The organism is Paenibacillus sp. PK3_47 (assembly GCF_023520895.1).
Classification (GTDB): domain Bacteria; phylum Bacillota; class Bacilli; order Paenibacillales; family Paenibacillaceae; genus Paenibacillus_AQ.
Map to the genome: position 1 here is coordinate 4,900,444 of NZ_CP026029.1, position 115,343 is coordinate 5,015,786.

Here is a 115,343-nt window from a genome sequence, read left to right on the forward strand (position 1 = left end):
GGTTGGATGCAGAAAAACGCATATTGTTTTTGAAAAAATCGCAATGCGCCAGCACATGCGCCACGATCAGCTTGTTCTGGATCAGCGAATTCCCGTCTAGCAGGAAGGCATAACACGGATTGGAGTTGATAACGAGCTCATAGATTTTGCTGAGGCCGAAGTCGTACTGCGATTTCATTTTGTGAAAAGTCTTACCGAAGCTCCAGTGCCCGAACCGGGTAGGCATCCCATAGGCACCAAAAGTATAAATAATGTCAGCCGGACATATCTCATAACGCATCGGATAAAAATCAAGCCCGAACCCGGTAGCAATCTCCGTAATCTCGGCAATTGACCGTTCGAGCGCTTTGATCTCATCTTCACCAGGCATGATCCATCGCTCCTCCCAGCTTGCTGCCTGCCGCAAATGGTTCTGATCTGCGCCGCAGCCGTTCCTATATAGGAACACGTTTCTTAGTTATGTATATGGGCGGGAGGGGGAGAGTATGTTGGGGAGAAAGAAGTAGGGAGACATTATATGAACTATGTGATAATGAAGGAGTAAACACGAAGAAACGGGTTAAGAATGCTTTTGAAAAATCAGTGAACCAAAGATCCAGAAATGGCTTGTTGAGACTGAAGTGTTTAGGACAAAAAATAGCCTAACCCCGTAGCTAATGCTTCTGTGGGCTAGGCTATTCTTCATCTGGATCGATTCCCCAAAAAATATAATGCGATAACCCTGTATTTGCAAAGTAAAAAGCGTCGACATACACTTCGCGAAGCTCCTCGTCAATCCTGTATATAATGATTACGTTACTGATTAGCAGCCAGTAGTATCCGTTAAACTCAAAACCAGGAAAGTCCGATATTCCATCAGCCTTGTATTGGGGTTCATCCTCCAGAATATTTATAGAACGCTTAAAAACGTTTGTTGGATCTACTTTAAACTTGCCCATGCGGGCGAGAGCTACCCGAGCGTAAGTGGTCCACAGAACATTGTAACTGTCATTGTTCATTCTGGACCTCTTTCAGTAATTGAGCAAATTCCTCTTCGTTGTTACTGTATGTTGAAATTCCATTTTCGCGGTCTCGATGGGCTTGTCGGAGCTGGGACAAAACGCCTTCATCTTTAAAAATGACTGAAGTCATTCGCTTCTTTTGTTCTTCTGTAAATGTAGGCTGTTCATCTTTTCTTTGCAGCGTAACATTGAATCCAAAGTTTTCTTCAATTAGCTGGACCAGGTCTTTAAGGTCTACGTAAGATTTGCCCTGAAAACTTTGCTCTAATTGTTCCTTGGAAATTGACATCTAGTTCACTCTCCTTTTGTTCAGTATATCACAAACCAATCCTGATTTTCGTCAAAGTTGATCAGCCGGCGGGAGAGAGTCCCGGCCGGTTATTTTTGTTCCCCGCAGAAATGCCGCTTATCTGTTCAAACGTTGCGATACAATTTCTTGGCGGAGCCGTAATGTACTCAATTTTTCGCATACATCAGACTCAATCCCCCTAACGTTGGCCCATTTTCCTACATAAAGGATTTCCGCCCCGTTCGACGAATTAACACTATAACCTAGTTATTGGAAGATAGTGTCTTGAAGCAGAAAGGAGCAGTTCACACTCATGAACCAGCAGCGTTCAAAAAAGAAACTGATTATCCGCCTCACAGCAGCCATCATCTTTATCGGACTCGCGGTATGGATAGGCTTTTTTATCAAAAACACGTTTTTCCCGACGTACGAGCCGTTCACCGTAAATCAGCAGCGGGAGCTGTCGAGCCCAAAGTACGGGACCTATGTCTACCGCGGAACGGCAGATCAGACGGAATACGATGGCAAAATCAAGCGGAAGGCCCTCGGAATCACGCAGACCGGTGACCGCATTGTTGAGCTGAAGGACGACCCGGAGCATCATTACTTTATATTAATTTTTAATACCGAAATGCCGTGGTGGGATTTGTACGAAAAAGAGTGACCGCCGCATAACAGCTGCAAAACAGCTGCATCCAGCCGCATAACATCCGGGAACTGCCCAGGTTAGGACTTCTCTTCAAACGCAGTGTAAGCCACGCTAATCCAAAATGTTGCTGCTCTCCTGCAGCGAAGTTGCTATACTTTAACCTAATGACAGGTTGATGCAGGAGGGTGCAGAAATGGCGCAGCGTGTGCTGTTGATTGAGGATGATAGGGACATTAGTACAATGGTAAGCTCTTATCTGGCGAGAGAGGGCTATGAGGTGGAGGCGGCTTTTGACGGCGAGGCTGCGGAACAAAAAATACATAACAGCGGTCCCTACGACCTGGTGCTGCTGGATTTGATGCTGCCGGGGCGCAGCGGTATGGATATACTCCAGACCATCCGGGCCGGAAGCCTGGTGCCGGTGCTGATCATGTCTGCCAAGGATAGCGATGTGGACAAGGCCCTGGGGCTTGGATTTGGTGCGGACGACTATATTACAAAGCCTTTTTCGATGATCGAGCTGGCAGCCAGGGTAAAGGCGGCAATCCGCAGGGCGGGATACGCCTCTGTCCGTTCCGGCACGGATAGCAGCCTCTCAGACAAAACAAATACAATCTCCCTGCGCGGACTGACTGTCGATCTCGGCAATTTCTCTGTGCTGAAGAACGGGGAGGAGCTGAAGCTGACCGCCAAGGAATTCCACATCCTGAAGCTGTTTGTCAGCCATCCCGGCAGAGTCTATACCAAAGCGCAGATTTACAGTCTCGTCTGGGAAGAGGATTACTATGGTGATGAGAATGTGATCAATGTACATATGCGGAGATTAAGAGAGAAGATTGAGGACGACCCGTCACACCCGGAATATATCAAAACCCTGTGGGGAATCGGCTACAAGCTGGAGGATACGCCCTGATGACAGTCTTTCTCTGTATGATCATTGTTCTGCTTCTGCTGGTGATCCTGCGGCAGTATATAAATGCCCGGCAGCACGCCAGGCAGCTGGAATATACACATACCAAGCTGGAGGGCATTATTGCTGCGGGTTCGCATGAAAGACTGCTTGTCTTTGACAGCAGTCCGGCGCTGCAAAAGCTGCTGACCGACCTTAACCGGCTGCTCGATGTCAATCATAAGGGAGCTGTGGAGCGCGCCCGGATGGAGAAATCCATGCGGAACATGCTTGCGAATATTTCCCATGACCTTAAGACTCCGCTGACGGTGGTGCTCGGTTACATAGAGACCATTCTGCAGGACGGCGGGATGCAGCCTGAGGAACGCGAGCGGATGCTGCGGACCATTCACGGCAAGGCGGAGGAGGTCATCTCGCTGATGAACCGTTTTTTTGATCTGGCCAAGCTGGAGTCCGGGGATAAGGAAATCCCGCTTCACAGGATTGAGGTTGGCGAAGTGTGCCGGAAGAATCTGCTTTCCTTTTACGACCGGGTCACTGCAGGCGGCAGTGAGGTGCAGCTGGACATTCCCGATGAACCGGTCTACATTTTGGGCAACGAGGAAGCGCTGGACCGGGTGCTCTCCAATCTGCTGGCCAATGCCATAACCTACGGCGGTGCCGGCGGCATACTTGGGCTGAAGCTGCACAGTGATGAGGAACAGGTGTGTATTGAGGTATGGGACCGGGGCAAAGGAATTGCCGAGAGCCATCAGGATAAAGTGTTCGAACGGCTGTACACGCTGGAAGATTCACGCAACAAGGACTACCAGGGCAGCGGTCTCGGCCTCACCATCACCAAAAGACTGACCGAGCAAATGAACGGAACCATCTCGCTGCACAGCAAGCCTTTTGTCAAAACCGTCTTCACCCTGACCTTCCGCCGAATGAATTTCTGAGCAGCTTAAGAATTTCGTAAGATTCAGGTAATAAAAAAGAAAATTCCGCCCTGTACAATAAAACTCAAGAAGAACAAAACGAAGTCAAAGGGGTAAACGGATATGACAGCCATATTGCGGACATGGGATTTAACCAAGGTCTTTCAGGGCAAGGAAGTCGTGAACAGCGTCAACATGAATATTAAGCAGGGTGAGATTTACGGTTTTCTTGGACCCAACGGTGCAGGCAAAACTACGGTGATGAAAATGATCACGAATCTGGTCAAGCCGACGGCGGGGGAGATTGAATTTTTCGGGGAGAAAATGACGGCCCGTTCTTATGAAATGCTGAAGCGCATGGGCAGCATCATTGAGTACCCTGTGTTCTATGACAAGCTGTCTGCCAAGGAAAATCTGGAGCTGCACGGTGAATACATGGGCTACTACGAGCCGAAGGCGATTAAGGAAGCGCTGGAGCTGGTGAAGCTAACGGGCACAGATCATAAGCCTGTTAAGCAGTTCTCTCTGGGGATGAAGCAGCGGCTGGGCATTGCCCGGGCCGTGATGACCAAGCCGGAGCTGCTCATTCTGGATGAACCGATCAACGGTCTGGACCCGCTGGGCATCAAGGAGCTGCGCGAGGTGTTCCGGATGCTGAGCCGGGAATATGGAATGACGCTGCTGATCTCCAGCCACATTCTGGGGGAGATTGAACAGATCGCCGACACTATCGGCGTGATCCGTGAGGGTGTTCTGGTCGAGGAAGTGGCGATGGATACGATCCGCAGCCGGAATACACAGTATATCGAGCTTATTACTCACGAGGCAACAAAAGCTGTGTACGTCCTGGAGCATAAACTGGGATTATCCAACTATAAAATTCTGGACTCCCGGACCCTGCGGATTTATGACGATGTCTCCCCGCTTGCGCTGAACAAGTCCATGGCGGATGCCGGTGTCGAGCTGGAAGGGCTGAGCAAGAAGCATCACTCGCTGGAAGATTATTTTGTGGAACTGATGGGGGGTGACGGCGTTGCTTAAGCTGATGAGACTGGAGCTGCGTAAAAATAAAACCAGTTGGATCAAAGGCATTCTGATCGTGAACCTGGCCATTCTCGCCTTTATGACGCTTGTCATTTTCACCGAAGAGGGCGAATTCAGCACCTTTACCGATGTTTTTGAAGGTCTGTACGTTTTTGTAAACGGGACGTTTATCATTTATGCTTCTGTACTGCTGGCCAAACTGGTCATTGATGAGTTTAAAAATAACACGATTACCGTTCTGTTCATGTACCCGATTTCCCGCAAAAAGCTGATTTCTGCCAAATTAATGATCGTGTTCCTGTTCACCCTGATCAGCATCTTTGCCTCCGATATTATACTGAGTGTGCTTTTGGGAGGAATCGACTATTATGTGAAGGATGTAATCCAGGGACAGCTGACGGCCCAAATGCTCCTTACAGAGCTGCCAAGTATAGCACTTGATGCCGTATATGCAGCGGGAATCGGTCTGATTCCATTATTCTTCGGTATGCGCAAAAAATCGGTTCCGGCCACCATTGTGACCGCGATCCTGGTTGTCAGCATGCTGTCATCGGGTTTTGGGAACTTCCGGCTGGGAAATCAGGCAGGGGTGGCTCTTTCCCTCAGCCTGATCGGGATTGGCATCGCCTATCTCTCCTTCCGCAATATCGAACATAAGGACATTGCCTGATTTGAAGTATAATTACTGAGCCTCCGGCTGTGATGGACAATGGATGCGGCCCGCATCCGCAGCCCGTCTGCCGAGGGGCTTTTTTGCCTTGAAAACCGCATAACACCAGTGTTTTTGTTGGCGACCAAATGTAGATTTTTTGCTATAATAAAAAATAATTCAGGGATTTCTACATAATTAGAGTTATTCCGCATTTTTCGGACAGACAGCACATAAGAGCAGCGGACAATGTTAGTTCAGGATGAGGAGGTGGGGTATGCATAAAGACTGGGCTGCTATTCTAGGCCGCGCGCATTCGCAAGGAAGTGCTTATAGATCGTTATTTGAGCACCATCCGGATTTAGTTATTGTGCTGGACAGGCAGGGGCATTACGTAGACTGTAACCGCGGGACCGTCCTTGCGGACGGCAGCGGAATACTGCTGTCAGAAGAAAGCCCTGCCGGGTCAGAGCCGTGCCTTCCTGGAGCGGCACATTTCGCCGCAGCGCTGGAAGGGGAAGCCTCCGGTTTTGAAATCCAGGATGAGACTGGCGGAGATGCGTACCCCGCCGTCCTTACCTATGTGCCGCTGAAGACAGCAGAAGGGGTGGCGGGCGTATTCGCCGTCATTCACATAAGCCCTGCAGGCCGCCTCCCGGTTCAGCTGCAGCATTGGTTCCGCCGGCTCAGGGCTTTTGAAGCTTCGCCATGGACAGAAGAGGCTGCACCATCCCTGGATATATCGGAGGATAATTACTACAGTATGATCCTGAACTCTGTATCCGCAGGTATCTTCGGACTGGATGCTTCAGGCAGAACGATCTTTATTAACCGCGAGGGAGCAGATATGCTGGGTTACGACCCTTCCGAACTGGCCGGATTGTATCTGATGGATCACATTCATCATACCCGGAGCAACGGTTCAAGGTATGCTGCACAGGATTGCCCGATTACGCTGACGCTGGCAGACGGAGTCATCCGCAGCCATGATGATGAGATCTTCTGGCGTAAGGACGGCACCAGCTTTTTCGTTAACTACCGGATTGCCCCGCTGCTCGATCAGGATGTAATCCGCGGAGTCGTTGTTTCCTTCAGCGATATTACGAACGAACGGGAGATTCTCCGGGCCAAGGAGTCGGCTGAGCAGGCTGCCCAGGCCAAGTCCGACTTTCTGGCGATGATGAGCCACGAGATTCGTACCCCCATGAACGGGATGATCGGCATGGCTGATCTGCTGCTGGAAACGGAGCTAGTGGAGGAGCAGCGCAGTTATGCAGAGATTTTGCGGAGCAGCAGCTACAGCCTGCTGCAGATTCTGAACGATATACTGGATTTCAGCAAGATGGAAGCCGGCAAAATGCCGCTGCAGTCGGAGACATTCGACCTCAGGGAGATGATTGAGGGGATTATTGATCTGTTCACGCCGAAGGCGGAGGAGAAGAAGCTCGCCTTGCGCTGGTGGGCGGATACGAGTGTTCCGGAAGTGGTGACAACCGATCCCAGCCGGCTGCGCCAGATCATTGTCAATCTGGTCGGAAATGCCCTGAAGTTTACGGAACGGGGGAGCGTAACCTTGTCTGTGAAGAACATTCCGCTGCCGGGTTCTCCCGAATACCTGCTGGAATTTTCCGTCCGCGATACCGGGGTAGGCATAGCCGACAGCAAGCTGAATCTGCTCTTCCAATCCTTCTCCCAGCTTCATCCGTTCATTAACCGCAAGTACGGCGGCACGGGTCTCGGCCTTGCCATCTGCAAGCAGCTGGTCGAGCTGATGGGAGGGACCATCTTTGTGGAGAGCGAGGAAGGGCGCGGCTCGATCTTCCGCTTTATGCTGCCTTTTGTGAGAGAAAATGCGGAGGAAGGAACGGAATTTTATCCTTAAGAAGGAAGCACTTATAACGAATGGAGAAATGCAATAATGAATGAATTACCGAATTGTCCGCAGTGCAGCTCAGTGTATACATATGAAGACGGAGACCTGCTGGTCTGTCCGGAATGCGGGCATGAATGGACTCCCGGCACGGATACCGGAAGCAGCGAAGACTCCAAAGTGGTCAAGGATGTCAACGGCAACATATTGGCGGATGGGGATACTGTAACCGTGATCAAAGACCTCAAGGTCAAAGGGAGCTCATCCGTGCTGAAGATCGGCACCAAGGTGAAGAATATCCGCCTCGTTGACGGTGACCATGATATTGACTGCAAAATCGACGGCTTTGGCGCGATGAAGCTGAAATCGGAGTTTGTCAAAAAAGCATAGGCTGCTTCCGGTTATGGAGCACAACATAAAAAACCAGCAAATCCCGGTACTCCGGCGATTTGCTGGTTTTGTGTGCAGTCTTTTAACGCATATACATAAGTCCCACAGTAGCCGGACCGCAGTGGCTGCCAATTACACAGCCTGCATGAATAACGGCAATTTCTTTCACGTCAGTCTGCTCACGCAGGGCTTTCTCCAGATACTTCGCATCTTCTTCCGCCAGCGTATGGGCAACGATCAGAAGCTCTTTATCGATCACACCGGCATTGGCAAGCGCGTGCTGCAGCATTTGCTCGACCGCTTTTTCCTTCTTGCCGCGGATTTTGCTTACCGGAACAATGGAGCCGTCGATCAGGCGCAGTACAGGCCGGATTTTGAGCAGGCTGCCGATAAAGTTCTGCATGCCTGAACAGCGTCCGCCCATATATAAGTAATCGAGGTTATCCACAACGAACTCTGTCTCCACACGGCTGCGGGACTGCTCCAGCATGCTGGCGATTTCAGCGCTGCTGTGGCCTTTTGCTGCTGCACGGGCGGCCTTCATGACCAGCAATGCGATGCCTCCGCATAACGTCTCGGAGTCCACGACCCGCACACGGCCTTCCGGAAATTCTCCTGCAGCCAGCAGGGCGTTCTGATATGTAGAGGATAAGGAAGAGGACAGGCTGATATATACAATATCTCCTCCGCTGCTGATTACAGGCTCAAAAGCAGCCATAAAGTCAGCCGGAGATGGCGCAGCCGTCTTGGGCAATGCTCCGCCCGCAGCTACACGGCGGTACACTTCCTCCGGGGTAATATCAACACCATCCTTGTAAGTGCCGTCCTGAAACACGACATACAGGGGAACGATCCCGATATCATACGTTTCCTTCCAGCCTTGCGGCAAATCGGAAGTGCTGTCTGAAAAAATCTTTACATTAGACATGGATTTCTCCTTCACCGAATCTCGGATGACATTTTTCTTGCCTGTAAGCCTTTTAACCTGTCTATTATACCAAGCCCTGGCCGATTCTCAAAACAATTTTCCGCAAAATAATAGAAAAAAAGACCACCCTGACGGATAGTCTTTACCTTATAAACATCATGTATCAAGCTCTACGGTGTTATTTTTTTACTACCGGAATCCATACTTCACACACGTAATCTTCGGCAGCCGTATCACCGGGAGGGTATAATTCGAACTCCGGTCCGCCGGCATGTTCATATCCGGTAGACGGGAACCACTCCTGATAGATCCGTTCCCAGACGTTCTGGATGGCATGCGGCATCGGGCCGGTGGAGGTGAAGACCGCCCAGTTAGCCGCCGGGACAACGGCAGTTTCATACCCCTGCGGATCTGCAGCTTCATCTGCCTCTACTCCGATCCAGTAGGACAAAAGCTCCTTCTCCATATCCATACTCATACAGATGCCAAGCCAGTATTCTTGTGATGCAAGCTCAATCAGCTGATCCGAAGTGCCGTCAGTGTTACATTCGTTCCAGAACTGCGGGATTCTGCGGTGATTCTCACCGTCCCGGCAGGTTACCTCCATTGATTTGCCGATGACGGTAAAAGCGGGTTTCTCCACGATTTTGTAGTCCATTTCCTGATCTCCCTTCAATGACAGATGGAAAGAGAGGCGGGGAAAAGCCTTGAGCTGCACCCCGGGTTCACGCGCGGCGGAGGGGGTAAGCCCATGGGCCTTGCGGAACGCCTTGGCGAAAGCTTCCGGAGAGTCATATCCGTATTTCAGCGCTACATCCAGCACTCTGAGCTTTGAGCTGGCCAGCTCCTGGGCGGCCAATGTCAGTCTGCGTTTACGGATATAATCGGCTACGGTGAAGCCGGTCAGCATACTGAACATGCGCTGAAAATGAAACGGTGACACATGCGCGATCTTCGCCACATCCTCAATTCGCAGATCTTCAGTCATCTTACTCTCCATATAATCCATAGCATCCTTCATCCGGATCAGCCATTCCAAGTCCGCCATCTCCCTTTAGAACCATACTATCACGCCGCAGAATCCCGGTCCTGCTATTCTCTGCTCACTGCTGACAGGTTGTCCTCAAAGTATAACGTATCAGAGGCCAAGCTGTCAGTTGCCAAGACGGCAGACCCGGGCTTCGTAAGGCCGGAGGGTTTCGCGTTCCGCTGCAGCCGGTTCATCCGCGTAATTTCCGATAATGGTTGAAGTTACGGCAGCCAGCTCCTGCGGCAGCTCTACGCTTTGCGGATCCGCGCTGAAATTAAGCAGAATCAGCCATTGTTCGTCCTCCAGCGTCCGGGTATAAGCGTATACATATTCATGCTCCGGCAGCAGCAGCTTATACTCACCATAGGTCATAATGAGATGCTCTTTGCGCAGGGAGATCAGCTTCTGGTAGTAATAAAAGATGGAATTATCGTCCGCCAGCGCCTGCTGCACATTGATATCCTTGTAGTTCGGGTTGACCTTAAGCCATGGCGTACCCTCAGTAAAGCCTGCATTTGCAGAGTCGTCCCACTGCATCGGGGTACGGGCATTATCCCGGCCTTTGGCATGGATAGCGTTCAGGATCGTATCATGATCCCCGCCGCCTTCCGTGACCTTTTCACGGTACATATTCAGACTCTCGATATCCTTGTAATCCTCAAGCACCGGGAACTTTACATTGGTCATGCCGATTTCTTCACCCTGATAAATATAAGGTGTGCCTTTCAGCGTATGGAGCAGGGTGGCCAGCATTTTGGCCGAGAGCACACGGTACTCTCCGTCATGCCCAAAACGCGATACCATTCGCGGCTGGTCATGATTGTTCAGATACAGGCTGTTCCAGCCTTGTTCTGCGAGCCCGACCTGCCATTTGTGCAGAATATCGCGCAGCTTTGTGAGGTTCCAGGGCATGATCTCCCATTTGCCGCCTGGCCCGGCGTCGATATCCATGTGTTCAAACTGGAACACCATCTGCAGCTCCTTGCGGTCTTCGGCAGTATACAGAATGGCGTCCTCCACGCTGACTCCAGGAGTTTCGCCGACGGTCATAACGTCATATTTGGATAAGACTTCCCGGTTCATCTCCTGCAGATATTCATGGACTCTTGGACCGTTCATATAATATTCGCCGCCGCCCGCCAGTCTGCCGGGGTCAAGATCATCCCTGTGGACAGAAGGCAGACCCTCAACCTTGGAGATCATGTTAATTACGTCCATCCGCAGACCGTCTACACCCTTGTCCAGCCAGAAGGTCATCATTTTGTAGAGGGCTTCGCGGAGTTTGGGATTCTCCCAGTTCAAATCCGGCTGCTTGCGCGAGAAAAGATGGAGATAATATTCCCCTGTAGCTTCATCCAGCTCCCATGCCGAACCGCTGAAGATAGAGCTCCAGTTATTTGGCGGCTCGCCGTCCGGACCGCCCGGGCGCCAGATATAATATTCCCGGTACGGATTATCCTTCGAGGAGCGGGATTCCACGAACCAGGCGTGCTCATCCGAGGAATGGTTAATGACGAGGTCCATCATCAGCTTGATGCCGCGTTCATGCAGCCCGGCCAGCAGCTCTTCCCAGTCCTGGAGCGTGCCGAATTCATCCATGATATCCTCATAATCGCTGATGTCATAACCGTTGTCATCGTTCGGCGATTTATAGACAGGCGACATCCAGACTACATCGACACCCAGCTTCTGCAGATAATCCAGCCGGGAGATGATCCCCCGCAGATCGCCGATCCCGTCTCCGTTGCTGTCCTGGAAGCTGCGGGGATAGATCTGGTAGACTACGGCTTCTTTCCAAAAGGCTCTGTTCATGGATAGTTAACTCCTTTAAAAAGAATTTTTTTGTAATAGTTTTTTTATAACAAACAAAACGTTATAAGATGATTTTTTAAATTTAACAAGTGGGCGGTAGTAACGTATGGGAAGTTTGAAACTGTAGGAGCGTCAGCGTCCGCCTTTGTCTTTGAATTTCTATCATAATTAAATAGATGGAACTTACAATTGAAAATTTAGGGAGAAGGGATGGAGGAGAAGTTTGGAACTGTAGGAGCGATAGCGTCCGCCTTTGTCTGCGGATTTCTACCGCGAATAGCGGTACAAATCAGAGAAATCTGCAGACAACAGCGGCCGGAAGTCCAAACATTCTCTGTAATCCCGGCTAATCCCAAAATCAACAATCCTGGTTCTTTCTATTTAATTAACGTGTTTGATGAAATTCAAATACAACAGCGGCCGAAGTCCAAAATTAACGAAGTGAAGGCTGTAGCCCATTTGTTTTTTAAAGTTCATCTTATAAAAAAACACCCCGAAGAGCATAAATCCCTCCGGGGCCCAAATCAAACCGCTACAGATGACCCCTCAGCAGTAACGCTGCTAAGCCCGTTCACCGTGTATTCCTTGCCAAAAATAGTAACCGGAGCCGGAATGTCCGTTTCATTGACAACAGTGACCTGTGCATCGGTAACGTTGACCTTAAGCCGGGAGCCGCGGAACATGATTTTGAACGAATACGAGGTCCAGTGTCCCGGATTGGACGGGTTCAGTACCAGGCGGTCAGCCAGTACGCGAAGCCCGCCGAAGCCGTGAACAACCGACATCCAGGTGCCCGCCATGCTTGTGGTATGGCAGCCGTCTTCCGTATCGTTGTTGTAATTGTCGAGATCAAGCCGTGAGGTGCGCAGATACATTTCATAAGCCTTTTCCTTGTAGCCCAGCTCGCAGGCGAGAATCGCATGGATGCAAGGGGAGAGGGAGGACTCATGGACGGTAATCGGCTCATAGAAGTCGAAATTCCGTCTTTTGGTATCCAGATCGTAACGGTCGCCAAGGAAATATAGTCCCTGGAGCACATCAGCCTGTTTGATGAAGCAGGAGCGCAGGATACGGTCCCAGGACCATTTTTGATTCAGCGGAAGGTTCTCCGGGTGAACGTCCTTGACCTGAATGATTTCCTTGTCCAGGAAGCCGTCCTGCTGCAGGAAAATACCGAGCTCCTCATCCGCAGGATAGTACATTTTGGCGATGATTTCATTCCACTTGTCAGTTTCACTGTCTGCAAGCTCCAGCTTCTCGGCAAGCTCAGCATACCGGCTGCTTTCGTTATCCTTCAGATAGGCCAGCGCCTCCAGCGTATATTCCATCGTCCAGGCGGCAATACGATTGGTGTACCAGTTGTTGTTAACGTTATTCTCATATTCGTTCGGTCCGGTTACGCCGAGCATTACATATTTGTCCTTGCGCGGTACATAATGCACGCGTTCTTCCCAGAAGCGGGAGATTTCCACCAGCACCTCCAGGCCGTATTGGCCGAGGTAGGCTTTGTCGCCGGTATAGTTCACATAGTTGTAAATGGCATAAGCAATTGCACCGTTACGGTGGATCTCTTCAAACGTAATCTCCCACTCATTGTGGCATTCCTCGCCGTTCATCGTTACCATCGGATACAATGCACCCTTTTTGAAGCCGAGCTTCCGGGCATTTTCCTTGGCCTTCTCCAGATGCTTGTAGCGGTAGATCAGCAGGTTGCGGGCGATGCTGGAATCCGCAGTGCTGAGATAGAACGGCACACAGTAAGCTTCAGTATCCCAGTACGTGCTGCCGCCGTATTTTTCCCCGGTAAAGCCTTTAGGTCCAATGTTCAGGCGGTCATCTTCACCGTTATACGTCTGGTTGAGCTGGAAAATATTAAAGCGGATCGCCTGCTGCGCCGACACATCACCTTCAATGATAATATCGCTTTCCTTCCACTTCTCACCCCAAGCCGCGGATTGCTCGGTCAACAGCGTTACAAAGCCGGCCTCACGGGCACTTTCCAGCGCCGTATGGGCAGCTTCCACCAGTTGTCCCAGCCCGTAATTGCGGGAAGTGACGTTGGCAGCATACTTATAAATAACCACCTGGTCACCTGTCTGTACATTTACCGTGTTTTTGCTGGCTACATATTTATCGCGTTCAACAGCTTCGGCTTCTTCCGTGAGCTTCTCTCCGTTAACCAGAATGTCATAGGCAAAGGCGGAGGTTACGTGAAAATCAAGCTTTTTCGTCTTCAGAGTGAGGTAACCGCCCTCAGGGGAAGCTTTTTTCTCGACTTCATTCCAGAACTTCTCGTCGTAGTTGGCGTCCTTGTTCTTGATGTCACCGTCCAGATAAGGCGTAATTGTAAGCTGTCCGTCAAAATTCACCGGAATCATCGAATAGCGGATCGCTCCGATCTCGTGGCGGGCCATGCTGACAATGCGGATGCTCTCGACTTTGATTTCCTTGCCGTCTTCAAGCACGGCCGTGAAGCTGCGGGAAAGGGTACCTTCCTTCATATTCAGCACGCGGCGGAACTGGCTGACCGTGCATGCTGCCAGATCCAGCGGGGTACCGTCGATTTCAATGCCGATGCCGATCCAGTTGGTGCTGTTGAGTACCTTGGCAAAATACTCCGGATAGCCGTTTTTCCACCAGCCGACCCGTGTTTTGTCCGGATAGTACACACCCGCCATGTAGCTGCCCTGCAGGCTGTGACCGCTGTACTGCTCTTCAAAGTTGGCTCTTCCGCCCATATAGCCGTTCCCGATGCTGAAGATGCTTTCGGAAATTTCCTGCGTCTGCGGATCAAAGGATTCTTCAATAATGGACCATTCGTCGATTTTTAAATATTGTTTCATTGCTACCGGCTCCTTTTGGATAGGGGATGATATAAAATGAACTATTAGTTCCTGCGCCTACGGGACGTATAAGCCGCTCCGCCGAGCATTGGCTGATAGTTATCTCTAATATAACTGTCTCACAGGGTGTGAGTGATTTGATTAGTGGGAATTTCTCCACTTCATTCCGCGCCAGACACGGGAAATATAAACCTGGTGGGAAAAACTCCACCTAAATCGTTGGATTTTATCCTCACAGTGGCATTTGATCTGATAAAGGTGGAGAAATTCCACCTAATTATCATAAATCAGAGAAAATAATGGAATTAGACGGAGGAAATCCAACTATTTCATGAAGTATGGCCTTATGATTCTAATGGGCTGAGTAGAGCGCTGTAAGGAATCAAACGCTTGCAAAAGACTCCTGCAGCCTGGAAACAGTGATGCCGGCCAGGGAGGGAACTACAATATTTGCTCCGGACAGCGTCTCGGGGGAACCGATGCCGACACTGCGCATGCCTGCACGGGTTGCGGCGAGAATGCCTGCTTCCGCATCTTCGAACACCACGCAATGGGCCGGTTCGGCCGACAATGCCTGGGCTCCGAGCAAAAAGACTTCCGGGTCCGGCTTGGCTGCACTGGTATGGGTGCCGTCAATGATGGCATCGAAATAAGGGGTCAGGCCGGTATTGTTCAGAATAGTCATCGCATTTTTGCTGGCTGAGCCGAGGGCTACTTTAATTCCCCGGCTGCGGCACTCCTTGAGGAAATCAAGTGCACCGGGCAGAATTTCCGAACTGTCCATTTTGGCGATGTATTCTACATAGCGGTTGTTTTTTTGCTCCGCCAGGCGGGCTTTTTCCGCTTCGGGCAGCTCGATTCCGCCGATCTCCAGCAGAATATTGAGTGAAGCAGCCCGGCTTACGCCTTTGAGGCGTTCATTATCCTGCTCGGTGAACTGGAATCCAAGTTCTTCCGCCAGTTCTCTCCAGGCAATGTAATGATATTTTGCGGTGTCTACGAGCACGCCGTCCAGGTCGAACAGGCAGGCTTTGATTTCTGACATGTGGGAACCTCCTAAAAGTTTTGATAGCATGGCTTCCAGAGCATTCTTCGCAAAACTTGCTTCGAAAGCATAAACTTAAGTTTTGATAGCATGGCTTCCTGGGCATTCTCCGCAAAACTTGCTCCGGAAGCCTGCAATGAAGCCGTTTCATAGTTAGCGCAAACGTTTGTACAAAGATCCAAAAAATAAATGAAGCTTTTATGCTTCATTTATTCCTGTTTCTGGGGTCATTTCTTCCCGGGAGCATACATGGATGACTCTCTGACGATCAGACGGTGGGGGATGACAAAACGGTTAGTATATCCATCATCGTTATCCGGCTTCTGAATGGTCTGGATAAGCACCTGGGAAGCCGTATAGCCAAGATGATAAATTCCGATGTCAATACTGCTGATCGGCGGGCTGGAGAGCTCCGATAACGGAATGTTGTTAAAGCTGACAATCGCCAGATCTTCCGGGACCTTGTATTTCAGTTCGTTCAGTCCGCGCAATACTCCAAAGGAGACCATATCATCGACTGCTACCAGCGCTGTAGGGCGGTTCGGGAGATTCATAAAAAACGACATCGCCCTGTAGCCGCTATCCTGCAGAAACTCGCCTTCCACAATCCATTCACTCCGCATTTCCAGACCGCTGCTCTCCATTGCTCTGCGGTAGCCCTCAAGACGGTCGCGGGAAACAATGAGGTTGGGCGGTCCGCTGACAAAGCCGATACGCTCATGACCCATGGATATCAAATGGTTTGTTGCGTCAAAAGCAGCCATAACATTATCGTTATCCACAGATAATATATCCTCATAGCGGTCACTCCGTCCTACCAGGACAAAGGGATATCCGCCAGATTCCAGAAAATCGATTACCGCATCGTCTTTACGTGAATACAGCAGAATAACACCGTCAACACGGCGGCCCTTGAGCAGCCGGGAGACAGCTTCAAGCTCTTCCTTCTCGTTCGCTCCGGAGCTAATCAACACATCATAACCGGATCTGCTCGACTGAGTCACGATCCCGCGGATTAATTCCATAAAAAACAGATTGGAGAACAGCTCTTCAGCAGGCTTCGGCAGGATGATGCAGATGCTGTTAGTGGTCTTCGAAACCAGGCTTTTGGCCATCATATTCGGAGTGTAGCCCATTTCCTCCATAATCACTTTGACTTTGCGGGAAGTTTCTAGGCTAATTCTTGGATGACCTGACAACACCCGGGATACAGTGGAGGGAGATACTCCCGCTTTCTTAGCCACGTCCTTTATGGTAACTGTCATAGAAACCTCCTTATGGAACCGTTTGCTTTACACAGTAATATTAATCGAAGTGCTGTTAATTGTAAATAGAGAAAGTCTCGCTAAGAGCCGATCAGAGGCCCAGGTTTACATTACAAGTGAAAAATTAGCAGATATCTTCCAAATTACGGCATGAGCCGGGCATGATTACATAACGGATATAGGCATCAGCAGGAAAAGGAATCTGCCGGCAGGCCAGTTCATAATATAAACTGTGCAAACGGTTCTTTAGCTATTAGAGCATGAATTATATACGGTTGTGCTAAACCTATTATGCAGCCTTGTGCAAATTTGCGCAACTTTTTAAAGCTTTAGCGAAGAAGAGAAGGATAGAGAACTAGAGTGACAGATTAATTCTACAGGTTGACAATTGCGGAAAAGGCGGATTATTATGGTAAACAAGATAAAAAAGCGCTTACAAGCTTTTGTTTTGCGCTGTGTTGTCTGCAGTACATAACGAAAGATGGAGGTGGGCTTTTCCGCCATTTTTTGCAAACGTTTGCGCTAAGGAAGCTTTTTCGAACAAAAAATGAACAGGTTTATTTCGACAAGGAGGGGGAAGACCTTCATTTCGGCCTGAAGAGCCTGCACCTGTGCAATGAAGAGATGTATTCAGGAACAGCCAATACGGGGAGGTTTTGACGGAGATGAAATTTGCTTCATGGGTGAAAAGAACTTTCGCCATCAGTATGATCATTGTTCTGGTCTGCTCTTATTTTACGGTATATCCTTCCGAAGTGAATGCGGCGGCAGCCAAGGCTGTGCTTGTAGGAAGCCTTCAGTCTGAGCTGTCTACGGACACAGATGCAGCGGAGGACTGGGATCCGGCAGCAACAGTAACACAAATGACTTACACAGAAAACGGCATGTATGTATTTACAGGCACACTGCCGGCGGGTTCCTATGAGTACAAGGTAGCGCTTAACGGTTCATGGGTGGAGAGCTACGGATTCAGCAGCTATACCCATCCGCAGGGAACAGACAAAAACGGCAATATTGAAATTACACTGTCTGAGGAAACAACGGTCACCTTTTATTACAACAACATCACCAAGAAAATTGCGGACAGCACTTTCTACACTCCGATTGCTGCGGATAAACTGCCAAGGCTGACAGGCAGCCTGCAGACAGCGCTGGGTGAAGCGGACGGCCATTCACCGGCTGATGCCAAAACCATGCTGACGGACGGGGATTTTGACAGTATTTATGAGAACACAGTTACGATCCCTAAGGGAGATTATACGTACAGGGTATTTGTTCCGGGGGGCACTCCGGCAGAAGACAAGTTTTACCCTGAGAACGATCAGGAGCTGAATCTCCCGGCAGATCTGCCGGTAACATTCAAGTATAATGCACAGGATCATGGGGTGAACGCCAGCTTCACCGTGCCGGTAGACCCGGGGAATGCAGCACCGGTGGCTGAAGGACATATGCGTATCCACTACAAACGTGACGCCGGTGATTATGAGAATTTGGGCCTATGGCTGTGGGATGATGTAGCTTCTGCTTCAGCGGGCTGGCCGGCGGGAGCGACACCTTTTCCGGATGGACAGGTGGATTCCTACGGGGCTTATGTTGATATTCCGCTAAAAGCAAACGCGAAGAAGCTTTCCTTTGTCATCGTGAACCGGAAAAACGAGGCCAAGGACGGCGGAGATAAAACATTTGTCATCAACACCGCTGCAACAAACGAAATTTGGGTCAAAGAAAAATCGGATCTGGTAACTCCTTATGAGCCGGTAGAGCTTCCGGCCAATACAGTGCGGATCCATTATATGCGTTCGGACAGCAATCAAAGCCAATACGGGTTATGGCTGTGGGATGATGTAGCATCTCCGTCAGACAACTGGCCTGCCGGAGCAACGTCTTTCAGGGCGGACCAGCAGGACCGTTTTGGAGCTTATGTGGATGTTCCGCTGATTGCAAATGCCAAAAAAATCGGCTTTCTTGTCGTAAATCCGACTAATGAGAATAAGGATGGCGGCAACAAAAGCTTTGCATTGCTGGGCCGGTACAATCAGCTGTGGATCAAACACGGCGATGACAACGTCTATGTATCGCCATTCGGCGAACAGCCTATCGGGCTGGCTTCGGCTGAAGTCCTGTCGGACAGCAAACTGCTGCTTGGATTTACTTTGACTGACGGATTGGACGCTGCCGCACTGAAGAGTGCAATTTCCGTAAAAGACAAAGACGGCCATGCAGTTGCAGTCTCTGCCGTTAAGATCACAGGCAGTACGACGGTCGAAGTGGACACTGCGGCATTTGATTTAAACCAGACACCGCTCAGCGTCACGTATTCAGGCAAAACTGTATCCGCTTCCACGGGGTGGAGAATGCTTGACCAGATGTACAACTATACCGGGGACGACCTTGGCGCCACTTATCATGCTGCTGACAAATCAGCTACCCTGAAGCTGTGGGCACCGGTGGCAAGCAGTGTTACAGCAAACGTCTATAACAAAGAGGATGCTTCCGAGCTGGTCGGCCAAATCAGCCTGGAGAAAGGTGAGCAGGGCGTATGGTCAGCAGAGCTGACAGCGTCTGATCTGAAGGGAGCTTCCGGGGAAGATGATGTCCGCGGCTACTACTATCAGTATGAGGTAACCAACAACGGAGTCACCAATAAGGTGCTGGACCCTTATGCCAAATCAATGGCGGTATTCACCGTGGATACTACGGGAGCGGCAGGAGCTGACGGCGATACAGTCGGCAAAGCAGCGATTGTCGATTTAAGCGGAACCAACCCGGCAGACTTTAAGCATGCCGATATTGAAGGCTATGAGAAACGCGAGGATGCGGTTATTTATGAAGTCCATGTCCGTGATTTCACCTCGGATCTGTCGATTGAGAGTAGCCTCGGCAATGAACGCTGGGGTTCCTATGCCGCTTTTGCGAAGAAGCTGGACTACATCAAATCCCTGGGGGTAACCCATATCCAGCTGCTGCCTGTCATGGCCTGGTATTACGGGGATGAGACGAAGATGGACCAGCGCGAAACCGGATTTTCGGCACAAAACAATGAATACAACTGGGGATACGATCCGCACAGCTACTTCTCCCCGGACGGCGCATACTCCATGGACCCGGCCGATCCGGAGCTGCGGATTAAAGAGCTGAAGGGCTTGATCGATGCCGTTCATGAAGCCGGAATGGGTGTCATTCTGGATGTTGTGTACACGCATATGGCGAAAAAGGAATTTTTGAACGACATTGTGCCTAACTACTATGCATTCCAGGATGCGGGCGGCAATTTTATCGGCGGATTCGGCAACAACCTGGCTACCAACCGCAAAATGGCGGAAAAGCTGATGGTAGACTCCGTCAAATACTGGTTCGATGAATACAAAATTGACGGCATGCGCTGGGATATGATGGGCGATGCCACGCAGGATGCGGTACAGGCGGCCTATGATGCGGCTTACGCCATTAATCCGGATGCACTGTTCATTGGTGAAGGCTGGGTTACCTTCGGCGGGGATGCTTCCGACCCTTCGCTCAAAGGTAAGGGTGCTGACCAGCTGTGGATGGACAAAACGGACAGCGTCGGCGTATTCTCCGATGAGTTCCGCAATGAGCTGAAGTCCGGTTTTGGCTCAGAAGGCGAACCGAGATTCATTACCGGCGGCGCACGTTCCATTGCAACGATTCTGAACAATATCAAAGGCCAGCCTTCCAATGTTCCGGCAGATGATCCGGGCGATATTGTTCCGTATATTGAAGCCCATGACAATCTGACACTGCATGATGTCATTGCGCAATCCATCAAGAAGGACCCGGCCATTCCGGAGAATGAACTGGAAATCCAGAAGCGGATCCGGCTTGGCAACATGCTGGTGCTGACCTCCCAGGGAACCGCCTTCCTGCAGGCGGGCCAGGAATACGGACGTACGAAGGAATGGAAAGCTGAAGGAGTTCCCGAGCAGAAATATACCGAAATGAAGGATGCAAACGGCCAGTCATTCGGCTATTTTATCCATGATTCCTATGATTCTTCGGATGCAGTCAACATGTTCGACTGGTCCAAGGTTACGGATGAAGCCAATTTCCCGGTACACAACACCACAAAAGATTACACTGCCGGGCTCATCCAGCTCAGAAAATCTACAGATGCCTTCCGTCTGGGCGACAAAAGCCTGGTCAATTCCAATGTGAGCCTGATCGCTGCACCGGAAATGAAGGCAACGGATTTAGTGATAGCCTACAAGAACAAGGCCACTGACGGCACGGGCAATTACTATGTGTTCCTGAATGCTGACAATGTTTCAAGAACGCTGACCCTCACGGAAGATTTAACCGGAGCCAAGGTGCTGGCGGACAACGATGAAGCAGGCCTTCTGGCCATTGCTGCTGACAATCAGTCCGGGTTCACACTGACAAAGAACTCCATTGCACTTGACCCGCTTACCGCAGTGATTATCCGGCAGGATGCGGCGGCGGCTGTGCTGACTGCGCTGGAAAGTGATGCCGCGGAATACAATCTTTCCATCGGCAGCACGCATAAAACAGCAGTGATGGCCAAATATGATGACGGCAGCTCACGCAACGTGACGAACACAGCCGCCTATGTTTCCGATAAACCGGAAGTGGCTGCAGTATCCGATAAAGGCGTGGTTACCGGCATCAAGGCGGGAACGGCGACGATTACAGTCTCTTTTGGCGGAATCACTGCAAAGATCAAAGTAACAGTTGCCAAGGAAGCTGCCGATCACAGACGTTATGTAGAATTTAACTATGTCCGTGAAGACGGTGACTATAAGGACTGGAACATCTGGGTCTGGAACACCGGTGACGGCATGCCGAAGGATCAGATTGACTTCACCACCTTCAAGGACGGGAAAGCCAGTGTTCTGATTGAGGTGGCGCAGAATGCGACCAACGTTGGATTTGTGCTGCGCAAAGGAACGGACTGGAATACCGGGAAGCTCGACTATCCGGATGACCGGCTTATTCCGCTTACCCCGGGTGAAGGGTATACCAGAGTGATTGTAACCAGTATGGTAAAAGAACTGGATGTCAAGCCTTCCATCAGCGGCCCGGTCATGAAAGACGGAGCGATTACCTTCCAGTACCGCGATGAGGACCTGTTCCGCAGCGGTAATCCGGCAGGCATAACCGAAGCCAAGGTGAAAATAAACGGCACGGAGTATCCGATGGTCTACGATCCGGCCAAGGAATGGTTCAGCTATCAGCTGACCAATGCGGCCAAAGGGACCTACAAATATACCTTCCTGATTACAAAGGATGGAGTAACCGAAGAGCTTACGGATCCGAAGAATACGGTTAACGGCGAATCGGCAGTTGTGTATCATATTCCGGATGTGACCATTACCGCAGCGGCAGAGCCGCAGGAGGTCCATTCCAATGAAAATACGGTAGTAACCATTACCGCGGATTCATCAGAAGAAGTAACCTATCAGGACGGGTATATGGACTTGACCGCACTTGGCGGTCCGGCAATGGTGAAGCTTGACACAGGGCTGATGAAGCAGACGGTTGCGGTTAAAGATACCGTCTCTGCAGGAATCAAAACCATTCCGGTCACCCTGACCGACCAGTTCGGCAATTCGCATAAAGGCTCGGCCAGTGTAGAGGTTAAAGCTAGAACCTATTCCGGCGATAAGCTTGATTTTGACTGGGATGAGGCCAGAATCTACTTTGCGCTGACCGACCGGTTCAAGGACGGCGATGCCGCCAACAACGTGAATGTTGATAAAACACATCTTGAAGCTTATCACGGCGGGGATTTCCGCGGAATGATCGACAGTTTGGATTACCTTGAGGAGCTGGGCATCAATACGCTCTGGATCACGCCGGTGGTCGATAACATCGACTTCAACGTCGGCACAGGTTTTGGCGGCACGCAGTATGGCTACCATGGCTACTGGGCCAAGGATTTCACACAGCTGGATGAGCATCTTGGTGACATGGAGACCTTCAAGGAGCTGATTGAGAAGGCGCATGACAAGGGGATCAAAATCATGGTTGACGTTGTCCTGAATCATGCAGGGTACGGACTGAAGGCCACTGACAGCAATCCTTCCGTAACGCCTGAGGACAAAGCCAGATTTGAAGGCATGTTCCGTACGGACGGTGTGTCTACAGATACTGATCCTGTCAAGGGAGAGCTGGCCGGATTGCCGGACTTCGTCACTGAAGATCCTGCTGTCCGTGAGCAGGTCATTGCCTGGCAGACCGCGTGGCTGGACAACGCACGGACGGAGCGCGGTGATACCATCGACTATTTCCGTGTGGATACCGTCAAGCATGTAGAGGACACCACCTGGAAAGCTTTTAAAAATGCGCTGACTGCCATCGATCCCGGCTTCAAAATGGTCGGCGAATATTTCGGCGGCACCATTGACAGCAATGGGGGCATGCTGCAAACCGGGCAAATGGACAGTCTGCTTGATTTCGGATTTAAGGGCGCAGCCAAAAGCTTCACGGACGGCAAAATTAACGATGTGGATGCATATCTGCAGGACCGCGAATCCAAAATCGACAATACGAAGATGATGGCCCAGTTCCTGAGCAGCCATGATGAGGACGGCTTCCTGTCCAATTATGTCGGCGGGGACAAAGGCAAGCTGAAGATCGCGGCCGCCCTGCAAATTACGGCAAAAGGACAGCCGGTTATTTATTACGGCGAAGAGCTCGGCCGTTCCGGCAAGAACGCAGGGGATATGTCCCAGGGCGAGTTCAGCGAGAACCGCGGGGATATGCCTTGGGACCAGCTGACTGCAGAAAAAGGACTTCATGATCACTACCAAAAGCTGCTGAACATCCGTGCGAAGTACTCAAAGGTATATTCAAAGGGCATGCGTGAGAAGCTTGCCGGCAACGATGACACGGGGTATCTGGCCTTCAGCAAGACTTACGGAAACGACAGTGTTGTTACAGTTATTAATACAAAAACAGATGCACAGTCTGTCAGCATACCTGTTCCTTTTGCTCCGCTTAAGCTTGTAACAGATGAGTATAGCGGCGCAGAATATAAGGTATCGGATGACCGCACGGTAACGATTGAACTTCCGGGCCGGGATGACGGCGGAACGGTTATTTTGGCAGCGGCAACTAAGGTTACGCCGACACCAACGCCGACACCGACAACGGAGCCGACAACGGAGCCGACAACCGAGCCGACAACCGAGCCAACAACGGCACCGGCAACACCGTCACCTACGCCGCCAGTTTCGGTTCCGGGTTCGATTCCGTCCGGGACTGCAGCGCCAACTCCGGCTGCAACGGCAGCTGCTGTGCACGCTGTTGATGAGAATGCTCTAAGAAACGTTAAGGATGGCAAGGTTATCGTCGAAGCTGCTGCGGGAACGCATACCATCCTGCTGCCGGTTCAGGCTGCTGCTGTACTGGGCACCAATGATCTTGTGCTGCAAATGGATGGTCTGTCAGTAACCCTGCCTAACGGGGTACTGAAGACACTTCAAGGGATGCTTACCGGAGCGGATACAGACGGAGCCCAAATCAGGTTCAGCAGCTCTCCGCTAGGAGAGAATACAGTCCATACGCTGCTTAACCCTTTCAGAAAGGACAGCACAGCTGTTAAAGCGGCTTCCGGGGTCTATGAGTTTAGCCTGGCGGTTGTGAAAAAGGACGGTTCGTCTATTCCGGCTCCAGCACTCACAGCACCGGTTACACTTGCCTTCAAAGTTAAGGGATCTCCGGACCAGGCGCTGACCGGCGTCTATTATCTGGGGGATAACGGCACATTAGAATATGTAGGAGGGACTATCCAAGGGGATACAATTACTGCCCAGGTGAAGCATTTCAGTAAATATGCCGCACTTGAAGTTAACAAATCCTTCAGTGATGTTCCGGCTGCCCACTGGGCTGCAGCGGCAGTGAAGTCGCTCAGCGCCAAAGGAATTGTCACAGGCATTAATGCTGCCGAGTTCAAACCAGGCAGCGGTATCAGCCGTGCAGAATTTACCGCGCTGCTTGTCCGCTCCCTTGGGATAGAGGCAGAAGGTCAGGCGGCATTTGCAGATGTGAAGCCGGAGGCCTGGTACTCTGCTTATGTAGCTGCAGCCGTAAATCAAGGCATTGCCGCCGGACGCAGCAGTGACAGCTTTGCGCCGAATGAATCCATCAGCCGTGAGGAGATGGCTGTTATGGTCATCCGGGCGCTTGAAGTGAAGCAGGGCGGCAAGCTTGAGCTTGGCTCCGGCGGTGCATCCTTCGCAGATGCTTCCAGCATCAGCCCTTGGGCGGGTCCATATGTTCATGCTGCGGCAGAGCAGGGACTGTTACAAGGCAGAACGGGCAACCAGTTTGCACCGCAGGGACTTGTGACCCGCGCCGAAGGCGCCCAGGTCATTTACAACCTGCTGGCTAAATAGGAAGGCGATGAATTCAAAAGGCACTCTTCGATAATGAAGAGTGCCTCAGAGTGAAAAGAAACCCAGATCTTTTAACGGTCTTGGGTTTCTTTGCTGTGTTTCCATGTCTGCGGACGCTGCATCCGTTATGCCTCGTCCTCTTCCGCACGCTAACGGACACTGCGTCCGTTATTTGCCTAATATCGCCCCGGTTTCATCGCTAACAGACCGTGGTTCCTTTATGTTGCTCAATGATGGGTACATTAAGCCCTTTCGGATGAAATAACGGATCCAGAGTCCGTTAGGATTCCTAAACAGACCTCTAGCGCAAAATAACGGATCTCTGGTCCGTTAGCATCTCCAAGTCATTAATAGGTTACGGTGTTCGTGAGTTGATGGAGGGGAGCTGGCAATCGTTAACGCGGTTTCTGCTGAGATCAAAGTCACATAAAGAAGGCTGTCGAGATTTTCTCGACAGCCTGAAGCACTCTTCGGTAATGAAGAGTGCCTTTTGGTATAGGAATTAGAGTGAGGATGTTACAGAACTGCCTTAAGCACCGTATATCCGAATGCCGGCAGCTTCACTGACAGTTTGCCGCGTTCGGCGCGCAGGGAATCACCGGTGAACAGATTTTCCCACTGGCGCTCCTCCACACTGATCTGGACGGTCTGAACGGTTTCCTCCGTATTCATGAGCACAATCACGATGTCATCGCCGAGTCTGCGCTCATATGCAATTTTGGTGCCCTGGCGTCCGGCTGCCAGGAAGCTGAAGGAGCCGGTGCGGAGTGCAGGGTGGCTGCTGCGCATATCAATCAGTTTACGGTAAAAGCTGAACAAGTCGCGGTCCTGCTTCTCCGGATCCCATTCCATGCATTTGCGGCAGCCCGGATCGAAATCCCCGTCCATGCCGATTTCATCGCCGTAGTAGATGCAAGGTGTGCCCATAAAGGTGAACTGGAACAGGGCAGCCTGCTTCATCTTGTTCTTGTCCCCTTCAGCCAGCGTCAGCAGACGCGCTGTATCGTGGCTGTCCAGAAGATTAAAGGCGACTTCGCTGGCCTGCAGCGGATAACGGGACAGCTGTCTGCCAATGGCATTGGCAAAACCCTCGGCATCCAGTGTTCCGAGCACAAAAAAGTCGAGAACCGCATCGGTGAACGGGTAGTTCATCACGGCGTCGAACTTATCTCCCTCCAGCCATGGAGCGGATTCATGCCAGATTTCACCCAGGATGTATGCTTCGGGATTGGCACGCTTTACAACCCTGCGGAAGTCACGCCAGAATTCATGATCCACCTCATTGGCCACATCCAGCCGCCAGCCGTCGATGCCGACCTCTGTAATCCAGTATTCAGCGACCTTGAGCAAGTATTCTTTGACCTCCGGATTCCCCGTGTTGAGCTTTGGCATATGCGGTTCAAAGGCGAAGGCGTCATAGTTCGGAATATTGTCCACGACCTGCAGCGGAAACTCGCGGATATGGAACCAGTCTTTATATACGGAGGCCTCGCCCTTCTCAAGGACATCAACAAACGGCGCAAAGGTGCGGCCCGAGTGGTTGAATACAGCGTCAAGCAGGACTCTGATGCCGCGTTCGTGGCAGGCATCCACCAGCTTTTTCAGCGTCTGCACATCACCGAAATGTGGATCTACACTCATGTAATCTTCTGTGTCGTATTTGTGGTTCGTAGTGGCTGTGAAGAGCGGCGTGAAATAAATTCCGTTAACGCCCAGCTCGGTTAAATGATCCAGATGGTCTATAACCCCCTGCAGGTCACCGCCAAAGAAATTGCTCGGCGTCGGCGTTCCGCCCCAAGGCTCCACATTCTCCGGATTCAGGCTGGGGTCCCCATTGGCAAAACGTTCAGGGAAAATCTGATAAAAAACCGCATCCTTGACCCAGGCAGGCGGAGTGAACACATCAACCGGATTAATGTACGGGAATTCGAACAGTCTTTGCGGATTCGCCGGACGGTCAGCCTGAAAATCACTCTCTGTCATCCAGATGCGTTCATCATCCTTTTGCAGCAGAAAGCCGTATTTCAGCCGCCGGTACATCGGAACGGATTCACACTCCCAGTAGTCAAACATCCCGTCAGAGGTGAACAGCTTCATTGGAATCAGTTCTTTGGTGGCATCCCATGCATATTTGTCCCCGGCCCAGGCGAAGACTTCCGTTAAATCCCCTTTTTTGGCGCGCAGGCGAAGATGAATGGTACGGCGGTCATAAGCATAGGACCAGTTCAACCGCGGACGATGATACACTGCTTCTAATAACATGATGATTCCTCCTAAAAGTTTTGTGTAAGCATAAGCATCCCTGAACAGCATCAAGCAAAACTTGCACCGGAAGCATAAGCCTAAGTTTTGTGTAAGCATAAGCATCCCTGAACAGCATCAAGCAAAACTTGCACCAGAAGCACAGGTGAGCGGCGGCTGCAGTTGTATGTATAAGGAACCTACAGATAAATCCGGAGGAAAATCGGACATTTGCACGGCTGGCACAGCTTTTGTGCCACATTTGCGCAAGATCAGCCGGAATCCGTCCATACCAAACAGGCACAACCGCCGCCGAAAAGCTAATTCCGAGGTTGTACCTGATACAGTAACAGTGCCTTTTAATTGTATAAGAACAAAGGGATGCTGAATCTGCTGCTGCCAGCAGACCGGGCTGCTCATATTGGTTTGGATTATAGCACGGAAAATAGGGCCGTTCAATACTATTGTTCAAACCATTGCACAATTTTTCACGAACGTTAAACCGTTTACGGCTTGCAATTTAGAGAAAAGAAACATTTTACAAGTACCTGATAAAGCCATTACGCCAGAAAAATGTTCATTTCTGAATGAAGTGGCCATGTGATTGAGAGTAAATAAGAGTATCGGTGCGATAGGAGGAGTAAACTTAAGGTTTTTGTTATTAAATACGGGAATATGCCAAAATACACTATGTGCAAACGTTTTAACAATTAACATTACTGTTGTATTATAAATTAAGTAATGAAGCGCTTTCTAAAACTTGTTGAAGCGTATTCAGAAGGATGGTTTGCTTGAACCAACATTTTTTTTAACTGTTCTGAAATCGTTTGCGCAAGTTTGGCAGCATCACCGCAAGTCTAAAGCGATATACACAATCGGGAGGGGTTAATGTAATGAAGTTGAAAAAAGTTATGGTTGTAACCGCAGCATTGTCCATGGCAGTATCCATTACGGCATGCGGATCGAACAACAATGCAGGTAACGGAGGAAATAACACGGCAGCCAACACGCCTGCGGGAAATGCTGCAACAGACACAGCAAATAACAGCGGCAGCAATGAAGAGGCTGTAACAGGCGATATTGTTCCTGAAGAGGGCGCTTCGCTGGTCATTTGGGAAAGTAAGGAAGAAAGACCTTTTGCCGAAGAAATCGCCAAACAGTTCACTGCCAAGTATAATGTCCCGGTCAAAATTGAAGAGGTACCACCACCGGATCAAGTAACCAAGCTTTCCCAGGACGGACCTTCCGGACTTGCGGCTGACGTCGTTCTGATCCCGCACGATAACCTCGGAAAAGCTGCAAGCGCCAGCCTTCTGCTGCCAAATGATATTTTTGCCGAGCAGACCAAAGCTGAGAATACAGAAGCCTCCATTGTAGGTTCCTCTTATGAAGGTGAACTGTACGGATATCCGAGAGCTGCTGAAACTTATGCTTTGTACTACAATAAAACACTGCTTCCTGAAGCTCCGAAATCATTCGACGAGGTGCTCGAATTCAGTAAAACGTTTACGGATAAAGACAAAAACAAATACGGAATTATGTGGGAAGTCGGCAACATGTACTACGGCTACACCTTTATCGCTACTACAGGCGGCTACCTGTTCGGTCAAGACGGTACTGACAAAAACGATATCGGCCTGAACAACGAAGGTGCTATCGAAGGCCTGACCGCATTTGCCAAACTGAAGGAAGCACTGCCGATCAAGAGCGGTGACATCAATGCCGACATCAAACGCAGCTTGTTCACTACCGGAGATGTGGCCATGGATATCACAGGCCCTTGGGAGCTTGCAGCCTACAAAGAAGCACTGGGTGACAACCTGGGCGTAGCTCCGGTTCCTACGATTAACGGCAAGCCGGCAATCACATTCTCCGGGATCAAAATTTTCGGAGTCAACGCTTATACGCAATATCCGAACGCGGCTAAGCTGTATGCCAGCTTTGCTTCCAGCAAGGATTCCCAGCTTACCCTCAACAAAATGATCGGTTCGGTTCCTACGAATAACGAAGCCCTGCAGGATCCGCAAATTACAAGCGACCCTTATGTATCCGCTTTTGCTGAACAAGCCAAGAGCTCCCAGCCAATGCCTTCCATCCCTGAGATGGGTAACGTATGGAGCCCGGTAAATGCCGCCCTTCCGGAAATCTGGGATAACAATGCAGACCCGAAAGCAGCGATGGACAAAGCAGTTGAGCAAATCAAAGATCTCAATAACGGTGCAACTGCCCAGTAAAAACAGTTTGTACGCAGCAACAATCAATAGCAAACAGTGGAATTAAATCGCCCGCCGATGCTTACGGCGGGCAGTTTCCTGAATTCCGCACGGAGAGGAGATCGGAAGGGAAATGCAGCGACACCGTACGAGGGCCGCAATACTGTCTGTCGTTTTCATGGGATTGGGACAAATATATAACCGCCAATTCATCAAAGGACTTATTTTTGCAGCTGTAGAGGCTTTAGGCCTGATCTATTTCATCAACAATCTGGGAAGAGCCTTCTGGGGCATCACTTCACTGGGGGATTCCCCGAGCCGTTTGGAAAAGGTTAAGGGTATCGCCAAAATGGTCCCCGGAGACCACTCGATCGTTATTCTGATTGAGAGTTTGATTACCCTGCTGTTTTTTATCATCTTGCTGGTTTTCTGGTATATGAACATAAGAGATGCCTATAAGATTGGCGAGGCGCGCGATGCCGGTCTTAAATCCAATACATTCAAGCAAACGGTACGCTACATTCTTGATTACAAGTTTGCCCAAAGCTTCTTGATCCTGCCGGGCTTTGGTATTCTGTTCTTCACCATCATGCCGATCATCTTTATGATCATGCTGGCATTTACCAACTTCTCCGCGCCGGATCATATCCCGCCGGCCAGGCTGGTGGACTGGGTAGGATTCGAAACCTTCCGCAATCTGCTCTTCCTGAAGTCATGGAGCCAGACCTTTTACGGCGTATTGACATGGACGATTGTCTGGGCCGTTCTTTCTACAGTAACCACCTATTTCGGCGGACTGTTAGTAGCGCTGCTGATTAGCCAGAAAGGAATCAAGTTCAAAGGCCTCTGGAGAGTAATCCTGATTGTGCCTTATGCTGTTCCGCAGATGATTTCCCTGCTGCTTATGCGCAACCTGTTCAATGGCCAGTTCGGCCCGATCAACCAGTATCTCGGTTATTTCGGACTCGGCGGGCTGCCATGGCTGACAGATCCGTTCTGGGCGAAGGTAACGGTTATCCTGGTTAACATGTGGGTAGGGATTCCGGTTTCCATGCTGCTCATTATGGGTGTCCTGACTACAATCCCGCGCGATATGTACGAAGCGGCTGAAGTGGACGGAGCGACGAATTACCAGAAGTTCCGGATTATCACGCTGCCGATGGTGCTGTTCTCCACCGCACCTACACTGATCATGCAGTTTGCCGGCAATATCAATAACTTTAATGCCATCTACCTGCTTACAGGCGGGGCGCCGGTTAACGGGAATTATCAATACGCGGGTTCAACAGACCTGCTGGTTACATGGCTGTATAAATTAACACTGGATCAGAACAAAAATAATATGGCTTCAGCGATCGGGATCATTCTCTTTATCATTGTAGCCGGGTTCTCCCTGTACAATTACCGCCGGACCAAATCATTCAAAGAGGAGGACATGATCCAATGATGATCGGACGCAAACTTGCGAATTTTATTCGCCTGGCTGCCAGTTATATCATTTTGATTGTGCTGGCCGTTGCCGCGCTCTATCCGGCCCTGTGGATTCTTTTGGCTTCCTTCCGGCCGGGTAAATCCCTGTACGCCAAAACTCTGATTCCGGAAACATTCACGCTGTCCCATTACAAAGAGCTGTTTACTTCGGATGTCTACATGTTCGGAACATGGTACGGAAATACACTGAAGATCGCTGTGTTCTCCATGCTGATCGGTGTATTCCTTACTTTGCTTACGAGCTACGCTTTGTCGAGATTCCGTTTCAAAAGCCGCAAAACAACGATGTCAACCCTGCTGATCCTCGGGATGTTCCCGGGCTTCATGAGTATGATTGCCATCTATCTGCTGCTCAAGGAGTTCAATCTGCTGGATACGCATCTGGCGCTAATTATTGTCTATGCTGCCGGGGCACCGCTGGGCGGTACGCTGATTGCCAAAGGCTTCCTCGATACCATACCGCGTTCTCTGGATGAAGCGGCACGGATCGACGGGGCGAGCAACTTCGGGATTTTTGCCCGGATCATTCTGCCGTTATCCCGTCCGATGATCACTTATATGGCCCTGACCCAGTTTGTCGGCCCTTGGGTGGATTTCATCTTTGCGAGGCTGATCCTGCGTACCAAAGAGAATTGGACAGTTGCCGTAGGGATGTGGGATATGGTGAACAGCCAGCAAAATACCAACTTTACACTGTTCGCTGCCGGTGCGGTCATGATTTCCGTTCCGATTATGATTCTGTTCGGCTTCCTGCAGCGCCTGCTTGTTGACGGCCTGACAGCAGGTGCCAGCAAAGGTTAAAAAGATTACCGCAGCACAGCATCATACAAGCAATACGAAACCGGGTACAGCCTTTATGTTGTCTATTAAGGGCTGTACCTTATTTTCTTATGGGGAGAGAGTGTAATGAAACAGGGGCGTAACTTGAAATTCCGGTCGGTAGGCATCAAGCTGTTTGTCATTCTGTTCTGCACCATTGTATTGTTGTCCTCCGTCCTGGGGCTTACCTCGTATTATTCAGCTAAAGGTATTATTACAAAAGAAGTAGCTGCGGCCTCCTCGCAGGCTATTGTCCAGGCGGCCGATAAGCTGGATTTCCTGTTCACGGAGTATGAAGCGCTTTCGAGACAGTTCGCAGTTGATTCTGCGTTAAAAGCAGACCTGGAATCCGTGAATAATCCCGCTACCGGAACGGTTGCCAAAACAGCTGCTGAAGACCGGATCCGCCGCAAGCTGGACTCCGTCAAGGGTTCGGACGAACGGGTCCTCAGCATCCGGCTTGTCTCCAGAAGCTTGGTGGATGTAGAGTCCTATAAGGCCACAGGCACCGTCGGTGTCCGCAGCGACGAAGGGGTGCAGGCCAGAATCGGAGAAATTGAGTCGGCGAAAGGAAATCCGGTATGGTTCCCTGTACGTTCCAAAGGATTTTTCGATGTGTACGGTGAGCCTGCTCTCACTATGGGCAGACTGCTGCGGAACATTCAGCATCCGGAAGCGGAGTATTATATGCTGATCGAGATCAAAGGCAAAGCTTTGACTGACATATTGTCCAATCTGCACATTGGTCAGGCCGGAGAGCTGCGTATCCTCGATACGGAGGGCAGGATCGTATACGAAGACAATGAAGCTTTGCTGGGACAACCCTCATACATAAATGCCGGTGCCCGGACGCCGGCGGAAGAGCAGTCTTTTACCGCCGGGAATGAAGACGGTACGCCTCAACTGGTTGTATACCAGCCGCTGGCGACGGCGGAATGGACACTGCTGGGCTATGCTCCGGTAAGTGATTTCACTCAATCCGCAGACAAGCTGCTGTATATCACTTTACTGGTCGTGCTGGCCGCAGCAATAATCGCATTGCTTATCGGCTACATCCTGGTCCGGCTGATCGGCCGTCCGCTCGGCAAGCTGGCCCTGCTGATGGAAGAAGGCGAACAAGGCAATTTGCAGGTACGGACGAATTTTAAAGGCAGGGATGAGATCGGCCGGCTGGGCCAGAGCTTTAACCGGATGATGGAGCAGATCGCAAGGCTTGCCGGCCAGAGCAGCGCTTCTGCGGCGGCAGTTCTGGCGACTTCAGAGCAGCTGGTTGCGGCCTCGGGAACCATCTCGGCACATGCCAAAGAGGTGGCTGCTGCGACCGGGGAAATTGCCCAGGGGTCGGCCAGTATGGCAGCCGAAGCGGAGCGCAGCAACCGGAATGTGGAACTGATGGGTGACAAGACGAGGCGGGTAGAGGAAATCAATGCTGTGATGGATGCGTCGGCGGGAAAGGTTATCGCCGTGAGTGAGCAAGGGGCTGGACTGATGAAAACACTTGTTGCACAGAGCGAATCCACCATGGAAATGATGATGCTCATCCAGGAGAATACCGCGAAGCTGCGGGAAAGCAATCATCTGATCCGCAGCATCCTGGCCCCGATGATCGCTGTGAACAAGCAGACCAACATTCTGGCCCTGAACGCGTCGATTGAAGCTGTCCGCGCGGGGGCAGCGGGAAGAGGATTTATCGTCATTGCCGATGAAATCCGCGGGCTGGCCAATCAATCCAACCAGTCTATCGCTTCGGTATCCAGCATTACGGAAGAGATCAGCCGCCATATTGAGGATACCGTCGCCGTTGTCGGTGAAGCGGCCCCTCTGTTCCGCGAGCAGATTACTTCTGTGCGGGAATCCTCGATTATTTTTGAAGGCGTACGGGAAGAAATGGAGCAGTTCATCAGCTATATCAGCCAGTCGTCAGATGCGATTACAGAGCTCGCCGCTTTCCAGCAGCAGCTGGGCGAATCCATGGCAAGCGTCTCCTCCGTAGTGCAGCAGACAAGTGCTTCCACGGAAGAGGTAGCTTCCATGTCCTCGCAGCAGTTTGTTGTCAGTGAGGAGCTTGTAGCCCTGTCCGGTAAACTGGAAGCATTGGCTGAGGATTTGCAGCAGTCTCTGACTTCTTTTAAAGGATAAGTTTGTCTAAGCGGCCCTTACAGGATACACTGGTCCTATCCTGAAATAACGGTGTCCGTACAGAGGACATTGTTATGGAAGCCTCGAATTTGGTGAAGCCAAATGGAGGAATTCTTCGAAAATTCATCATCTCAAGTGTCGTGATAGGAGCGGCAGGAATGACTTTTGAAGCTGTCAAAGACCAGCCTGTGAAGGAAGTGAGCCGTTTTGCCGGAACTCACCGGAAGCCTGTTCCAGCAGGAGCTGCTGAACGGGGAATATATTCCGCATTTTTTTGCCTACTATTATAAGCAGTGGAGCAATTATACGATGGCCTACCATCAGCATAACTCCACGGAGATTATGTATCTGATTTCGGGAAGCTGTATTGTTGATGTTCAAAAGGGCACAGCCGGCGGAGAATGCTTCAGGTTGAAGCGCGGAGAGCTCATTATGATCGATGCCGGTGTGCCTCACCGGCTGATCGTGGAAGGAGAAGCCTCCTGCCGGATGCTGAATGTGGAATTCGGCTTCACGGAGAACAGGGGCGTTGCCCCGTCGATCGGCAAGCTGGCGGGAGAAGAGGAGGCGCTTGCTGAACTGCTGCGGACCCCTTTTTCAAGCCTCGTGCTGCCGGATCCGGAAGAGATCTTCCATGTGCTGAAGGCCCTGGTACTGGAGCTTGATCAGCATGGAACGGATAAAGGGATCATGGTTCAGCTGCTGTTCTCCGAACTGCTCTTACGCATCTCCAGACTGCGGCGCGGGCAGCTTGAGGCCAGCCAGCAGCCATCCCAGCTCTACGTGCGGCGTGCCATTGAATTTCTGTACCAGAATTATGACCGGAGTATCCAGGTCAAAGAGATTGCGGCCGCAGTGAGTGTGCACCCGGGTTATCTGCACCGGATCTTCAGGGCCCAGACAGGCCGTACGCTGACCGATTATCTCAATGTGTTGCGGATGGATAAGGCCAAAATGCTGCTCGGACAGAGCGAAATCCCGGTGGCGGAAATCGCCGATTATGTAGGGGTCAGCAGCAGGCAGTATTTTCATCTGCTGTTTAAAAAGTATGCAGGCTGTACCCCGGTGGAATACCGCAATTCCATTGAACGTTACTCCTGGGCTGGTGAAGGGCTGGGGCCCGAAATATAGGTGAGGATTTTTGACAGGTATCCGCTGAAATGGTCATGATATTGGTTACGCTTCCTTCAGGCTGCTTGTTACAATGGACAGGAACAACCAAGCCAATGGATGGAGGATGATCAGGATGTCTTTTAAAGTAACCTTTATCGGAGCCGGCAGCATCGGATTTACCCGCGGACTGCTGCGTGATCTGCTTACAGTACCGGAATTCAGGGACATTGAAGTGTCCTTTATGGATATTAACAGCCACAACCTGCAGATGGTTACCGAGCTGTGCCAGCGGGATATCAGCGAAAATGGCCTGAAGATTTCCATTAAGCCGACCACGGACCGCAGAGAAGCCCTCCGCGGGGCAAAGTACGTATTTTGTACAATCCGGATGGGCGGACTTGAAGCTTTTGCCACGGATGTGGACATTCCGCTGAAATATGGTGTGGATCAATGCGTCGGGGATACCTTATGTGCAGGCGGGATCATGTACGGGCAGCGCGGCATTGCCGAGATGCTGGAGATTTGCCGCGATATCCGTGAAATGGCAGCGCCTGATGTACTGCTGCTTAATTACTCCAATCCGATGGCCATGCTGACCTGGGCCTGCAACAAATACGGCGGTGTGCGGACCATCGGTCTATGCCACGGAGTGCAGCATGGGCATCAGCAGATTGCCGAAGTGTACGGGTTGGAGAAATCCGAGGTAGACATTATTTGTGCAGGGATCAACCATCAGACCTGGTATATCTCTGCAAAGCATAGGGGCAAGGATCTGACTGCCGGATTGCTTGAAGCCTTTGAGTGTCATCCGGAGTTCAGCCGGACGGAGAAGGTGCGGATTGATATGCTCCGCCGCTTCGGCTATTACAGCACGGAATCGAACGGCCACCTGAGCGAATATGTGCCCTGGTACCGCAAGCGCAGCAGTGAAATCATGGATTGGATTGACCTCGGCAGCTGGATTAACGGGGAGACTGGAGGCTATCTCCGGGTCTGCACGGAAGGCCGGAACTGGTTCGAGACTGATTTTCCGAACTGGATGAAGGACCCTGCGCTGGAATATACACCGGCGAACCGCGGGGAAGAGCATGGTTCTTATATCATCGAAGGGCTGGAGACGGGCCGTGTATACAGAGGACACTTCAATGTTGTGAACAACGGGGTGATCTCCAACCTGCCGGATGACGCCATTATCGAAGCGCCGGGTTATGCTGACCATAACGGCATTTCCATGCCGCTGGTCGGTGAGCTTCCGCTGGGGCCTGCTGCGGTGTGCAACGTCAGCATTTCAGTGCAGCGGCTGGCCGTGGAAGCGGCTGTACATGGGGATGACAAGCTGCTGCGCCAGGCCTTTATGATGGACCCGCTGGTCGGTGCCGTCTGTAATCCGAAGGAAATCTGGCAGATGGTCGACGAGATGCTGGTGGCCGGCGAACAGTGGCTGCCGCAGTATAAGGCGGCGATTGCTGAAGCCAAGGAACGGCTGGCTTCCGGTGAGCTTGTACCGACGCTTGACGGTAATGAAGGTGCAGCAAGGCTGAAGGTGAAGACTGTGGAGGAAATGCAGCTCGACCGCGAGGCGGCGAACAAAAACGCGGGCGAATCCGACAAGGGGAAGGACCGGGAGAAGGTACAGCAATAGCGGGCGAGTACGCACTAGCTAATTTGGAATCTTTACTGCTCCCTCTGGAAGTGAATAATCAGGAACATTTACTGCTCCCTTTGGAAGTGAATAATGAAGTGAATAATCAGGAACCTCTCTGCTCGCTTTGGAGATGAGCCTGGTCTGGTTAGTTTAAAGTTTTGCGCTGATGAATGCAGGATTCCGTGGCAGGACTGGCGGCTGCCCTCTAAATGTATTTGATGCAACTATAAGGGGTTGTATTTGTGCGGATCGGACTTTAATTGTAGTTTCTGCATTAAAAAACCGCCGAAATGCTGAAATGCAGCCTTTACGTCACTTTTAATTGTACAGAATACAGTTAACCTTTCATAAGCGTATATTTGCAGTCTTTTAACTGCAGGAAATACAATTAACCGCTATGTCTCCAACCCGCCGCTTGCTGGATAGATACCAACGTATGCGAAAAACCGGGTACAATGTGCGACTGCCTGGGTTAACGGGCCAATGTATGCGAAAAAGCGAGTACAATGTGCGACTGCCTGGGTTAACGGGCCAATGTATGCGAAAAAGCGAATACAATGTGCGACTGCCTGGGTTAGCGGGCCAATGTATGCGAAAAAGCGAATACAATGTGCGACTGCGCAGGGAATTGAGCTCAATGTACACGAAAAAGCGAGTACAATGTGCGACTGCCTGGGTTAACGGGCCAATGTATGCGAAAAAGCGAATACAATGTGCGACTGCCTGGGTTAGCGGGCCAATGTATGCGAAAAACCGAGTACAATATGCGATTGTACAGGTAAACGGACACAATGTACACGAAAAACCAAGTACAATGTGCGACTGCGCAGGGAATTGAGCTCAATGTACACGAAAAACCGAGTATAATGTGCGACTGTGCAGTTAAACGGACACAATGTACACGAAAAACCGAGTACAATGCCCACGCCGCAGGGAACCGAGCCCAATGTACACGAAAAATCGGATACAATGGCCACGCCGCAAGTAACCAGTCGTCCCAACAAAAGAACCTCCAATCCGCTGTTGCGGATATGGAGGTTCTTTAACTTGCTGCAGACGTTTGACGTTATGTGGTGAAGGGCGGACCCTTTGGAAGTTTCAGAAAGTATTCCTGCTGAGCGGCCCATACCCACCCTGGCCTAAGGCTTTACCGGATCTCTTTTGCGGAAAAAGGTCTTCAGCGCCTGATACACTTCCTTCTTATCCTTGATCACATAATGCATGAACTGCTCCTGCTTCAGGTGGCGGTAAGCGGACATCAGCGTGCTGCTACGGTTGTACTGGTTCACTTCCCCGTAGCCGAACATATTGCTGCGCTTCAGCAGCTCGCCGATCAGCTTGACACAGCGCTCGTTATCCGAGGTAAGGTTGTCGCCGTCCGAGAAGTGGAAAGGATAAATGTTGTATTTGGACGGCGGGTACCGGCTGTCGATAATCTCCAGCGCTTTCTGGTAGGCCGACGAGCAGATGGTGCCGCCGCTCTCGCCGCGGGTGAAAAAGTCATGCTCGCTGACCTCTTTGGCTTCCGTATGGTGGGCCAGGAACACAATATCGACCTTCTCATACTGGCGGCGCAAAAAGCGGGTCATCCAGAAGAAGAAGCTGCGGGCGCAGTATTTTTCAAAAGTTCCCATCGAACCTGAAGTATCCATCATCGCAATTATGACCGCGTTGGAATGGGGGACGGTAATATCATCCCAGGTTTTGAACCGCAGATCATCGGGGCTGATGCTGTGAATGCCGGGCTTGCCGCTGCTGGCGTTGCGCCGCAGGTTTTCCAGCAGGGTACGCTTCTTGTCAATGTTCGACATCATGCCTTTTTTGCGGATATCGTTGAAGACAATGGATTTGACCTCAATTTCTTCCTTGTCCTTAGGCGCCAGATGCGGCAGCTCCAGATCCTGAAACAGGATGTCCTCCAGATCCTCGATATTCACTTCCGCTTCCACCGTATCCTGTCCCGGCTGATCTCCCGCCTTGTCGCCTTTGCCCGGCTGGGAAGATTGGGAATCGCGGCCGAGCACATCGCCGACCTGGCTGTCCCCGTCCCCCTGGCCGACATGCTTCTGCTTGCGGAAGTTGTAAATAATCCGGTATTCGTCAAGGCTGCGGATCGGCACCTTTACAATCTGCTTGCCGTCCGACATGATAATGTTCTCTTCGGTAACGAGGTCGGGCAAATTATCCTTAATGGCTTCCCTGACCTTCTGCTGATGGCGCTCCTGATCCTGATGTCCTTTGCGGTGCAGGGACCAGTCTTCTTTTGACACGACAAATGCATATGGACCGGGTGAATGCGGCAAGCTGACCACCTCCCATGGAATATAAATCAGAACGGACCTGAGCATGCTGCTTGGTAGGTTGTAACTAAAGTATATTCATGGGGATGGGGGATATGTGATATGACGCAATCTCTTATTCACTAATCTCTTCAATGATCAGCCTGTAGGTGTTGGAACGGGCTTCCCCGTTGTAGCTGCGGCCGTCAATAGTGAACAGGTAGAGTGCAGTGGAATAGCCTTCTATGGAATGCCCCAGGTAACCAGGATTGATTTTGACAAAATAAGTAAGATGAACCGTCTGTCCCGGATCAACCGTACCCAGCTGCACTGCACCCCTGTAGGAGGTTCCGGGCACGCTCTCTGCACTGATAGTCACAATATCCGGATCAATGAACGTTCCCTGCGGAATGATGCGGATGACAGAGACGTCTGCAGGATAATTGCCGCTGTTGGCCACCTGTATTTTGAACTTTGCGATTCCTCCCGGCTCGACAATCGGCGGTTCGCCCGTCATTTCAATGGAGATGACCGGGGAGAGAATCAGAGTGGTTACCGTATTGGAACGGGTCACCTGGCGTACGCTGCGGCCGTCCGGAAGGGTGAAAGTATACTGGACATTTCCGTGGTTCTGCACGGCCGGCAGCTGCTGAAAGTTAAACGTAGCAGGTATAGAGACCTCCAAGCTGACAATGACGGAAGCTCCCGCCCTTATTGTGCCAAGCGGAACGCCGTCTCCCGGCCGGGCACCTCTTTGGACGGCTCCATCTATCCGGATACTGTCCCAAATGAACAAGGTTCCCTGCGGCACTGCGTCAACGAGTACTGCATCGGCAGCGAAATTCCCGCTGTTTTTTACAGTAAATACGTAATGCAGGCTGTCCCCGGGAGCAGCGCTGTAGTAATTGACCTTAAGATGGACGGAAATTCCCGGGTGAACAACGGTTATGGATACTGTGTTACTTTCTACAGTCTCCGTTTCTTCCACATAGTAGGTGATGGCGGCACGGGTAATAAGGACGGGATCAGATCCTGCCGTGATCCGCACCCGGAAAGAAATCTCAGCTGCCGAGCCTGTACCGAGGTTTCCTAACGGAATTCCGGCCTCAGGGTCTGACTCCGGATCATACACGCCCCCGGCCACTACGCTTCCGGGAATGAAAACGGCGCCGTCCGGGACAGGAATTCTTGCATTGATCCCGGCGAGCGGCCGGGTTCCTTCGTTTTTCAGCAGCAGGGTGTAAGTAACGGCATCACCGACAAATGTAGTCGGCGTACTGGCTGTCAGAAGGGTAGAGAGCTGATAAGACAGGATTGAAATGCTCACCGGATTGGACCGGGTCTCACCGTGGACTTCCCGCCCCTCCAGCGTAGTAAAGATGTATCTTCCCACAGCAGTATTGCGGAGCTGGAGGGAGGAAGGTAGCGAGACAACAATGACCTGAAATGCAATATGCACTGTAATATGCGGCGCAACCGTTCCAAGCGGAATCCCGGCAGCGGGCGTAACTCCGGGCAGGGGAATACCGTCCCTGAGCACGCTGTTGGCTATAAAGGAGACCCCTGGGGGAAGGGCATCTGTCACCACGACCTGTGCGGCCACATTCCCGTTATTGGTTGCGGTGAGGGTATAAACCAGCGTCTCCCCCAGGGAGACGCTGGTTTTGTCAGCACTTTTGTGAAGTGCGAGAACCGGACTGAGAACCGGAGTATTAACGGTATTCGAATAACTGATTCTGTCTACACCGGCTGCCGAACTGAACAGTACCATGGACTGATTGGTTACAACAGTGTCAGGGCGCTGTCCCCGGGTCATACTTCAATTACCTGTACCTGGAAGGTTACAGTAACGGAATCTCCCGGAGCGATGGTGCCGATGATCACCCCTGATCCGGGATTGGCGCCTGCGCGTGTAATGCCGTCTACGGTTACGCTGCCTGTAACGAACTGGCTGCCGGCCGGAATCGGGTCAACCAGCACGACATTGCTGACCGGAGCGATTCCGTTGTTGGTGACCACGATGGTGTAGGTAATGATATCTCCAACAACGGCATCGATGACCGGTGTGCTTTTGACAGCTGTCACATCAGGAGATGACACAGGAATTACGAGCGTGTTGGACAAGGAAGAACCGGAGAGCAGCCGTCCATCCGGCGGTGTAAAGGTAAAGGTTGCGCCCGCCTGGTTAATGAGCTGCTGTGACGGAGGCAGTGTGGCTACAGTGACCTGCAGCGAGACCGCGACGGTGACTGTAGCACCCGGTGCGACTGTACCCACGCTGATGCCCGTTGCCGGATCGGCTCCTGGCTGCGGAACCCCGTTAACCAGCACGCTGTTCGGAACAAACACTGCGCCAGGAGGAATTGCGTCCGTAACGGTTACATTGGCAGGCAGATTGCCGGTGTTGTTAATGTTCAGGAAGTACGTGACTGTGTCGCCTACAGTTGCATTGGCTGTATCCGCGCTCTTCACTACATTAATAATAGGCTGGAATACAGGGATAACCAGCGTGTTGGAGTAAGAAGCGCCGGAGAATGCGCCGGATGTAAAGCTGACGGACGCCTGGTTGCTGAGGTTTGGCGGAGCAGGCAGTGCATTCACCAGGGTGTTAAAGGTGACAAGCACATCCTCTCCCGGTGCCAGGGATCCCAGTGATATTCCGTTGGCAGGATTTCCTCCCGGCAGCGGTGTTCCGTCTACAACCACGCTTCCGGCAACAAAGGAAGCCCCGGCAGGTATCGGATCACTGAGGACGACATTATTAATCGTGGCTATACCGCTGTTGGTGACAAGGACGCTGTAGGTGACGGTATCGCCCACGACAGCATCAATGACTGCAGTGCTCTTCACTACCGAAACATTAGGGGATGATACCGGAATCTGATTAATGTTGGACAACACAGAGTTATTGAAGGTACGGCCGTCAGGCAGAACATAGGCCAGCGAAATTGCAGCCTGGTTGGTCAGCTGCTGGCTTGGCGGCAGTGTGTTGATCACCACGGAGAATGTGACGGTCAGGCTTGCACCGGCGGCAATTGTTCCGAGCGGCACACCGGTAGCCGGATCGCTGCCCGGGGAAGGAAAGCCGTTAATCAGCACACTGTTCGGCACCAGAGTTGTTCCGGCCGGGATCGTATCCGTAAACGTAGCGGTAGCCGGGTAATTGCCCGTATTGCCCACCGTTACCGTATAGGTAACCGTATCGCCGACCGTGGCGTTAACCGTGCTGGAAGATTTGGCTGCGGCCACAACAGGCTGGAAGACCGGAGTTGTCACGATATTGGAGAAAGCACTGTTAGACAGCGCTCCGGAAGTAAAGCTGACTGAAGACTGATTGTTGAGCACTCCGGACGCAGGCAGAGACGTTACTGTTACATTGAAGGATACGTTTACTAATACTCCCGGAGCAATGCTGCCGAGGTTTACTCCGGTAGAAGGAGAAGCCGCAGGGCGCGGAACACCGTCTACCGTTACACTTCCGGGCACGAATGCCGTACCGGCAGGCAGTGCATCTGTAAATACTACGTTATTGACTGTGGCAATCCCGTTATTCGTCAAGTTGACAGAATAAGTAATGGTATCGCCGACGGTGGTCGATGTTGTTGCAGTTGTTTTGACCACACCGAGATTGGGATTGGAGACAGGGATGGTGACTGTGTTGGAGAGTGCTGAGCCGCCCAGTGTCCGCCCGTCCGGCAAGGTGAAGCTGAAGGCAGCAGTGCCCTGGTTGACCAGAAGCTGCGGATTCGGCAGAGAAGTAATCACCACAGAGAAGACAACCTGAACGGTACCGCCCGGAGGTATAGGACCTGCAGCAATACCTGTGGAAGGATCAGCCTGAGGCAGCGGGAGTCCATTAACCAGCACACTGTTCGGTACAAAAGTAGTGCCGGCAGGGATGTTATCCGTTACTGTCAGAGCAGCAGTATAGTTACCGGTGTTAGTAATGCTCAGGGTATAAGTAACAGTGTCGCCGACCGTAGCATTCGTGGTACTTGCACTTTTGGTGACGGCAATGTTCGGCTGGAAGACGGGAACGGCAACCGGATTGGAAAATGCGGAGCCGGAAAAAACGCCCGAAGTATACGTTACGTTAGCCTGATTATCAATAGAGGTATCCGCCGGTACAGAAGTAACGGTTACGGTGTAGGAGACTACTGCCGTGGCTCCCGGTGCAAGTGTCCCGATGCTGACTCCGTTCGCCGGGTTGGCATTCGGGAACGGCACCCCGTTAACGGACACGCTTCCCGGAACAAATGCGGACCCGTCCGGTGTAGGATCACTCAGCAGTACATTATTCACCGGGTCAATTCCGGTATTGGTAATGCTCACGGAGTAGACAATGGTGTCCCCTATGGCAACTGCAGTAGACGTTGTGCTCTTGACAACGTTAAGATTGGGGGCGGAGACCGAGACCGTTACCGTGTTGGACACTGCAGAGCCGGTAAGCAGGCGTCCGTCAGGCGGAGTGAAGGTGAAGGTGGAAGCTGCCTGATTGACGAGCTGCTGCGGTGAAGGCAGAGAGACAATAAAGACAGAGAAGCTGACGGTTACGCTTGTACCGGGAGCGACGGTGCCGACCGCAATCCCGGTATCGGGAGCTGAGCCGGGCTGGGGGAATCCGCCGACAATGACACTGTTGGGATCAAAGGTGGTGCCTGCCGGAATGTTATCTGTAAGGGTAACGTTCGCGGCAAGGTTCCCGGTGTTGCTGACAACGACAGTATAGACAATATTGTCGCCGACACTGGCGTTCAGATCGCTTGCGCTTTTGGCCAGTGTAATCTGCGGCTGTGTCACCGGTGTCGTGGTGACATTGGATGAAGAAGAGCCTGAGAAGACACCGGAGGTAAAACTGACTGTTGACTGGTTGTTGATCTGTGAAGGAATCGGCATTGTTATCCTCACCTCGAATGTTACGGCAACTGATGCCCCTGGGGCCAGGCTGCCGATTGGAATGCCGGCGGACGGAACTGATAGCGGCTGGGAGACGCCGCCCACAATTACGGTTCCGGGAATAAAAGCCGCATTCTCAGGCAGAGGATCGCTGAGAATGATATTGCTGACAGAGGCAATGGAATTATTGGTCAGCACAGAAGTGAACGTCAAAATATCACCTGTTACGGCATCAATGGCGTTTACACTTTTGACAACACTGACATTCGGTGCAGAGACTGGGACGGATAACGTATTGGACACAGTATTGCCGCCCAGCTGCCTTCCGTCCGGCAGGGTGAAGCTGAAGGCCGCGGCTGCAGAATTGAACAGCTGCTGGCCTGGAGGAAGCGCTGTAACGGTAACCAGGAAGCTGACGGTAACACTTCCGCCGGGGGAGAGAGGGCCGACAGGGATACCGGTCACGGGATCATATCCCGGCAGCGGTACGCCGCCGACAATCACACTGTTCGGTTCAAAAACAGCCTCAGGCGGAAGGATGTCTGTGACATTGAGCGTAGCTGCAATATTGCCGGTATTGCTGATAAGCAGCGAGAAGGATAAGGAGCTGCCTACCGAGGCCTGCACGGTATTTGCACTTTTTATCATGCCTATAACAGGTATAAAAATAGTTGTGACCACCGTATTCGACAAGGCCGTTCCGCTGAATAACCCTGCTGTAAAAGATGCGCCGGCCCTGTTATCCAGCCGGGCAGGTTCAGGCAGAAACGCGGCATTTACCTGAAAGGTTACAGTGGCTGTTCCCCCTGCTGCGAGCGTGCCGAGGGCAATTCCCGCGTTAGGATTGGCTGACGGCTGAGCCGTCCCGTTTACGGTGACCGTCCCGGAGACGAATGTACCTCCGGCGGGGACGGGATCGGACAGGACGATGTTGTTAATCGGCACCCCGCTCGGATTTGAGACTGCAACAGTGTAAGTAATATACTCACCGACTGCAGCGGATGAGAGATTAGCGGATTTTAGAAGAGTCAGGTTAGGTGCGGATACCGGGATCGTCACAATATTGGACACACTGGATCCGGCCAAAGACCGCCCGCTGGGCAGCTGATAAGTGTAGCTGCTGCTTCCCTGGTCGGTTAATACAGGCGGAGAAGGCAGCGATTGTACAGATGTCAGGAAGGTTACCGTTACACTGCCGCCCGGGGCAACCGGTCCGAGCGCAATACCGGTGAGCGGTGAATCTGCAGGACGGACTGCGCCGTTAACTGTAACGCTGCCCGGAACAAAAGCAGAGCCTGCCGGAATCGTATCCGTAACTGTTACGGCTGCGGCCAAATTCCCTGTGTTCTGGACCTGAAGCGTGTAGAGGACGTTCCCGCCTACGGTGGCACTGGCTGTACCGGCGCTTTTGACGATACTGATGACCGGCTGGTATACAGGTGTTGTTGTAGTATTGGATTGTGTAATCGCAGTGAATGTCCCGGAGCTGTAAGAAGCCGAGGAACGGTTGGAAAGTTGTGCGGATGCTGGGACACTGGTTACATTCACCTGGAACGTGACGGTCACACTGGTGCCGGCTGCTATCGTGCCTATAGTGATACCTGTCGCCGGATCCGCAGCCGGACGCGGTGAGCCGGCAACTGTCACGCTTCCCGGCACAAAGCTGCTGCCCTGCGGAATCGGATCGGACAGGACAACATTGGTTACCGGAGCTATCCCGTTATTGCTGATAACCGAGGTGTAGGTCAACACATCGCCCACCGAGGCATCGGGAAAGCTTGCGCTTTTGACGACAGCGACGCTCGGCAGGGTGACCGGTATGGTCAGCGTATTGGAAGCTGCCGATCCCGGGACTGTGCGCCCGTCAGGGACCAGGAATGTGTAAGCTGCTGTTGCCTGGTCGGTCAGCTGCGGAGGTGAAGGAAGACTGTTAACTACGACCTGAAACGTAACGTTGGCGGTCCCTCCTGCAGCAACCGTCCCGATGGGAATACCTGCAGCCGGATTGCCTGCAACCGGCGTTCCGTTCACGGCAAAGCTGCCGGGAATATAGGTGCTTCCGGCCGGAATGTTGTCAGTAAAAGTTGTAGCTGCGCCAATATTTCCCGTGTTACTGATCTGCACTGAGTAAGTGATCGTATCGCCGACTGTTGCATTGGCAGTGCTGGCGCTTTTGACCATGCCCAGCACAGGTGAATATACCGGAAGCGTGTTGGTGTTCGACGGAATGACTCCGGACACAATGGGACCTCCGGCGACACTCTGGAAGGTAAAGGCGGCATTTGCTGTATTGGCTATCGTCTGCGGATTAGGCAGAGAGGTCACTCTGGCCTGATATGTAATCGTCACAGAGGAATTCAGGGCCAAGGATCCCAAGGGTATACCTGCGGTAATATCGTAGGTAGGCCGTAGTACGCCCGCAACAACCACGCTGCCGGCTACAAAGGTCAGGCCGGAAGGAAGAGTATCCGACAATACGACGCTGGCTGCGCTGGCAGTACCTGTATTGTTGACCGTTACCGTATAAGTAATCGTGTCACCGACAATGGGGCTGGTAACATTGGAGGCTTTGGTGAGACTGATTACCGGTGCGTTAATATTGATCTGGAGTGCATTGGCATTGACAACATAAGCATCTCCCGAGGTGGTCAGGGTCAGCAGTGCCGACGATTGGTTGTTCACCAGTCTGGCCGATACATCGACATTGGTGATGTCCCAGCCCTGCCGGCCGCCGGTGATGTTGGAACCCGGGCTGCCGTTGGTCTGGTTGCGGCTGCCGAAGGTACCGGTAGTGTTCAGTGTGCCGGCGTCATTATTGATCTGTGAAGCAAAAAAGTTGTTCGCAAAGTTATTGGGTCCGGATAATGCGACCTGGGTTGCTGAAGTGGGACCGAAAAGCGCCTGGTCGCCTGAACGGTTGGCATCTCCTTCCTGTGCACTGAACAATATACGTCCGCCCAGCGCACCGGTGACCGGTGTGGCGAAGCCCGTAATCGTGGTAAGGACCGGTGCTGAAGTAGACTGTACCAGCACGGCTCCTGCACGAAGGGACATATTGCGGAAGGGAAGGGATGTATTCTGGTAGATGACGCCAAGGGTCCAGCCGGCATGATTGGCCGTAGGATCACCGTTGATCACGATAGTGCCTACCACACCGGCTGTAATATAAGTTCCGGCTCCGGCCGCTTTCACCGCGTTCGTCACGTTGGCTGAACGGACATAGGCCAGCGCACCGCTGCCCAGATCCACCGAGTTGGCGGTAGCCGGGTCCGGTGTGACGCTGACTGTGCCGGCAGGTGTAGTAAAGGAGACGGGATTGTTGATGGCTGAACTGAGATTGACGTTGCCGTTAACATAGGAGCCGCCCCAGATCAGTTCGGCATACAGAACCGTACTCCCGGCAGGAAGCGTCAATATGGCCGCTGAACTGTTGCTCTGGTACTGGTTCGTAGTTCCTGCGGGATAAGTTCCGAATACAGAAGAAGTATTGACTGTGCTGAACGCGCCGATACTGTCCTGGGTCCCGGGAACTCCGGCCGTATCCGAGCGGCTTAAACCAAGGGTATTCCCGGTGAAAGTAATCGCACCAGTTGCATTGATTGTGGCCCGAACAACTAGAGGAATGATTAATCACCTCCTTCTATGAAGCTTGACTGGAAATATACCGGGACGAAAAAAAGCAAACCGCCCCGGCTGAGGACGATATGCAGTCTTTATTGTGATATATTAGCCTATGACGGGCTCTGGACAATATTGTATGTCCTCTGCCGGAGCTGCTAAAAAATTCACCTGCCGGAATTTGGTCTGGTCCCTGCGCGCAGCCTGCGCTCCAGCAGGACTCGCGGTTCAGGATAGCGGTACCGGCTCATCGCCTCCAGTTCCTCAAGGCTGATCTCCTGCTTGATTACAGCAAAATGATACATAATCTCATGAACCACATTAGACTGCAGCATTTTGAGAATCTCCAGCTCTTCCGTCTCATACAGCGAGTCATTAAATGGATACTGGTAGAACAGCTCCATCCGCAGGAGCCGGAAATCAAAGGGCGGAACGGGGACAGGATAATCGGGGACAGGCGGAGAAGGTGTACTGCAGGAAGGCTGGTAAAATTCACCGGTAAAGTAACGCGGAGTATATTCGTCAAATTTCTGCTTGAACAACGGATTGGAGATGTGGGGAAAGCTGTGGGCATAGGGAGCCAGAATGCAGACAACAGCTTTATGGGTACTGATCCGGTAAATTTCGTTCATGACTGCAAACAAATTGTCCACATAAGGCAGTACACGGCTGGCCATCACGAATTCAGCGGAATTGTCCGGCAGCGGAATGCCTTCATTGATATCACAGACAAGATCCACGCCGGGGGCTGGCATGCGGCCGATTCCCAGATAACCTGTCTCTTTGCCTGAACCGCAGCCGATATCGATTCTCAAGGAAACCACTCCTTCAGGGCATATATAAGGTTCTTAACCATTGTATTAATCCGGCTGTTCAGCGCTTACGGCTGCTGCCTACGGCTGTGAGAAACGTCTTGCAGGCAAACGGGTTTCATATTTTTCATCTGATAAAAAGGAGTGTAATTCCATGAGCGCCACATTATTTAAAAATGGCATTCTGCCGTTTCACAGCCATCAAGCTGCTGACGCTGTATATGTTGAAAACGGGGTAATTGCTGCCGTTGGGGAGAGCAGTGAGCTGGCCCTGCAGCTAAGCGGCACAAGCTACAGCACAGTGGACTGGGACGGAGCTTATGTGCTGCCCGGCTTGACAGATGCGCATGTGCATCTGGGCATGCACGGGATGAAGCTGGACATGCTGGATTTCACCGGCATGACCTCCAGGGAAGAGATGCTGGGGGCCATCAGGAAGCGTGCGGAGGTGACGCCTCCGGGAGAATGGATTCTCGGCCTGAACTGGAATGAGAATGAGTTCAGGGATATGACAGCCCCGCATATCTCCGAGCTGGATGAGGTGACAGACCGCCATCCTGTCTTTCTGACGCGGACCTGTTTCCATGCCTTTTTGGGAAACAGCGAGGCCTTCAGGCGGGCAGGAGTCAGCGAGCTGACTCCTGATTTCGCATCCGGAGCTTACGGGCGGGATACCGGAGGCAGGCTGAACGGCTGGATTTATGAGGATGCTGCGCAGCCGTTCAATGCTGTGCAGCCTGCCCCCGGCTATGCGGCCAAGAAAGAGGCGGTCCGCCGCGGAATAACCGATGCCCTCTCACTGGGGCTGACGGCTGTCCACACCGAGGATCTAAGGTTACTGGACAGTGTGGAGACCATGCTGCGGATTCACCGTGAGCTGCGGGAAGAAGGGCTCTTCTTCCGCACTCACCAGCTCATGTATTACAGTTACCTTCAGGAAATGGAAGCACTGGGCCTGAAGGCCGGGTACGGGGATGAGTGGCTGCGGATCGGTGCCGTCAAGCTGTTCGCCGATGGCGCCATCGGCGGGCGGACAGCACTGCTGGAGCAGCCCTACAGCGATGCTCCGGATACCTGCGGCATTGCTATCCACCCGCAGGAGGGGCTTAATGAAATCGTCGCCGCCGCCCGCCGGCAGGGCTTTCCGGTGGCCGTGCATGCGATCGGGGACGCCGCAGCCCGGATGACACTTGCTGCTATGGAGCACAGCCGGCTGCCGATGAACGCTGCACTGCCGGACCGCTTCATTCATGCCCAGGTGCTGAATGCCGAACGGGTGCAGCAGATGAGCCGAATGCGGCTGATCGCTGATATTCAGCCGCGGTTCGTTGCCAGTGATTTCCCGTGGGTTCTGGAACGGGTAGGCCCGGCAAGAACCGGACATCTGTATGCCTGGAAGAAGCTGCTGGATGCCGGGATTATATGTGCAGGAGGCAGCGATGCGCCGATTGAGCCGATCAGTCCGTTCCTCGGGCTTCATGCCGCAGTGACCCGCCGCAAGCCGGGGGAAAGTCATGGGGGCTATCTGCCGGAAGAGAAGCTGGACATCCGGGAAGCTCTGGGGCTGTTCACGACAGGCAGCGCCCTGGCAGCAGGCGAGGAGCAGGAGCGGGGAAGGATCGCGCCCGGCCAGCGGGCGGATTTCACGGTAATTGACCGCGACATCTGTATGGATGCGGAGGAACTGCTGAAGGTAAATGTAAGAATGACGGTGGTTAACGGTGTTGCTGCTTATACTGCCGGATAACGTATATTTTGGAGAATTGTACTGACTTCCAGCCTTGCCGGCATGCCTGCCGCCCAAGTTTATGCAACCATTACATCGGGTTAAACGTTAATAAGGGTAAGCAAGCGAAGATCTAAATCTACGCGCAAGATGAGGAGGCAGTCAACATGAGACACAACCGTTCATTACCCGCTGTTGCTGCAGTTGCAGTGTTAATGCTGACCTTAACCGCCTGTGGCGGCAGTACTCCCGCAGATGCACCCGGGGAGCCTTCGGCTACCGTGGCGCCGTCTCCGGTGGAGAGCATGTCCCCGCCGTCACCAAGTCCTGCGGCTGCTGAAGAAGCCCAGGTAATCAGCGGTAGCGGAACCTATGTCGGACAAATCGATAACCATTCCATTGAAATAACGACTGAAGAAGGGCCGACAGCTTTTGAGCTTGGAACTGTATCTGATAGTGTGCTTGAAGGATTGGAGATGGACGATCCTGTAGTTTTTGAATATGTGGAAAAAGCTGTGGAAGGTGATCCTTTGGTATTCCAGCGCGTGCTCTCCAAGCTCGCCAAGGAGGACAATGCCGCCGGTGCAGCACCCGTCAATGACAGCTTGCCGGCAACCAAGAACATTAAGCTTACCCTTGAGGGCATGGAGGAAGAGAAAACCGCTGCTCTTGTACAGGGAGAGGGCTATGCCCTTTATATGTTTGATTTTTTCACGTTTGACGCATCGGAGAACAAGTTGTCGGTGAATGCAGACCCCGATTATTATGCCGAGATCACCAAACTGCCGTCCGACTTTAACCTTGATGCTTTGGAAGAAGAGGGGCGGCAGGAGCTGGCGGCTACAGGTGAAGTTACAGCGCTCAGCCAGGAAGAGCAAGACGTCCGTTTATCCGGCTCAAGGCTGTTTTTGACCGCAATGGGGCAGGGAATGACGCGTGAGTATATTGTTAAGGAGGTTGACGGTCAAGGCTACATTGTGAAGCTGAACATTCCGCAGAGAGAGGCTTCGGAGGGCTTTTGGCCGCATGTCTATGCAATGCTCGATTCCATGGTCAACCGTTAACTGCTGCTAATTAAGAAGGCGCCCAGGATCGACAATAATGTCGTCGGGGCGCCTTTACTTGTGCCGTTGTACAGCTGCTGCCTCTTAAGCTGCATTCACCAGCACAGTGGCAATCATCAGCATAAAGAGCAGGAGGAACAAACCGTTAATAATCGTGCCGATTATCGCAAAGACCTTCTTGCGTCTGCGCAGCGTCATTCCGATAATACCGGTAACAGCCCCGATGACATTAAGGGCGGCGAGAATCAGTACGGACAACCCCAGATACATAATAGTCTCGGCCGATTCGACAAGCACATCGTTGTTCACGTCCAGAACATTTGCGGCATGGAAGCCTACGAATACAAAAGAAACAGCGTAACCGATAAGTGTTACAAGCGCGATGATGAATGAGGCAATGCCGGGTCCGGAATGCTTGAAATCCCGTTTGTTCTCCTGGTAGGGATACATCTCTTCTCCATATACCGGCGCTCCCGGCTCCATTTCATTCTTGAAGCGCGGATCATCAGGCGGGTCTTGTTTTGACGGAGGAATATAGTCCATAGGGTGCACTCCTTGTGAATGAGATTACTTATAATAACCACTTTTCCATAATAATGATGCAAAAGCAAGCCTAAAGCCGTAAATACAGCAGTCCCTGTGGAAATTAATCATGCCGATAGGTTAAGATAGGGGAAGTCCATTCATAAGGAGTGTAACGATCCATGCAGCGTAGATTTATGGTCTGGGGAGCTGTACTGGCGATGCTGTCAGTCGGGATAGGCGCATTTGGAGCGCATATGCTGGAGTCTGTCCTCAGCGAACATTATATGCAGGTATATGAGACGGGAGTGCAATACCATATGGTGCATGCGCTTGGCCTGATGATCATCGCGCTGGTTGCGGGCCAGTGGGGAGAGAGCAGACGCCTGCGCTGGGCGGGCAATCTGATTATACTGGGGATCATTCTTTTCTCCGGCAGTCTGTATGTATTAAGCATCAGCGGAATCAAAGTTCTCGGCGCCATTACCCCGTTGGGCGGTGTGGCCTTTATTGCCGGATGGATTTGCCTGGCAGTGGAAGCCTTTTCGCGGAAACCGTGAGATCAGACCGGATATCCCGGATAATAACAAAAAAGCACCTGCCTGTGGAAACATTCCAAGGAGGTGCTTTTTTGTATGCCTCAGTACCTGATTCTACATAAATTCGTCAATTTCATTAAGCTTAAACGTGTACACCTGCTTCTCGTCTACATGATAGACACTGATCGAGTTGGCTGCTTCATCAAAATTCAAAATCCGGCAGGGCATGGATACCTGCTTGCCCGGACGGTTCGTTCTGAGGCGGACCAGCTGGTTGTTCTGAATATATTGCCTGATCCTGCCAAAGATATCCGGAGCGCTGTCCCGGGGCGGCTGCTGATCCGGCTGCTTCCCGGCCTGCTTGGCGGGTACTGTAAATGAAGCGGGCGGTGCAGATTCCTGATTCAGGGCCAGCTTGGCGGAACGGAGCAGCGTGTCGATGGTTCTGCCCAGCTCAAGACCTGATTTAATGTTGAAATCCGCAATTTTGTCGCTGTTATTCAATATTTCCAGTAAATATTGCAGTGCAAGCGGGTTGGTACGGGCATTAATCAGGATGTCGACGTTAAACAAATAGTTGCCGTCCGTGTGTTGTAGTTTTTTGTCCATTAATCCCCCAGCTTTTCCATAAACACATTTCTTAAAGTATATAAACTATACCATTAAATAAACAATAATCATACTACCGGTTTCCTGGTTATAAAGTGCAGTATATACCGTTTCTTTCCATGGGAAATAGAGTTATCTGTCCACACGGGCCTCCAGGAGACAGCATACAAATACATCGTGTACTGTGAATAAAGGAGGAGCTGCCATTGGTTACGATAGAGCCTGTCAAAGTGGGGGATCATACGCTGGTTGGTGTCGAGGTCAAGCTTCCTAAAACAACGCTGCTTACCATCAGCACAAGCCGGGGTTATATTATGTGCGGGGCACTTGATGTAGGCCTGCTCAACGAAAAGCTTAGTGACCGCCAGATTATTGCCGCCAGGGCTGTAGGTGTGCGTACACTGCCGCAACTGCTTGCAGCACCGCTCGAATCTGTTACGACTGAGGCGGAGAAAATGGGCATTGTTCCCGGCATGACCGGTGCGGATGCACTGCTTCTCATGCTTTAATTGTGTTTTGGCTATATACGTCAGATGAAGGGACCGCAAGGTCCCTTTTTGGCGTTGCAGATCCGGGGCATAAGGTAAGGAATCTTGGTCATCCTACGGAAGAGGACATGCTTTTCATCAAGGCGATATTATGGCTGCCCGGCGAACTCCTTTTTGTTTCGTCATACAAGCAAAAGGGTAAATTCAATATAGACAATTGCACAGCCGGGCAATGGATCAACTGCCGGCTAATCTATGGATAAGGAAGGGATCAACCAATGGCTAAAGCAACTAACAAGGTAGATACTGCATCTTTGGAACAACTACTTAACCGCGAGGTCGCTAACTTTAATGTATTGTACGTCAAAATTCACAACTATCACTGGTACGTAAAAGGCGAACAGTTCTTCGCCCTGCATGTGAAGTTTGAAGAGCTGTACGATGACATTACACTGAAGATGGACGAAGTCGCTGAACGCCTGCTGGCGATCAAAGGCAGCCCGGCTGCAACCATGAAGGAATATCTGGAGATTTCCACAATCCAGGAAGCAACAGGCAAAGAGGATACACGCGGCATGGTTCAGACTCTGATTGAGGACTTTGCCACCGTATCTGAAGAGCTGACAGAAGGCATCGAGCTTGCTGAAGAAGCCAGCGATCAGCCGACCGCCGACCTGCTCACAGGAATCCGTGCAGATCTCGAGAAACATCAATGGATGCTGCGTGCGTTCCTCGGCTAAGCTATTCATTGCACACCCGGACCTGTTCATAATAATAAATAGAGCCTCCCGAGCGGAGGCTTTATTTTTTTGAGCGGGAGCTGCTCATGCAGGACAGAGATTTGGCCTGATTTGTAGACTTTTGCAGCAGGCGATATAATTCTTAGGTGTGAATGCATGTTTATTAATGAAGGGAGTGGGTAACCTTGAACGCTAACCCTGTAGCACTGAAAGAATGGGCGTCAGCTATACGGGCGCTGAAAGAGGGCCGGCAGATTATGCTTATGCGCAAAGGGGGAATAGCGGAAGAAACGAAGCGTTTTGAGCTGAAAAGCCACTCGTTTTATCTGTATCCTACGTATGAGCACCAGCGTCCGGAGCTGCTGAAGGAGCAGTACCGTCATCTTGTGGGCGATACGCTCGGGGAGATGGATGCAAACGCCGCTGAGATCGGTCTTACGGCTTACGCAGAGGCAGTACATGATCTGGAGATTCATGACCTGGAACAGCTGGAGCTGCTCTATCCTTATCATATCTGGAGTGAAGGGCTGGCTGCCGAAAGACTGCGCTGGAAGGCCAAGGAACCGCTGCATGTACTTTTGCTGCGCGTATATGTTCCGGAATCCCCGGTATCTGTGGAGATACTGCCGGAATACTCCGGCTGCCGCTCCTGGATTGAGCTGGGGGCACCGCCGGAATCCGGCAGCCTGCGCCCGGTTTTGGATGACGAAACCTTTAACCGCAAGGTGGCTGACATCCTCTCTGCCCTGGGAAGGTAACCTTTGTGCAGCAAACACTGGACAAGGATGACAGGCGCGAAAATTGTAAATAGATATTTGTAAAAAAACATGCTTTGTAATAAAATTAGTGAGAATCATTGATAATCACTATGTTTTATTTTATAATTATTACAATCTGAGAAAAATTATAATTGTGCAGGCCATCAGGGATATCCTGTTACAATACAACTTTCTGGTTTCGCAAATTGATTAGTGGAGGGAATAATAATTATGGCAGCAGATTTTGTCATTGAGGGACTGAAAGCGACGATTGAAGGAAAAGAAATTCTGAAGGGAATTAACCTTCAAATGAAGGGTGGAGAAATCCACGCGATCATGGGACCGAACGGTACCGGTAAAAGTACACTGGCATCGGCACTTATGGGTCATCCTAAATATGAAGTAACTGAAGGCACTGCAGTGCTGGACGGTGAAGACCTGCTGGAGATGGCTGTTGACGAGCGCGCACGTGCAGGCCTGTTCCTGGCTATGCAGTATCCAAGCGAAATTGCCGGAGTAACCAACTCCGACTTCCTGCGCAGTGCAATCAATTCCCGCCGCGAAGAAGGCAACGAAATTTCCCTGATCCGCTTTATCCGTCAGATGGAAGCAAAGATGAAGGAGCTGGAGATGAATCCGGAATTCCTGCACCGCTACCTGAACGAAGGCTTCTCCGGCGGTGAGAAGAAGCGTAACGAAATCCTTCAAATGATGATGCTGGATCCGAAGATCGTTATTCTTGACGAAATTGACTCCGGCCTTGATATTGATGCACTCAAAATTGTTGCCGAGGGCGTGAACGCTATGCGCAGCCCTGAACGTGGTTTCCTTGTTATTACCCACTACCAGCGTCTTTTGAACTACATCAAACCGGATTTTGTCCATGTTATGATGCAGGGACGTATTGTGAAATCCGGCGGACCTGAGCTTGCAGAACGTCTGGAAGCAGAAGGCTACGAATGGGTGAAGGAAGAGCTCGGCATTGAAGATGAAACTGTAGGTCAAGAAGCTTAAGAAGACGCCAGGAAGGAGGAAACCACTTATGACGACGCAAACCATTCTTCCGGTGGACGCCGGACGTCTCAGCGAATTATCGCAGGGCAGCGGTGAGCCGGGCTGGCTTACAGAGAGCCGTTTGAAGGCTCTGGAGCTTGCTGCCGGGCTGGAACTGCCAAAACTAGAGAAGACTCGGATTGAACGCTGGAATGTAAATAATTACGGAACTTATAAAGCAAGCGAGCCTATTGCAGCACTTAGCGAAGCGCCTGCTTCCATCGCTGCCCTGATCAAGGATCAGGAGGAAGGCAGCCTTATCATTCAGCGCAATTCGGGCGCAGTATATACCCGTCTTGCTCCTGAGCTTGCCGCTCAGGGCGTGATCTTTACAGATCTGCAGACCGCTGTGAAGGAGCATGGCGATCTTGTGCAGCGTTACCTGCATAAGGCTGTGCAGCCTGATGAGCATTCTATTGCCGCACTGCATGCAGCACTTTGGAGCGGAGGGGTATTCCTCTATGTTCCGAAGAATGTAATAATTGAGACGCCGCTGCAGGCCGTGTTCCTTACAGATGATGCAGAAGCTGCTTTTGTTCCGCATATTCTGGTTGTTGCGGATACGAACAGTTCGGTGACTTATGTAGACAACTATGTATCCGACAAGACGGAAGCCGGACTTCACAACGGTGCGGTTGAAGTATTCGTGGGCGCAGGTGCAGCAGTGCGTTACGCTACTGTACACCAGCTGGGTGAAGACACTACGGACGTAACCTACCGCCGGGCTGTGCTGGAGAATGACGGAAGTATTGAATGGATTGTCGGCGAGATGAACTATGGCGATACTGCAAGTGATACGAAATCAGTGCTGAAGGGTAATGGTTCTAACTCGGACGCTAAAGTGATTGCTGTCGGTTCAGGTTCACAGAAGCTGAATTATACGACTCAAGCACAGCATTTCGGCAAGCACACGCCAAGTGACATGATTACCCGTGCGGTTATGCGTGACTCGGCGAATTCCATTATTAACGGGATTACCAAAATCGAGAAGGGTGCCACAAGAGCTGACGGCCAGCAGACCGAAAAGGTGCTGATGCTGAGCCCGAAAGCGCGCGGTGACGCCAATCCGATTCTGCTTATCGATGAAGATGATGTTACAGCAGGCCATGCCGCTTCCGTAGGACAGGTCAATTATGAGCAAGTGTATTACCTGATGTCCCGCGGAATTACACGGCATGATGCAGAAAAACTGATCATATACGGCTTCCTGGCACCTGTTGTGTCGCAAATTCCACTGGAGGGACTGCGCAATCAGCTCCAAACTCTTGTGGAAAGGAAGTTAGGCCAATGATTACCGGCAATATCCGGGAACAGTTCCCCATCCTGAACCAAAAGATTAACGGACATCCGCTGGTCTACCTGGACAGCGCGGCAACCTCACAGAAGCCGCGCCAGGTGATCGAGGCGGTCAAAGCATACTATGAGTGGGATAATGCTAACGTACACCGCGGTGTACATACCCTTGGCAGCCGTGCTACTGACGCTTATGAAGGTGCACGCGAGAAAGCGGCGAAGTTTATTAACGCCCGCAGCACCAAGGAGATTATTTACACCCGCGGGACGACAACTGCACTCAACATTGTTGCTTCTTCTTATGGCCCGGCGAATGTAGGTGAGGGCGATGAAATTGTCATTACCCAGATGGAGCATCACAGCAACTTCATTCCATGGCAGCAGCTGGCCAAGAGAACAGGAGCTACACTGAAATTTATTCCTCTGCAAAAGGACGGTACAGTAACGCTGGAGGATGCGGAGAACACAATTACAGACAACACCAAGATTGTGGCTATCGCTTATGTTTCCAACGTTATGGGTGTGACTAATCCGGTTAAAGAGCTGGCAGCCATTGCCCACCGTCATGGAGCAGTTATTGTAGTGGACGGGGCGCAGAGCACTCCGCATATGAAGGTGGATGTGCAGGATCTGGATTGTGATTTCTACGCATTCTCCGGACACAAAATGCTTGCCCCGACCGGAATCGGCGTGCTGTACGGCAAGAAGGCTCTGCTTGAAGCAATGGAGCCTTACGAATTCGGGGGAGAAATGATTGATGATGTCGGTCTGTACGACTCCACATGGAAAGAATTGCCCTGGAAGTTCGAAGGCGGGACACCGATCATTGCCGGTGCCGTTGGGCTTGGAGCGGCAATTGATTTCCTTACGGAAGTCGGAATGGATAACATTCACCAGCATGAGATGAAGCTGGCCGCTTATGCGGAAGAACGGCTCTCTGAGGTGAACGGGCTGACCATTTACGGTCCCCGGAACCGCCAGGTGGGAGTAGTTACATTTAATCTGGGCGATGTTCACCCGCATGATGTGGCTACGGTGCTTGATGCGGAAGGCATTGCCGTCCGTGCCGGACACCACTGCTGCCAGCCGCTGATGCGCTGGCTGGAGGTCAGCTCCACCGCCCGTGCCAGCTTCTATCTGTACAACAACGAGCAGGATGTTGATGCGCTGGTAGACGCTTTAATCAAGGCAAAGGAGTATTTCGCCTATGAACTTGGATGACTTGTATAGACGCGTAATTATGGATCATTATAAAAATCCCCGGAACCGTGGTTCATTTGAGGATGACGCACTAAAGATCGAACTCAATAACCCGACCTGCGGCGACAGAATTACGCTGCAGCTGAAGGTAGAGAACGGTGTGGTTCAGGATGCACGCTACAGCGGCGAGGGCTGTTCGATCAGCATGTCCTCGGCTTCCATGATGACGGAGGCTGTCAAGGGACAGACTGTGGATCATGCGCTTGAGCTGGCTGACCGGTTCTCTTCCCTGATGAAGGGTGAAACTGTTGATTTTGAAGAATATGAAGACATTGAAGCCCTTTCCGGTGTAAATAAATTTCCGGCGCGGATCAAATGTGCCACCCTGGCATGGAACGCGCTGCGCAAAGGCATAGACGTAGAAGAAGGGCACCAACACCAATAGAACTAAGGAGGCTGACACCATGGCTAAGAAAGCGCCTGATATGGAGGAATACCAGTACGGGTTCCGTGATGAGCACAAGTCAATATTTCAGTCTGGTAAAGGACTCACGGAAGAAATCGTCCGGGAAATCTCCGCAATCAAAAATGAGCCGGAGTGGATGCTGAATTTCCGTCTCAAGGCTCTGGAGCAATTCCGTAAGATGCCGATGCCAAAATGGGGCGGCAATCTGGATGATTTGGATTTTGACGATATTCAATATTATGTAAGACCTTCCGAGAAGCAAGGGAAGACCTGGGAAGAGGTTCCTTCCGAAATCAAGGAAACCTTTGACAAGCTGGGTATTCCGGAAGCGGAGCAAAAGTTTCTGGCCGGTGTCTCGGCACAGTACGAATCTGAGGTAGTTTATCACAGCATGCAGAAGAATCTTGAAGATCAAGGGGTTATCTTCACGGATACCGATACTGCGCTGCGTGAGCACCCTGAGCTGTTCAAGAAATTCTTCGGTACAATAATTCCTCCGGCAGATAACAAGTTTGCCGCGCTTAACAGCGCAGTATGGTCCGGCGGCAGCTTCATCTATGTGCCAAAAGGCGTGAAATGCGAAGTGCCTCTGCAGGCTTACTTCCGCATCAACTCTGAGAACATGGGACAATTCGAGCGTACGCTGATCCTTGCTGATGAAGACAGCTTTGTACACTATGTAGAAGGCTGTACAGCACCGATCTACAGCACGAACTCCCTGCACAGTGCCGTTGTAGAAATTCTGTGCATGAAGAATGCCCGTGTCCGTTATACAACGATTCAGAACTGGGCACCTAACATTTATAATCTCGTTACCAAACGTGCGGTAGCCGAAGAGAATGCCACCATGGAATGGGTGGACGGAAACATCGGCTCCAAGCTGACGATGAAATATCCTGCGGTTGTACTTAAAGGCCGCGGAGCGAAGGGGTCGGTATTGTCCATTGCGGTAGCAGGCAAAGACCAGCACCAGGATGCAGGCGCCAAAATGATTCACCTGGCTCCGGACACGACTTCCACCATCGTATCGAAATCGATCAGCAAGCATGGCGGCAAGGTAACTTACCGCGGTCTCGCTTCCTTCGGCCGTCAGGCGGAAGGCGCCAAAGCAAACATCAAGTGCGATACGCTCATTCTGGATAATGAGTCCACCTCGGACACCATTCCATACAATGAGATTATGAACGATAACATCATCCTTGAGCATGAAGCAACGGTATCCAAGGTTTCTGAAGAGCAGCTGTTCTACCTCATGAGCCGCGGTCTTAGCGAAGCTGACGCCACACAGATGATTATTATGGGCTTCATCGAGCCGTTCACCAAAGAACTGCCGATGGAATACGCCGTAGAAATGAACCGTCTCATCAAATTCGAGATGGAAGGCTCTATCGGTTAAGGTTGCCCAGTAAGCAGCCTCCGGTATTTATACAGTAACATGCAAATACGTGTCCGCAGCACTCTTGGGTCTATTGTAACCAGGAGGCCGGACACGTATTTTTTTCACCCGGATAATTGGTTAAAAGGAATAAGCAGAAGGGGACGTGCGTACGGGCAGAGCTGGTACGTGGATGATAATAGGCGGGAAGGCAGGATACAGGCGGACAGACAAAAATCAGATTGCTTTAAAACGCTTTATGGTCCATACCGGAAAAGTGAACTCACCGTTGTCTGTTATGATCGTACAATTTTCAGACTGGCTGCTGTGCTTGCATACACCCCTGTAGGTTTCTCCGCTGATCAGGTGGATTTGAAGCGGTATTCTCTCAGCAATGGCCTGACGTAAATGATTTATATTCATAGTATGATTCTCCCTGAAAAAGCTCCGGATTATTATAAAGTTTAATTAAACACCTGACTGGGTATCTACACGCAAAAATATAAAATTGACAAACTTGTAACATTAGCATGTACAACATACAAAAATTGCTGTATTGTTAAAGGTAACTTAATTGGTGTGATTAATACACAAAAGGAGGGTTTCCACCTAGAATCGGCAGGAGCCCCTTTCTTACATTATTTTAGGTAGATCGGAGTGTTAGATGAATGAAATAAAAGCACTGTTGCACAATTACCGGGTGATTGAAGAGCGGGTTATTGTATTCATTATTCAACATTCGGGTGTTGAGTATGTACAAGAATCGGATAAAGTTGTTGAAGGCGGAGCATTTGCCTGGACTAGCCTAGGAGCGGAACACCAGATCCTTCAGGACGAGCTGTGGTCAGACTATGTTACAATCTCTGAATCCGCACGTGAAAGACTTCAACAAGCTGACAGTCAACATCTGGCTGACTTTGACCTGAGTTGTGAAAGAGTGCGCAGTTTTATAAAACAAGATGATGTGCTGCTGGTATCCACGTTAGAGGCAGCGGCCGAAGCAGCCAAGATTGAACTTGATTTGCAGAAGTATCTGATTGCCCAGCCTTACCACGCCATTTTATCAAAAGCGGAATAGAATGATCATAGCTTATAAGCTATACCGATAATATGTGTCCGCAGCCGCCTTTTAACATTTAAGGTAGGCTGCCGGGCACTTTTTTATTTATCTGCATTGAAAATTACAGATTTACGGGTGATGAATCTTGCTTAGGCTTAATCCTGAAGGATATGCGAGGAAACAGGAGCAATTAAAGATATGGCGGCCTTTTCTTATCTCTTTAAGCCGTCTTTCTTAGGGATAATCGGGAATACGGCGCTTTCTACGCTTTGCCGCATTAAAATAGGGATGATAAACTGCATAAAGTCACTAAAATGGAAGCGCTAAAAAACATGGCTTGCGATGACAGCTTTTGCTACTTCGCAAGCCAAACTTATGCCGTTACCGAGTTGTGCCCGAGGAACGGGCTTACTCTGTAACTGCTAAGATTCTGCTTACGAAGCGGGCTTTACTTCGTAAAGCTAAGATTCTGCTTACGAAGCCAGCTTTACTTCGTAAAGCTTTTAAGGAGGAAAGAGATGGATGTTCTCAGGCAACTGCGGGGCTTTTACCGGGAGAAGCTGCATTATTTGATTCTTTCGATTCTATGCTTGGCCGCCGCAACTGCAGTGGGGCTTATTACCCCCAATTTGTTAAGAAGGTTGATTGATGATGTAATTGTTCCCCTGAAGTTTACTGAGGTGCCTGTACTTGCACTTGCTGTTCTCGGCGTGGTCATAGTTAAAGCCAGCCTGCAGTTTGCGCATGGCTTCTTCGGGGGAAGGCTGGGAAACTTTCTGGCTTACCGTCTGCGCAATGCCTGCTACGAGAAGCTGCAGTTCCTGTCTTTCCGCTATTATGATACCGCGAAGACAGGCGATCTGATGTCCCGGTTAACCGGGGATCTGGAAGCAATCCGTAACTTTATCGGCTTCGGCTTCGCCCAATTGCTGAATGTGTTTTTTATGGTGCTGTTCGGTTCGATTATGATGTTCTCGCTTAACTGGCAGCTTACACTGGTAACGTTGATCACGATGCCGTTTCTGGCGGCAGTAGCCTTCCGGTTCGAATCCAGGATTCACCCGGCCTTTCAGGAGATGAGGCTTGCGCTCAGCTCACTGACAACGGCAGTACAGGAGAATATTACAGGTGTCCGCACCGTCAAATCATTTGCCAGAGAAGCTTATGAGGTTGAGAAATTCTCGCACCGCAATGAAAGATATAAGGAAAATCAGATTTTTGCCGCTGAGCTGTGGAGTAAATTCTTTCCTGTAATGGAGCTGCTGGCTTCGGTAAGTATCGCGATCCTGCTGGGTGTCGGCGGTACACTTGTTATTAAAGGGCATATGTCGCTTGGAGAGCTGGTAGCCTTTTTCAGTCTGATCTGGTATATTATCGGCCCGGTATGGGGACTTGGATTTCATATTAATAACTACACCCAATCCAAAGCTTCCGGTGAACGTGTGCTTGAGGTGCTTAACCAGCCGATCGATGTCCGGGACAAGGAAAATGCCCGCGAGCTGAAGTCTGCCGATGTGCAGGGTGAGGTGGTATTCAACCATGTTACCTTTGCTTACGGAAATAAGATGCCGGCTGTAAAGGATATCCATTTTGAGGCAAAGCCAGGTGCAGTCATTGGTTTTCTCGGGGGCACAGGCTCAGGGAAATCAACCATTATCCAGCTTATGATGCGTGCTTACGATGTTAACCAGGGCAGCATTACGCTTGATGGAGTGGACATCAGGGATTATAAAGTCCGCAGTCTGCGTTCCCAGATCTCAACAGTATTCCAGGAGACCTTCCTGTTTTCTTCCTCCATCCGTAACAATATATCCTACGGGCTCAAAAATGTGAGTATGGACGAAATCATCCGTGCGGCACAGCTGGCCAAGGCGCATGACTTTATCATGGAAATGCCTGACGGATACGATACGGTGGTAGGGGAACGGGGAATGGGGCTGTCCGGCGGCCAAAAGCAGCGGATTGCCATCGCCAGGGCGCTGCTTAAAGATCCGCGTATCCTCATTCTCGATGATGCCACCAGTGCGGTGGATATGGAGACAGAGCATGAGATTCAGGCAGGATTTCAGGAGGTTATGCGCGGCCGGACTACGCTGATCATTGCCCACCGGATTTCTTCTCTGCGCCATGCTGACCAGATTATTGTCATGGATGAAGGCAGAATGGTCCAGACAGGTACGCATGCGGAGCTGATTGCTGTTCCTGGCCCGTATCAGGATGTATACCGGATTCAATACGCGGATTATCTGGCCAGAAATACAGACCGGGAGGAGGGGAACCGTCATGAAGCTTGAAACTAACAAAGGCGCTGCAACTATACGGGGCAAGAACAAGGCTGAGGAACAGAGTCTTGATGAACGTTTTGTATACAAGGATGATGACCAGATTGATAAAGCGTTTGACTGGAAGCAGTTTACCCGGCTGTTCAGTTATATGAAGCCTTATGCGAAGCAGATGCTGCCGCTGGTTTCGGTGCTGATGATTCTCGGTACGGTAACGAAGCTTACGGTTCCTTTTCTGACAAGTATGGCTATTGATAAGGCGATTGCGCCAAAAGAGGGCAGCCCCAGCCTAACGCTGCTCTACACGCTGACTGTCAGTGTAATTGTGCTCTATCTGATTCAGTGGATCGCAGGAGTGTACCGGATCAAGTATACAAATGTCATCGGGCAAAGAGTGATTTATGATCTGCGCTCAGACCTGTTCCGGCATATCCAGAAGCTCTCGTTCAACTTCTTCGATAAACGTCCGGCCGGTTCCGTGCTGGTGCGGGTGACCAATGATATCAACTCCCTGCAGGATCTGTTCACGAACGGGGTCGTCAATCTGATGATCGACTGCGTGCAGCTGGTCGGGATTACAGTCATTCTCCTGCTGATTAACTGGAAACTGGGTCTTGCCGTAATGATTACGGTACCTGTCATGTTCTTCGTTTCCACCAAGCTGCGGCAGAAAATCCGTATCGCCTGGCAGGATGTGCGGATGAAAAACTCGCGGATCAATTCGCACTTGAACGAATCGATTCAGGGCATCCGGGTTACCCAGGCTTACACCCAGGAACAGGAGAACATGAATTACTTCGATTCCATGAACATGGACAGCCGGAAATCCTGGAATAAAGCTTCGGCGATGAACCAGGCGTTCGGTCCGATTATTGAAATCACCGGCGGTTTCGGGACGATGATCCTGTTCTGGTTCGGTGCCTATCTGATCCAGTCCGGGGAGCTGACAGTCGGCTTCCTCGTGGCATTCAGCACCTATGTCAGCAACTTCTGGGACCCGATCAACCGCCTGGGACAGATGTATAACCAGTTGCTGGTGGCGATGGCTTCCTCGGAACGGATTTTTGAGTATCTCGATGAGCAGCCGTCTGTCCAAGACAAGCCGGGTGCCAAACCGCTGCCGAAGATTCAAGGCGACATCCGCTTTAACAAGGTAGTGTTTGAATATGAAAAAGGCCGGGCTGCGCTAAAAGGAATTGATCTGGATGTAAAAGCCGGACAGTCCATCGCGCTTGTCGGACACACGGGCTCAGGCAAAAGTACGATTATCAACCTGATCGGCCGGTTTTATGACATCAAGAGCGGGACGCTTACAATAGACGGCCTGGATGTCCGCGACGTTACGCTGCAGAGTCTGCGGGAGCAGATCGGTATTGTGCTGCAGGACACCTTTATTTTCTCAGGAACGATCCGGGATAATATCCGTTTCGGACGGCTGGATGCCACGGATGAGGAGATTGAGGAGGTTGCCAAGGCGGTAGACGCCCATGAGTTCATCATGAAGCTGCCGGGCGGTTATGACACAGAGGTGGAGGAGCGGGGCAGCGCCTTATCCATGGGGCAGCGCCAGCTATTGTCCTTTGCCCGGGCTCTGCTTGCAGACCCGCGCATTCTGATTCTGGATGAGGCTACGGCAAGCATTGATACGGAAACGGAGATCAAGATTCAGGAAGCGCTGAAGCTGCTGCTTCAGGGCCGGACCTCCTTTATCGTTGCCCACCGGCTGTCGACCATCCGTCATGCGGACAAAATCGTCGTGCTGGATCACGGGGAAATCAAGGAAGAAGGTACACATGCCGAGCTGACTGCGAAGGACGGCATTTATAATGGTCTGATAGAAGCGCAGTTCCGCTTTCTATAGAGACAGCAAGAGCAGCAGCTTCTTTCCGGGTAACATCCGGAGAGGCTGCTGATCTTTTTTTGGTTACCTGTAATCCGGGCGTTCCCTTTCATTCAGGGACTCCCACTCTGACCAGGTCATCAGGCCCAGTTCAGGACGCGGATCATCGTTCAGCATGGCGATCAGCTCCAGGGAATGCCCGTCAGGATCGTCGAAATAAATCGAGACCGCCGGCATAAACGGAAACACGATCAGCTCTTCCGAGCTCTCCCCATGGAAATTCTCCGATGGAATGCCGAGGCTGTCCAGATAGGTGCGGGCCTTTAGCATGTCTTCAAGCTCCACACGAAAAGCGAAGTGCTGGCGCTGAACCAGCGGGGAAGGATAATTTTCACGGATGCCAAGCATGGACTCACCGGGCCGGCCGACCCAGTAAAAGCTTGATTTTCTGGCGGGGTCTTCGTGAAGACGGATAATCCCCGGGAGCTGTTCATAAAACTGTGAAGAGGCTTGATAATTGCTTACATTAATATGTGTCTCAAAGATACCTTTAATCATGGTGTCATCTCCTTGGCTGGGCGCTGCTGTAATGATTATCGTTACATTATAACATATGTCCTGTTTTATTGATGCCGTTTACTCACTCTGCCGGTTATACGCATTTCCTGCATCCTCGCTCCGATCTCTTCCTGCCAAAGGGTGTCATCCGTATCCAGGGCAAGCTGGGCCTGGTTATTCAGGCAGGCCATTTCCCAGCAATACTTCGCATTGACTTGAAGACACTGCCGCAATTCCGTTTCTTCGGCACCCGTGAGCGGGCGTCCGCAGCTTATAATATATAGTTCTGCCAACCGCTGATGAACTGCAAGCATGCTGAAGCCTCCTGATAAGTTATGGTATTAGTCTCGCCACAGCAGGACAGGTTCAAACTTAAGAAAAAGAAGGTTCCCCTTGACCGCCGCAGGCGTCACGGGGAACCTCTTCTGGTATACGCGGTATCTATTCCATATAAAGCTCAATTACCGCTACGTTACGCTCACGGGACAGATCCAGAAATTTACTGTCAATCTGGACAAGCGGGCGGAACACATCAACCGGATTGTTCATGATTATAACGCCCATCTCTCCGGTGCTCAGGAGCACCCGTTTGCCGATAAAGTTCGGCATCAGATGATGGGTAAAGGCCTGTACGATGGTCGCGTTCAGCTTGCCGAAGCTGAGCGTGTGAATCTCCCGCAGCACAGAGATCAGCTCCTGCTTGGACTGATATACACGGTGGGAGGTCATAGCACTGTAGACATCAGCTATGGCAGCAATCTGGGCATAAGGGTGAATGTCTGATTTCGTCAGCTGATTCGGATAGCCTGAGCCGTCTTCGCGTTCATGATGCTGCAATGCGGCAAGTGCCGTGTAGGAATCATTCATCGAGTTACTGATGATTTCGTGTCCGTAAACCGTATGCAGCTTGACCTCCGCATATTCTTCAGCGGACAGCTTGCCCGGCTTGTTCAGAATAGAGGTCTTAATCCGGCACTTCCCGATATCGATCAAATAACCGGCCCGGCCGATTTCGTAGCATTCCTTCCTGGAATATCCGAGCCATGAAGATATGTAATAGGACAGCATGCCCACCTGGAGCGAGTGGGTATAGGTGTAATTATCCTCCCTGTCCAGCAGGAGCAGCAGTGTCACTACATCCTTATGCTTGTCGAGAGCATCCAGGGAGGGCTGGAGAATATCATCTACTTCAGACTGGTTAAAGCTGCCCTTAGTTAAAGCTTCCATATATACAGCCTCGAAGCCTTCAATACTGGTATCAAAGCTGCGGGTAACCGCCTGAATAATGGATGTTCTGCCTGCCTGCGGCGGAGCTTCGGGCAGGGATTCGATGTCCACATAGTCTAATCCGTGCTGGATCAGTCTGGCGATTCCGTCCATTTGAAGCTGTGTTCCTTTGGGCAGCACATGAAGACCCCTGGCGTTAAAGGTGTCGGTGCGCAGACAATCCCCCGGTTTAAGATCCATGACATGTACTCTCAATGAATATGCCACCTTACTATAGCGATTTTTTCCAGCATAGCAATTAAACCGGGAATATTCAATAGTTTGGAAGCGTTTGTTACAGCCCGGAAAAGCCTGCGGCTTTGGGGTCAGCGCCGAGCCACTGCCCGCCGGACTCGCCAATGTCTTTTTTCCATACGGGAACGGTTGCTTTCAGCTTTTCAATAGCAAAGCGGCTGGCTTTGTAGCAGACATCGCGGTGTGCGGCGGATACGGCAATAATAACGCTCGCTTCCTTCAGGCCGACCAGCCCGATCCGGTGTGAAATGGCGCAGCCGGCGTTCCAGCGCCCGCTAACCTCGCGGCCGATTTCCTGCAGCTTGGCGAGCGCCATAGGAAGATAAGCTTCGTAATGGAGCGCGGTAGTGCGCTGCTCACCAGTCATTTCACGGGTAGTGCCGACAAAGACGAGCGATGCCCCGTGATTATTATCAAGCACCTTCTCCAGAAGATCTTCAGCACTTAACGGCTGGTCGGTAATGCTGAACAGTCCGTCTTCCGTCTCACCGCAAACCGCTTCGGGTTCACCGCCTGAAACAGGAGGAATGAGCGCCACTTCAGAGGCTTCGGTAACGAGGGCATCCTCAGGGGCATACTCACGGTCTATCGCTGCCATGGATACATGAATCTGCGGAGCGGCATCCGGATAAGCAGCGGACAGAAGCTCCTTCAGTTTTCCGGCCGTTATAGAATTTTCATGAACATGGAAGGTTATAGCGGATGAACCGATAACTTCGGCTAGGCCTGCAAACAGGCGGATAGTTACGTGCATAAAATTTTCACCTCATGGTCTTAATAATGATTACAATATACCATATTGGCCTCTAAAATGTTATGCTAGGCTTTATAGATCACATACGCCTGCCGTCTTAAAAAGAAGCGGCTTCGCAGGTTGGAGGGATACAGACTAATGGAGTCCGCACCGCAAAGATTGACAATCCTGCATACAAATGATATACATAGCCACTTTGCCATGATGAGTCCGGTAGCCGCTGAGCTTGCCCGCCTGAAAGCTGCCGCAAGGGAGGAGCCTGTACTGCTGGTAGATATCGGTGATCATATGGACCGTGCGGCGGTGGAGACCGAAGGATCAATGGGCCAGGCGAACATTGATATTCTCAATTTAACGGGATACGACGCTGTTACTATCGGAAACAATGAAGGCCTGACCTTTTCGCCGGAAAAGCTGTCGGCCATTTTTTCGGGTCTGCAGTGTCCAGTAGTCTGCTGCAACTTTTTGGAGAGCCATACCGGGAAGCCTCCACACTGGATGAAGCCCCGTGCGGTTATCGAGAAGGACGGGATTAGAATCGGTATAACGGGGGCCACCGCCGCTTTTACAGCTTTTTATTCGCTGCTGGGCTGGGATGCCCTTGATCCTGAAGAGGCTCTGCGCGAGCAGTGCCGTCTGCTGGCGCCGGAGGCGGATATCATCATTGTTCTTTCCCATCTCGGGCTGCCTGCGGATCAGCTGCTGGCCGAGAGGCTGGACGGGGTACATGCTATTCTTGGGGGACACACCCATCATATGCTGGAGAAGCCGCTGATGATCAGCGGCACTGCTGTGTGCGGAGCCGGCAAATTCGGCCGCTATATCGGGCGGCTGCAGTTCGGGCGGGCGAATCCGGAAGAGGGCTTCAAGCTGATAGCAGGTGAATGCATCACGGTTGATCCGGCCTTGACTGAAGAGCTTATTGCTCCGGCCGTCCAGCTGCATCTGCAACATAGCCGTGAAGCGCTGGGAGGGGCAGTAGCGGTCAGCGACCGTGAGCTTCCGCTGAATCTGAACGGGGAATCTCCCTTTGGCAATCTGCTGGCCCAGGCGGTGCGCCGCTTCACCGGCAGTCCGCTGTCGCTGGTCAACACCGGGCAGCTGCTCGGACCGCTGCCAGAAGGGGAGATCTCGGCGGGTATGCTGCATGCGCTCTGCCCGTCTCCGATTAATCCCTGCCTGATTCAGCTGAAGGGCAGGGATATCAAGACTGCGCTAGTGCAGAGCCTGACGGCGGAATTCTGCAATAAAGTGATCTACGGCTACGGTTTCCGGGGAGAGGTGCTCGGCAGTCTGGCTGTGGACGGATTAAAAATCTTGTACGATCCGGCTGCCATGCCTTATGATAACGTTATTGCAGTCTTTGCAGGCGGTGAACCTCTGGAGGATGACCGCGAATATACCGTTGGTACACTGGATATGTTCACCTTCCGGACAGGGTATGAGAGCATTGCAAACGGGCGTGATCCCGTGTATCTCGTGCCCCATTTTCTGCGTGACCTGCTGCGGATGGAGCTGCAGCGTCCAGGCAGCCTTGAGGAATGCGAAACCACCCGCTGGATCAGCTCGTCTACTTAAACCTCCTGCTACATATAATTATTCAGAGCTATATAAGCACCAGTGTTCATTTTCATTATCAGGAGGAGTATATGGATACAATTACAGCAATCATTCTGGCCGTCGTAGAAGGGATTACGGAATTCATCCCGGTCTCATCTACCGGGCACATGATCCTGACCTCGAAGCTGTTAGGCTACGACGAGCAGGAACCGATTATGAAGACTTACGAAATTGTGATTCAGTTAGGTGCGATTCTGGCTATTGCGCTGGTCTACAGGCAGCGGATTGCAGATTTGCTCGGGCTGGGGCGCAGCCGTAAGAGCGGGGGTGTAATGCCTGCTTCGCGTCTGAACCTGATACACGTGATTCTGGGCATTGCCCCGGCGCTTGCGGTGGCTTTTTTTGCCCGTGACTTTATCAAAGGCCTCTTCGGGGCTTCGACAGTTCTCTGGGCGCTTGTTGCCGGAGGGATTCTGATGATTGTTGCCGAATGGATGAACGGGCGCAAGGTCAGGGTGACCGCCAGAGAGCTTGATGATATTTCCTACGGGCAAGCGCTGGCGATTGGGCTTTACCAGATTATTTCCGTGCTCTGGCCGGGATTCTCCCGTTCAGGCTCAACGATCTCGGGCGGTATGCTGAGCGGCGTCAGCTACAAAGCTTCGGCGGATTTCTCTTTTCTCATTGCGATTCCGATTATGTGCGCCGCGTCGGGCTACGAGCTGCTGGATTCCTACAAGTATTTTACAAGTGAGACCATCTGGAATTTTGCCATAGGTTTCATTATTTCATTTGTGGTTGCTTATTTTGTGGTGATTCTGTTCATGAAGCTGATCCAAAAGATCAGACCTACCCACTTCGCAATTTACCGGTTTATTCTGGCAGCTGTATTCTGGCTGTTTATTATGCGTTAATAGACCGGCCCGGTGTGCCGGGGGAGAATATGAGAATGGCAATGTAGTGCTCATGCCGGATCGCAACAGGTAACGGTACAGACAAAGTGTGTGACGACAAGATTTTGATACAGAATAGCAATTTACCGTTAAAGGCAGGAGTGAGCCAAGGTGCGTTTAATATCCGTGAATCAGCTTCGGGCGGGGATGAGGCTGGGCAAAAAAATTTATAATGATGAAGGGCTGGTTCTGCTTGCGGACGGAATTGAGCTTACGGACGGGTTGATCAAGCGGCTGGCCAAAATTGACATCGGCTTTGTCTACATACAAGATGCAGCTACGGATGACATTGAGATCAAAGGAATGCTGCATGACGAGACCCGTAACAGGGCGCTCAAGGTGATCAGGAACCAGTTTCAGGAGATGTCTGTCGCTTCCGGCATTACGAAGGGCTTTTATCATCTCGACAAAAAATTCTCCGGGATTATGGACTCGATCCTGGATGACATGTCCTCGCAGGAGGACCCGATGATTATGCTGGCGGATATGCACACTGCCGATAATTATCTGTATGTGCATTCGCTGAATGTCTGTCTGTATACGCTTGTACTCGGCATTGCCTACGGCTACAGCAGAGAGGAGCTGCGGGTCATCGGACTGGGTTCGCTGCTGCATGACATCGGCAAGACACAGATTCCGGTAAAAATCATCCAGAAGCCGGGCATGCTCAGCGACGAGGAATTCCGCCATATGCGGGCCCACACCGAGATCGGGTACCGGATTCTCAAAGAAGAGCCGAATATCCCGCTGCTTGCGGCACATTGTGCCCTTCAGCATCATGAGCGCATCGACGGCTCCGGTTATCCGCGGGGCCTCACCGGCCCGCAAATCCATGAATATGCCAAGTGGCTTGGCGTGGCGGATTCCTATGATGCGATGACGTCCAACCGGATTTACAAAAAAGCGATGCTGCCGCATCAGGCGGTAGAAGCACTGTATGTAGGCTCCGGCACCCTGTATGAGCAAAAGCAGCTGGAGCTGTTCAGAGACCGTGTGGCTATTTATCCGCTGGGTCTTACAGTGAGGCTGAGCACCGGGGAGAGCGGTGTTGTAGTCAAGATTGATCCGAGTATCCCGCACCGGCCTGTAGTACGCGTATTTACCGGTCCTGAAGGCGAACCTGTAACCCCGTTTGAACGGGATTTAGGGACTGCACTCTCAGTAGTTATCGTTGACGTTACTGATGAGGATATGGAAGCCGTGCAGTCCACTTAAACTTTATGAATTGTGGCGGGAAAAGGGAGTTCTGACCCTCTGTCACATACACAGCGAGGAGAGAAATCAGGAGGCCGCCTGCCAGCGGAGACCTGGTTTTGGCCGCGCTGTTTTTATTTCTTTGACCCTGCCGGAACAGCAGAATTGCGGAAACGTGCAGTTTTTTTAACGATCGTGGTATGATATAGGTTAAGTCACAAGTTCTTTTTCATTTATTTTGGGTTAATAATAAGGAATAAGCAATAAGGGAGAAATACGAAATGAATATATTAGAGCCATCATCAACAACTGTCAGAGAGCTGTCACCAAGCTATGATCCGTGGGATCCCATCACTTCACTCCGTGAGCATGGAAGGCATGTGTTGACCAGTGTGGAGATGACGGTTACGAATCTTTGCAATATGCGCTGTGAGCATTGTGCGGTCGGTGACAGCCTGACGATGAAAGAAGGAGAAATGCTGCCTCTTAAAAATATGCTGAACCGCCTGGATGAAGTGGAGCATCTGCAGACCATCAGCATTACCGGGGGAGAGCCGATGTTCCGTGCTTCAACCGTGGACAACATGATTGTGCCGCTGCTCAAATATGCGCAGGAGCGGGGAATCCGCTCGCAGATCAACTCCAACCTGACCATGCCGTACGCCCGCTACGAGAAGCTGCTTCCTTACCTGGACGTGATGCATATCTCATTTAACTATGTGAACGGCGATGATTTCCATGAGGTCGGCTTTGCGAACAGCGGCCATCCTGTCGCTAAGGAAGCGGCATACCGCTTATATGATACAATGCTGGAAAATTCCCGCCGTCTCAGCGAGGATGGAATGCTGATTTCCGCCGAATCCATGATCAACTACCGTACGCACCGGAAGCTGCCGGAGATCCATAAGCTGATCGGCGATATGGGAGCAAGACGGCATGAGGTACACCCGATGTATGCTTCCAGCTTTGCCTCCTCATTGCCGGTGTTATCGCTGAAAGAGATGGGAGCGGCAATCCATTCCCTGCTGGATGCACGTGATCCGGACATGTGGATGCTGTTCGGGACACTCCCTTTCTTCGCCTGCAGCTTCCTGGAGGAAGACCAGAAGCTCCTGCGCCGGCTCCGCAGCGAAAAGAATGTTACGCTGCGCAATGATCCGGATGGCAGAAACCGGGTGAACGTCAATATGTTCACGGGTGATGTATTCGTAACTGATTTTGCCGATATTTCCGCCTTTGGTAACATTGGCGCCAGCAAGCTGGATGATATTTTCGCCGAATGGCAGCTTCAGCATCCGCTTAACCAGAAGGTGAACTGCCACTGTGATGCCGCAGGCTGCTGCGGCCCCAATCTCCTTGTGGCAGACATGTATTATCCGGAGGTAGATTTCAAATCAAGAAAGGCGATCAATTTGTAGAATCGAGGCGTTGTTATTGTGCATACGGAATTTGACATAGGAAGCTTACTGCTTAATCTTTTGCTGGTTCTGGTGCTTGTTTTATTGAACGGTATTTTTGTAGCCGCAGAGTTCTCGCTGGTGAAGGTCAGACAGTCCCGTCTGACCCAGCTGGTCAGCGAAGGCAACAAGATGGCGGGGTACGCGCTGAAGGTCAACAAAAAGCTGGATGCATACCTCTCTGCCACCCAGTTCGGCATTACGCTGGCCTCTCTTGGACTGGGCTGGATCGGGGAACCGGCCATCTCTGAGCTGCTCGTAGAGCCGCTGATGTTTCAGCTCGGCGTTACCGACCACACTTTAATCTCTACCGTGTCGGTCGTAATCGGCTTTTCAATCATTACCTTTTTACATATTGTGCTGGGGGAGCTTGCACCAAAGTCCCTGGCAATCCAAAAAACAGAAGGATCCGCGCTGCTGCTCTCTGCGCCGCTCATGTTCTTCTATAATCTGTTCCTGCCCTTTATCTGGGTGCTTAACGCTTCGGCCAATGCGCTGCTGCGGATGGTTGGCGTAGAGCCGGCCAGCGAAGCTGAGGCGGCCCACTCGGAAGAGGAGATCCGCATTCTCATGAATCAGAGTGCCAAAAGCGGGGTTATCGATCAGGATGAGATGAAGCTGATGGACAACATCTTTGAATTCTCTGATCTTTTGGCCCGGGAAATTATGCTTCCCCGTACAGATATGGATGTGCTGTACAGCAATCTTACACTGGAAGAGAATATGCGGATTATTACGGAAACCAAACATTCCCGGTATCCGGTTGCAGACGAGGACAAGGACCGGATTATCGGCTTTATCCATATTACGGATCTGCTGTTTGCCCCTCTGGAGCAGCAGCAGAATCTGGCTTCCATTGTAAGACCCATCCTCAATGTGCCTGAATCCATGGAAATAAGCCATGTGCTGCGCCTGATGCAGAAGAACAAGGCCCAGCTTACACTGGTTGTCGATGAATACGGCGGTACAGCCGGACTCCTTACTGCCGAAGAAATTCTCGAAGAGATTGTCGGCGATCTGCACGACGAGTTTGAGGACGAGCGTCCAAGTGTGGAGCGCAACGGCGATTATATCTCGGTGGAAGGACGTATGCTTATCGAGGATGTGAATGATCTTACCGGAGTCATTATAGAAGATGACGAGGTGGATTCCATCGGGGGCTGGCTGTTCAAGGAGCTGGAGGGCAACCCGTCCAAGGGCAAAAGGGTAGTCGTTGGCGACGTTGCCTTTGAGGTAGAGGAATCCACACGGCTGCGGATTACAAGAATTAATATTCACCGGGAGAGGCCTCTGGTAACAGAGGATATGGAAGCCGGGGACAGTGATGAGAAGGAATAGCGGAGTATAGGATGGGCGGCCGCATGCGGTCAGCAGTTCCATACCGGAGATAAACTTGAGAAGCCTCACCTTGCCTGGAGATTTATATCTCTTGGCAGGGGGGGCTTTTTTGACGTAAATGAAAGTATATATATTTGGGGCAGGAGTTCTTATTCCCCCTGAAGCCGACATAAATTAGTTACGAAGAGATGACCGTTCAGGATCAGGATGACCAAGTCATTGCCAACCATGGTATAAGGAGGCTTTATATGAATTCCCAGGAACGTGTGTGGAAGACGTACCGAGGGCCGTTTGACCCGTGCCCGCCGGTGCCGTTCAAAACGTATGTTGTGCCGCCGAATCAGTTCATCCAGTTCCAGCCGCCGGGACTGCCGCAGTTTCCTTTGGCTGAGGCGCTAAGGGCAGGAACACTTTGGCCGGCGCTATTCAGCCCGTACGAATCCAAAGCCGGTAAAGGAGGGATCTAGATCTATGGAAGCGAATGCTTGCGAACCCCGTTACTATGAAATGCTGGAGCAGCTTCAAGTCCTCGATTTTGCACTGGTAGAGCTGAATTTATACCTGGATACCCACCCGGAGGATCTGAAGGCGATTGAGCAGTTCAATCAGTTAACCCAGGAGCGCACCAAGCTGGCGAACCAGTTTCAGGAGCTCTACGGACCGCTGCAGAACTTCGGCCGCGCCTACTCCAAATGTCCATGGGAGTGGAGCCAGAGTCCTTGGCCGTGGCAGGTATAGGCCTGCTGGTGATTAACTAAGTCAATGCTTCCATGACAAATATACCTTTGAGGAGGGTCCGCCCCGAATGTGGATATATGAGAAAAAGCTGCAGTACCCGGTGCGTGTCGGGAAATGTGATGTGAGAATGGCGCGGTATTTGATGGAGCAGTACGGCGGTGCGGACGGGGAACTGGCAGCTGCACTCCGCTATATGAACCAGCGTTATGCTATTCCGGATAAAGTAATCGGTGTGCTCACAGATATTTCGACCGAGGAATTTGCTCACCTGGAAATGATCGCTACGATGATCTATAAGCTGACCAAGGATGCATCTGTAGAGGAACTCGAGGCGGCCGGCCTGGGGCCGAATTACGCGCAACGCGACCATGCGCTGTTTTATCAGAACTCCGCCGGAGTACCGTGGACTGCGGCCTACATCCAGGCTAAGGGAGACCCGATTGCGGATTTGTATGAAGACATTGCCGCTGAAGAGAAAGCCCGTGCTACATACCAGTGGCTGATTGATATGACGGATGACGTGGATCTGCAGGACAGCCTGAAGTTCCTGCGGGAGCGGGAGATTGTGCATGCGCTGCGGTTCAAGGAGTCTGTGCAGATACTCATTGAGGAGCAGGGTAAGAAGAGGATTTTTTGAGCAGGTATGGTGCTCATGGCCAGGATTAAGCCGCCGGTATGGCGGCTTTTTTGTTGTTATAAGGGAGTGGCGCGGTGTGGGCGGAATGAGCGGGAGGAATTGAGATGAAATGCGGGAAGCGGTGATGGGAGAGGGTTAACGGGAGAAATCCCGTTGAAATGCGGGAAGCGGGGATGCGAGGGGGGTTAATGGGAGAAGTCCCGTTGAATTGGCAGGAAGCGACCGGTGTGAGCGGAATTAGCGGGAGAAATCCCGTTGAATTGGCAGGAAGCGACGGTGTGAGTGAAATGAACGGGAGAAATCCCGTTGAATTGGCAGGAAGCGGCGGTGTGAGTGAAAATGAACGGGAGAAATCCCGTTGAATTGGCGGGAGTGCGGCTGGCGAGCGGAATTAGCGGGAGAAATCCCGTTGAATTGGCGGGAATGCGACTGGTGGGCGGAATTAGCGGGCGAAATCCCGTTGAATTGGCTGTAGCATTTGCAAGGTTCAATATTTTTTACCTAATTCAATCACAGTAGCAAAATGAAGAGTACCAATACCTCTGAATTTGCAGAAATCAGCCACGGAGGTGAAATGAAAGGTATAAATACCTCTGAATACGCAGAAATCAGCCACGGAGTTGAAATGAAAGGTATAAATACCTTTGGATTCGCAGAAATCAGCCGCGGAGGTGAAATGAAAGGTATAAATACCTCTGAATACGCAGAAATCAGCCACGGAGTTGAAATGAAAGGTATAAATACCTTTGAATTTGCAGAAATCAGCCGCGGAGGCGAAATGAGAGGTTTAACTACCCTTGAATTTGTGAAAAACATCCGCGATAGCACCATGTATCCGATTTTTCACATCCAATTGGCTCGTTGACCGCCGCGCGATAGCATACTGTATTCGATTTTTCGCATCCAATCGGCTCGTTGACCCCGCGATAGAACACTGTATCCGATTTTTCGCATTCATTTGACTCGTTGACCGCCGCAGGAGCACCATGAATTCGATTTTTAGTATACAATTGGTTCAATGACCACCGCGAAAGCACAATCCTAAATAACAGAAATGATCCAATAATCAAGGAGAGATAATGTTTTGAAGAATACTGTCGAAGAATATTGTTTATCGAAAAAAGGGGCGGGCAAGGAGTATCCCTTCGGACCCGATCCGGCTGTATTTAAGGTTGGCGGTAAAATGTTTGGGCTGCTGTTCCAGGAACATGGGGCTGATCCGCGTCTCAATCTGAAATGCGATCCGGTTATCGCAGAAAATTTGAGGGAGCAGAACCGCGATATCCTGCCCGGGTACCATATGAACAAAAAACACTGGAATACAATTCTGTTAAATGGTTCGCTGTCTGAGCCGGATGTTTTTGATATGATCGACCATTCTTACGATCTGGTTGTAAAATCTCTGCCTAAAAGACTCAGGGATGAACTAATCGGCTGATGCAAAACACCTCTGCAGACGCGAAAATGAAACTGTCCCGTATTAAGTTAGCTGTAAAACAAAAAAACGATCCTCCTTTTTACTAAAGGGGATCGCTTTTTGTTATTTTGAGGCAAAATGCAGTTATACGCGCAGTGTCTTCAGTGCACCGCTCCAGGCGAGTACCTGATCCAGCATTGCATTAACGTTGGCTGTATGCAGATCCGCCGGCTTGAAAACTGTACCGTTCTCGAAGTCTGTGAACAAAGACAGCAGCGGATGAACCCGTACGTCGGCTACCTGCAGCTCTCCCAGAATTCCGCGCAGATGTTCAGCAGCACGCGCACCGCCGGCAGAACCGTAGCTCACAATCCCAGCAGCTTTGTTGTTCCATTCATCACGGGCTGAGTCGAGCGCATTTTTGAGTGCTCCGGTGATGCTGTGGTTATACTCCTGAACGATAAAAACAAAACCATCCAGTGTGGCAAGCTTGGCAGCCCAGGCCTGGGCTTCAGCATAGCTGTCTGTTTCGCCGAGCAGCGGCAATTTAAAATCAGCAATGTCTACAATTTCATAGTTCGCATCTCCGCGGGCGTCGGCAATGCCTTTTACCCATTCGCCAACCTGCGGGCTTACACGACCTTGCCGGGTGCTTCCAAGAATGATGCCGATGTTCAAAGTTGTCATTTGAGATTCCTCCTAAGGTTTGTTTTGGATAACGTAATTTGTTTGTTGAATTTATTATAGCATATTACTTTTATAAAGCAAGTGTGTTTTATATATAAAGATTACAGGTTGCATTTGAGAGTTAAAGGATTTTGTGCAAAAAAATTCTTTGTTATGCCGGACCGGCTTCACCTGTAATTATCATTCCGTGAAAGAAATGCTGGAGCTGAGAGCAGCGGTAAGACTGTTATATAATGATATGCTGTGCCAACTGTAATAGACTGCAAGAAACTCATGCTTATGCCGTCCCAGTCTTCCAGAAAGCAATGCTTATGAAAAAAGAGCACCTGGCAGATAATATTCTCTGCAGGACGCTCTTTCATTTTTTCAAATCAATCATCTGTTAAGAATCACCAGATTGCCTGCGCGGATCTGCTTATGTGCATAATCCGGATTCCTGCAGTCCAGTACGACTTCCACGCGGTATGTATGAGAGGCAATAAAGACGATTTTTTGGGCGCCAAGTGTAACAGTCAGCGTGTCCTGATGTTCCTGGTAATCCTTGAACAGGGCGTAAATAAGCCCGCGGTCTGCTGTGCTGAGTGTGCCATGGATAATAACCTCCGCAATTCCTTCAATTCCATGATCCCGGCTGTTTGGAACCATGTACTGCTCCATGAACTGCCTGCTTTTCTCATCATTCATCTGCTGCAGGAAGAACTGAAAAGGCATCCCCGTGAACGGAGGCAGGTAAGCGTTCCGCCAGGGCATGGTTTTGGTCAGCCGGTTAAAAAACCAGCGGAAGGAAAGAGGCTCAGGCGGACTGATGTTCACTTGCTTGTCCTGAAGCGTCCGGTACAGCTCATCGATATTCTCCACTTCCAGCGCGAAGCCGATCAGTCCTCTGTGCCCGCCAAGATACTGCCGGGTCCATTCCGGTATCCATCCGCCGCCGTCCGGTTTTTTGATGCGCACAAACTCGAAGTATTCTTTACCGATCCACAGATTGGATACTTTGAAGCCGCGTGTGCCTTTTCCCCAGGAAGGCTTATAGGGTAAACCCATGTCCAGGATACTCTGAATAAGGGTTTTGTCCTCCTGAATCTGGCGGTCTACATTCACTACTAAATGGTCAATCTTCACCCAATCATCCCTTCTGAGCAATAACCTGTGTCCTATTAATTGGAAAAACATAACTTCAGCTTATCATACTTTAGCTTCTATTTAATCCAAATAGATAGAAATTGCAGGAAAACTGGTCTAGAATAGACATGTGTATCTGCCAGCCGGATCCAGCTGTAGCCGGAGCAATGGCCAATGAGAGGAGAGTGTCAAATGAAATACCGCAGATTAGGCGCATCAGGGTTGAAAGTCAGTGAGATCAGCTTGGGCAGCTGGCTGACTTACGGGGGTTATGTGGAAAGAGAGAATGCCGTTAAAGCCATTGAAACCGCTTACGGATTAGGCGTCAATTTTTTTGATACAGCCAATGTCTATGAGAGAGGTGCGGCAGAAAAGGTGCTGGGCGAGACGCTGCGCGGTTTTCCCCGGGAGTCTTATGTTCTTGCAACCAAAATATTCGGCGTAATGGGGGACGGTCCCAATGACCGCGGCCTCTCCCGCAAGCACATTACTGAACAATGCCATGCCAGCCTGAAGCGGCTGGGTGTGGAATATGTCGATATTATGTACTGCCACCGCTATGATCCGGAGACACCGGTAGAAGAAACGCTGCGGACACTGGATGATCTGGTCCGGCAGGGCAAAATACTCTATGTCGGCGTCAGCGAATGGACAGCGGCGCAGATGACAGAAGCACTGGCGGTAGCCGACCGTTATCTGCTTGACCGTATCATTGTTAACCAGCCTGTATATAATCTGTTTGAACGTTATATAGAGAAGGAAGTCATCCCGCTCGGCGAGCGCCAAGGGATCGGACAAGTGGTGTTTTCTCCGCTGGCCCAGGGGCTTCTGACCGGTAAGTACAATTCGGCAGACGATATTCCGGAAGACAGCCGGGCTGCCAAGCTGGATTGGATGCGCAAAGGCATTACCGGGGACAAGATTGCAAAAGTCCGGGAGCTGAGCGGTATAGCAGCGGAACTGGACATTTCGCCCGGCAGTCTGGCTCTTGCCTGGATTCTCCGTCAGCGCAATGTAGCCAGTGCGCTTGTCGGGGCAAGCCGGCCGCAGCAGGTTGAGGAGAATGTAACAGCATCCGGTATTGAGCTGAGCGAGGACGTTCTGGCACGCATTGACGAAATCATTGCCTGAGTAGAGGAGCGGATACAGATGAAGGTATTGTTTATTGGAGGAACAGGATTGATCAGCCAGGCGGTATCAAAGCTGGCAGTGCAGCAGGGAGTGGAGCTGTATCTCTTTAACCGCGGGGAGCGGGAAGAATTTGTGCCGGAAGGGGCAAAGGTTATCCGCGGCGATATCCGTGACGGTGCCGGAGCTGCCAAGGCGCTGAAGGGTCATGAGTTCGACGTTGTAGTGGACTGGATCGCCTTTACGCGTGAACATGTGCTGCTTGACATAGAGCTGTTTGCCGGGAAGACGAAGCAATACATCTTTATCAGCTCTGCATCCGCATATCAGAAGCCGCAGCGGAATTATCTGATTACGGAGGAGACACCGCTGGCCAATCCATACTGGCAGTATTCCCGTGACAAAATTGACTGCGAGGAGCTCCTGCTGGAAGCGCACCGTACCAGCGGATTCCCGGTAACGATAGTCCGTCCCTCCCATACTTATGGAGATACCGCCATTCCTGCGGCATTGACCAGCTGGAAGCATCCTTGGTCGCTGGTGGAACGGATCCGCAAGGGCCAGCCGCTCGTTATTCACGGAGACGGTACGTCACTTTGGACGCTGACTCATAATACGGACTTTGCCAAAGGCTTTGTGGGACTTATGGGTAACCCCGAGACGATCGGCGATGCCATTCATATCACTTCCGATGAAGTGCTGAACTGGAACCAGATTTATGCCGCCATCGGGGAAGCGGCCGGCAGAGAACCGAAGGCTGTGCATATTTCGACAGATTTCATCGCTGCCCATACACCGTCAGGGACGGCTGACGGCCTCATCGGCGACCAGGGGGTCAGCAGCGTATTCGACAACAGCAAGCTTAAGCGGCTGGTGCCGGATTTCAAAGCGACCGTACCGTTTGCCGAAGGAATCAGGCAGTCGGTGGCCTGGTTCGAGGCTCATCCGCAGCTGTGCACGGTTGATCAGGAATGGTCCAAAATGCTGGACACGCTGATATCCAGACACGGTGTAGACGCAAAGCTGATCTCCTATTACGTGTAAGCAGAGATATTTGTTCATTATTAAAGGCGGAGGCTCCCTACAGGAGCGACCGCCTTTTGCCGGCAATGTCATGAATCGGGGATTCCTGAATATACTCTCACTACCGAATCACCTTGTAAAGGAGTCCTCGCCATGCCGACACACCCTTATGTCTCGCGTTTTTTTGTCACTTCCGATGCGCGCCGTGATAAGCTGATCTATGATTTGCCGGAATCCTGGTGGAGCAGGCCCTATGAATATGAGTGGTGTACCAACTTCATCTCTCCCCATGACACCGTGCTGGATGCAGCCTGCGGGATCTCCCATCCGCTCAAATTTTATCTTGCCGGTTACACCAGTGAGGTCCATGCCTGCGATGTAGACGCCCGTATTCTATCACGCGAGGACATCATTCAGGACATTTCGTTAGATATCGGACCGGAAGCGGCCAGGCAGGTGCGGGCACGGAGAACGGATAATCTTCACTTAACACAGGGGGATCTGACCAGACTGCCTTATGAAAACGAGAGCTTCGATACGATCTTTTGCATCTCCGTGCTGGAGCATTTGTCCATGGACGACACTGTACTTGCCGTGCAGGAATTCCACCGGACCCTGAACGGCGAAGGCCTTCTGGTGTTAACCTTTGATTATCCCACAGTGGACCTACACCTGATGAATGATGTGCTGCTGCGTTGCGGATTCCAGTACTGGGGGGAGACAGACTTTAATTTGCCCCCGGATGCAGTAACGACTGAGCAATGGGGCGGGCTGAACTGCTTCAGGGCTGTGCTCAAAAAAGGTCAAGCCTAACAGGACTTTCTACCCTTCATATCGGAATCTGCTTTTTGTATAGTAGAGTAAAGCTTACAAAAGGGGTAAAGTCATTGCGCAAAATTGCATTCATCATTCTCAGCCTCCTGCTGCTTATTCCTGCAACCGGGGTTTATAGTAAGGGAAGCGCTCCGGAGGAGAAAATTTCGCTAGTCTTTGCCGGAGATATTCTGCTGGACGGGTTCGTCGGCGACCAGATTACCAGATACGGGGTGAATTTTCCGTTTGCCAAGGTAGCGCCGGTTCTTAAGAAGGCTGATCTGTCTTTCGCCAATCTGGAAACACCGGTTTCCGTGAGAGGCAAGGCAGCGGAGAAGACCTTTGCCTTCCGGTCCAGGCCTGAAACGCTGGGCGGACTCGGCTATGCCGGGATCGACGGCGTCACACTGGCGAATAACCACATTCTTGATTATGGGCAGCAGGCGATGCTGGACACGCTGATTCATCTGGACCGGAACAAGATCGGACATACCGGGGCCGGGAGCAATATAGAGGAAGCTTTTAAGCCTTATGTTAAGACGGTGAAAGGGAAACGGATCGCTGTGCTTGGGGCAAGCCGGGTACTGTCCGGACCTTCCTGGCATGCGGGCAAGAACACTCCCGGGGCCGCTTCCGCCTACACAGCGGAGCCGCTGCTAGGCGCCATTAAAAAATCGGCCAAAGAGAATGACTTTACGGTAGTGTACCTTCATTGGAACGAGGAGTTTAAGGATTATCCGCAAGAATATGCAAGAACGCTGGCGAAGCAGATGATCGACAGCGGCGCGGATATCATTCTCGGTGCGCACAGCCACTGCCTGATGGGGATCGAATACTACAAGCACAAGCCGATCTATTACTCGCTGGGTAACTTTGTGTTCAATAAGTCCACCCGCGGCGGAGAGAAAACGGTGCATTCCATGCTGGCCCATTTTGAAATCAGCGGCTCAGCCGTTACCGGCAGGATCACTCCGGTCAAGATCATTGGCGGTCAGCCGAACTTCATGAATGAAGCCTATAATAAGGAAGCCATTAAAAAGCTGAATGGTCTTTCGTTCAATGCGAAAATTGCTGCGGACGGTAAGGTTAGTGAGAAGCAGTGAGGCGTGAGTTACTATTTATAAAGCTATGTCCATGGTCCGTAATTGCATTTTATACAGCTAAAACAACAAATTTTGTTCATTCTACCTGCTTAGCTGTACTTCTTACAATTAAAAATCCTTAATAAGGCCAATATGGCTAATCCGGTGAGATTTAGCTGTACAGAATACAGTTATATGGTTAAACCTCCATTTTTCACTGTTTTTAATTGTATTAACTACATCTATTTGCCGAAAGCCGCTGGACGTTGGCCGTAAGCAGCAGGCCGAAAGCCGCTGGCGCTTGTCCGCAAGCCGCTGGCCCCAAGCCGCAGGCCGCCAACCCATAGCAGGTAGCTGCAGCCATGATCGAATTCAATCAACCGGTTTACATGCAAAACACCCCACAGCCATTATGAAGTGCACCCCTTAGAATAGACATTGGAAAAACCCCCTGGTTATTCCGATGAAATCTAAGGGGTGCATTTTTATGGCGATTAAAGGACAGAAGTTTAAATCATATACTGAAGAAGTTAAGAAAGAGGCCATCCGCCTACATGTTGAGGAGAAATGGACATACAGGCAGATCACTGAACATCTTGGGATCCAAGATAAGGATAGAGTGAAGAGGTGGATGCGGAAGTACAGAGAACTTGGTGAGTTTGGACTTCTGGATCAGCGAGGGCGCCGAGAGGAATATATGGATCAAGATCGGTATGTTCAAAAGCTTAAACGGGAGAATGACATGTTAAAAAAGTGCTTGGAAATCTGGATGCAGGAGGTAAGGAAGAACGCTTTAAACTCATCGAGCAAGCGGAAAGTCTAGGAGGAATTGCGGAGTTGTGCCAACTCTTTGGTGTCTCCAGAAGCGGTTACTACGCCTATTTGAAGCGAAAAGGGAACGACCGTGACGCCGAAGCCAAACAACAAATTTGTAAAGTCTACAAGCGCTACGAGGGAAAATACGGGTACAGGCAGCTCCAATTGTTCTTGTGGCAAGATGACGGTATTTGGATGAACCACAAAAAGATTCTGCGCCTTATGCAAAGGCTCGGACTTCAAGCCAGGATTCGCCGTAAACGCAGGTGGAACGGGACGAAGCAGCAGGCTGGAGATCGTGTGGCAGAGAACCTGCTGAAGCGAGACTTTACGGCAGAGAAACCCAACCAGAAATGGGTAACGGATGTGACCCAATACCGGGTAGGTGAACGCTGGCTATATCTCTCGGCAATTAAAGATCTGTTCAACAACGAGATTGTGGCCTACCAGCTAAGCGAACGTAACGATAACGAGTTAGTTCTACAAACGTTTGCCAAAGCATTTGCCAAGCGAAAAGACGTGACCGGAGTGGTCGTTCACAGCGACCAGGGATTCCAGTACACGTCTCATGCATACCATGACATGCTGCCAAAGGTTGGCGCCCAAATCAGCATGTCACGCCGGGGCAATTGCCTAGACAATGCCTCTATGGAGAGCTTCTTCTCGCATCTTAAAACGGAAGGGCTCTACCCTTATGATATCCGAAAAATGGCGGAGGCACAAAAGCGAGTTAAGAAATACATTCAATTTTACAATCGAAGACGACCACAGCGTAAATTAAATAAACTGACGCCGGTAGATTACCGACGCCAGTTTGCTGCCTAGGTGTTTTTTTTAATGTCTACTAAATGGGGGCTTGACCATTACGGCCGTGGGGCACTTTGCATGTAAATGAAGTCTGCAGCCGACAATCCATCAGCCCTTAACCGCTCCGGCGACAACGCCTTTGACGATGTATTTTTGCAGGAAGATGAATACGATGATCGATGGCAGGACCGCCATTACCATGGCTGTCATCGCATACTGCCAGTCCGAGGTATACTGTCCCACGAAGGTATAGGCGGCCAGCGTCAGTGTTTTGGTATCCGGCGAGCCGTTAACCATGAGCAGCGGGAGCAGAAAGTCGTTCCAAATCCACATGACGTCGATGATGATGATCGTCGTAGTGACCGATTTCAGCAGCGGGAAAATGACACTGAAGAACAGGCGGAAGCCGGAAGCCCCGTCAATCGTGGCGCTTTCATCGATTTCCATCGGAATTCCCTTAACAAACCCGTGATAGATGAATACGGCCAGCGGTGCGCCGAAGCCCCAGTAGAGCAGGCCCAGTCCCCATGTGCTTTCGGACAGGTTCAGGTTCTTCGCGGTCTGCAGCACCGTCAGCATGATGGACTGGAACGGAATCAGCATCGGCATGATGATCAGGAAGTAGATAATGCCGCTGTATCTGGTCTTGGTCCGTGCCAGCTTATACGCCGCAATGGAGGATACGAATACGATTCCCAGCAGGCCAAGCCCTGTAATGATGAAGTTGTTCAGAAACAGCCGCGGGTAGTTAATGAATTCCCATACATAAGCATAGTTGGCGAAGGTCAGCTGCTTCGGCAGGGCGATGACATCGGTCATGACCTCGCTGAAGGTTTTTAACGAATTGATAATCGTCAGGAACAGCGGATACAGGAACAGGAGAGAGAGGATGACAAGAACAACCTCTAATATGATTCTGCCAGCTTTGTTGTTAGTTTTCATTATGCCTCAACCTCTCTTCTCTTGAAGAACGTCAGCTGAATGACTGTCACGATCAGCACTGCGACGAACAGAATAAGCGCTTTTGCCGTACCGTAGCCGTACAGATTGTTCTGGAATGTGTCACGGTAAATGTCGTAGGCGATACTGTAGGTGGTTCCGCCAGGGCCGCCGCCGGTCAGCGACAGGATGACGTCGAATACCTTGATTGAGTTAGTCAGTGCCATGAACACCGAAATGGTGATCGACGGGGCGAGCAGCGGCAGCGTAATGCTGAAGAATCTTCTGAGCGGTCCGGCGCCGTCCACCGTAGCAGCTTCTTTCAGGTCTTCAGGTACCGACTGCAGGCCGGCAATGTAAATGACAAGATAGAACCCGATGGACTGCCAGATGGATACCCCCAGTATGGAGATAAAGGCCAGCCCCGGCGTCCCCAGCCAGCTGAGTCCGAAGATCCCCCAGCCTGTACTTTCACCCAGCGAGTTAAAGCCCTGCATAAAGATGAACTTCCAGATGAAGCCGACGATTACGAGACTGAGGATATAAGGAATGAAGAAAGCCGCTCTCAGCCACGAGGTGGTTTTCAGCTTCATATCCAGCAGAACGGCAAGCAGGATCGCCAGCACGTTGACGATAATGATATAGAGTACAGCGTATTTAATGGTGAACCAGGCGGAATCGGAGAAATTCGTGTCCCCGGTAAAAATTTGTTTGAAATTATCCAGTCCCACAAATTTGGGATGCTTGGAAATTCCGTTCCACTTGGTCATCGAATAGCGGATGGTCATGATGAACGGGACGTAGAAGGCTACTGCGATACAGATGAGAACGGGCAGGGTGAACAGCCCGAACTCTGTTTTCTCACGCCATTTTCTGCCGAGTGATTTTAACATGGATGCACCTCTTCTGCTATTTATAGGGTGGGATTAATGACCCCGCTTGCCACACTTAACCATTCCGGTTAGTCTATATTGTGTATTATAGAGCAGCGCCGTATACTCAAAAATGGATTTAAGAAGACAGTTAGGGGTAAAAAAGTGAACTGAAGCAATCCGGCAAAATGGCGGTAAGGACGTCAGGACAGAGCCGGATTTTTAGCCGTTGCAAGAAGAACATCATGCCCTGGACCAGGCAGAAAAGGAGACCGCCGAACTTGATCAAAACCACTCTGTACAAGCTGTTTGAGCCTTTGCTGGAGCGGATTTCCCGCCGGCTGGCCAACAAGCTGATCCTCCTGTTTACCATCATCATCATCCTGGTCGTGACCTCGCTGACGTTCATTTCTTATGGAATGCTGCGCAAGGAATCGGTCAATAACAGTATTGCCAGTACGGGCAACAACCTGCTGCTGGTGGGACGTAACCTGGAAAGTTATCTGGACGGTATCTCACAGCTGTCGCTGCCGCAGATCGCCTACGATGAGATCAATTACGCCATTATGCATGAATCAGAGGATTACGCTTCCAAAATGTACGTGGAGAATTATTTGCGCAATCTTTATTTTTCCCGGAACGACCTGGAGGCCATCTATCTGTATATCCTCAAGGAGCAGAAGTATTATTATGTCACGAACGAGAACTACAATATTACCGTCCGGGTGGTTGATCATCCTTCCATTGAGCATCTGACCTGGTACAAGCGGGCGCTGGAGAGTCCGTTCAACCGTTCTTATCAGTCTTTTGTGGGCGGGGCAGGTCCGGAACAAGGGGACAGTGCTGACTATCCGGTGAACAGGGATGAAAGCTTTATGGGCTATCACCGGATGCTGCGCTCCATTGTATCCCGGGAACCGCAGGCGGTATTGTCCCTGTACTTCAATTCCAGCGTAACCGATGAGATTATGAAGGATATCCCCTTCAGTCCCGGAGAGCATCTGATGTATGTCAGCCCGGATAACGAGCCGTTTGTTATTGATGACCACGAATTTTATGCAAGGACCGAGGAGGCGGAGCTGCTGAAAGAGCTGACTCCGGAGCGGAACGGACAATTTACATGGTCGGATGACGCCCAGAAATACCTGGTGATGTATGACATCAGCCAAAAGGAGGGCTGGAAGCTGATCAAGCCGATTCCCTACAGCAAAATTTATGAAGCAGCAACCAAGACCCGCCAGCTGAGCTACGGGATCGGCCTCCTGTTCCTGATGGTGTCGGTATTCCTGGTCAGCTTTACGTCCAACAAGATCACCAGTCCGCTCAAAAACCTGTCTTTGCAGATGAAACGCTTCAGTACAGGGGGCTTCGATGCCGAAGCGGCCGTTGTGGGCAAGGACGAGATTGCTTATCTGTCCCGCCACTTTAACAAAATGGTCGAGAACACGAATGAGCTGATCAACGAACGCTACAAAATGAAGATTGTCGAGAAAAATGCCGTGCTCAAAGCGCTTGAAGCGGAGATTAATCCGCATTTCTTATATAATGCGCTGCAGGCCATTTCCACCAAAGCGCTGAAGAACAATAATGACGATATCGTCGAGATGGTTGATAATCTGGCACTTACCTTGAGATACTGCATCAGCGGAAGGGATGTGGTGCAGGCCAGGGAAGAGCTGCGGCACATTGAGCGATATCTGGCGCTGCAGAAAGCCCGTTTCGGCAGCCGGATGCAGGTGATCTACAAGTGGGAGGAGAGTCTGATGGATCAGCGGATACCGAAGCTGTCTGTCCAGACGCTGGTGGAGAACTGCATCAAGCATGCCCTGGAAAAAGTATCACACACGGTAACCATTACGATTGAAGCCCATGTTACTGCTGAGGACACTGTCATTTCTGTCAAGGATGATGGGCCGGGCATCACACCGGAGCGGCTTGCACAGGTGCTTGCTTCACTTGAGGTACAGTGGGAAGATTTCGGTGAAGACACCGCAGGAGAAGGGGAACATGAGAGTATCGGGCTGAAAAATTTGAATACCCGTCTGAAGCTTCTCTACGGAGAAGAAGCGGGGCTGGACATCACCAGCGACGGGAAGGGTACAACAATGGACATGCGGCTGCCGCGGGGAGGTCAGGGACAACATGGTTAAAGTGCTGATAATTGATGATGAAGAGCCGCTGCGCGAGGCGATTAATATTCTGGGGGACTGGAAGGGCCTGGGAGTAGACCAGGTGCTGGAGGCGACAGACGGGGACATGGGCCTTGCCATGCTGCGTGAGCATAAAATCGACATTGCGCTTGTGGATATGAAAATGCCGGTGCTGAGCGGAAGCCAGCTGCTGCAGATTGCAGAAAAGGAGTTCCCGGAGCTGCTGCTGATCGTGATCAGCGGCTACAATGATTTTGAATATGCCCGTCAGGCCATCCGTTCAAAAGTGGTTGATTATCTGCTGAAGCCGGTGAACCGTGCAGATCTGAACAGCGCGCTACGCAAGGCTGCCGATCTGCTGGAGACAAGGCGCCAGAAAGAGAGCGAGTTCATTAACCGCAATAAAACGCTCAATATGTCACTGCCCAAGCTGAAGGAAAAAATGTACCAGTCCATCATTGAGCGGACCTTCAAAAACCAGTCCAATGAGGAATTTCTGCCGCTGATCGGTGCTGACACTCCGGGCAATTTCTTCACGGTGGGCATACTGCGGCTGCTGAATCTGGAGCAGGTGCGCAAGGAGCGGTTCCATGAGGACCGCGACCTGATGTATTTTGCCGTGACGAATGTTATCAATGAGAACAGCGGCGGGCAGTTCGAGGCGTTCAGCTTTGCCAGCTCCAGGGGCAACCGCGAGTTTACCGCTATTTTTACGATGAAGGGAAGCTATGGGGAGGATGCTGCGTTTCATTCCATGCATCATATGAAGAAGGCGGTGTCTACGCTCAAGGAACTGTTCGGCATCCGCTGCGTGGGGGGAATAGGAGCTGGCTATAGTGATGTAATGGACATTGCCCGGTCCTATGAGACTGCCAAGGCTTCAGTAGACGGCATTGACCTGCTGAGCCTGAAAAACGGCATGATTGCAGGCAGCAGACAATCAGAACCTCCATTAAGAGAAGTGCCATCTTTGACCGGCCGGATTCAGCTGATCCGCAGTGCGCTGGAGACCGGTAATACCGGTAACGCCAAAAGTATTGTAGGCGAGTTCATCCGCAAATGGGAAGCTGCCGGGTATTTCAGCCTGGGTGAAGCAGACCGGACCATTCAGGAGTTCATTATTCTGCTTGGCGACATCGCCAAGGAATTGAACGCCTTGCCTGATTCGCTAAGCAGCGGGAAAGAAAAGGGCCTTAAGGGGCTTGGAGTCAACGGGGATTTCTCTTCTTTCGGAGAATGGGAGGGTGTGCTCAGCCGCATTCTTGAAGTTTTTACCGGGGAAATCAGCAAGTCGCTTGCCGGAGACCGCAGCAGTGTACTGGAAAATATTAAAGCATACATTGATAACCATTATTTCGAGAATATTAAAATATCGATGTTCACGGAGAAGTATTTCCTGAGCCGAGAATACCTGATGAAGCTGTTCAAGGGCAAATACGGATGGGGTATCCACGAATATGTGCAAAAGGTAAGAATGGACAAGGCAAAGGCTCTGCTGTCTGACCCCGGGCTCAAAATTCAGGATATTTCTGAAATGCTCGGATACAAGGACAAAAACTATTTCAGCAAGGCGTTCCGTAATTACTACGACTGCTCACCTTCTGAATTCCGGATTCTTTTGTCAGGGGGAGAAAAGTGAAACGGTTACATTAGCCCACTTTTTTACCCTTATCAGTTCACTTATGTGCATTCTTATCCCTTTTCTTTTTATTTAGAATAACAGCATGACCACAAGGAAGCATGAGAAAAAGGGGGCAACAACATGTTAAAAAAATTCATGACAGTATCAACGAGCCTGCTGCTGGTCGGCGGTTTGCTGGCAGGCTGCGGCGGGAACAACAATAATGCCGCGAATAACACGGCGGGAACGAACGGAGAAGGGAATACTGCTGCAGATTCCGCAAAGCCGGTCACGATTAATATGTTCACCGCGTCTCCTGAATACACTGAAGCTTTCAATGCCTATATCGCCGAGTACAAAAAAGTGAAGCCGAACGTAACGATCAACCTGGAAATTATGCAGGCCGACTATAACACGGTGCTGAAATCGAAGATCGCTGCAGGCAGTACGCCTGACGTATTCCAGACCACTGCGGGCGGCGATATCGATACGTTTGCCGAATACAGTGCCGATCTGACGAACGAGCCGCTGGCTGAAGCGATGACTGATGCAGTCCGCTCCAATATGAGCTCCTCTGACGGTAAAGTGCTGGGCCTTCCGGTGAAAGGCAATCTGTTCGTCCTGATGTACAACAAAAAGCTGCTGTCTGACGCCGGGATTACCGAGGTTCCGAAGACAACTGCCGAGCTGGATGATGCCATCACCAAGCTGGAAGCCAAAGGAATTACGCCGTTCGCCAATGCCTACAAAGAGTGGTGGGTATGGAAGCATATCTTCCAGCACTTCGTGGATGCAGCGGCCATTGATGCCGGTACCGATGCCAAAACACTTGTAGCGGACTTCATCGCCGGTGAAACGACAATTAAAGAGCATCCTGCGCTGTACGATAACTTCTTCAACTTTATTGATACGACTGTAAAACATGGTACGGATAAGCCGCTGGAACGCGACAGCAACGCCCAAGTCAGTGACTTCGCCCTCGGCAAAGCCGCATTCATGACCGGTAAAGGCGCATGGGATGAGGAAGCGATCAAGAAAATTACGCCTGACTTTGACCTTGGCATCGCCGGCTATCCTGTCAGCGACAAGCCTGAGCAGTCGCAAATTATTACCGGTGCTGACCAGGCGCTGCGCATCAACAAGGATTCGGCTGTCGCTGCTGAGACGATTGAGTTCTTCAACTGGCTGTACACTTCGGACTACGGCAAAAACTGGTTCTCCACAGTAGCCAAAGTAATTCCGCCAATCAAAGACGCGCCAATGCCTGATCTGCAAATGCCGAAGGAAATGGAAGAAATCCTGAAGACCGAGAAATCGGGCGACCTGTCGGTGAACTACTCTCTGGATACATTCCACCAAAAATTCGGTGAGCTGATGCAGGCATACATCGGCGGCAGCAAGACGAAGGATCAGACGGTTGATGAAATTCAGAAGGCCTGGATCCAGTTCGGTTCTGCTGAGTAAAAGTTATTTAAAAGTAACCCGGGACGGACTCGAAGGTAATTATTTACCGGGAGCCGTCCCTTCTTTATGTAATGCCGATTTCAATCGGGTAGCATGGATGGCCTGCCGTAACTGCGGTGAAGGTTTGGACATCCGGCCGCTGTTATGTTTGGAGTTCCTCATTTAAACCGCTGTCCGCGGTAGAAATCCAAACATAGCTATGCTTTCGAAGGAAGCTTTCCTGGGAAAAGCTTTCAGACGGACGCGTTCGGTCCTACAGTTCCAAACTTCCCCCCGGTTACTTTTTCACTGCTTAAGGTGCAGATTAAGCGTGTACAAGTTAACCGAGGTGGAATTTCTCCATCTAGATCTCCGGAAAATACCGGTATTGCAATATTAGCAGGAAAAACTCCATTTAAAACTGCTGAAATGATCTCAAAAGGCTACTATCCGTCGAAATAAATGGAGAATTTCCAACTAAAGTTCATGAATGATAAAAAAGAACCGGATTAAGTGGAGAAAATCCAACTAAGCCCTGCGGCCTCCTCGATACAGCAGACTTTACCGCCGCCTGTACGATTCCAGTAGACGTTATCAGAAAAATACAGCGGTTTTATATGCAATCTGTATAGTTACTTAACCCGACCCTAAAAATTATAATGAGGATAGACACTATCATCCGTCAGGAGGCCATAGAACACATGGAGAGCAGAATCATAGATATCGCAGAAAACGGACTTTATCTTACGATCGAAATTTCGGAGGAGCAGGATATACGGCTGCTGCATTTTGGAGCGGCGCCGCTTGCGGCGGAGGACATTGCGGAGAAGAACAAGCCGGGGTTCCGGCTGCTGGAGCTGCAGCTGTCAGGCGAAGACCGCGCGGAATATCACGGGCGCACCCACCGTGCTTCCTATCCGGGGCTGCGGATGGTTTACGGAGGGCACAAGGATACGGTGAATGCGCTTGGCCGGAAGCTGGAGCTGACTCTAACCGATCCGGTGAGCGGTATTAAGGCGGTGCAGCATTTTCAGTTCTATCAAGGGGTCCAAATGGTCCGAGCCTGGACGGTACTCAGCAACGAAGGCACAGAAGAGGCTGCTGTGGAGTATATTTCTTCTTTTGCGCTTACAGGCGTGGACAAAGAGGGCAGCAGCGACCGGGGAGATAAAATAGAGGTCAGCCTGGCTCACAGCGGATGGCAGAGTGAGCTGCAGTGGCGGACCTACAGCCTGCCGGAGCTGGGGATGTACCATCTGGCAGACCGCGGGTCGAAGCGGATTGCCGCCAGCAATACCGGCTCCTGGTCGGCAGCCGAGCTGCTGCCGATGGCAGTGCTGCATAACAAGGAGAACGGGACAAGCCTGTTCTGGCAGATTGAACATAACGGTTCTTGGCACTGGGAGCTGACCGATCAATATGATCAGCTGACACTGCTGGCCAGCGGGCCGACAGAGCATGACAATCATTGGTGGATAAAGCTTGCGCCGGGAGAAGAATTCACTTCTGTTCCGGTTGCAGCAGGTTCGGTACAGGGCGGATTCGAACAGGCTGCGGGGCAGCTGACAGCCTACCGCCGCCTGATCCGCAGGCCGAATGAGGATAATGAGCTGCTGCGGATTATCTTTAATGATTATATGAATTGCCTGTGGGGAAGCCCGACCACAGAGAAGCTGCTGCCGTTAATCGAGGCAGCGGCGGATGTGGGCTGTGAATACTTCTGTATTGATGCCGGCTGGTATGCGCCCGGAGAGTGGTGGGATGGTGTAGGCCAGTGGGAGCCTTCCTTGGAGCGGTTCCCGGAAGGGATCAAATATGTGCTGGACTACATCCGCAGCAAAGGGATGATCCCGGGGCTGTGGCTGGAACTTGAAGTGATGGGCATCAACAGTCCGAAGCTGGCGGACACGGATGACAGCTGGTTCTTCATGCGCCACGGCAAGCGTGTCAAGGACCGCAGCCGCTACCAGCTGGATTACCGCAATCCGAAGGTGATAGAGCATGCGGACGGCGTTATTGCCCGGCTCGTAGAGGAGTACGGGGTTGGATACATCAAGATGGACTACAACATTAATGCGGGTATCGGAACAGAAACGGCTGCTGACAGCTTCGGGGACGGACTGCTGCAGCATAACCGGGCCTATCTGGGCTGGCTGGACAGCATTTTTGCCCGCTATCCGGATCTGGTGATCGAGAACTGCTCCAGCGGCGGCATGCGGATGGACTATGCGATGCTCAGCCGGCACAGCATCCAGTCCACGAGCGATCAGGAGGACTACGTTCAATATGCGGCCATCGCCGCAGGATCTCCGGCGGCACTGACGCCGGAACAGTCGGCAGTATGGTCCTATCCGCTGCGTGAAGGCGATGATGAGGAAGTAATCTTCAATATGGTCAACGCGCTGCTGCTCCGCGTGCATCAGAGCGGACATCTGGCAGAGCTTGAGCCCCGCCGCAGGGAGCTGGTGAAGGAAGCGCTGGATTACTATAAGAGTATCCGTGCCCATATTCCGCAGGCGATGCCGTTCTGGCCGCTGGGTCTGCCGGACAGCCGGGGACAATGGGTCAGCTTCGGACTCCGCCATAACAATATCAGTTACCTCGCAGTATGGCGGATTGACGGCGAGGAGAGCGGAATCACCCTGCCTCTGCCTGAACTGAAAGGCAAGCAGGTTCATGTCAGCTGTGCCTATCCGCAGCAGCACGGCTCCTCCTGGAGCTGGGACGAGGCTGAAGGTACACTTAAGGCAGAGATTCCCGCCGGAAGAACTGCCCGCCTGTTTGAAATTCAATCCTAGAAAAGTTTACCCTCCACAATGGGAAGAGGACAGCCTCTAACAATTGCGGAGGGTGTTTTTTTTGCAAAGGGATGCAGCTCTATCAAATATTGAAACAAAATATTAAAAATAAAGTACTGTCAATTTGAAAGAAAATTGGATAAAATAGTTTTTAGGCTATTTTGTCGAATTTGCTCTAAACAATGTCGAATAATTTGTCGATAAATATCAAATGATGTAGAAATAAATTTGACAGGAAAGAAATAGCACTTTAAAATGCAAATATGAGATAATCATTCCTACTATTTAGAAGCATTGATAGCTTTTAACTCAATGATTATATAAGTGTTCATTTCAAGGGAGGAAACATAAAATGAAAGCAACAGGTATTGTAAGAAAAGTAGATGAACTGGGACGTATCGTAATTCCGATTGAGCTGCGCAGAACAATGGGAATTGATATCAAAGACCCTTTGGAGATTTTTGTCGACGGTGAAAAAATTATTCTCAGAAAATATGAGCCAACCTGCATCTTCTCCGGAAGCGCGGAAAACCTCATTAACTTTAAAGGTAAAATGGTCAGCAAAGATGTTCTTGATGAACTGATCGCCAGCTTCGACCGCGTATAATATCTGCACAATAAGAACGGCAGTGCTTAAGCTTTGGGCTTAGGACTGCCGTTTTTTTTATATGGCTGCAGTTAGCGGCAACCTGCTCTGAATAGACAATATACACTGATTTCCTATATCATAAGGCATGCAGAACAATTCTGAAGGGATGGGTCACATCATGAATAATGCACTACCGAAGCTGAAAAAACCGGAAGCGATTGTATTTGATATGGATGGAACGCTGTTCCAGACGGAAAGCCTGTTGCTGCCCGCATACCATAAAATGTTCGATATTCTGCGCGAGGAAGGACTGCATTCCGGACCTACGCCTCCGGAGGAGCTGATCCTTGGCAGCCTCGGCCAGCTGCTGGCGCAAATCTGGCATAATGTAATGCCGGAAGCGGATGAAGCGGTGCACCGCCGGGCTGACGAGCTGCTGCTGAAGCTGGAGATTGAAGGGCTGGAAGCAGGAGGCACGCTGCTGTATCCGCAGGTTGTCGAGACGCTGGCCGCGCTGCATGAGCGGGGAGTAAGGCTGTTCGTCGCCAGCAACGGGCTGGAAGACTATATTCACAGCATTGTAGTTGTACATGAGCTCAAAGAATTGTTCGAAGGCCTTTACAGCGCAGGCGGACAGGGCACCGCGACCAAAACGGAGCTGCTGCGCATCCTGCTGGACAATCACGGCATCAGCGATGCCTGGATGGTTGGTGACCGCTCCTCTGATGTGGAGGCCGGTAAAGGCAACAACCAGACCGTAATCGGCTGTGCTTATGCAGGCTTTGGTAAGCAGGAAGAGCTGAAAGGCTCGGATGTCATCATTACTGCTTTTGATGAGCTGATTGCACTGTATGACAATGCGGAATAATTTCTGTTCCTGTTACTTGAAGAAAATTACCCTGCTCAAGCTGTCTTCCGGTAGGCTGACAGGCCATTTGCCCTTGCTCCGCTGCCAAGCGGACTTGGGCTTTTTTATGCGCTCCACCGGACGGATACCGGCAGCGGCTGAGCATTTTAACCGTTAAAAATTTAGGTTGATAACCTATCTATTTTGTGGTTTAATGCTCTAGTACAGTTGCTGCAGGCATATCATATCAGGCCGGGATTTTAGTGCTGCTTCCATATGAAAACAAACTGGAATCTTTCAGAAATTTCCGGGAGTACAGCAAGGAGGAAAAGTAATGAGCATCAAGAGCATCAAACCGGGCATTGTCCAAAATTTAAATAAGCCTATCATTCTATTCAGTATCATCCTGCTGATTAAGAGTGCGGTGGCATGGTTTGTCGTATTCAGCGACGGTCCGAACTGGAGTATGGTTTTAACGGAAATCCCGTTTTTTATGATCGTATTCAGTCTGATCGAATGGCTGGCATCCAAGCGGAAAATTCTGTATTACATGATAGCCAACCTGTTTATTACAGTGATCTATTTTGCCGTCCTGATGTACTACAAATACTACGGGGTAATCGCTACTTATCATGCCCTGCAGCAGGCGGATAAGGTCACCAAGGTCGGGGAAAGCACGTATTCGCTGATAACGCCGTATTATCTGTTTATTTTTGTAGACATCGTATGCTTCCTGTTCTTTATGTTCCGCCCGAAATACATTGCAAAATGGAAAGCAAGAGGTACAGTCCGCATGAGCCGTCCGGCATTGATTGCCGTTTCCGCAGTTTCATTCGGGCTATGCATCTTCAACATCTGGCCGAACCATGCCAGCATGAATGAGATTAAGAAGGCGGAGAGCATGGGGATTCTGAACTACGAGGTCTATACACTTTTTGCCGACACCACTGAGGAAGAAGAAATGATCGGCAGCAAAGAGATTACCCAGCAGGCTGTTAATGAAGCCAAAGGAATTGCCGAGCCGGCTGTGCCGCAATACTTTGGCGTTGATAAGGGCAAAAACCTGATCGTGGTGCAGATGGAATCGTTCCAGAATTTCCTGATCGGCCTGACCCTTGACGGACAGGAAATCACGCCTAACCTCAACAAGCTGGTCCGTGAAAATACGTATTTCAGCAATTTTTATACCAATGCGGGCCAGGGAACGACGTCGGATGCCGAATTTGCGGTGAACACCTCGTTCTATGCGCCCAAAAATGAGCCGGCCACTTCATCCGATTATATGAAAAAAGCCGTGCCGAGTCTGCCGAGACTGCTGTCTGCGAACGGGTACACTACGGCAACCTTCCATACGAACAGTGTGGAGTTCTGGAACCGCAAGGCGCTGTATCCGGCAATCGGCTTTGACAAATATTATGACCAGTCCTTCTTCGGCACGGAGGATCAGATCGCTTTCGGTTCTTCGGATGAAGTATTGTACGCCAAAACCGGCCCACGGCTCGCTGCCATGGATGCGGAGGATCAGCCTTTTTATGCAATGGTGATCTCGATGAGCGCACATCACCCCTACCATATTCCGGAAGACAAGTATAAGATGGTGCTGCCTGAAGGGTATGAGGGAACACTGTTAGGGAACTATATACGCGCCCAGAATTATGCCGACTATGCCATGGGCCAATTCCTGGAGGAGCTGAAGGCCAGCGGAGTATGGGATGACAGCCTCGTCGTATTCTACGGCGACCATCAGGGTGTACCGGTGTACACGCTTGACAGTGATGAAAAAGAACGGATTAACGGACTGGTCGGCCATGAATACGGCTATACCGACATGTTCAATATTCCGTTTATCGTCCATTCGCCGGGTGGGGCACTGCCTGTAGAGATCGACCGCACAGGCGCGCAGGTGGATATCCTGCCTACGGTCGCTAACCTGCTTGGTGTCTCGGCTGAGAACCAGCTCCACTTTGGAGAGGACTTGCTGAACCAGCAGAACAATCTGCTCCCTACGCGGCATTTTCTGCCGAGCGGGTCTTTTATCAATGATGAGAGCATCTATGTAACGGGCGCAGGATATGCCGACGGCAGCAATTACAGCCTGAAGGATAATTCCATTACAGCGGACGGATCCACGGAAGCGCAGTTTACAGCAGCACAGCGTCTGCTTAACATGTCCAACAGCTATCTGTTACAGCTGCCGGACCGGCCTTAAAAACATGAACACAAAGTATAGGCTGCGAACCTGTGCTTTGTGTTTTTTTGCGGAAAAAGAAGTGAATTATGGGATAGGGATGATTGTACAGAGAGGAAAGATTGGCAATGGATAAGAGGAAGGAGGCTGGTAGACGGAGTTTGAGATTCTATTGGCTATCCTGCTGGCTGCCCAGCTGTTCAAAATAGGCATGGACCCCGTTCAGCAGCCCGATCAGCGTATCGCTTTGCTCTTTGCCGAGGTAATCAATCATGCCTTTGAAGGTTTCATGTATTTTGTCGATCGCCTTGTCGGCCAGCACTTCGCCCTTGGCAGTCAGCATAATCCCGCTGATTCTCCGGTCCTGGGCATCACTGGTGCGGATCACAAACCCTTGGGCGAGCAGGCCGTTTACCATTTGCGTCACCGTAGGAGAAGTAACCTTCAGCAGCCTGCTGAGGTCTGAGACTGTCAGTATATTTGCCGGGTCCCGTTTATTGCTTAACCGGATCGTGATAAGTACGCGTATCTCACTGGGCTTCAGGCCGGACATCGTCGTCTTTTGCCAGTTCATCCTGGAGAATTGCTGGAATGCCCCCATCAATTCTTCCACATTGTCATACCTGTTGTCGTTCATGGGTACACCTCGTAGCTAAGTTATTGCTCTTATTATAGCCCAGCGGATGGGGAAAAAGAAATGTGGAGCGGATAGCAGGGGCTCCGCAAAAAGAAAACAAGACGATCTGCCCGGACTTCTTCCGGGGACCGTCTTGTTTAATTATTTGAATGCTCAGTCCCGGGAGGCCGCCTCAATATCGTTATAGGCCCAATGGGAGGTGCTTACATCCCTCCAGGCCGGGCTTCCGGTAATCTTGGACGTGTCCAGATTGAACAGATTGTTCAGGACAGTGACCGCTTCGGCCCGGGTCGTCATCTGCCCCGGACGGAAGGTGCCGTCGCTGTAGCCTTGCATCAGGCCCGCGGCTTGAACCGCAGCAATTTCATTGGCTGCCCAGTGACCGGAGGTGTCAGTATAGGCTTGGGCTGCAGCTGTGCCCGGCTGCAGCTGTGCATATCTGGCCGCAATGGTGGCGAGTTGCGCCCGGGTAATTTCCTGTCCGGGGTTAAAGCTGCCGTTGGTATCGCCAATCATCAGCCCTTGTCCGGTAACGAGGGAGATGGAATCCCCTGCCCAATGCCCCTGTGAGACATCGGGATAAGCTGCTGCTGCTGCTTGAGGCTGTCCATTAGATTGAAGCAGACGCGCCAGCATGGCAGCCATCTGTGCCCGGGTCACTCCGGCTTCCGGGCGGAATGTACCGTCCGGGAAGCCGTTGATATAGCTGCTGCCTGGGACAGAAGGGGCCGTACTGCCTGTAAGCTGGCTGCTTACATTCACCCCCTGCCATTGCAGCAGGGCAAAGATGGTAGAAGGACCGGCTGTAAAGTTAATGCCTGCCGTGCTGTTTCCTGCTGGAACAGGGGAGGCAGCAACAAGCTTAATGTTATTGTCCTGTTCCACATAGACGGCCAGCGAATTCAGGAAGGCCTCTCTTTGTACCGCATCATCCGGTACGCTGATACCGGCCAGCGGCAGGGTCACTGCCACTTCACCGCTGCTTGAGATATTGGTTTCGATCTCTACCGGAGTGGCAATGACCGACGGTTGAAGCTGATTCGAGACAGATTGTACCACCTGTGTCTGCAGTGCTCTTTGACGAACAGCTTCCCGCTGCTGCTGGTCTTTGACCGGGGTGAAACGGAAATACAGGTCGTTGCTCCCAGCCGCCAGCGTTTCAGCGGCTACTTCAGTTTCGATATAGCTGGTGGCAATGCCAAGATCCAGTCCGGCCTGCTTGATGAGCTGAAGCGAGGCCGCAGGGAGCTGCACGTTCAGTGCACCAGCCTGATTCCGGGCGTCGGCAACGGCAATCCGCAATGCAGTTCCTCCGGTATTGGTGGTCTTGGTTACCGCCTCCAGGGTTTTATCTGCCGGAAGGGTAAGCGTGTCAGTAGTTACTCCATTATTGACGGCCCGTTCCACATTCACGGTTATTGTCCAGTCGCCCAAGGATGCGGTGGCAGGAGCCGGGGTCGCTGCAGCTGCCGGTGCAGCAGCAGTGGTGCCTCCGCCCGAAGCACTCGTCGGAGCCGTAGTCGGCGCAGTTGTCGGAGCCGCAGTCGGCTCGGTCGTTGGAGCCGCAGTCGGCTCGGTTGTCGGAACCGCAGTCGGCTCGGTCGTTGGAGCCGCAGTCGGCTCGGTTGTCGGAGCCGCAGTCGGTTCGGTCGTTGGAGCCGCAGTCGGTTCGGTCGTTGGAGCCGCAGTCGGTTCGGTCGTTGGAGCCGCAGTCGGCTCGGTATCCGGAGTAGCGGTTGGAGTCACTGTTGGTTCTGGTACCGGTGTAGCTGTCGGTTCCGGCAATTTAGGGATGGTGACATTACCAACAGTGAACCGGTAACCCGTTGCTGTAACCGAAACTGTATAGGTTTCACCCTCAGCAAGAGCTGCGCTCACCTGATAAGTCAGCCCGCCGTTTGTTTCCGTTACACTGTCCACTGTGACGCCGCCGCTGAGGGTGAAGTCGCCAGCTGTCAATCCCGGCACAGCCTGATCCAGTGTAACGGTGAAGCCGGCCTTGCTGATTTTGTCAATGGTTCCGGCTACCGGTTCAACAGGACGGGAGGTTAGCACCAGACCTCCTTCACCCAATGCTATAAAACGGCCGTTAAAGAATTTAATATTTTCCACCGTTCCATGATTGCCAAGGGGGTAAGGGCTCCAGGAAATTCCATCCGGAGAGCTGTACCAGTCAACCCCCATGGTGCTGCCCAGAAAAATATCGCCCGAATAGGCCACTCTTAAAGGAATAAACTCCGTAGATTCGAACTCGAAATGAGTCCAGTTCCGGCCGTCAGTTGAGGTATATCCGTACCCCACTTCGCTGCCTTCTTCGTCACCCTCATCGCCAAGTGTTACACCAAACATATAATATTTACCGTTACCGTGTACCATTTTCAGCGGAAAGAACAGTTCCGGGAGTTCATCAAGCACCGCATTATGCCAGTTGACTGCATCTTCCGAATACATCAGACTGTTCATCGTTCCTGCGATAAACTGCCCGTCTGCAAATTCAATGACACCGGGATTAGTCATTGACTGTTCTGTCCAGGTACGGCCTAAGTCCTTCGAGGTTAAAATAAGATCAGAGTTGGAGCTTGACATAACCAGTGTCCCGTTCCCGTAGACCAGACCTGTCGGGTAAAGACCGTACAAAGATGGCGAATTCCTTATTTCCCACTGTATACCATCTGTTGAGACGGCGAACGTACGATTGCCGTAAGCGATAAAATGATTGTCTGCAAATATGACTTGTTTGATTTCTTCCTGCTCAAGAGAGAAGGGGATTTCCTTCCAGTTGGTTAAATCCGTGGATACAGCAATATAATTCATTTCATCCCCTTCACCCACAGCTACATAAGTACCGTTTCCGTAAGCGAAATCCGATAAAACCGGCAGCGTCTTGGTCCACTCGGTACCGTCCAAAGTAACGGATATTCCATAAGTTCCTACGGCAACCAATCTGTCTGCAACCGCAACTGTAGCCGTATAATTGTTGATACTGTGGTACTGCTTTTGCCAATTGGAGATCTCTTCATCCCCAGTAGGTGAAGTGTATAACGGGTAGTTAAATATGAAATAATTTCCTTTAAAGTAAGCGTACTCCGTATACTCATAGCCCACTTGAATGGCCTTCCATTCCGCAGAACCGGCATCTGCCGAAATCAGTGTTTGTTCGTCTTGCGTTAGCGCGTAAAACCGGTCATGCACATAAGTAACCGAAGTTATGACTGTAGGATTTTGCGAAGGATGAATTACATTTCTTGACCATGGTCCCGACACACTTGAGGCAACCAGAATAGAACGGTCGGAAGTGCTGTGGGAAATGGCATACATCCCGTTTCCGTACGTAATCCCCGTAAAGTCGTCTGTCAGCGTGTCTCCGCCGGAAGTCCGTACAGGCGTTTGGGTCCAGGATAACCCGTCAGAAGAGGTTAGCATGACTCCCGCATCTCCAACTGCTATAAATTGCCCCTCAATAAACCGGACATCTCTTAACTCGGAAGTCACCCCGGAAGCGGCAGGTGTCCAATGTTCCCCGTTCGTTGAGGTTTGAATGAGACCATCATTCCGGACCAGTACAAACCTGTTATTTCCGTAAGCGGCCCCGTTAAAAGTAACCATTGGATCATACTCTGACACAGAGTCCGATTCCCAGTGAAATCCGTCTTCGGACCGTGCGATGTTACCAAAAGTACCGGCTGCAACAAAGGTTCCTTGCCCGTAAGCTACAGCCATGTATCCATGATTCTGTACCCCCTTATTGCCCTCAAAAAAGATACCGGGATCATAAAGCGCACTTGCAGACTGTAGAGGCCATGAGCCTGCCAACAGCACCGCGACCAGGAAGGTTACCAAGCCTTGTTTTAGTGATCGATACATCTGTTCATCTCCTTGTCACTGATATGTAGTCCTGCAGTCTGACACATATCAAGAACTACCCAAGAGGAATACCGGTCCCTACATAATTAAGGCTTTAAAAGTTTGAAGGAGGCTTTAAAAGTTTAAAGTAAACATTTAAAATACATTAAAACTCAAGCGCGAAGCGGATTTTTAAAGAGTTAAGAACAGGCCGGTGAAAAATAAAACAGTCCAGCTAATGTACAAATAATATACATTAATGTAAGAAATAAACCGATGGAAGGTATAGGGGGATTATTAATAGGGGAGTGATTGAGCGGTAGCACTATTTGTGTTCCAGCGAAGGAGTGTTATTACTGATGAAGCGTGATAAAGAACTGTACCCAAAAGGAGTGATACTCCGGTTTGGAACCGTTGCATTGAACCATTTATTTATCATTTATATCTTGGATATAAAAATGGGAGAAGCCGCAGGAATACTTGAGTGGTTGATTGCTTATTTCTGTCCGGTTATTTTAATATGCACAACCTGTTCAATGGCTCTAAAAATGAAAAAAATCAGGTGTGATGTGCTCTGGATGATTTGCAGTCTTTTGCCGGTTACCGGAGTTTTATACAATCTAAAACAGCTGAGTGAACATAAAGGTACAGAACCGGGTATTGTAGATCTTAGTCATCTTGATCTGGAGTTAATTGATGGCCAGATTGTTTGGTTATTCTTTTTTCCGTTAGCATTCTCGATGATTCAAATAATGTTAATGTTTGGATTATGGATATTGAGAGTAACCAGGGAAGAGTGAGAGAGCGGGAGGAAATTTGGGGTGTCCACAAGATAGCTATTGATTACAAATGTTCATCGGATTAGAAATTGTGGGTCACGGTTTTGTCCAATAGTGAGGTGTAGATGAAAACTGAAAGGTAAATTCATAACCAGGATGCAAGCGATTTTACAAGTTGGATTCATTGTCGCAATACATATATTTTTTATCTTTTTACTGGATTTAAAAAAAGGAATATGGGAGCAGGAGACGCTGAAGCAAGCATTCTTAATATATTCTGTGCTGGCATTTTTACTTTACATATCTTGCAGGATGTCACTAGTCACAAGGAAGCCAAGTTATAATGTGCTTTGGTTTTGTGTGAGTACTATTCCTAGTACCGGCTTTCTGTTTCTTCTTTTTAAAAACACAGGGGATGACGCCGCTGAGTTTGGTTTTGTTGATATGAAATTTGACAGCGGTGTTATCGAATTGGTAGTCATTTTTCCTTTCATATTTTTTATAGTTCAGTTCCTTCTTATTATTGCACTATGGGTATTGAAAATTCCGGAGGATAAAGGATGAAACCGCTCAAGACAGCGATCCTAGCCGTTCTTTGTGTATCATTAGTTGTCGGATTGCATCTAATCTTAATTTGTTTTCTTGATATAAGAGTAGAAGGCCGGGATACAGAATTCATAAAAGAAATAAGCAAGGTGTACTTTTTGCCGCTCTTGTTGTGCTTTATCAATTGTTATATGTGTATAGAGACCAAAAGGGTAAAGTACCATGTCACTTGGTTTTTGGTGTCTACGATCCCAAGCGGTCTGCTCCTGTTATTTATCAAAGGGATACAAAATACCGGGGAGGAAGAAGTTAGAGGTTTTGTTACTATTGAATTTTTTCCGAGGTATCTTCTGGAAATGCTTTATCTGCTCCCTGGAAGCATAGGAATAACACAGTTTATTTTGTTGATATATTATCTGATTACATTAAGAAAAAAGTAGTGTCCAGCACTTACACAAACAACCGCCCCTCCGACTAATGAGCGGAAGAAGCGGTTGTTTTTTTTATGTTCTATTCCTCCGCAGCCTTCACCGGAGCAGGCGCATTCTTGTTTTTGTACACCCACATCGCGTACTCCAGCGGGCGCAGCAGGGCTTTGCGGTAGGTGCCGCTGTCGCCGGAGCGGGCGAATACTTCGCGGGCCGGCTTGGGGTTGACTTCCAGCACGAAGATTCTGCCTTCCCGGTCGATGGCAAGGTCCAGTGCCAGCTCGCACAGGGTACCGAAGCTCTCCTCCAGAAAAGCGGCGGCATCGAGCCCCAGCTTCTCGGCGGCTTTCATCGCCTTGGCTGCTTTTTCTTCACTGCCCAGCCACTCCTTGAGCAGCTTCTCCGCGCGGACCGCATGCCCGCCGCCGTGCAGGTTGGAGGTGACACTCCGTGCGGCTCCAACCCGTCCGGCCATCCCGGTCAGCTCCCAGACGCCCTGGCCATTCTTCTGCACGAGCATGCGGTAGTCGTGAAAACGTCCGCCGGGCAGACGCAGCGGGATACCCTGCTGAACCAGGAACTTCCCGCCGATGCACCACTGCCGGACAATGGAATCCAGCCGGGTCAGCGATACTTTCCGCGGGGTGATGATCTGCCGGTTCTGGCGGCGCCCCTGGATATCGAAGGAGCTGTGGCCGTCTTTGATCCGCTCAATCCGCAGGATCCCGCGGCCTCCTGTGCCGTTGATCGGCTTAACATAAACCACGGGACTGATTTTTAGCATCCGCTGCAGGTCCGCAGAGGACTGGTACAGAACGGTTGCCGGCATATGCTGGCGGAACCGGCTCTTTTGCGAAAAGGTCTGATGTATCGTCCATTTATTGCGCAGCGGCCGGTTCAGGAAGGTAAGGTGATTATAGCGGGAGCGGAAGGTCAGCAGCTGCTGAAAACGCTGGCTGCGCTGGATCCGGCAGCGGTCGTAGATCATGTCGGGGAACTTCCGCCATTTGCGTGACCACTTGCCGCTCCCGGTGTCATAGACCAGCGCATGGATCAGCTCTTTGCCGGCATGGACATCAGCGGGGGTAAACACAAAGATATCCAGTCCTATTTTGCCGCCTTCAATGATCATCTTCCGGTATACGGTTTTCTCTTCCAGCTGCTTTGCGTCGTTCAGGTACAGGGTGAGGATGCCTAAGACGGGTTCTGGCACAGGAAATCACCTTCTTGTGGAAGATTTGCAGGGCGCTCAGCCCTCTGCAGCGACGCCATCAGCAGTGTGGGCTTGCCTGTAGGGCCGTTCTTCAGCTCCACAGCGGCAAGCCCGGTATTGAAGCACATTTTCAGGCTGGAGGTGTTGTCGGCAGCAACGCTGCATGTAAGCCGGCCGAGACGTTCGAGCTGCCTGGAGAGCAGCGCGGTGCCTATGTGCTTCCTCCGGTACAAAGGGTGCACGGCAACCAGGCAGGCCTCTTCGCCGAAGCCGGACACGAAGCTGACGCCGGCCAGCTGGCGGCCGTTCTGGCCGCGTACAGTGGCGACGAGCAGCGAAGTGCCCGGCTGACCGAGCTGCTCCGGCGTCAGAGAGGCCAGCACCCTGCATCCGCGGAGCGTAATCCGCCGCTCCCCGTGTTCCCTCACAAATTTCAGCAGTCCGGACAGCCTGGCATTCCACTGCTCCGGGTTGCAGTCATAAATAGAGGATATCTGCATGGTGTCACTTCCTTTACGGGTTCTACTTGTTCTGGCGGGCCAGGTGCTGGCAGTACTGAAAAATCCGTTCCAGCGACAGCTTGCGGATCGCCGGCTCATCGAATTTCATCGGCCGGGAGTTGGCCTCGAAGAACCAGAGGCCGCCTTCCTCATCCACGCCGAGGTCCATGGACATTTCACCGATCATATTGTCGGAAGCCCGTTCAATCTGCCGGGCAATAAGCAGCGCTGTGGTGGGGACATTCTTCAGAATGGCAGCAGCTCTTTCTGTACCGAAGGTTCCTTCCAGCATGCTCGCCGGCTCCTCAATGGAGCCGCCGCGCGGCACGTGGGTAGTGATGCTGCGGGCGCCTGCCAGCCTTGCCCCGACTCCGGTCACTGACCATGCGCCTCTGCCGTTCTTTTGCAGAAGTACTCTGAGATCAAAAGGTCTGCCGCGGTGCGTAGCCAGTACGATGGCCTGCTGGATAATGTAGCGGGTTTTGCCCTTTTCCCTGAGAATCCGTGCCCACAAGCGGTCCATGGAGGCCGCTTTGTAGGTCACGTTCTTCTTACCGGTCTGGATCTGCAGCCGGAAGGGCAGGGTGGAATCCGCACGGTATCTCAGCCGCATGATTCCTTTGCCTGCTTTGCCGTTCTCCGGCTTGAGGTAGAGGCTGTCATGCTGCTGCAGCATCGCCGCAATCGTCTGGGGGCTGCGCAGGCGTCTTGTTTTGGGCACATGCTTTGAGGTGGAGCGGGACTCCTTCAGCCATTCGAACAGATTCCATTTATTGAAGAAAAAAGGATTGTACAGCTGAATATGCTCATGCTCCAGGCACTCGGCAATTTTTCGGGCAACAGGTGCTTTTTCCTCTTCCTCACGGTTCGAGATCCGGTTATAAATCACCTGGGGCAGGGGGAAGGGGCTGCTGTACCACAGCTTGCCGGTTGCAGATGGGACGTACCCGTTAACTGTCCGTTCATCCAGTTTAAGATCACGGGTGGTCACAACATACACCAGGTAACCCTGCTCCCGGCCGGTACGGATGATATCGCGGAAGTTGCTGCGGTTGCCGCGAAACTGCCGGATCCGGTCACTGGTCGTCAATATTGCAATTACGGGCTTGCTCTGGTCCGGAATTCGGGAGTTCACAGGTCATCCCTCCTGCGGAATTTGCTGAGATACAGGCAATGCTCCAGGATATGCTCGACGGAAGCTTTGCCCTCAGCACGCAGGGAGGGATGGCGGAAGATGGAGCGTCCCGGCTTGGCGTTAGCCTCAAACATCCAGATGTCCTCATCCTGGTCAATTCCTAGATCAAAGCCGATTTCACCAAGCAGATGCCGGTGCTGAATTTCAAGCGATTCAGCGAGTTTGACGGCGGTTGCTTTGGCACGCTGGAGGACTTCATCGGATCTTGCCCCGAATACGCGGCCCAGCGCCTGCTGAGGTGTAAGCAGAGCCCCGCCGTTCTTCAGGTGGGTGGTGACACTTCCGCGTCCGGCTTTTTTGGCTCCGATACCGACAACGACCCACTGGTTACTGCCGTTCTTATGCATATGGAAGCGGAAATCAATCGGGCAGTTGTCAATTTCGATCAGCCGGATACCCTGCTGGACGACATAGTTATGCAGGCTCTGGCCGTGGCGTCCGCGCAGCATGCGCATCAGGCTGTCGAAGCTGGTAAAACGCAGCAGCACATTTTTGCCGTTCCGGCGGTAGCGCGCGAAGTAGCCTTTTTTGGGAAGATAAGTGAGCCTGTAGATTCCGTGACCCAGACTGCCTGCAGAAGGCTTATAGTAGACAAAATGATGACGGTCGAGCATATCCCGCATTTTGTCGGGAGTCGGATTGCTGTGCGTTTCAGGGACATGGCGGTTCGCTGCACCGTCATTTTCCAGCAGCCGGTAAATATCGGATTTATTGAAAAAGCTCCAGTTAAAATACGGAATTCTTTTACGCATGAACCTTTCGCGGAGCTGATTGATGTAAGGCGAGGTTTCAGCCCTGCGGCTCGGCAGGCGGTTATAGACTACATCGGGAAGAGGGACCATTTTGCGCTCGAATTTGCCGGCCGCATTCAGGAAGTACCCGTTCACCTGCTCCATCTGCCAGTTGATATCACGGGGCATGAAGGCAAAGATGTAGCATTTGTTGCTCCCTTCGCGCAGCAGCTGCTTGATGAACCCGGTGCGGGAGCCAAAGGGCTGATTAAGAGATCCCGACCCGTCGGAGAGCACCCCGACCAGCGGTCCGAGCTGTACTTCGTCATTTTGCAGGTTCCGTAAATAGACCCCGCCTGATTTCGGGATTTTGATGGCGCTCTTTACTCCTTTGGCCAGGAAAAGATGCTTGCCGGCACGCTTGATCGGCTTGATCATTGCCGGAGTGGCATCCTTTCCCAGCCGCAGGCGGATGTTTTTCTTGCCGGACAGTTTCAGGCTTTTCATCAGTTCACCCGAGACATAGACGACTCTTTGGGGCTGCTTGGTGAAATGCACATTGCAAAAAGTGAGACCCATTGATGAATCCTCCTTAGGAACCATTAATATCATTCTCCCGCCGGTAACGGAACTGTCTGCGCTGCTGCTTGCGGATGGCCGCGGAGTGAAGCAGCAGATGCCGTGCATACCGCAGCGGGTTCTCGGCGGCGAGCTTAGCAGCCCTGCGGTCACCCGTCAGCCGGAACACCGTGCGTCCTGGCTTGGAATTGGCTTCAAGCAGATAAATTCTGCCGCCGGCGTCAATGCCGAAATCAAGGCCAAGCTCCCCTAGTCTGCCGCAGGCTTCCTCCAGCAGGGGAGGCAGGAGAGCCGCGGCTTCCTCAAGCTCTTCGATCAGGTCGTTTGCGGTATTGCCGTATTCTGCAAGCAGGAAGGGCAGGGCAGGAACCGCAGTACCTCCGCCATGGAGGTTCGAGGTAAGTGATCCGCGGTGACCCATCCGGACGGCCATGCCGGTCAGGCTCCAGGCACCCCGGCCATTCTTCTGCACAAGCACACGCACATCGAACGGCTGCCCCCCGTTCCCGGTGAGCTGCAGGTAAGGCTGTATAATATAGCGGCGCTGGCCGATAAATTCATGGATCCAGTCCAGACCGTCCGCCACCCTGCTGAACGCATGCCTGAAAGGTTTGTTTTCCCCGTCCCGGCCTCTGAGGCTTAAGCCGCCGCCCTGCTTGCCGTTCAGACGTACCGCATGAAGTGTCCGCTTGCCGTGGGAGCCGGTATGAGGCTTCAGAAAGATGCCGTACTCTCTTTCGGCCAGCATGGTGCCGAGGTCTCCGGTGCCGGTATACAGCCGGGTTTCCGGCAGCCATCTTGCGGCCTTAAGGCTGCGCCGCAATATTTCATATACCTGCCATTTCCCCGGAAGTCCGCGGGACCAGGGAAGTGTGCGGTACAGCGCGTTAAGGGCAGCGGCTGCTTTTCTCCGGTCTCCGGGAGTCGCATACAGGCAGCGGTTATACAGGATGTCGGGGGCAGCGGCCTGTTTGTATTCCCACTGGCCGTTAATCCAGATGTATCCGCGTACGGATTGGCCATCTGCCGCGACACCTTCCGGGTTAAAAACCAGCACCTCCAGATCATACTGCGGGGCTGCGCGGCATAATTGACTGCAGAACTCCGGTTCTGCAATGGGAGGATTGCTGAGGCGCCGGCTGGTCATGATCCCAAAAAGCCCCATAGCTGTGTCTGTCATGATGCCCTCCTTTGTTAAAACCCGGCCAGGTAACGGCAGTATAAAATCATCTGTTTGACAGACGGCCTGATCTTCTGGTCGTTCAGCGGTGTATTGTCATTTTTGGATGGCTTGGAGTTAACCTCCAGCAGCCAGACTCTTCCTGACTGGTCAAGGGCAAGGTCGATCCCAAGCTCCCCGAAATGCGCGGGAATGTGGGTTTCTACACCCCTGGCTATCGCCAGGGCTGCCCTCGGCAGCTGCAGCTGTGTGCTCTCCTTCACTCCGGACGGCAGGCTGCTTTTGCTGATTGCCTCGCGCAAGGTGCTGAGCGTTCCGCCACGTGCCAGATTGGAGACGAAATGGTTGCTTCCTGCAGTCCGTGCGACAATGGAGGTCACTCCCCATTTGCCGGTGCCGTTCTTCTGCACAAGTGCCCGGAAATCAACCGGCCGCCGGCCCAGCTCCATCAGCGGGAGTCCCTGCTGAATCTGGTAGCGGGTGGTTTTCATCTTGGGGGCAACGGACTGGAACAGCTTTGCCAGACTGGGATAGACTTGTTTGCGTGTGCCAAGCGGCGTGGTAGACAGCAGCTGGTACCCGCCTTCTGCTTTGGAAATGCGGAGAATACCTTTACCCAGGCTGCCGCGTACGGGTTTCAGGAACACGCTGTGATAGCTGCTGCACATTTTTTTCAATATGGCAAAGCCGTTAAAGGCATGCGATTCAGGCAAATACCGCTGCAGGGCGGGATCATGTGCCAGCGCTTCGAATACCTCAGTTTTGTCTAGGAACTTTTCATTGAAGAAATGAGTTCCATAGCGGGATTTTACATCCGCCAAGAAATGCTGTACGCTAGGTTTGTTCTCCACCTTTCGCGTCGTAAGGCGATTGTTGATCACATCGGCAACAGGAAGACTCAGCTTCCGCCAGCCCTCGTCGTATACCCAGCCCTGGACGGAAGTGCTGCGTGCTTCCAGACCTTCCGGGGTAAAGAAATATACATACGCGCCCTGAGCGTGGCAGGCATTGGTAAGCTCCCGGCAGAACATCGTGATCTGACCGAAGACTCTTTCGGGATTGGCCGGATGATCCCGGCTTACCAGAACGCCGATCAGGGGTCCAAGCCGCAAGATCCGGCTGCCGGAGCTGTAGGAAGCACCCAGCGTGAGCCGCTGTCTGAGACCCATTCTCCGTGCCAGTCCTTCGCTAAGGCGCAAACTGTCGGATTTGGGGACCGGAATGACAGCGACATCCTGCCGGAAAGAGCCGAAGGTAAGCTGGATGGTTCCGTGTGCCGGTATTTTGAGCTTTTTCATGATTTTGTCGCCAAGCATTACAGCGTTTTCCTGCAGGATGCCCGAGTGGACCGTATGGACCGGGATCTTGAACTTAGACATCTTGGATCTCCTTCCGGTGGGCAGCATGATGCCGGCAATTAGATTGCTGGGGGTTACATATCATTCATCATATGGAGACATCTGACCCTTGGTGATTGACCTATCCGCTAAAATGCCGTGCCGGGCATATTTATTCAGGCCCGCAGAGACAGCAAAATCAGCAGCTATGACAAGCGAAGGCGCACGGCATGAACGGGAGTTGTAACGTGTGAAAATTAGGCGGATGCACAGATTTAAAGCGGATGCTTTTGGAGAGAGCTTGTCCGGAGATCAGGGAAGTATTAACTCAAGGGGCCGTTTCTGAGGTGAGTTTGTACGAAGCTGATCGGAGAAGTGAAGCTTACAAAACTTAAGCGTATGCTTCCGAAGCGAGTTTTGTACGAAGCCGGTCGAAGAAGCAAAGCTTACAAAACTTAAGCGTATGCTTCCGGGGCGAGTTTTGTACGAAGCCGGTCGAAGAAGCAAAGCTTACAAAACTTAAGCGTATGCTTCCGGGGCGAGTTTTGTACGAAGCCCGTCGAAGAAGCAAAGCTCACAAAACTTTTAGGAGGAATAATAATGAACGTTATCGACAAAGCGCATGAACTGGCGAAGGCCATTAAAGAGAGCAGCGAGTTTTCGGATATCACCAGTGCTATGAAGGTGATTGAGGCTGATCCGGAGAGCAAGCGTATGCTCGACAACTTCCGCCAGACACAAATTGAACTGCAGCAGCGGATGATGAGCGGAGAGATGCCTCCACAGGAAGAAATGGAAAAGATGGAGAAGCTGTTCGAGGTGCTGAACCTGAACCTGGCGATCCGCCGTCTGTTCGATGCGGAGCGCCGTCTCAGCGTCGTTATCGAAGATGTGAACAAAATCATCACCGACAGCCTTGCCCAAATGTACGGCGGCCAATAATTCACTCTGCCCTATGGGCAGACAAGCAGGAGGGTGTTCCTCAGTCATTAGGCTTGCGGAACACCCTCTATTTGGTATAAAGAGACTACTTGTACATAAACCTTGGCACACACCAGTTATTGATTTATTGATGCATAAGCCCTCTGCCAACCGGCATTCTGCGGACTTGAACACATTAAACTGCAAACCCAGCACACCCGCCTACTGATGCACAACTTTCCCGCCAAGCGGTTTTCTGCGGACTTGAACACATTGATTACTGAACTTCCTGGTGACTGGGCTTGCTAACGGTCCGTAGGTCCGTTATTTTGCACTAAAAGTGTGTTTTGGAATTCTAACGGACCGTAGGTTCGTTATTTCCCCGGAAAAGGCATGATTTGTCCAACATCCGGCAGAATAAAGGAACGTCGGTCCGTTAGCGCGGAGAAGAGGCGGATTTTCGGCAAATAACGGATCTGGTGTCCGTTAGCAGGCAGGAGGCGGGGCGTGTCCAGCAGTACCTGTGTCTGCCAACGCTCACCCCGCAAGCATCCGCGCCGCAACGCCCCGACTACCTCCCCGCCCCAGTGCGTCAGCCATCAAGTCTTACACCTGCTTGGCCGTCCCGGCGTGTCCAGCAATCCCCTACTCCTGCTTGCCCTCCACAGCACACAGCAGAATTCCCGCAGCGAGCCCCAGACGGCGGTCGAGCAGGCCCCGGCGGTCCTCCGAAAAGTCAGTGATAATTTTGGTGACAAACGGGTTAAAATTCTGGCTGAACACAGGAATGGTGACATTCCCGGTTTCCACATTGTATTTTTGCGGGATGATGGAGATGAACCGGCGCAGCAGCGCCATAGCTGCATTGTCCTCCTTGATGAACCCCGTTTCACGGTCATGGCTGTCCAGAATGATCCATTCATCCTTGAGGATGGACTTGAGGCCTTTGCGCCGTAGCGCACCCAAATGTTCACCCGACTCCGAATCATACACGTCATAAGTCGCGCTGAAATCAATTACTCTGCGGGCCGTAATACGCAAAAGCTCCTTGTCCTTGCTCTCATCCGTAAACAGCGTGATATCCTCCTTCATCCTGAACGGCTTCAGCTCCGAATACATGACAAGCTCTTCCGAGCTGTTGTAGATATGCAGTTTTGCACCGAGAATGGAGAGCACCTTTTTGCGGATGACATAACTTGTATAGTTGAATGCTGTGTTCATTGTAAAATTCCTCCTCAAAATAACTTCTAACATCATCTCACAACAGACCGGAGCATGCTATACCAAAGCCCGCAGACCTTCCGAAGTTTTTTGCAGACTTGTCTCATATTCAGGCCGCCACGTTCATAGAGTAGAAATATAGATTCAAATGAAGAACCTTTTAAGAGAGAAGGAGCTGTCTTTTATGAAAAAGAGAAACAAGTTCAAGCACAGCCTGTATTTGCTGGTTGCGCTGGCCATGCTGCTCTATGCGCTGCCGAATCTGTCCTTCCAGAACAGTTCCGGCTGGGTGCTGGGATTTGGCGTAGTCTGGTGCCTGTTTGCTTTTATGGTCATTGCCGCCCATCTGCATTTTATCATCGGTGTGGATGAGGAGAAGCAGAAACGTCTGGAGGCTGTCCGCAAGCATAAGCTGGAGACGTGGCAGGGCAAATGGAATGAAGAGGCGAGAGTGCCTGAACGATTCTAGAATCCTGGTCTTGGATTTAACCGGACGGGCTGACTATAGCTGTGCCGACCTCCATGCATCCGCAGGTTTTGCGGAACACGGGGGTTTTTGGCATGCCTGCGGAGCAGCTTTTGAAGCTTGGATTATTCTGCAAAATACAGAGGCTCCATACCGCCCTGCGCAAGCTTTAATGATTCACATGATGTCTGAAAATGGGCTGTCAGGCCTGCTGTACTCCGCTGTTCCCAAAGTGTATAATGAGTACAGAGTAGTACAGATCGGGGTATGGGGGTGTAACAGTTGGAAGGTCAAGGCGATAACATAACAAAACATGAACAACTGCTGCAGCACATTGAAAGCCTTAAGGTGGGCACCAAAATCTCTGTCCGCAAGCTGGCCAAGGAAATGGGGGTCAGTGAAGGTACGGCGTACCGGGCGGTAAAAGAAGCGGAGAACCTGGGGATAGTCATTACAAAAGAGCGGATCGGCACCGTCCGGGTGGAGAAAAAACCGCGCAATATTTCCGACCAGCTGACCTTTGGCGACGTTGTCGACATTGTCGAAGGCCATGTGCTGGGCGGGGCGGACGGGCTGGGCAAGCATCTTCATAAATATGTCATCGGTGCGATGAAGGTCGACGCCATGATCCGTTATATCGACGCGGACAGCCTGCTGATCGTCGGTAACCGGGACGATGTGCACTCGCTTGCACTGGAGCAGGGAGCAGGGGTACTGGTGACAGGGGGCTTCGGTACCAGCCGTGAAGTCAAGGCATTGGCCGATGAGCTGGATCTGCCGGTCATTTCCTCCAGACATGACACGTTCACAGTGGCGTCTATGATTAACCGGGCAATCTTTGACCGGCTCATCAAGAAGAAAATCATGCTCGTTGAAGATATCCTCGAGAGCAAGCCGCGCCTGCATACACTGAAGATTTCCAGCACCGTAGGCGACCTGCGGCAGCTGTCCCAGCTTAGCGGGGAGCAGCGTTTTCCGGTTACGGATGAATGGAACCGGGTTATCGGGATCGTCGGACGCCGGGATGTGGAGGAGCTGAGTGAAGAGCACAGCATCGAGAAGGCGATGATCCGCAGTCCGGTTACGGCAGTACTGCAGACCTCGCTTGCTTCGGCGGCGCAGATCATGATGTGGGAAGGGATTGATTTTCTGCCGATCGTTGACCGCAACCGCAAGCTGGTGGGCTCGCTGACCCGGCGTGAAGTGCTGCAGAGCCTGCGTGATGTCAGCAACCAGCCGAAGCTCGGAGAGACCTTCGATCACTTGATCTGGAACGGTTTTGCAGAGGAGCGGGATGAGGAGGGCAAGCTGTTCTTTCACGGCTTTATCACCCCGCAGATGGCCACTGATCTCGGTACGATCTCCGAAGGCGTGCTGTCTACGCTGATGACATTGTCAGCTTTTAAGGCAGCCAAGG

General features: G+C 51.3%; 92 protein-coding genes (2 of these 92 only partly in view). 58 read left to right on the forward strand and 34 right to left on the reverse strand.

Annotated features, from left to right (window positions below; translation table 11 throughout):
• From C2I18_RS21310 to C2I18_RS21320, 3 genes are all read right to left on the reverse strand, one after another.
• Positions 1 to 370 carry the beginning of a SpoVR family protein gene (locus C2I18_RS21310; protein ID WP_481857827.1) on the reverse strand. 776 nt of this gene lie to the left of the window's left edge, so 370 of the gene's 1,146 nt are visible here — the first part of the coding sequence; it begins with the start codon at positions 368 to 370; its stop codon lies beyond the left edge, outside the window.
• 304 nt (positions 371 to 674) lie between these two features.
• Complete coding sequence (locus tag C2I18_RS21315; protein WP_249897731.1) at positions 675 to 998, reverse strand: hypothetical protein; 324 nt, start codon at positions 996 to 998, stop codon at positions 675 to 677.
• Positions 988 to 1,290: a hypothetical protein gene (locus C2I18_RS21320; protein WP_249897732.1), complete on the reverse strand. Its 303-nt coding sequence runs from the start codon at positions 1,288 to 1,290 to the stop codon at positions 988 to 990. Before C2I18_RS21320 ends, C2I18_RS21315 begins: the two co-directional genes overlap by 11 nt.
• 313 nt (positions 1,291 to 1,603) lie before the next feature.
• Between C2I18_RS21320 and C2I18_RS21325 the strand changes: the two genes are divergently transcribed.
• The 7 genes from C2I18_RS21325 to C2I18_RS21355 all read left to right on the forward strand — a co-directional run bounded on the left by C2I18_RS21325 (position 1,604) and on the right by C2I18_RS21355 (position 7,719).
• Positions 1,604 to 1,954 carry a hypothetical protein gene (locus tag C2I18_RS21325; protein ID WP_249897733.1) on the forward strand — a complete coding sequence of 117 codons (351 nt, stop codon included), beginning with the start codon at positions 1,604 to 1,606 and terminating at the stop codon, positions 1,952 to 1,954.
• A gap of 178 nt (positions 1,955 to 2,132) precedes the next feature.
• Positions 2,133 to 2,852: a response regulator transcription factor gene (locus C2I18_RS21330; RefSeq protein WP_275100937.1), complete on the forward strand. Its 720-nt coding sequence runs from the start codon at positions 2,133 to 2,135 to the stop codon at positions 2,850 to 2,852.
• Entirely contained in the window at positions 2,852 to 3,787 is a 936-nt protein-coding gene (locus C2I18_RS21335) for a sensor histidine kinase (protein ID WP_249897734.1), read from the forward strand. The genes C2I18_RS21330 and C2I18_RS21335 overlap by 1 nt, the downstream gene beginning before the upstream one ends.
• Positions 3,788 to 3,889: 102 nt before the next feature.
• Positions 3,890 to 4,807: an ABC transporter ATP-binding protein gene (locus C2I18_RS21340; RefSeq protein ID WP_249897735.1), complete on the forward strand. Its 918-nt coding sequence runs from the start codon at positions 3,890 to 3,892 to the stop codon at positions 4,805 to 4,807.
• The gene (locus C2I18_RS21345) at positions 4,791 to 5,480 is read left to right on the forward strand and encodes an ABC transporter permease (RefSeq protein WP_249897736.1); all 690 of its coding nucleotides are present in this window, start codon (positions 4,791 to 4,793) and stop codon (positions 5,478 to 5,480) included. Before C2I18_RS21340 ends, C2I18_RS21345 begins: the two co-directional genes overlap by 17 nt.
• Positions 5,481 to 5,736: 256 nt before the next feature.
• Positions 5,737 to 7,341, forward strand: a complete 1,605-nt coding sequence (locus C2I18_RS21350) for an ATP-binding protein (protein WP_249897737.1) — start codon at positions 5,737 to 5,739, stop codon at positions 7,339 to 7,341.
• 36 nt (positions 7,342 to 7,377) lie between these two features.
• On the forward strand, positions 7,378 to 7,719 hold the full coding sequence (locus C2I18_RS21355; RefSeq protein WP_249897738.1) for a zinc ribbon domain-containing protein YjdM: 342 nt from the start codon (positions 7,378 to 7,380) through the stop codon (positions 7,717 to 7,719).
• 82 nt (positions 7,720 to 7,801) lie between these two features.
• Here the strand turns inward: C2I18_RS21355 and C2I18_RS21360 are convergent, their stop codons facing one another.
• The 6 genes from C2I18_RS21360 to C2I18_RS21385 form a co-directional block, all read right to left on the reverse strand.
• A complete protein-coding gene (locus C2I18_RS21360) occupies positions 7,802 to 8,647 on the reverse strand; it encodes a DegV family protein (protein WP_249897739.1) in 846 nt (281 codons plus the stop codon).
• 178 nt (positions 8,648 to 8,825) lie between these two features.
• Complete coding sequence (locus tag C2I18_RS21365) at positions 8,826 to 9,686, reverse strand: AraC family transcriptional regulator (RefSeq protein WP_249897740.1); 861 nt, start codon at positions 9,684 to 9,686, stop codon at positions 8,826 to 8,828.
• Between the two features lie 114 nt (positions 9,687 to 9,800).
• Positions 9,801 to 11,489: a glycoside hydrolase family 13 protein gene (locus C2I18_RS21370; protein WP_249897741.1), complete on the reverse strand. Its 1,689-nt coding sequence runs from the start codon at positions 11,487 to 11,489 to the stop codon at positions 9,801 to 9,803.
• A 524-nt stretch (positions 11,490 to 12,013) separates the two neighbouring features.
• Positions 12,014 to 14,332: a glycoside hydrolase family 65 protein gene (locus C2I18_RS21375; protein ID WP_249897742.1), complete on the reverse strand. Its 2,319-nt coding sequence runs from the start codon at positions 14,330 to 14,332 to the stop codon at positions 12,014 to 12,016.
• 382 nt (positions 14,333 to 14,714) lie between these two features.
• A complete protein-coding gene (gene pgmB, locus C2I18_RS21380; RefSeq protein WP_249897743.1) occupies positions 14,715 to 15,377 on the reverse strand; it encodes a beta-phosphoglucomutase in 663 nt (220 codons plus the stop codon).
• Between the two features lie 227 nt (positions 15,378 to 15,604).
• On the reverse strand, positions 15,605 to 16,642 hold the full coding sequence (locus tag C2I18_RS21385; protein WP_249897744.1) for a LacI family DNA-binding transcriptional regulator: 1,038 nt from the start codon (positions 16,640 to 16,642) through the stop codon (positions 15,605 to 15,607).
• A gap of 381 nt (positions 16,643 to 17,023) precedes the next feature.
• On the opposite strand from C2I18_RS21385, the gene C2I18_RS21390 reads away from it, so the two are divergent.
• A complete protein-coding gene (locus C2I18_RS21390) occupies positions 17,024 to 17,302 on the forward strand; it encodes a hypothetical protein (protein WP_249897745.1) in 279 nt (92 codons plus the stop codon).
• A 5-nt stretch (positions 17,303 to 17,307) separates the two neighbouring features.
• Positions 17,308 to 25,017 (forward strand): pullulanase, encoded by a 7,710-nt coding sequence (locus tag C2I18_RS21395; RefSeq protein ID WP_249897746.1) that lies wholly within the window; start codon positions 17,308 to 17,310, stop codon positions 25,015 to 25,017.
• Between the two features lie 516 nt (positions 25,018 to 25,533).
• On the opposite strand, the gene C2I18_RS21400 is transcribed toward C2I18_RS21395, so the two are convergent.
• Positions 25,534 to 27,279 carry an alpha-glycosidase gene (locus C2I18_RS21400; protein WP_249897747.1) on the reverse strand — a complete coding sequence of 582 codons (1,746 nt, stop codon included), beginning with the start codon at positions 27,277 to 27,279 and terminating at the stop codon, positions 25,534 to 25,536.
• A gap of 872 nt (positions 27,280 to 28,151) precedes the next feature.
• Between C2I18_RS21400 and C2I18_RS21405 the strand changes: the two genes are divergently transcribed.
• From C2I18_RS21405 to melA, 6 genes are all read left to right on the forward strand, one after another.
• Positions 28,152 to 29,492 (forward strand): sugar ABC transporter substrate-binding protein, encoded by a 1,341-nt coding sequence (locus tag C2I18_RS21405; protein ID WP_249897748.1) that lies wholly within the window; start codon positions 28,152 to 28,154, stop codon positions 29,490 to 29,492.
• 112 nt (positions 29,493 to 29,604) lie between these two features.
• Positions 29,605 to 30,918: a sugar ABC transporter permease gene (locus C2I18_RS21410; RefSeq protein WP_249897749.1), complete on the forward strand. Its 1,314-nt coding sequence runs from the start codon at positions 29,605 to 29,607 to the stop codon at positions 30,916 to 30,918.
• Entirely contained in the window at positions 30,915 to 31,763 is an 849-nt protein-coding gene (locus C2I18_RS21415) for a sugar ABC transporter permease (protein WP_249897750.1), read from the forward strand. Before C2I18_RS21410 ends, C2I18_RS21415 begins: the two co-directional genes overlap by 4 nt.
• Before the next feature lie 105 nt (positions 31,764 to 31,868).
• Positions 31,869 to 33,920 carry a methyl-accepting chemotaxis protein gene (locus C2I18_RS21420; RefSeq protein ID WP_249897751.1) on the forward strand — a complete coding sequence of 684 codons (2,052 nt, stop codon included), beginning with the start codon at positions 31,869 to 31,871 and terminating at the stop codon, positions 33,918 to 33,920.
• A 207-nt stretch (positions 33,921 to 34,127) separates the two neighbouring features.
• Positions 34,128 to 35,051, forward strand: a complete 924-nt coding sequence (locus tag C2I18_RS21425) for an AraC family transcriptional regulator (protein ID WP_249897752.1) — start codon at positions 34,128 to 34,130, stop codon at positions 35,049 to 35,051.
• A 115-nt stretch (positions 35,052 to 35,166) separates the two neighbouring features.
• Positions 35,167 to 36,675: an alpha-glucosidase/alpha-galactosidase gene (melA, locus tag C2I18_RS21430; RefSeq protein ID WP_249897753.1), complete on the forward strand. Its 1,509-nt coding sequence runs from the start codon at positions 35,167 to 35,169 to the stop codon at positions 36,673 to 36,675.
• A gap of 1,142 nt (positions 36,676 to 37,817) precedes the next feature.
• Here the strand turns inward: melA and yhbH are convergent.
• The 4 genes from yhbH to C2I18_RS21450 form a co-directional block, all read right to left on the reverse strand.
• Positions 37,818 to 39,026, reverse strand: a complete 1,209-nt coding sequence (gene yhbH / locus C2I18_RS21435; protein ID WP_481857828.1) for a sporulation protein YhbH — start codon at positions 39,024 to 39,026, stop codon at positions 37,818 to 37,820.
• Between the two features lie 67 nt (positions 39,027 to 39,093).
• Positions 39,094 to 40,773, reverse strand: a complete 1,680-nt coding sequence (locus C2I18_RS21440) for a DUF11 domain-containing protein (protein ID WP_249897755.1) — start codon at positions 40,771 to 40,773, stop codon at positions 39,094 to 39,096.
• Complete coding sequence (locus tag C2I18_RS21445) at positions 40,770 to 47,267, reverse strand: DUF7507 domain-containing protein (protein WP_249897756.1); 6,498 nt, start codon at positions 47,265 to 47,267, stop codon at positions 40,770 to 40,772. The genes C2I18_RS21440 and C2I18_RS21445 overlap by 4 nt, the downstream gene beginning before the upstream one ends.
• A 371-nt stretch (positions 47,268 to 47,638) precedes the next feature.
• A complete protein-coding gene (locus C2I18_RS21450) occupies positions 47,639 to 48,286 on the reverse strand; it encodes a methyltransferase domain-containing protein (RefSeq protein WP_249897757.1) in 648 nt (215 codons plus the stop codon).
• A gap of 151 nt (positions 48,287 to 48,437) precedes the next feature.
• Between C2I18_RS21450 and C2I18_RS21455 the strand changes: the two genes are divergently transcribed.
• Complete coding sequence (locus C2I18_RS21455) at positions 48,438 to 50,030, forward strand: amidohydrolase (protein ID WP_249897758.1); 1,593 nt, start codon at positions 48,438 to 48,440, stop codon at positions 50,028 to 50,030.
• A 146-nt stretch (positions 50,031 to 50,176) separates the two neighbouring features.
• Positions 50,177 to 51,073 (forward strand): hypothetical protein, encoded by an 897-nt coding sequence (locus tag C2I18_RS21460; protein WP_249897759.1) that lies wholly within the window; start codon positions 50,177 to 50,179, stop codon positions 51,071 to 51,073.
• 84 nt (positions 51,074 to 51,157) lie between these two features.
• Here the strand turns inward: C2I18_RS21460 and C2I18_RS21465 are convergent, their stop codons facing one another.
• Positions 51,158 to 51,616 carry a hypothetical protein gene (locus C2I18_RS21465; RefSeq protein WP_249897760.1) on the reverse strand — a complete coding sequence of 153 codons (459 nt, stop codon included), beginning with the start codon at positions 51,614 to 51,616 and terminating at the stop codon, positions 51,158 to 51,160.
• A gap of 161 nt (positions 51,617 to 51,777) precedes the next feature.
• Here C2I18_RS21465 and C2I18_RS21470 point away from each other — a divergent pair, with 161 nt between their 5' ends.
• Entirely contained in the window at positions 51,778 to 52,155 is a 378-nt protein-coding gene (locus C2I18_RS21470; RefSeq protein ID WP_249897761.1) for a DUF423 domain-containing protein, read from the forward strand.
• A 93-nt stretch (positions 52,156 to 52,248) separates the two neighbouring features.
• Here the strand turns inward: C2I18_RS21470 and C2I18_RS21475 are convergent, their stop codons facing one another.
• Complete coding sequence (locus C2I18_RS21475; RefSeq protein ID WP_249897762.1) at positions 52,249 to 52,743, reverse strand: hypothetical protein; 495 nt, start codon at positions 52,741 to 52,743, stop codon at positions 52,249 to 52,251.
• A gap of 206 nt (positions 52,744 to 52,949) precedes the next feature.
• Here C2I18_RS21475 and C2I18_RS21480 point away from each other — a divergent pair, with 206 nt between their 5' ends.
• From C2I18_RS21480 to C2I18_RS21530, 11 genes are all read left to right on the forward strand, one after another.
• Positions 52,950 to 53,252, forward strand: coding sequence for a YunC family protein (locus C2I18_RS21480; protein ID WP_249897763.1), 303 nt, complete (start codon positions 52,950 to 52,952; stop codon positions 53,250 to 53,252).
• Positions 53,253 to 53,509: 257 nt separating this feature from the next.
• The gene (locus C2I18_RS21485; RefSeq protein ID WP_249897764.1) at positions 53,510 to 53,971 is read left to right on the forward strand and encodes a Dps family protein; all 462 of its coding nucleotides are present in this window, start codon (positions 53,510 to 53,512) and stop codon (positions 53,969 to 53,971) included.
• A 185-nt stretch (positions 53,972 to 54,156) separates the two neighbouring features.
• Positions 54,157 to 54,729 carry a DUF1802 family protein gene (locus tag C2I18_RS21490; RefSeq protein ID WP_249897765.1) on the forward strand — a complete coding sequence of 191 codons (573 nt, stop codon included), beginning with the start codon at positions 54,157 to 54,159 and terminating at the stop codon, positions 54,727 to 54,729.
• A 231-nt stretch (positions 54,730 to 54,960) separates the two neighbouring features.
• Positions 54,961 to 55,743: a Fe-S cluster assembly ATPase SufC gene (gene sufC / locus C2I18_RS21495; RefSeq protein ID WP_249897766.1), complete on the forward strand. Its 783-nt coding sequence runs from the start codon at positions 54,961 to 54,963 to the stop codon at positions 55,741 to 55,743.
• Positions 55,744 to 55,771: 28 nt separating this feature from the next.
• Positions 55,772 to 57,073: a Fe-S cluster assembly protein SufD gene (gene sufD, locus C2I18_RS21500; RefSeq protein WP_249897767.1), complete on the forward strand. Its 1,302-nt coding sequence runs from the start codon at positions 55,772 to 55,774 to the stop codon at positions 57,071 to 57,073.
• Positions 57,070 to 58,296 carry a cysteine desulfurase gene (locus C2I18_RS21505; RefSeq protein WP_249897768.1) on the forward strand — a complete coding sequence of 409 codons (1,227 nt, stop codon included), beginning with the start codon at positions 57,070 to 57,072 and terminating at the stop codon, positions 58,294 to 58,296. Before sufD ends, C2I18_RS21505 begins: the two co-directional genes overlap by 4 nt.
• Complete coding sequence (gene sufU / locus C2I18_RS21510; protein ID WP_249897769.1) at positions 58,283 to 58,720, forward strand: Fe-S cluster assembly sulfur transfer protein SufU; 438 nt, start codon at positions 58,283 to 58,285, stop codon at positions 58,718 to 58,720. Before C2I18_RS21505 ends, sufU begins: the two co-directional genes overlap by 14 nt.
• A gap of 19 nt (positions 58,721 to 58,739) precedes the next feature.
• On the forward strand, positions 58,740 to 60,137 hold the full coding sequence (sufB, locus tag C2I18_RS21515) for a Fe-S cluster assembly protein SufB (protein ID WP_249897770.1): 1,398 nt from the start codon (positions 58,740 to 58,742) through the stop codon (positions 60,135 to 60,137).
• Between the two features lie 643 nt (positions 60,138 to 60,780).
• The gene (locus tag C2I18_RS21520; RefSeq protein WP_249897771.1) at positions 60,781 to 61,194 is read left to right on the forward strand and encodes a hypothetical protein; all 414 of its coding nucleotides are present in this window, start codon (positions 60,781 to 60,783) and stop codon (positions 61,192 to 61,194) included.
• Positions 61,195 to 61,694: 500 nt separating this feature from the next.
• The gene (locus C2I18_RS21525) at positions 61,695 to 63,470 is read left to right on the forward strand and encodes an ABC transporter ATP-binding protein (RefSeq protein WP_249897772.1); all 1,776 of its coding nucleotides are present in this window, start codon (positions 61,695 to 61,697) and stop codon (positions 63,468 to 63,470) included.
• A complete protein-coding gene (locus C2I18_RS21530) occupies positions 63,460 to 65,319 on the forward strand; it encodes an ABC transporter ATP-binding protein (protein WP_249897773.1) in 1,860 nt (619 codons plus the stop codon). The genes C2I18_RS21525 and C2I18_RS21530 overlap by 11 nt, the downstream gene beginning before the upstream one ends.
• Positions 65,320 to 65,382: 63 nt before the next feature.
• On the opposite strand, the gene C2I18_RS21535 is transcribed toward C2I18_RS21530, so the two are convergent.
• The 4 genes from C2I18_RS21535 to C2I18_RS21550 form a co-directional block, all read right to left on the reverse strand.
• Positions 65,383 to 65,856 carry a VOC family protein gene (locus C2I18_RS21535; protein WP_249897774.1) on the reverse strand — a complete coding sequence of 158 codons (474 nt, stop codon included), beginning with the start codon at positions 65,854 to 65,856 and terminating at the stop codon, positions 65,383 to 65,385.
• Between the two features lie 65 nt (positions 65,857 to 65,921).
• Positions 65,922 to 66,170, reverse strand: a complete 249-nt coding sequence (locus C2I18_RS21540) for a DUF7667 family protein (protein WP_249897775.1) — start codon at positions 66,168 to 66,170, stop codon at positions 65,922 to 65,924.
• Between the two features lie 127 nt (positions 66,171 to 66,297).
• Positions 66,298 to 67,338, reverse strand: a complete 1,041-nt coding sequence (locus C2I18_RS21545; RefSeq protein WP_249897776.1) for an HD-GYP domain-containing protein — start codon at positions 67,336 to 67,338, stop codon at positions 66,298 to 66,300.
• Positions 67,339 to 67,417: 79 nt separating this feature from the next.
• Complete coding sequence (locus C2I18_RS21550; RefSeq protein WP_249897777.1) at positions 67,418 to 68,131, reverse strand: molybdenum cofactor biosynthesis protein; 714 nt, start codon at positions 68,129 to 68,131, stop codon at positions 67,418 to 67,420.
• 138 nt (positions 68,132 to 68,269) lie between these two features.
• Between C2I18_RS21550 and C2I18_RS21555 the strand changes: the two genes are divergently transcribed.
• The 11 genes from C2I18_RS21555 to C2I18_RS21605 all read left to right on the forward strand — a co-directional run bounded on the left by C2I18_RS21555 (position 68,270) and on the right by C2I18_RS21605 (position 77,446).
• Positions 68,270 to 69,709, forward strand: a complete 1,440-nt coding sequence (locus C2I18_RS21555; RefSeq protein ID WP_249897778.1) for a bifunctional metallophosphatase/5'-nucleotidase — start codon at positions 68,270 to 68,272, stop codon at positions 69,707 to 69,709.
• 71 nt (positions 69,710 to 69,780) lie between these two features.
• Positions 69,781 to 70,605, forward strand: a complete 825-nt coding sequence (locus tag C2I18_RS21560) for an undecaprenyl-diphosphate phosphatase (protein ID WP_249897779.1) — start codon at positions 69,781 to 69,783, stop codon at positions 70,603 to 70,605.
• Between the two features lie 150 nt (positions 70,606 to 70,755).
• A complete protein-coding gene (locus C2I18_RS21565) occupies positions 70,756 to 71,859 on the forward strand; it encodes an HD-GYP domain-containing protein (RefSeq protein ID WP_249897780.1) in 1,104 nt (367 codons plus the stop codon).
• A 260-nt stretch (positions 71,860 to 72,119) separates the two neighbouring features.
• Positions 72,120 to 73,256, forward strand: coding sequence for a radical SAM/CxCxxxxC motif protein YfkAB (yfkAB, locus tag C2I18_RS21570; RefSeq protein ID WP_249897781.1), 1,137 nt, complete (start codon positions 72,120 to 72,122; stop codon positions 73,254 to 73,256).
• Between the two features lie 18 nt (positions 73,257 to 73,274).
• Positions 73,275 to 74,633, forward strand: a complete 1,359-nt coding sequence (locus C2I18_RS21575; RefSeq protein WP_249897782.1) for a hemolysin family protein — start codon at positions 73,275 to 73,277, stop codon at positions 74,631 to 74,633.
• Between the two features lie 248 nt (positions 74,634 to 74,881).
• On the forward strand, positions 74,882 to 75,100 hold the full coding sequence (locus C2I18_RS21580; RefSeq protein WP_249897783.1) for a spore coat associated protein CotJA: 219 nt from the start codon (positions 74,882 to 74,884) through the stop codon (positions 75,098 to 75,100).
• Between the two features lie 4 nt (positions 75,101 to 75,104).
• On the forward strand, positions 75,105 to 75,371 hold the full coding sequence (locus C2I18_RS21585) for a spore coat protein CotJB (RefSeq protein ID WP_249897784.1): 267 nt from the start codon (positions 75,105 to 75,107) through the stop codon (positions 75,369 to 75,371).
• A gap of 67 nt (positions 75,372 to 75,438) precedes the next feature.
• The gene (locus C2I18_RS21590; protein WP_249897785.1) at positions 75,439 to 76,008 is read left to right on the forward strand and encodes a manganese catalase family protein; all 570 of its coding nucleotides are present in this window, start codon (positions 75,439 to 75,441) and stop codon (positions 76,006 to 76,008) included.
• A 188-nt stretch (positions 76,009 to 76,196) separates the two neighbouring features.
• Positions 76,197 to 76,370 carry a hypothetical protein gene (locus C2I18_RS21595; RefSeq protein ID WP_249897786.1) on the forward strand — a complete coding sequence of 58 codons (174 nt, stop codon included), beginning with the start codon at positions 76,197 to 76,199 and terminating at the stop codon, positions 76,368 to 76,370.
• 161 nt (positions 76,371 to 76,531) lie between these two features.
• Positions 76,532 to 76,873, forward strand: coding sequence for a hypothetical protein (locus C2I18_RS21600; RefSeq protein ID WP_249897787.1), 342 nt, complete (start codon positions 76,532 to 76,534; stop codon positions 76,871 to 76,873).
• 219 nt (positions 76,874 to 77,092) lie between these two features.
• The gene (locus C2I18_RS21605; RefSeq protein WP_249897788.1) at positions 77,093 to 77,446 is read left to right on the forward strand and encodes an MmcQ/YjbR family DNA-binding protein; all 354 of its coding nucleotides are present in this window, start codon (positions 77,093 to 77,095) and stop codon (positions 77,444 to 77,446) included.
• Between the two features lie 123 nt (positions 77,447 to 77,569).
• On the opposite strand, the gene C2I18_RS21610 is transcribed toward C2I18_RS21605, so the two are convergent.
• Together C2I18_RS21610 and C2I18_RS21615 are read right to left on the reverse strand one after the other, a co-directional pair.
• Complete coding sequence (locus tag C2I18_RS21610) at positions 77,570 to 78,112, reverse strand: NADPH-dependent FMN reductase (protein ID WP_249897789.1); 543 nt, start codon at positions 78,110 to 78,112, stop codon at positions 77,570 to 77,572.
• A 375-nt stretch (positions 78,113 to 78,487) separates the two neighbouring features.
• Positions 78,488 to 79,234 carry a VOC family protein gene (locus C2I18_RS21615; RefSeq protein WP_249897790.1) on the reverse strand — a complete coding sequence of 249 codons (747 nt, stop codon included), beginning with the start codon at positions 79,232 to 79,234 and terminating at the stop codon, positions 78,488 to 78,490.
• A 192-nt stretch (positions 79,235 to 79,426) separates the two neighbouring features.
• Between C2I18_RS21615 and C2I18_RS21620 the strand changes: the two genes are divergently transcribed.
• From C2I18_RS21620 to C2I18_RS21635, 4 genes are all read left to right on the forward strand, one after another.
• A complete protein-coding gene (locus C2I18_RS21620; protein WP_249897791.1) occupies positions 79,427 to 80,365 on the forward strand; it encodes an aldo/keto reductase family protein in 939 nt (312 codons plus the stop codon).
• Positions 80,366 to 80,383: 18 nt separating this feature from the next.
• Positions 80,384 to 81,406 (forward strand): SDR family oxidoreductase, encoded by a 1,023-nt coding sequence (locus C2I18_RS21625; RefSeq protein ID WP_249897792.1) that lies wholly within the window; start codon positions 80,384 to 80,386, stop codon positions 81,404 to 81,406.
• Between the two features lie 132 nt (positions 81,407 to 81,538).
• Entirely contained in the window at positions 81,539 to 82,198 is a 660-nt protein-coding gene (locus C2I18_RS21630) for a class I SAM-dependent methyltransferase (protein ID WP_249897793.1), read from the forward strand.
• Positions 82,199 to 82,305: 107 nt separating this feature from the next.
• The gene (locus C2I18_RS21635) at positions 82,306 to 83,301 is read left to right on the forward strand and encodes a CapA family protein (RefSeq protein ID WP_481857952.1); all 996 of its coding nucleotides are present in this window, start codon (positions 82,306 to 82,308) and stop codon (positions 83,299 to 83,301) included.
• 221 nt (positions 83,302 to 83,522) lie between these two features.
• On the opposite strand, the gene C2I18_RS21640 is transcribed toward C2I18_RS21635, so the two are convergent.
• On the reverse strand, positions 83,523 to 83,675 hold the full coding sequence (locus tag C2I18_RS21640; RefSeq protein WP_249897795.1) for a hypothetical protein: 153 nt from the start codon (positions 83,673 to 83,675) through the stop codon (positions 83,523 to 83,525).
• A 92-nt stretch (positions 83,676 to 83,767) separates the two neighbouring features.
• Between C2I18_RS21640 and C2I18_RS21645 the strand changes: the two genes are divergently transcribed.
• Positions 83,768 to 84,103, forward strand: a complete 336-nt coding sequence (locus C2I18_RS21645) for a helix-turn-helix domain-containing protein (protein WP_249897796.1) — start codon at positions 83,768 to 83,770, stop codon at positions 84,101 to 84,103.
• The gene (locus C2I18_RS21650; protein ID WP_249897797.1) at positions 84,034 to 84,921 is read left to right on the forward strand and encodes an IS3 family transposase; all 888 of its coding nucleotides are present in this window, start codon (positions 84,034 to 84,036) and stop codon (positions 84,919 to 84,921) included. The genes C2I18_RS21645 and C2I18_RS21650 overlap by 70 nt, the downstream gene beginning before the upstream one ends.
• A 90-nt stretch (positions 84,922 to 85,011) precedes the next feature.
• Here the strand turns inward: C2I18_RS21650 and C2I18_RS21655 are convergent, their stop codons facing one another.
• Both C2I18_RS21655 and C2I18_RS21660 read right to left on the reverse strand, forming a co-directional pair.
• Complete coding sequence (locus C2I18_RS21655; RefSeq protein ID WP_249897798.1) at positions 85,012 to 85,845, reverse strand: carbohydrate ABC transporter permease; 834 nt, start codon at positions 85,843 to 85,845, stop codon at positions 85,012 to 85,014.
• Positions 85,845 to 86,735, reverse strand: a complete 891-nt coding sequence (locus C2I18_RS21660) for a carbohydrate ABC transporter permease (RefSeq protein WP_249897799.1) — start codon at positions 86,733 to 86,735, stop codon at positions 85,845 to 85,847. The genes C2I18_RS21655 and C2I18_RS21660 overlap by 1 nt, the downstream gene beginning before the upstream one ends.
• A 224-nt stretch (positions 86,736 to 86,959) precedes the next feature.
• On the opposite strand from C2I18_RS21660, the gene C2I18_RS21665 reads away from it, so the two are divergent.
• The 7 genes from C2I18_RS21665 (at position 86,960) to C2I18_RS21695 (ending at position 98,371) form a co-directional block, all read left to right on the forward strand.
• A complete protein-coding gene (locus C2I18_RS21665; RefSeq protein WP_481857829.1) occupies positions 86,960 to 88,864 on the forward strand; it encodes a sensor histidine kinase in 1,905 nt (634 codons plus the stop codon).
• Complete coding sequence (locus C2I18_RS21670) at positions 88,857 to 90,503, forward strand: response regulator transcription factor (RefSeq protein WP_249897801.1); 1,647 nt, start codon at positions 88,857 to 88,859, stop codon at positions 90,501 to 90,503. The genes C2I18_RS21665 and C2I18_RS21670 overlap by 8 nt, the downstream gene beginning before the upstream one ends.
• A 123-nt stretch (positions 90,504 to 90,626) precedes the next feature.
• A complete protein-coding gene (locus C2I18_RS21675) occupies positions 90,627 to 91,949 on the forward strand; it encodes a type 2 periplasmic-binding domain-containing protein (protein WP_249897802.1) in 1,323 nt (440 codons plus the stop codon).
• A gap of 680 nt (positions 91,950 to 92,629) precedes the next feature.
• The gene (locus tag C2I18_RS21680) at positions 92,630 to 94,726 is read left to right on the forward strand and encodes a glycoside hydrolase family 36 protein (protein ID WP_249897803.1); all 2,097 of its coding nucleotides are present in this window, start codon (positions 92,630 to 92,632) and stop codon (positions 94,724 to 94,726) included.
• 352 nt (positions 94,727 to 95,078) lie between these two features.
• Complete coding sequence (locus C2I18_RS21685; protein ID WP_020428768.1) at positions 95,079 to 95,333, forward strand: AbrB/MazE/SpoVT family DNA-binding domain-containing protein; 255 nt, start codon at positions 95,079 to 95,081, stop codon at positions 95,331 to 95,333.
• Between the two features lie 160 nt (positions 95,334 to 95,493).
• Complete coding sequence (locus tag C2I18_RS21690) at positions 95,494 to 96,183, forward strand: HAD family hydrolase (RefSeq protein WP_249897805.1); 690 nt, start codon at positions 95,494 to 95,496, stop codon at positions 96,181 to 96,183.
• A gap of 313 nt (positions 96,184 to 96,496) precedes the next feature.
• Positions 96,497 to 98,371: an LTA synthase family protein gene (locus C2I18_RS21695; protein WP_249897806.1), complete on the forward strand. Its 1,875-nt coding sequence runs from the start codon at positions 96,497 to 96,499 to the stop codon at positions 98,369 to 98,371.
• Positions 98,372 to 98,519: 148 nt separating this feature from the next.
• Here the strand turns inward: C2I18_RS21695 and C2I18_RS21700 are convergent, their stop codons facing one another.
• The gene (locus C2I18_RS21700) at positions 98,520 to 98,987 is read right to left on the reverse strand and encodes a MarR family winged helix-turn-helix transcriptional regulator (RefSeq protein ID WP_249897807.1); all 468 of its coding nucleotides are present in this window, start codon (positions 98,985 to 98,987) and stop codon (positions 98,520 to 98,522) included.
• A 153-nt stretch (positions 98,988 to 99,140) separates the two neighbouring features.
• Positions 99,141 to 102,851, reverse strand: a complete 3,711-nt coding sequence (locus tag C2I18_RS21705; RefSeq protein ID WP_249897809.1) for an S-layer homology domain-containing protein — start codon at positions 102,849 to 102,851, stop codon at positions 99,141 to 99,143.
• 338 nt (positions 102,852 to 103,189) lie between these two features.
• On the opposite strand from C2I18_RS21705, the gene C2I18_RS21710 reads away from it, so the two are divergent.
• Entirely contained in the window at positions 103,190 to 103,630 is a 441-nt protein-coding gene (locus C2I18_RS21710; protein ID WP_249897810.1) for a hypothetical protein, read from the forward strand.
• A gap of 135 nt (positions 103,631 to 103,765) precedes the next feature.
• Positions 103,766 to 104,173: a hypothetical protein gene (locus C2I18_RS21715; protein ID WP_249897811.1), complete on the forward strand. Its 408-nt coding sequence runs from the start codon at positions 103,766 to 103,768 to the stop codon at positions 104,171 to 104,173.
• Positions 104,174 to 104,665: 492 nt separating this feature from the next.
• On the opposite strand, the gene C2I18_RS21720 is transcribed toward C2I18_RS21715, so the two are convergent.
• From C2I18_RS21720 to C2I18_RS21745, 6 genes are read right to left on the reverse strand one after another with little or no spacing between them, the layout of a single operon-like run.
• On the reverse strand, positions 104,666 to 105,796 hold the full coding sequence (locus tag C2I18_RS21720; RefSeq protein WP_249897812.1) for a YheC/YheD family endospore coat-associated protein: 1,131 nt from the start codon (positions 105,794 to 105,796) through the stop codon (positions 104,666 to 104,668).
• On the reverse strand, positions 105,778 to 106,296 hold the full coding sequence (locus tag C2I18_RS21725) for a GNAT family N-acetyltransferase (RefSeq protein ID WP_249897813.1): 519 nt from the start codon (positions 106,294 to 106,296) through the stop codon (positions 105,778 to 105,780). Before C2I18_RS21725 ends, C2I18_RS21720 begins: the two co-directional genes overlap by 19 nt.
• A 22-nt stretch (positions 106,297 to 106,318) precedes the next feature.
• On the reverse strand, positions 106,319 to 107,431 hold the full coding sequence (locus C2I18_RS21730) for a YheC/YheD family endospore coat-associated protein (RefSeq protein WP_249897814.1): 1,113 nt from the start codon (positions 107,429 to 107,431) through the stop codon (positions 106,319 to 106,321).
• Positions 107,428 to 108,801, reverse strand: a complete 1,374-nt coding sequence (locus C2I18_RS21735; protein ID WP_249897815.1) for a YheC/YheD family endospore coat-associated protein — start codon at positions 108,799 to 108,801, stop codon at positions 107,428 to 107,430. Before C2I18_RS21735 ends, C2I18_RS21730 begins: the two co-directional genes overlap by 4 nt.
• A gap of 13 nt (positions 108,802 to 108,814) precedes the next feature.
• A complete protein-coding gene (locus tag C2I18_RS21740) occupies positions 108,815 to 109,981 on the reverse strand; it encodes a YheC/YheD family endospore coat-associated protein (protein WP_249897816.1) in 1,167 nt (388 codons plus the stop codon).
• 14 nt (positions 109,982 to 109,995) lie between these two features.
• Positions 109,996 to 111,360 carry a YheC/YheD family endospore coat-associated protein gene (locus C2I18_RS21745; protein ID WP_249897817.1) on the reverse strand — a complete coding sequence of 455 codons (1,365 nt, stop codon included), beginning with the start codon at positions 111,358 to 111,360 and terminating at the stop codon, positions 109,996 to 109,998.
• A gap of 558 nt (positions 111,361 to 111,918) precedes the next feature.
• On the opposite strand from C2I18_RS21745, the gene C2I18_RS21750 reads away from it, so the two are divergent.
• The gene (locus C2I18_RS21750) at positions 111,919 to 112,260 is read left to right on the forward strand and encodes a YlbF/YmcA family competence regulator (protein ID WP_249897818.1); all 342 of its coding nucleotides are present in this window, start codon (positions 111,919 to 111,921) and stop codon (positions 112,258 to 112,260) included.
• A 624-nt stretch (positions 112,261 to 112,884) separates the two neighbouring features.
• Here C2I18_RS21750 and C2I18_RS21755 read toward each other — a convergent pair.
• Entirely contained in the window at positions 112,885 to 113,460 is a 576-nt protein-coding gene (locus C2I18_RS21755; RefSeq protein WP_249897819.1) for an LURP-one-related family protein, read from the reverse strand.
• 184 nt (positions 113,461 to 113,644) lie between these two features.
• Between C2I18_RS21755 and C2I18_RS21760 the strand changes: the two genes are divergently transcribed.
• Together C2I18_RS21760 and C2I18_RS21765 are read left to right on the forward strand one after the other, a co-directional pair.
• A complete protein-coding gene (locus C2I18_RS21760; RefSeq protein ID WP_249897820.1) occupies positions 113,645 to 113,929 on the forward strand; it encodes a hypothetical protein in 285 nt (94 codons plus the stop codon).
• A 279-nt stretch (positions 113,930 to 114,208) separates the two neighbouring features.
• Positions 114,209 to 115,343: the 5' portion of a DRTGG domain-containing protein gene (locus tag C2I18_RS21765; protein ID WP_249897821.1), read on the forward strand. It continues 200 nt past the right edge of the window; the window shows 1,135 of its 1,335 coding nt (coding positions 1-1,135); the start codon lies at positions 114,209 to 114,211; the stop codon falls past the right edge of the window.

What these genes read in the sequence shown, in the direction of transcription:
- yfkAB (WP_249897781.1), top strand. Translation starts at nt 72,120, where the DNA reads ATGAATATATTAGAGCCATCATCAACAACTGTCAGAGAGCTGTCACCA.
- C2I18_RS21690 (WP_249897805.1), top strand. Translation starts at nt 95,494, where the DNA reads ATGAATAATGCACTACCGAAGCTGAAAAAACCGGAAGCGATTGTATTT.
- C2I18_RS21660 (WP_249897799.1), bottom strand. Translation starts at nt 86,735, where the DNA reads ATGTTAAAATCACTCGGCAGAAAATGGCGTGAGAAAACAGAGTTCGGG.
- sufD (WP_249897767.1), top strand. Translation starts at nt 55,772, where the DNA reads ATGACGACGCAAACCATTCTTCCGGTGGACGCCGGACGTCTCAGCGAA.
- C2I18_RS21360 (WP_249897739.1), bottom strand. Translation starts at nt 8,647, where the DNA reads ATGTCTAATGTAAAGATTTTTTCAGACAGCACTTCCGATTTGCCGCAA.
- C2I18_RS21375 (WP_249897742.1), bottom strand. Translation starts at nt 14,332, where the DNA reads ATGAAACAATATTTAAAAATCGACGAATGGTCCATTATTGAAGAATCC.
- melA (WP_249897753.1), top strand. Translation starts at nt 35,167, where the DNA reads ATGTCTTTTAAAGTAACCTTTATCGGAGCCGGCAGCATCGGATTTACC.
- C2I18_RS21645 (WP_249897796.1), top strand. Translation starts at nt 83,768, where the DNA reads ATGGCGATTAAAGGACAGAAGTTTAAATCATATACTGAAGAAGTTAAG.
- C2I18_RS21710 (WP_249897810.1), top strand. Translation starts at nt 103,190, where the DNA reads ATGAAGCGTGATAAAGAACTGTACCCAAAAGGAGTGATACTCCGGTTT.
- C2I18_RS21580 (WP_249897783.1), top strand. Translation starts at nt 74,882, where the DNA reads ATGAATTCCCAGGAACGTGTGTGGAAGACGTACCGAGGGCCGTTTGAC.
- C2I18_RS21655 (WP_249897798.1), bottom strand. Translation starts at nt 85,845, where the DNA reads ATGAAAACTAACAACAAAGCTGGCAGAATCATATTAGAGGTTGTTCTT.
- C2I18_RS21400 (WP_249897747.1), bottom strand. Translation starts at nt 27,279, where the DNA reads ATGTTATTAGAAGCAGTGTATCATCGTCCGCGGTTGAACTGGTCCTAT.
- C2I18_RS21725 (WP_249897813.1), bottom strand. Translation starts at nt 106,296, where the DNA reads ATGCAGATATCCTCTATTTATGACTGCAACCCGGAGCAGTGGAATGCC.
- sufB (WP_249897770.1), top strand. Translation starts at nt 58,740, where the DNA reads ATGGCTAAGAAAGCGCCTGATATGGAGGAATACCAGTACGGGTTCCGT.
- C2I18_RS21420 (WP_249897751.1), top strand. Translation starts at nt 31,869, where the DNA reads ATGAAACAGGGGCGTAACTTGAAATTCCGGTCGGTAGGCATCAAGCTG.
- C2I18_RS21590 (WP_249897785.1), top strand. Translation starts at nt 75,439, where the DNA reads ATGTGGATATATGAGAAAAAGCTGCAGTACCCGGTGCGTGTCGGGAAA.
- pgmB (WP_249897743.1), bottom strand. Translation starts at nt 15,377, where the DNA reads ATGTCAGAAATCAAAGCCTGCCTGTTCGACCTGGACGGCGTGCTCGTA.
- C2I18_RS21625 (WP_249897792.1), top strand. Translation starts at nt 80,384, where the DNA reads ATGAAGGTATTGTTTATTGGAGGAACAGGATTGATCAGCCAGGCGGTA.
- C2I18_RS21630 (WP_249897793.1), top strand. Translation starts at nt 81,539, where the DNA reads ATGCCGACACACCCTTATGTCTCGCGTTTTTTTGTCACTTCCGATGCG.
- C2I18_RS21740 (WP_249897816.1), bottom strand. Translation starts at nt 109,981, where the DNA reads ATGACAGACACAGCTATGGGGCTTTTTGGGATCATGACCAGCCGGCGC.
- C2I18_RS21460 (WP_249897759.1), top strand. Translation starts at nt 50,177, where the DNA reads ATGAGACACAACCGTTCATTACCCGCTGTTGCTGCAGTTGCAGTGTTA.
- sufU (WP_249897769.1), top strand. Translation starts at nt 58,283, where the DNA reads ATGAACTTGGATGACTTGTATAGACGCGTAATTATGGATCATTATAAA.
- C2I18_RS21705 (WP_249897809.1), bottom strand. Translation starts at nt 102,851, where the DNA reads ATGTATCGATCACTAAAACAAGGCTTGGTAACCTTCCTGGTCGCGGTG.
- C2I18_RS21320 (WP_249897732.1), bottom strand. Translation starts at nt 1,290, where the DNA reads ATGTCAATTTCCAAGGAACAATTAGAGCAAAGTTTTCAGGGCAAATCT.
- C2I18_RS21395 (WP_249897746.1), top strand. Translation starts at nt 17,308, where the DNA reads ATGAAATTTGCTTCATGGGTGAAAAGAACTTTCGCCATCAGTATGATC.
- C2I18_RS21555 (WP_249897778.1), top strand. Translation starts at nt 68,270, where the DNA reads ATGGAGTCCGCACCGCAAAGATTGACAATCCTGCATACAAATGATATA.
- C2I18_RS21540 (WP_249897775.1), bottom strand. Translation starts at nt 66,170, where the DNA reads ATGCTTGCAGTTCATCAGCGGTTGGCAGAACTATATATTATAAGCTGC.
- C2I18_RS21440 (WP_249897755.1), bottom strand. Translation starts at nt 40,773, where the DNA reads ATGACCCGGGGACAGCGCCCTGACACTGTTGTAACCAATCAGTCCATG.
- C2I18_RS21355 (WP_249897738.1), top strand. Translation starts at nt 7,378, where the DNA reads ATGAATGAATTACCGAATTGTCCGCAGTGCAGCTCAGTGTATACATAT.
- C2I18_RS21530 (WP_249897773.1), top strand. Translation starts at nt 63,460, where the DNA reads ATGAAGCTTGAAACTAACAAAGGCGCTGCAACTATACGGGGCAAGAAC.
- C2I18_RS21755 (WP_249897819.1), bottom strand. Translation starts at nt 113,460, where the DNA reads ATGAACACAGCATTCAACTATACAAGTTATGTCATCCGCAAAAAGGTG.
- C2I18_RS21465 (WP_249897760.1), bottom strand. Translation starts at nt 51,616, where the DNA reads ATGGACTATATTCCTCCGTCAAAACAAGACCCGCCTGATGATCCGCGC.
- C2I18_RS21670 (WP_249897801.1), top strand. Translation starts at nt 88,857, where the DNA reads ATGGTTAAAGTGCTGATAATTGATGATGAAGAGCCGCTGCGCGAGGCG.
- C2I18_RS21700 (WP_249897807.1), bottom strand. Translation starts at nt 98,987, where the DNA reads ATGAACGACAACAGGTATGACAATGTGGAAGAATTGATGGGGGCATTC.
- C2I18_RS21315 (WP_249897731.1), bottom strand. Translation starts at nt 998, where the DNA reads ATGAACAATGACAGTTACAATGTTCTGTGGACCACTTACGCTCGGGTA.
- C2I18_RS21610 (WP_249897789.1), bottom strand. Translation starts at nt 78,112, where the DNA reads ATGACAACTTTGAACATCGGCATCATTCTTGGAAGCACCCGGCAAGGT.
- C2I18_RS21370 (WP_249897741.1), bottom strand. Translation starts at nt 11,489, where the DNA reads ATGAACAGAGCCTTTTGGAAAGAAGCCGTAGTCTACCAGATCTATCCC.
- C2I18_RS21340 (WP_249897735.1), top strand. Translation starts at nt 3,890, where the DNA reads ATGACAGCCATATTGCGGACATGGGATTTAACCAAGGTCTTTCAGGGC.
- C2I18_RS21735 (WP_249897815.1), bottom strand. Translation starts at nt 108,801, where the DNA reads ATGGGTCTCACTTTTTGCAATGTGCATTTCACCAAGCAGCCCCAAAGA.
- C2I18_RS21415 (WP_249897750.1), top strand. Translation starts at nt 30,915, where the DNA reads ATGATGATCGGACGCAAACTTGCGAATTTTATTCGCCTGGCTGCCAGT.
- C2I18_RS21350 (WP_249897737.1), top strand. Translation starts at nt 5,737, where the DNA reads ATGCATAAAGACTGGGCTGCTATTCTAGGCCGCGCGCATTCGCAAGGA.
- C2I18_RS21680 (WP_249897803.1), top strand. Translation starts at nt 92,630, where the DNA reads ATGGAGAGCAGAATCATAGATATCGCAGAAAACGGACTTTATCTTACG.
- C2I18_RS21750 (WP_249897818.1), top strand. Translation starts at nt 111,919, where the DNA reads ATGAACGTTATCGACAAAGCGCATGAACTGGCGAAGGCCATTAAAGAG.
- C2I18_RS21525 (WP_249897772.1), top strand. Translation starts at nt 61,695, where the DNA reads ATGGATGTTCTCAGGCAACTGCGGGGCTTTTACCGGGAGAAGCTGCAT.
- C2I18_RS21410 (WP_249897749.1), top strand. Translation starts at nt 29,605, where the DNA reads ATGCAGCGACACCGTACGAGGGCCGCAATACTGTCTGTCGTTTTCATG.
- yhbH (WP_481857828.1), bottom strand. Translation starts at nt 39,026, where the DNA reads ATGCTCAGGTCCGTTCTGATTTATATTCCATGGGAGGTGGTCAGCTTG.
- C2I18_RS21470 (WP_249897761.1), top strand. Translation starts at nt 51,778, where the DNA reads ATGCAGCGTAGATTTATGGTCTGGGGAGCTGTACTGGCGATGCTGTCA.
- C2I18_RS21505 (WP_249897768.1), top strand. Translation starts at nt 57,070, where the DNA reads ATGATTACCGGCAATATCCGGGAACAGTTCCCCATCCTGAACCAAAAG.
- C2I18_RS21550 (WP_249897777.1), bottom strand. Translation starts at nt 68,131, where the DNA reads ATGCACGTAACTATCCGCCTGTTTGCAGGCCTAGCCGAAGTTATCGGT.
- C2I18_RS21585 (WP_249897784.1), top strand. Translation starts at nt 75,105, where the DNA reads ATGGAAGCGAATGCTTGCGAACCCCGTTACTATGAAATGCTGGAGCAG.
- C2I18_RS21385 (WP_249897744.1), bottom strand. Translation starts at nt 16,642, where the DNA reads ATGACAGTTACCATAAAGGACGTGGCTAAGAAAGCGGGAGTATCTCCC.
- C2I18_RS21665 (WP_481857829.1), top strand. Translation starts at nt 86,960, where the DNA reads ATGCCCTGGACCAGGCAGAAAAGGAGACCGCCGAACTTGATCAAAACC.
- C2I18_RS21535 (WP_249897774.1), bottom strand. Translation starts at nt 65,856, where the DNA reads ATGATTAAAGGTATCTTTGAGACACATATTAATGTAAGCAATTATCAA.
- C2I18_RS21715 (WP_249897811.1), top strand. Translation starts at nt 103,766, where the DNA reads ATGCAAGCGATTTTACAAGTTGGATTCATTGTCGCAATACATATATTT.
- C2I18_RS21335 (WP_249897734.1), top strand. Translation starts at nt 2,852, where the DNA reads ATGACAGTCTTTCTCTGTATGATCATTGTTCTGCTTCTGCTGGTGATC.
- C2I18_RS21475 (WP_249897762.1), bottom strand. Translation starts at nt 52,743, where the DNA reads ATGGACAAAAAACTACAACACACGGACGGCAACTATTTGTTTAACGTC.
- C2I18_RS21325 (WP_249897733.1), top strand. Translation starts at nt 1,604, where the DNA reads ATGAACCAGCAGCGTTCAAAAAAGAAACTGATTATCCGCCTCACAGCA.
- C2I18_RS21675 (WP_249897802.1), top strand. Translation starts at nt 90,627, where the DNA reads ATGTTAAAAAAATTCATGACAGTATCAACGAGCCTGCTGCTGGTCGGC.
- C2I18_RS21695 (WP_249897806.1), top strand. Translation starts at nt 96,497, where the DNA reads ATGAGCATCAAGAGCATCAAACCGGGCATTGTCCAAAATTTAAATAAG.
- C2I18_RS21620 (WP_249897791.1), top strand. Translation starts at nt 79,427, where the DNA reads ATGAAATACCGCAGATTAGGCGCATCAGGGTTGAAAGTCAGTGAGATC.
- C2I18_RS21455 (WP_249897758.1), top strand. Translation starts at nt 48,438, where the DNA reads ATGAGCGCCACATTATTTAAAAATGGCATTCTGCCGTTTCACAGCCAT.
- C2I18_RS21330 (WP_275100937.1), top strand. Translation starts at nt 2,133, where the DNA reads ATGGCGCAGCGTGTGCTGTTGATTGAGGATGATAGGGACATTAGTACA.
- C2I18_RS21600 (WP_249897787.1), top strand. Translation starts at nt 76,532, where the DNA reads ATGAAGAGTACCAATACCTCTGAATTTGCAGAAATCAGCCACGGAGGT.
- C2I18_RS21760 (WP_249897820.1), top strand. Translation starts at nt 113,645, where the DNA reads ATGAAAAAGAGAAACAAGTTCAAGCACAGCCTGTATTTGCTGGTTGCG.
- C2I18_RS21405 (WP_249897748.1), top strand. Translation starts at nt 28,152, where the DNA reads ATGAAGTTGAAAAAAGTTATGGTTGTAACCGCAGCATTGTCCATGGCA.
- C2I18_RS21595 (WP_249897786.1), top strand. Translation starts at nt 76,197, where the DNA reads ATGGGAGAAGTCCCGTTGAATTGGCAGGAAGCGACCGGTGTGAGCGGA.
- C2I18_RS21485 (WP_249897764.1), top strand. Translation starts at nt 53,510, where the DNA reads ATGGCTAAAGCAACTAACAAGGTAGATACTGCATCTTTGGAACAACTA.
- C2I18_RS21685 (WP_020428768.1), top strand. Translation starts at nt 95,079, where the DNA reads ATGAAAGCAACAGGTATTGTAAGAAAAGTAGATGAACTGGGACGTATC.
- C2I18_RS21520 (WP_249897771.1), top strand. Translation starts at nt 60,781, where the DNA reads ATGAATGAAATAAAAGCACTGTTGCACAATTACCGGGTGATTGAAGAG.
- C2I18_RS21745 (WP_249897817.1), bottom strand. Translation starts at nt 111,360, where the DNA reads ATGTCTAAGTTCAAGATCCCGGTCCATACGGTCCACTCGGGCATCCTG.
- sufC (WP_249897766.1), top strand. Translation starts at nt 54,961, where the DNA reads ATGGCAGCAGATTTTGTCATTGAGGGACTGAAAGCGACGATTGAAGGA.
- C2I18_RS21560 (WP_249897779.1), top strand. Translation starts at nt 69,781, where the DNA reads ATGGATACAATTACAGCAATCATTCTGGCCGTCGTAGAAGGGATTACG.